The sequence below is a fragment of the Paeniglutamicibacter psychrophenolicus genome (assembly GCF_030812255.1).
GTDB lineage: Bacteria > Actinomycetota > Actinomycetes > Actinomycetales > Micrococcaceae > Paeniglutamicibacter > Paeniglutamicibacter psychrophenolicus_A.
This window is the reverse complement of record NZ_JAUSSH010000006.1, coordinates 56207-169811: the sequence shown is the minus strand read 5'-3', so window position 1 is coordinate 169811 and position 113605 is coordinate 56207. Positions and strand designations below refer to the sequence as shown.

Genomic DNA, 113605 nt, shown 5'->3' with positions numbered 1-113605 from the left:
CATCCTCCCAGGGCCTGGCCACCCCGGTCATCTGCGCCAGCGCGGCCGCGCCGGTAGGCAGGGAGGAATCCTCGGTGAGGTGCCGCTCTCCGGCGTCGGCGAAGATCGCGGTGGTGCTGGCCTGCAGGAACGCGGACAGCGGCTCCGGGGCGGCATTCGAGGCGTCCACCAGCGCGCGGGTGGAATCCACGCGAGAGGCGCGCAGGCGCGCGATGTTGGCCTCGGTCGGCGGCAGGTCCACCAGTTCCCCGGCCAGGTTCAGCACCGCGGTGTCTTCTCCGGCGCGGTAGAGCACGGTCGACCAGGGGCCCTGGTTCTTCCCGTCCCACAGGACCTGGGTGTAGGGGCTGTCGGGACGGACGGCACGGGTGAGGATGGTTACCTCGTGCCCGCGGCAGTACAGGTCCGCCGCGGCGCGGGAGCCGAGGAACCCGTGGCCTCCGGCGATGACGATGCGCAATTCCTGCGTGGCGGTTCCCCCGGCCAGCGCGTAGAGCCGGGCGCAGTTCTCGGCGAAGTGCGCCGCGATCGGCTTGGCCGCGGTCTGCGCGAACACGACGGAGGCCGGGCCTGCGACCGTGACCGACTGGGTCAGTTCGGTGCCCCCGGGAACCTCGCGCAGCGACCAGTCCACCAGCAGGTGTCCGCCGGGCTGCGGCTGGCGCCAGGCGATGGAGCTGCCCTCGTCGAACCTGGTGATGGTTGCCGCAGGTGCGGTGGCCGAATGGATCGGGCCGACGAGCTTCCCCGCGGGGGCCAGCTCCAGTTCGGTCCCGGCGGCCACCGGTGCCTCGCGCGGTTCCAGGCGCGCAATGGCCCGGTTCCATTGGGGGACCCGGGACGGGTCGCGCAGCACCTCCCACACTGCGGCGGTGGGACGTGCGAGGAAGTGGGTTTGCGTGCGCTGCCAGGCCATGGTCCCAGCTTAGCCACCCGGACTGCGGTGCTACACCCCCGTGACGAACCCGGCCAGTGCGGCCAGCTGCGTGGTGCGCACGGCCGGGTCCAGGTACATCATGTGCCCGGCCGCGTGGTAGTGGTGGCTGAAGCGTGCCCGGGCGGCCGCAGGGACATCCAGGTGCGCCCAGACGTACTCGGCGGCATAGTGCGGGGTCGCGCCGTCGTGGTAGCCGTAGTCCACGTGCACGCGCAGCTCGGGGATGTCGATGAGCAGGCGCTCGAGGTCCCGGGTGACGTCGACGGGCTTGCCTTCGAAGGTGTCGTAGCTCCAGGGGTGCACCCGGCCGGTGAGCACCTCGTAGGGCAGGTCCGATTCGTAGCCCAGCTCTGCGCGCACGTAGTGGTTGATGGCCGCGGAGAAGGGGCCGGTGATGGCGCGCATCGAGGGGTCGTCCCAGGTGTGGGATTCCTGCAGGCGCGGGGGGACCCCGGTGAAGCGCCCGTCGAGGCGCCCGACCATCAGCCCGTTTTCGCGCAGCAGCTCGGTGGCGAACTCCATGTAGTCCCAGCGCAGGTTGGTGCGCCGGATGAAGGACTCGGAGAGCGTGGTGAGCTCGGCCAGGTGCTTGACCACGCCGTCGTACTTGCGCTTGGACAGCCGGTTGCCCAGGTGCAGGGCCACCACGTAGTCGCCCGAGGCGTAGTCCTCGGCATCGCGCACGATCTCTTCCAGCGGTCGGTTGCCGTGGCGGCCGTGGTAGTGCGCGATCGCCGCATAGGTGGGCAGGTGCAGGGCGTAGGGGGTGTCGTTGCCCGGGGCGAAGTCCAGGGTGGACATGTTCAGCACCGCGGAGATCAGCCCCAGCCCGTTCACCGCCATGCCGTGGGCCTCCTGCAGGCGCCGGGCCACGGCCACCGCGCGCATGGTGCCGTAGGACTCGCCGATGAGGTATTTGGGGGAGAGCCAGCGCTGGTTGCGGGTGACCCAGAGCCGGATGACCTCGGCGACCAGGTCGCGGTCGGCGGTGAAGGAATGGAACTCGTCGGTGGTCCCGCCCTCAACGACGCGGGAGAACCCGGTGTTCACCGGGTCGATCATCACCACATCGGCGTGCTCCAGCAGCGACTCGGGGTTGTCGATGACCCCGTAGGGTGCCGGGGTCATGTTTCCCACGTCCCCGGAATCGACGATGCGCGGGCCCAGCAGGCCCATGTGCAGCCAGAGGCTGGCCGAGCCGGGGCCGCCGTTGAAGGCAAACACCACCGGTCGCCGGTTGGCCGCCACCACTCCGGCGGGCTTCTTGGCGCGGGACTTGGTCCCGTTCCCGGTGGCGGGTGTTTCCTCGGTCTCGGCGGTGTAGGCGACCAGGAAGATTTCCGCCTTGGCATTGAAGCCCTCGGTCTTGCCCTCGGTGTCCTCTTCCTTGCGCAGCACCATCCGGCCGGTCGTGCTGGTGTAGCGCAGCCCGGAGGCGGTGCGGTGGCTGCGGGTGACAAAATCGTCCACGACCTCGGGCTTGGGCGTGGTCTCGGGCGCGTTCGGGGAAGGAACAGAGGCATCAGGCATGCCAAGATCCTACCGTCGAAAACCGGTTCCTTGTGGGTCCGTGCGCGCTCGCCGGGGGAGGGGAAAACGGAACCGGCGGTGGATTCGCGGGGCCGCTTGGGCTTTCCCGTGAATCCACCGCCGGTTCGAGGCGTGGCCGGTGCTGCGGCTAGGCCTGCGGCCCATTCCCGTAGGGGTTGGCCGGAGGTGCCGTCGGGCCTGCGGGGCCGCCGAACGAGGGACCGGTGCCGCCCGGGTAGGTGCCGGGCGCGGGCTGGTTGGAGCCCGCGGCATTGCCGCCGGCCAGGCGCACCAGCTCGCCGGTGTTCTGCGCGGTGCGGATCGTGGCGATCAGCGATTCCAGGCCCATGCGTGCCAGGGCCAGGTAGATGAGCACGACCAGCGGGCCGATGATGATCATCGCGAAGAAGCCGAAGGCGACCTGCCGGGAGGCGAACGCACCGATCACGATGCCCAGGTAAAGGATGCCCAGGCCGATGGTGATCAAGATGTAGACGATCTTGACGACCTTGGGGGTGACGAAGCTGTCGAAATTGAAATCGAAAAGTTCCTTCATGCGACTTTCCTCCCTCTCAGGGGCTCTTTGTATAAGCGAGTGACTATTTGTCGTTCCAAGTCAAGCACGACAGTGCCCCCTCGCCGAAACATGGCGAGGGGGCAGAGTCACATCCAGGCGTTGGCTACGGAACGACGGGTGCCTCGACGTAGGGTGCGTTCTCCTCGATTTCCGCTTCCATCGCGGAGAACTCCTCCTCGATGGCGGCGTTGTGCTTGTAGGTGGCACGGGAGACCAACACGGCAACGACGAGGTTGAGCACGAAGCCCGGAACGATCTCGTACATGGCCGAGGACAACACGTCGATGTTGCCCCAGACGAAGACCGTCACGGCACCGGTGATCATGCCCGCCAGGGCGCCGGTGGAGGTCAGCTTGCGCCAGTACAGGCTCAGCAGCACGATCGGTCCGAAGGCCGCGCCGAAGCCGGCCCAGGCGAAGGAAACCAGCTCCAGGATGCTGGAGTCCCGGTTCAGGGCCAGCGCAGCGGCAACAACGGCCACGACCAGCACGCCGGTGCGCCCGAGCATGACCTCGCGCTTGGGGGCCAGCTTCTTGCCGGCGATGTTGTACAGGTCCTCGACCAGGGCCGAGGAGCAAACGATCAGCTGCGAGGACATGGTGGACATGATGGCCGCCAACACAGCGGCGAGCACCAGCCCGGCCACGAACGGGTGGAAGAAGATCTGGCTCAGCAGCAGGAAGACCGTCTCCGGGTCGGTGATCTCCTTTTCCGGGCTGCCGGCAAAGTAGGCGATGCCGACCAGTGCGGTGACGATCGCGCCCAGTGCCGTGAGCATCATCCAGCCGATGCCGATGCGTCGGGCCGTCTTGGCCTCGGACGGGGAGCGCAGCGCCATGAAGCGCACGATGATGTGTGGCTGGCCGAAGTAGCCCAGGCCCCAGGCGGCGGTGGAGAAGATGGCGACGGCGGCCAGGAATCCGTTGGTCGTGTTGAAGGACGAGAACAGGTTCAGCGCATCCGGGTTGACCTGCGTGATCTTGTCACCGATCTGCCCGATGTTGCCCATCTGGAAGATGGCCACGATTGGGACGGCAATGAGTGCGGCAAACATCAGCAGTCCCTGGGCCACGTCGGTGAGGGTTGCACCGAGGAAGCCGCCAAAGAGCGTGTAGAGCAGCGTGACTGCGGCGACCACGAACAGGCCGGTGAAGTAGTTCCAGCCGAAGGAGGACTCGAAGAACTTGCCCGCCGCCACCATGCCTGAGGAGACGTAGAAGGTGAAGAACGCCAGGATGATGACCGAGGCGGCGATGCGCAGGAAGTGGCTGTTGTCCTTCAGCCGCTTCTCGAAGAAGCTGGGGATGGTGATCGCGTTCTGCGCCACCGCCGTGTAGGAGCGCAGGCGCGGGGCCACGAACTTCCAGTTCAGCCATGCGCCGATGGTCAGGCCGATGGCGATCCAGGCCTCGATGAGGCCATTGAGGTAGATCGCGCCTGGCAGGCCCATCAGCAGCCAGCCGGACATGTCGGAGGCGCCGGCGGAGAGCGCTGCGACCCCGGGCTTCAGCCCGCGGCCCGCGAGCATGTAGTCGTCGATGTTGTTGGTGCGCTTGAACGCGAAGTAGCCGATGCCCAGCATGGCGGCAAGGTACACCGCGATGGCTATCAGCTGGAATGTTGAATCGGACATGATGGGTCCTCATGAAGGTTGGGGCGTCCCGGGGAAGGGTGATCTCCGGGGTCTTTCGTTGCCGGCGGCACGGTTGCACTGCCGCACCGGCACGTGCCTGTGGAACGCAACCGGTCTCGAGTATGACAGCAAAGTTCACCGGTTTGTGGCGGCTCTCACGGCGTCGTTACGTGTTTGTGACCTAAGTAACCGTACTGTCGCCGACCGCATGCGGTCCGGGGAGCGCCACCGCCTGCTCGTGCAGCGCCTTGCGCACGGCGACCAATCCGGGGTGCTGCGCGGAGGAGTGCCGCATGGCGGTGAACATGGTCCGGTGCGGGGCTCCGGGCAGGTCGATCACACGCAGGTCCCGGACCCGGTAGGCCCAGACCAAATCCGGCAGCAGGGCCACGGCATTGCCGGATTCGACCAATCGCACGTGGGCCTGCAGGTCCGCAGTCTCGTAGCGCACATCCGGCTCGAAGCCCGCGGTGCGGCAGGCTTGCTCGGCCCAGTGCCGGGAGGCCGCACCGCGCGGCTCCATGACCCACGGGAGGCCCGCCGCGGTCTCGATGGAGGAGACATGCCGGAACTCCGCGGGCATCTCGTCGTTGTTTCCAGGCAGTGCCAGTCGGATGGCGTCGTGGGCCAGGATCTTGCGGTCCAGGGCCTCATAGTGAGGGGCCGCATGCCCGGGGTACTGCTCGGCGACGACCAGGTCGAAATCCCGCGCCCACGTCTCATGCAATGCGGTTTCCGGCTCGTGCTGCACCATCTCCACCCGCAGGTGCGGGTACTGGCGCCGCAGCTCGCGCAGCACCGTGGGAATCAGCGAGAGCACCGCTGTCTGGAACACCGCCAGGCGCACCGTGCCGGCAATCGCCGGCTGGGTCGAGGCGAGGTCGGCCTCGGCACGTTCCATGGAATCGAGCAACTCGTCGGTGTGGGCGACCAGGACCTCGGCCTGCGGGGTCAGCTGCAGGCGCCGGCCGACCTTGCGCAGCAGCTTCACGCCGGTTTCCTTTTCCAGCAGCGAAAGCTGCTGGGAAACGGAAGAGGGGCTGTAGCTCAGGGCGTCGGAAACCTCGGCAATGGTGCCGCGGATGCTCAGCTCCCGCAGCAGCCGCAGGCGGCGGATTTCAAGCATGGTTGGCTCCCTGGGATGCTCGGTGGCGCGGCCGGAATGCGGCCTTTGCCGATACCCCAACGATACATTGGAAAAGCCGAAGCAATTCGTTCGGGTTTGTTCACTTTTGCCGAAGTGATGGTTGGGTCCATACTGACTGGTGAACCCGCCTATCAAAGCGACACCTTTCGTGTGCAAGATGGGTAGTGGTAGCCCCTTTTTTAGCCACCCCTTCCTTCCAAGGAGAAGCAGCCGTGTCCCTTACGACCCCGCACGTGCGTGTAGTCCCGCCGGCCCTCGCCGCCGACGGCACCGCTCTGGTCCGCCCCCAGGACCTTGCAGACGAAGCCATCAAGTTGGTGCGCCACTGGCTCACCGAAGGCTCGAAGGTTCCCGTAGATGCCTCCGCCGCGCAGCTTGCCGGTGTGCTCAAGGACCCCAATGGCCTGGACTTCACCGTCGGCTTCGTCGACGGCGTGATCCGCCCCGAGGACCTGAAGGTCGCCGCCCGCAACCTCAAGGCCCTGGCCCCGAAGGTCCCCTCCTTCCTGCCTTGGTACATGAAGTCGGCCGTGGCCCTGGGTGGCACCATGGCCCCGATCCTGCCGGGCATCGTGGTTCCGGTGGCCCGCCGCGTGTTGCGCGAGATGGTCGGCCACCTGATCATCGACGCCACCGACGCCAAGCTCGGCGCCTCGATCTCCAAGATCAAGAAGGAGGGCATCGACCTCAACGTCAACCTCCTGGGCGAAGCGATCCTCGGCGAGGGCGAAGCCGCCCGCCGCCTCGAGGGAACCCACAAGCTGCTGGCCCGCGACGATGTCGACTACGTGTCCATCAAGGTCTCCTCCACCGTGGCCCCGCACAACCACTGGGCCTTCGACGAGGCCGTCGAGCACATCATCGAAAAGCTCATCCCGCTCTACCGCCTGGCCGCCACCTCCGCGCCCAAAAAGAAGTTCATCAACCTGGACATGGAGGAGTACAAGGACCTGGATTTGACCATTGCGGTCTTCACCCGGATCCTCGACCTCCCCGAATTCCGTGACCTGGAGGCCGGCATCGTGCTGCAGGCCTACCTTCCCGACGCCCTGTCGGCCATGATCCACCTGCAGGAATGGTCCGCCCAGCGCGTGGGCCTCGGCGGCGCCCCGATCAAGGTCCGCGTCGTGAAGGGTGCAAACCTTCCGATGGAGCAGGTCGAGGCAAACCTGCACGGCTGGCCGGTTGCCACCTGGAACACCAAGCAGGACTCGGACACCTCCTACAAGTCGGTGCTGGACTACGCACTGCGACCGGGCCACGTGGAAAACGTGCGCATCGGCATCGCCGGCCACAACCTCTTCGACGTCGCCCTGGCCTGGCTGCTGGCCCAGGGCCGCGGCGTCACCGAGGGCATCGAATTCGAGATGCTGCTGGGCATGGCCACCGGCCAGGCCGAGGCAGTGCGCAAGGATGTCGGGCGCCTGCTGCTCTACACGCCGGTCGTGCACCCGGGCGAGTTCGACGTGGCCATCGCCTACCTGATCCGCCGCCTCGAAGAGGGCGCCAGCCAGGAAAACTTCATGTCCGCGGTCTTCGAGCTGGACAAGAACGAAGCCCTGTTCGAGCGCGAGAAGCAGCGCTTCCTCGCCTCCCTGGCGGACCTGGACGACTCCGTCCCGGCACCGCACCGCATCCAGGACCGCAACATCGTGGACCCCGAGGCGATCGAGGCCAAGCTCGCCGCGCTGGCCGACGGCACGCTCGACTTCGAAAACACCCCCGACACCGACCCCGACCTGCCGGGCAACCGCGCCTGGGGCCGGGAGATCGTGAACAAGATGGTCGGCTCGACCCTCGGCAACGACTCCGTGGCCAAGGCCATGATCCACACCGAGGACGAGCTGAACCAGGTCGTTCAGACCGCCGTTGCGGCCTCCGAGTCCTGGCAGGCCATGGGCGCCGCCGCCCGCGCCGCGATCCTGCACCGCGCCGGTGCCGCCCTGGAGGCGCACCGCGCCGACCTGCTCGAGGTCATGGGCTCCGAATGCGGCAAGACCCTGGACCAGGGCGACCCCGAGGTCTCCGAAGCCATCGACTTCGCCCACTACTACGCCCAGCGCGGCCTGGAGCTGGAAAACGTCGACGGCGCCACCTTCGTGCCCTCGAAGCTGACCGTTGTCACCCCGCCGTGGAACTTCCCGGTGGCCATCCCGGCCGGCTCCACCCTCTCGGCGCTGGCCGCCGGCTCCGCGGTCATCATCAAGCCCGCGGGCCAGGCGGCACGCTCCGGCGCCGTCATGGTCGAGGCCCTGTGGGAAGCCGGCGTGCCGCGCGATGTCCTGCAGCTGGTCCAGCTCTCCGAACGCGGGCTGGGCACCGAACTGGTGTCACACCCGAGCGTTGACCGGTTGATCCTCACCGGCGGCTACGAGACCGCACAGCTCTTCCGTTCCTTCCGCAAGGACCTGCCGCTGCTGGCCGAAACCTCGGGCAAGAACGCCGTGATCGTCACCCCGCACGCCGACCTGGACCTGGCCGCCAAGGACGTCGCGGCCTCGGCCTTCGGCCACGCCGGCCAGAAGTGCTCGGCCGCCTCGCTGGTGATCCTGGTGGGCTCGGCAGCGGACTCCAAGCGCTTCCACAACCAGCTCATCGACGACATCCGCTCGCTGAAGGTCGGCTACCCGCAGGACCCGCAGACCCAGATGGGCCCGGTCATTGCACCGGCCGAGGGCAAGCTGCTGCGCGGCCTGACCACGCTGGGCGAGGGCGAGAAGTGGGTACTTGAGCCCAAGAAGCTCGACGAGTCCGGCAAGCTGTGGAGCCCGGGCGTCCGCTCGGGGGTCAAGCGCGGCTCCGAGTACCACCTCACCGAGTACTTCGGCCCGATCCTCGGCGTCATGACCGCGGAGACCCTCGAAGAGGCAGTGGCCATTGTCAACGACATCGACTACGGCCTGACTTCGGGCCTGCACTCGCTGGATTCGGATGAGATGGCCTACTGGCTGGAGAACATCCAGGCCGGCAACCTCTACATCAACCGCGGCATCACCGGTGCCATCGTGCAGCGCCAGCCGTTCGGCGGCTGGAAGAAGTCGGCCATCGGTGCCGGCACCAAGGCCGGCGGTCCGAACTACCTGGTGGGCATGGGCTCCTGGGAAGACGCCCCGGTGGCACACACCGGGACGCTCTCGGCAACCTCCTCCGCGCTGCTGAAGGCTGCCGGCGAGTCCGGCCTCGAGGCTGCGGACCTGTCCTGGCTCGAAGGCGCGCTGGCCTCCGACGCCGCCGTCTGGGCCAACGAGTTCAACACCGCCAAGGACGTCTCCGGCCTGCACGCCGAGCGCAACGTCTTCCGCTACCGCGCCCTGCCGGTGACCGTGCGCTTCGAGAACGAGACCTCGGGCCACGGCATCGCCGAGCTGGTTCGCGTCGTTGCCGCGGGCATCGCCGCCGGTTCCCGCGTCACCGTTTCCTCCGCCGTCGAAGTCCCGGCCGCAATCCGCTCCGTGCTCACTGAATCCTCCGCCACCGTCGTGGTTGAGGATGCCCAGGGTTTCGGCGCTCGCGCGGCACGCCTGGCCGCCAAGACCGGTCCGGACTCCGCAGCCCGAATCCGCCTGATCGGCGGCTCAGTCATGGATGTCGCCGAGGCAACCAACGGCAAGCCCGATGTTGCCATCTACGCCAACAACGTGGTTTCCGCGGGTCGGGTGGAAATGCTGACCTTCCTGCACGAGCAGGCGGTTTCCATCACCGCGCACCGCTTCGGCACCCCGAACCACCTGAGCGACTCGGTTATCTAACAACCGCGGCCCGCTGATGAGAAAGCCCGCAGCCCCCTGCCCGGGAGCTGCGGGCCTTCGCTGTTTGCTGCAGAGGTGGGCAACACTTGGCTGGGGACGGCCCCCGAACTTCAGGTCGTCCGAAGCCTTCCAGCGAAAACCAGTGACCCATATACTCACCGATATACGCAGAATTGAAGGGAACGTGGTCGTCATGGCCATCACTTCTGTCGATGTCGACAAAGCCAAAATTGAGGAAGCCAAAAGAATCTTGTCCGCAGGCTCGGCCCGAGAAGCCATCGACATGGCCCTGGACGTCGTGCTTGCCTTGAACCACCAGCAAGCCGTGTTGGATGACATGAAAGCCCATCCCATGACTGTGGAACAACGACGAGCCACCGTTATCGACTACCCGGATTCAGATACTTCCGTGGCGTGATGAACGGCCTCGGGTCGTCGCTTCCGCTGTATCTCATCGATGCCAGCGCATGGTCACATTATGGCTCCAGGAATCCGGTGACCGGATTTATCGACCACATTTCTCACCGAGGAGTGATCATGACATGCCCGCCTGCCGCCCTGGAATATTGCTTCATGGCGCGAAACAAGGTGGAGCATGATAATTACCGGATGCGGATGGAAAAACTGTTGCAACCCTTGGTTCATCCAACAGTGCATGACGTACTCGTGATCCAATCCGCACTGCGGGGGAACGGACTGGTTCGTGCCGCTGGAGCAAGCGACACGCTTATCGCAACTTACGCCATGCTCAACAATGCCACCGTGATTTCATGTGACAAGGATTTTGGGCATATCGCGGCCGCGCGAGATGGCGCCCTGCGGCAAATTCAACTTGTTCCTTGAAAGCTGTGGCTAGTCCTCGAGCTTCAGCGCCTTGCGCCAGGACAGCGCAGAACCGGTCTGCATGATGGCCCGGCGGTAGATCTTCTCGCCGAACAGCACCATGGCCCATGCCGCCGCGACGGCAACGGCCAGCGAGGCGAAAGGCTCCCACAGCGGAACATCGCTGCTCAGCAAGCGGATCGGCATGGCCACCGAGGAAATCACCGGGACATAGGACGCGACGACCAACAACGTGCCCTTGGCGTAGATGCCGGTGAACAACACCGCCACCAGCACCATGATCACCGGGCCCGTGGACTGCTGCAGGTCCTCGGTGCGCGAGGCCATGGCGCCCAGTGCCGCCCAGACCGCGGCAAGGATCAGGAAGCCGGCCAGGAAGAAGGCCAGGAACCAGCCGGCGGTGGCGAACACCACCGAAACGAACGGGACCGGGGTGGGCATCATGTTCAGGGCCAGCAGGCCGATCCCCGTGAACAGGCACAGCTGCCCCATGGCCAGGATCATGTTGCCCAGGATCTTGCCCGCGAGCAGCTGGCGGATGGGGATGGCGGTGGCCAGGATCTCCACCACCCGGTTCTGCTTTTCCTCCACCACCGAGTTGGCGATCGGCATCCCGAAGATCATTGCGGACATGTAGAACAGGAACGAGAAGATGAAGCCCATGACCATGGCCATCGAGTTGCGTTCCGAATCCCCGTCGAGCAGCACCGGGCTCACGGTGGAACCTGCGGTCAACGACTCGGGGGAGACCCCCAGCTTCCCGGCGTTGAATTCCAGTGCCTGGGCGCTTGCCGCGTCGCCGAGCAGCGACTGGACCGAGCCGGGCACCTCCTTCAGCGCGGTGAGGCTGTAGCCATCCGGGGTGGGTGCGAGCACCAGGTCGACGTCCTTGGCACGCAGGGCCTCGAGGACCGCGGTTCCTGACGGCACCGGATGGGAAACCAATTCGACCTTCCGGTCGTTGGCGAGGGCCAGCTCGTTGGCCGAGGCCATCAGGGCAGCGGTCCTGCCGTTTTGTTCGAAGGCAATCGTGGCGGTGGTGGTCTTGTCTCCCATGATCCCGGCGAACACCACCGAACCCACGATGAGCGCGAGGGTGACCAACGTGGTGATGAGAAACGACTTGTCCCGGACCTTCACCGTGACCTCGCGCAGGGTCACGATCAGCCATGGCGCGCTTGGCTGCCCAGAGGATGCGGACCGGACCGGTGCATCGGTGGGCCTGGTGCGGTGATCGGTGATGCTCATCGGATGACCTCCCGGTAGATTTCTGCCAACGAAGGACGTTGCGGGGCGAATTCGGTGACGGCCCCGCGATCCACCGCGGTGCGCAGCACGCGCTGGGCCGTGGCGTCATCGGTGAACTCCACCAGGGCCCGCGGGCCCGCGACATCCAGCACCCGCACGCCGGGCTGCTCGCGCAGCCATCCGGCATCGGGCGGGGTCACCACCACGTGCTTGGCGCTGGCCCGCGCCCGCAGCTCCGCGGCGCTGCCGGAAGCCACGATCTTGCCTCCCGCCAGCACCACGAGGTTGTCGCAGAGCGTATCGATCAGATCCAGCTGGTGGCTGGAGAAGAGGATCGGCACCCCGGTGGCGGCCCGCTCGGCCAACAGCTTGGTCATGGAGTCCACGGCCAGCGGGTCCAGCCCGGAGAACGGCTCGTCCAGGACCAACGCGGTGGGGTGGTGCATCAGCGAGGCGGCGACCTGCACGCGCTGCTGGTTGCCCAGCGAGAGTGACTCGAGCTTGTCCTTGGTCCGATCGGCAATGCCGAAGCGGTCCAGCAGGTCCAGGGCCTCGGTACGGGCATCGGTGCGGCTCATGCCGTGCAGCTGGCCGAGGTATTGGAGCTGGTCCAGCACCTGCTGCTTGGGATAGAGTCCGCGTTCCTCAGGCATGTAGCCAAAGCGGGCCCGGTCGGTGTTCGTGATCTGCGTGCCGTTGAAGTACACCGACCCGGAATGGGACTTGAGCACTCCCATGATGATGCGCATGGTGGTGGTCTTGCCGGCGCCGTTGGCCCCGACGAAACCTGTCATGCCGTCGGCGGGGACGGAAAACGACACCTCGTCAAGCACCGTCCGGTCACCGAATCGCCGGGTGAGACCTTGTACCTCTAACACGGTGGGACATTCCTTTGCTTGGCGGGTGTTCTCCTGCCTTCCAATCTATGTGCGGGGCCGGCCGCGGCGGATCGTTCGAAGGAATGAAATTCGCCTGCACGGAACCTGCGCCCCGGCCTCAGGCCTCCATCGAAGGGATGAGCCCGACCCGGTAGGCGAAGACGACGGCCTGCACCCTGTCCCGCACCCCGGCCTTGGCCAAGACGTTGGACAGGTGCGTCTTCACGGTCGCCTCCGAGACATGCAGGGCAGCGGCGATCTCCGCGTTGGACAGGCCCGAGGCCAGCCTGGTGAGCACCTCGCGTTCCCTGTTGGTCAGCTCGTCCAGCACCCGCCGGTCATCCGGGGCGAGTGCGGCCGTCGGCGCCGCGCTCGTGCCCGGCGCCGAAGCGGCGGTGCCGCGCTGGATGATGCGCAGTGTGACCTCGGGGGAGAGCAGTGCCTGGCCGCCGGCCGCGGCGTGCACCGCCTGGATGATCATTTCCGGTTCGGTGTTCTTCAGCAGGAACCCGCTGGCCCCGGCATCGATCGCGGCAAAGAGGTAGTCGTCGCGGTCGAAGGTGGTCAGCACGACGACCTTGGCGTTGGTTGCCGAGGTGATCTGCGCGGTGGCGCGGACCCCGTCGAGCACCGGCATCTGGATGTCCATGAGCACCACGTCCGGGTGCAGGTCCAGGGCCGCGGCGACGGCCTCCTGCCCGTCGGCGGCCGTGCCCACGACCGCGAGGGCCTCGTCGGTGCCCAGGATCAGGGCCAGGGAGGAGCGGATCAGTGCCTGGTCGTCGCAGACAAGGATGCGGATGGGGCTCATGGGGTTCCTTCAACGGTGTCGGGGGTGTGCAGGGTGCGCAGCCGGGCGCGGGTGCGCCACCCGGCCGGGGAGCGCGGGCCGATGTCCACCAGCCCGTGGTGCAGCGCCGCGCGTTCCTTGATGCCGCGCAGGCCGTAGCCGCTGCCGGAGGTTCCCGGGCGCGGGGTCCCGTCATCGATGACCTCTACCTCCACCCAGTCGCCGTTCCCGTCGCTGCCGCTGCGCAGCGAGAGCACCGCCGAGCGTGCGGTGGAGTGCTCGCGCACGTTGGCCAGGGACTCGGCGGCGATCCGGTACAGCGCCAGGCCCAGCCCGGGGCCGACCTCGCCCAGGAAACCCGGCCGGTGTTCGACGGTGATCAGCTGCACCGCGACCCCGGCGCGGGCCGACTGCTCCACCAGCCCCGGCAGCTGCCCCAGCGAGGGTTCCGGGGAACGGTCGGTGGCGCCTTCCCCGTCCGGGTCCCCGTGCCGCAGCACCCGCAGCAGCGAGCGGGTCTCGCCCACCGCCTGGCGGGCCGAGTCCTCGATGCCGAGCATCAGCGCGGCCGCGCGTTCCGGGTCCCGCGGCTGGACCATGCGGGCGGCCGCCGCCTGCACCCCGACGGCCGAGATGTGGTGTGCCACCACGTCGTGCAGTTCCCGGGCAATGCGCAGGCGTTCGTCGACCACCGCGCGGCGGGCCAGCTCCTTGGCCTGCTCCTGCAGCTGTGCGGCCTGTTCCACCACGACCTCGTGCCGCCAGGCGCTGCGCCAGGACGTCTCTCCCAGGAAGATGGCACCGCCGAAGTAGAAGAGGTTGACCAGGAAGTTGTACCCGGCGTAGGCGATGACCGGGTCGATGAAGCCGGAGGTCTCGATGGCGATGGGCAGTTCCAGCTCGGTGCCGTAGAACAGCTTCGCGTTGGTGATGGCGACCAGCAGCCACACGGCCATGGCCAGGATGACGCCGCCCAATGCCAGTCTCAGGCCGCGCCGGTCGCGCGCCCAGGTGACCGCCGAATAGAGCCCGACGAAGTAGGCGATCTGCGGTGCCAGCTGCATCATGACCGCCGGAAGCCAGGTGCCGAAGCCGATGAAAAGCGCCGAGAGCACCAGCATCGAGGCAATCGGGAAGCGCCGGCGCACCGCCAGCGGGGCAATCATCGCGCACATGGCCAGGTAGGCCGGGACGCGGTCGGGGGCGTCTTCCGCCGGCGCGAAGCTGAGGATCATTTCCATGCCCAGCAGCGCCGCGGCCATGAGCAGCAGCGTCACCCAGGCATCGCGCCGCAACTGCTGACGGCTCGGTTGCCGGCGTTCCCATTCCTCGGGCGGAAAATCGCCGGGCAGGAAGCGTTGGCGCAAGGCCTGGAATTTCATGGTCCATCCTCTGGTTGCGCAGCTGTCGTCATCAATCCCACTCACGAACCTATCGCACCGGGAACCGGCGGGGCGTCTTCCGTTGCGGCACTGGAACCCGAATTCCCTTGTCTGGGAGCGGCAAATGCGATTGGGTGGGGCCATGGGCACTTTCATCGAGGACTACGCGTTGCTTTCGGACCAGCGCACCGCGGCACTGGTCTCCCGGCTGGGCTCGGTGGACTGGCTGTGTTTCCCGCGCTTCGACTCGGGATCCGTCTTCGCCTCGCTGCTGGGCGGCCAGGAGAACGGCCGCTGGCTGCTGGCGCCGCTGCAGGGCGAAGTGGTGAGCCGCAACTACCTCGACGCTTCCTTCGTGCTGCGCACCCTGTGGGCAAGCGACACCGGACAGATCCTGGTCACCGACTTCATGCCGACGGGCAATGGACACTCCGGCATCATGCGGCGCGTGGAGGGGCTCTCGGGAACCATGCGGGTGGAACACGAACTGGTCATCAGGTACAACTACGGGGCGGTGCTGCCGTGGGTGCGGCGCAGCTTCGACCCGGTCAAGGGCACCGAGTCGCTGGTGGCGGTTGCCGGACCGAAGGCCGCGGTGCTGCATGCCGCCCGGCTGCCCAAGGCCAGGCACCACACCCACCGCGACGAATTCGACGTGCGGGCCGGAGACGTGTTCGACTTCGAGTTCGCCTGCTATCCCGGGCATGCGGCGACCCCCGAGCCCAGCGATGTGGGCCTGGCCATGACCCAGACCGCGAAGCACTGGCACGACTGGGCCGCGAAGATCCCCAGGCATGAGGCCCACGACGCTCTGGTGCGCCGCTCGCTGCTGGTGCTCAAGGCGCTGACCCACCGCGAGACCGGCGGGATCGTCGCCGCGCCGACCACCTCGTTGCCGGAGTTCTTCGGCGGGGAACGCAATTGGGACTACCGCTACTGCTGGTTGCGCGACGCCGCGCTGACGCTGCAGGTGATGATGACCCACGGCTACGAGCAGGAAGCGATGCATTGGCGCGACTGGCTTTTGCGAGCCATTGCCGGGGACCACAACAACCTGCAGATCATGTACGGGGTCGGCGGGGAACGCGAGCTGCCCGAGCGCGTCCTGCAGCACCTGCCCGGGTACGGGGGAGCCAAGCCGGTGCGGGTGGGCAACGCCGCGGTGCACCAGTACCAGGGGGATGTGGTCGGCGAAGTCATGGTCGCGCTCGACGAGCTGCGCACCATGGGCGGGCGCGAGGACCACTTCTCCTGGCCGCTGCAAAAGGCGCTGATCGACTACGTGATTGCCAACCTGAAACGCAAGGACCACGGTTTGTGGGAAATGCGCGGGAACCCGGAGTACTTCACGCACTCGCGGGTCATGATGTGGGCGGCCCTGGATGCCGGGGTCCGGGCGGTGAAGCACCACGGGCTGACCGGCGACGTGCTGGCGTGGGAGTCCGCCCGCGACAAGCTGCGCGCCGAGATCATGGAAAAGGGCTTCAACGCGGATCTGGACTCGTTCACGCAGACCTACGCCACCACCGAGGTTGACGCCTCGCTGCTGGTCCTGGCCCAGGTCGGCTTCGTCGACTACCAGGACCCCCGGATGCTGGGGACCGTGGCACGGCTGGAGAAGGACCTGCTCGACGAACACGGGTTCATCCGCCGCTACCGCACCGAGGCCGCGGGAGACGGGCTGCCGCCGGGGGAGTACACGTTCCTGGTGTGCACCTGTTGGTTGGTGGAGCAGTATGCCCACTCGGGGCGCCTCGACGATGCCCGGGCCCTGTTCGAGAAACTCGCCGAAACCGTCAACGACTTGGGGTTGGTGGCCGAGGAATTCGACCCGGTCTCCGGGCACATGGCCGGGAACTTCCCGCAGGCGCTCTCGCACCTGGGGCTGATCCGCGCCGCCGACGCCATCGCGGAGGTCGAGGGGACGCGTCCGTTCAGGCCGCGCCGCGGACCGAAGTAGGACTGCGGGAACCTCGGCCTCCGACCGGTTACCGGCCCTCGGGCAGCGGCAGCGGTTCTGCCAGCGGCTGGCGGGCGGCATCCATGTCGATCCCGTAGTCCTTGGCGAAGACCGTGCGGGTGGAGGTGTAGATGTCCTTGGCGTTCTCGTCGAGGTCGAAGAAGTTAGCTGCCCCGGAGCAGGTTGCGCTTGCCGACCACGCATTGGCCGCCCGGCGCTGACACCTAGGAGTGCTTCGATGCGGGGAAGCATCCGGGTTCACCGAACACGTCCTTGCAGCAATCGCCGTGACCTGCAAAAATTCTTGATGCGCCCCAGATGGGCCGAGCTTCCAGGAGGTCAAGGCAACTCACGTCGTTGCCACAACGCAGCGGTTCACGAACCGCTCTGCACCGTGGTGACGATCTTGCGTTCAGCAAGAGCCCCTCCGTATCCGGCGCACACACTTTTCCACACTGCCTGTCGACTGGGCCAGGTGTTGCCTGCATCCTTCGGATTCACCGATTCGAGAACCAGGAAAAACCATGAGCATTTCTTTCAACCACACCATCATTGCCGCCAAGGACCGCGAGGCCTCGGCGCAGTTCTACATCGACCTCGCCGAGGCCCACCGCATCGAAAGCTGGGGCCCGTTTACCAACCTCCAGCTGGACGACGGGGTCATGCTGCAGTTCGCCGAACCGCCCATCGACTTCCCGCCCCAGCACTACGCATTCCTGGTGGACGATGCGCACTTCGAGCGCACCTACGCGCGGATCCATGAGCGCGGACTTGAACATTGGGCGGACCCGCAGCGAACCCGTCCGGGCCAGACGAACACCGAACATGGCGGCCGCGGCGTCTACCTCTTGGATCCTGCGGGGCACTACATCGAATTCATCACGCGCCCGTACCTGTAACGCGAAGGCGCAGAGCGTTGTCCGCTGCGCAGAAAACGCGGGAGCCCGTAGTGGCGCTACTTGTCGAACAGGGAAGCGCAGCCCGGCGCGTGGGGGGCGTTGTTGCAGTTCTCGGCGACCAGGATCTTCTTGGTCCGCCACACGCTCATCGTGACCTGCTCGCTGGGCACGTTGGCGACGCCCGGGATCGGGGTCCAGGGGCCGCCCTCGGTCGAGTATTCCCCGCGGAACCGGGTGGTCAGGCCGACCCTGAAGTCGCCGGTGTCCTGGTAGACGTGGCTGGTGCTGGTGGGTTCGTCGAAGCCGCGCTCGGCGACCGGGCCGCCGGGGAACGCGAGTGTCCGGGAGGTTCCGTCGCCGTAGGTCCACAGGTAGGAAACGGGGATCGCGCGCACCCGGATATCCTGGTCGAACAGGGTGATGTTGAAATTTTGGGGTTCGGATTCGGCGTACAGGTGGGCGTGCCCGTTGCGCAGCGAGAAGTTCTCGGGCTGGCTGACAATGCTCGAAGCAACAAGCGGCATTCTGCGGAATTGGTCCGGAGTCACCCTTGCAATGTCGTTTTCTGCTCCAGGTACCTCAATCGCCGGTTCAGTCGAGCAATATTGTCGAAGTGAAATGGTCTGCCCGGCGCGAGGCCCGTTGAGCGCCTTAATGAGTCGGGTCAGGGGGTAACTTCCATCGGGACACGGAGCGTCTGTATTGGCAGAGCAGGACCTGATGAGCGTCATCGCGGGACTGCATTCTTGGAAATAGGTCACTTCGTACCGGATCTTGGGGCCGTTGTTGATCGTGTGAGTTCGGCCCGGTTGCTTATCACCGTATGTTTTGCCCTCCGATTGGAAAGGACATCCCGGACCCGTGGCTTCGTATCCGCTGCCATTTGTGGAGTACTCTGCATCCGGACAAGCAAAAGCAACCTCAGCATCCATGCTTACAAAGAAAGCAGCTATTAGCATCAAAGCTGATCCCGTGGCGAAAAACTTCGAGCGGTTCATCTGAGCTCACTTAGAATCGAGCCATTGAAGATTGACGACTTTCCAGCCGTCCGAATATTCAAGAACAAGGGCCCCAACGTCAGCCTTTGCTGTTCCCGGAAGCTTCCCGTTATATTCGCCGTTCCGGTCATAGATCAGTAGATCCTCTCGGTCGAGCCGGAAATTGGCAAGACCGGACTTGCTGTCTGTCACGACAGCCAGCGTTACCTTTGCATCGAGCCTTCCACCCATGGACCAAGCGCCGCTATTCGCGAGTCCGTCGGCTGGATCAATAAAGTTCTCAGCGCATTCGATGCACTGCGGCCGAGTGATTTCTTTCAACTGCTCGGTCTCATTGGTGACATACATGTACTCGAGAACGTCGAACCAATGTTCTGTGAAGGAAATGATCCCCGCTTCAGTTCTTTCCTTTGCAGCATCCGGCATCTTGGGGACTGGCCAGTTCTTTGCGGGGCCTTTGGAACTTCCCGGAACCGGTGTGGGAGTTGGCTTCGCGGTGGGGGTCGGCGACGGCGTCGGAGGCGAACTCGTTGCGGTTGTTGTAGGCGTCGGATGCGATTTGGTCGGCTCGACCGGTTCCGCGTTTCCGGCGCATCCCGCTGCAGTGAGCACGAGCGCGCCGGAGCAGAAGACGAGCATGACCTTCTTGAATTTCGCAAACATGCCAACGGCCTACGATTCGGTTGGAGTCAATTAGCAGACATCCTAGCCCCGTTGCCAAAAGTTTGGGAGAGGTTTTCCACAGGCTCTCCATTCGGGTGCCCGTCCGGTGTCCCGGGCCATGTTGCGGAACATGGCCCGGGACAACTCAGGCGTCGGCCTGCTGCGGTGCGTCCACCCGGTCGAGCGGATGATCGATCTCGTCCCGGTACATTCGCCCTGCAAGCCAAGCCAGGACGCCGATCACGGGTGAGGCCACACCAGCCACCACGAAGATGATCCACAGCGGCATGATTGCGCCCAGCGGGCCGGCAAGCGCCATCGACACGGGCATGAGAGCCAGCGAGACGAAGAAGTCCAACGAGGACACCCGCCCGAGCATGTGGGTCGGAACCCGGCGCTGCAACAGCGTTCCCCAAATGACCTGCCCGAGCCCTCCGGTGATTCCCACGACGACCAACAGCGCGGCCAGCTGCCAGGGGGACCGGGTCAACCCGATGAACGCCAGGGGGATCGTGCCAAAGGCCCAGAACGCCATCATGAAGGTCAGGTAGCGCCGCGGCAGGGGAAGCGATGCGGTGACCATCGAGCCCAGCGCACTGCCGATGCCAAATGCCGCCAGCATGAAGCCGAAGGTCTTTGCATTGCCGTTGAGCTGGTCCTCCACGACGAAGGGGAGCAGAACCTCGATCGGGCCAATGAAACTGAGCACGGCGACGACGGCAAACAACAGGGTCCACAGCAGCCACGGTGTGCCCAGCGTGTAGCTGACCGCCTCGCGGAGGTCGGCCAGGACGCTGGGGCGCTTCTGGTCGGGTTCCAAGTGCGCGTCGTAGGCGCGGTGGTGGCCAAGCAGGTTCAACACCACGAAGGCCACCAGATGGCAGGCGGCAATTCCGACTATCGCCATCGAGGGCGCAAAGGAGGCGACGAGCACCCCGGCGATGGCGGGACCCGCGGCCTGCTGCAGCACCGGTCGGAACATCCCCTCCATGCCGTTTGCGGCCAACAGGTCCTCGGCCGGCAGGATGCGGGGAAGCAGCGCCGAGTACGCGGGGAAGAAGAATGCGGCACCGGCGCCCTGGATGAAACCTGCCACGGCGAGGTGCCAGAGCTGGATGGAGCCGGTGAGTGCAAGGACCGACAGGGTGCTCATCACCGTGAGCGAGACGGCCTCGACGGCGATGATGATTTTCCTGCAGCTGACCCGGTCCGCGGTGATGCCGCCAATGAGCACGAAGCCAAGCAGGCCGAGCGAGGTTGCGGTGGCCACCACCGAAAGCTGGGCCGGGCCGCCGCCCAGGTGCTTGACCTGGTAGACCATTGCCACGGCCCACATTCCATGGGCAAAGACACTGATCGCCATGGCGATGAGCAGGATGCGGTAATCGCGATGGGCGAAGGGTCGAAGCGCGCGCGGGGCCATGGTGTGGGTCCTGAAGATGGATGCGATGTCCGGAGGCACGGTGGTGTCCGGGTTCCATCTTGAATCAACTCATTGATATAAGTCAATCACTAGCACGCCACAAAACGGGCGACAGTTAAGTTACTCATGAGTAGGATGGGGTTCATGCATGCTCTCTTTCGCCTCCTGGTCCTGCTCGCCACTGCCGGCAGGCGCCCCAAGCTGTCCATGTTCGATACCTCCTCGGTGCCGATGCGGGCGCTGCTCACCGACATCGACGTGGCCGGACACATCAACAACGGCATGTACTTCTCGCTCTTCGACCTTGGTCGGTTCGATCTCATGGTGCGCGCCGGGGTGTGGAACGTGATGAGGAAGAACAAGTGGACCCCGGTGGTCCAGGCCGAGACCATTTCCTTCCGCAAGTCCGTGGTCTTCAACCAGAAGTTCACGCAGGAAACCCGCATCCTGGGCATGGACGACAAGTGCATCTACTTTGAGCAGCGGATGGTCGCGGACGGTGAAATCTACGTGCACGCAACGATGGCCACCCGGCTGCTCTCGAAGAAGGGCCCGGTCTCCAACGAGGAGATCCTCGCCGCGATGGGGCTGGAAGTTCCCGCGGACCTGGTGCTGCCCGACTGGGTGGCGCGCTGGCGCGAGGACACCGCGTTGCCCGGGGCCCGAAAGCCGGCGCCGCACTTCTGGGGCTAGCCGGCCGGGGCGTTGAATTCCGCGAGCTGGCCGCGGATCCCGTCGAAGTGGCAGGCGAGCAGCGAGCTGGCCAGCGGCTTGTCGCCTGACTTGACGGCCTCGAATAGTTCGCGGTGCGAATGCGCGGTTTCGGCAAGATGCGCGCGGGTGCTGTCCTTGGCGTCGATGCTCTGGTGGATGGTGCGGTACACATCCCAGAAGACGCCCAAAAGGTTGCTCAGCAGTTGGTTGTTCAGCGGCTCGAACAGGATCCGGTGGAAATTCCTGTCGGCGTCGATGAAGCTGTGGCCGTCGGCCGCGAGCCGCTCCATGTCCACCACGATGGCTTCGAGTTCGGCCAGGTGCTGCTCGGTGATCGCCGACATGGCCGTCCCCACGAGCCCGGCCTCGAGCGCCTGGCGCACGTCCACGAGCTCGTTGGCCTCGTGCCCCTTGTGGCGCAGCGACATCTGCCCGCGGAAGGTCAGCGAGTCGGACAGGGCCACGAGGTTCTCCTCGGCCACGAACATGCCGAAGCCGTGGCGGATTTCCACCACGCCCAGGGCCTGCAGGACCTTGATGGCCTCGCGCAGGGTGTTGCGCCCCACGCCCAGCTCCGCCATGAGCTCCTGCTCGGTGGGCATGGCATCTCCCGGCAAAAGTCCGCGGTCCAGGATCAGGTCGGTGATGTCGGAGGTGAGCGCACGCAGCCTGGCGTGGGCATCGAGACGAGGTGGTCGCGAGACGATCATGAGCGGCTGATTCCCCTTTCGGATGGGCGGTGAAGATTCCCTGCTGAGTCAATGATGATGCAAGGTTTCCACTGTGACGCGGTTGACGTGTGGCGGTGATGGCGCTTACAGTCTATCTCACAGCATAGGACGTCCTACGTCCGACTTTCACCGTCTTGGAAATGAAAGAGATTAGATATGACCATCAAGGATTTGGCCAGCAAGCCCCGTGGCCGTCGTGAATTTCTCAAGATGACCGGCATGCTTGGTGCAGCAGCTGCCTTCTCGGCAACGGTTGCGGCCTGCTCGAGCCCAGGGACCTCAACCGGCGGCAGCGCCGCCGCCACAGGTGCCGCCACCCACCTGGAAGCCGGCATTTCCTACGCCCTGTCCACCGGTTTCGACCCGATGACTTCCTCCGGCGCCACCCCGTTCGCCGCCAACCTGCACATCTTCGAGGGCCTGGTCGACCTGCACCCGGCAACCCGCGAGCCGTACCTGGCACTGGCCGCCGCCGACCCGAAGCAGCTGACCGACACCAGCTGGGAAGTCAAGCTTCGCTCCGGCGCCAAGTTCCACAACGGCGACCCGGTCACCGTGGAGGACGTCGTCTACTCCTTCGATCGCGTCACCGACGCCAAGAACGCCTCGCTGTTCGCGCAGTTCGTGCCGTTCATCAAGTCGGTCAAGGCCAAGGGCGAAGACACCGTCGTGTTCACCCTGAACTACGCCTTCCCGCTCTTCGCCACCCGCATCTCCGTGGTCAAGATCGTCCCGAAGAAGCTCGCCTCCGCGGACCAGGCGGCATTCGACGCGGCCCCGGTCGGCTCGGGCCCGTACAAGCTGGTCTCCGCCACCAAGGACGACAAGATCGTCTTCGAGAAGTTCGCCGACTACAACGGCGCCTACGCTGCCAAGGCGGACACCATGACCTGGTACCTGCTCTCGGACGCCGCAGCCCGCGTCACGGCCGCCGAATCCGGCCGCGTCGCGGCCATCGAGGACGTCCCGTACCTGGACGTCGACCGCCTCAAGTCCAAGATGAACGTCGAATCGGTGCAGTCCTTCGGCCTGCTCTTTTTGATGTTCAACTGCGAGTCCGGCCCGTTCGCCGACAAGCGCGTGCGCCAGGCATTCCACTACGCCACCGACACGCAGACCGTCATCGACCGCGCATTGCTGGGCAACGCCAAGCCGGCCACCTCCTACGTGCAGGAAACCCACCCGCAGTACGTCAAGGCCGCCAACGTCTACGGCTTCGACGCCGCCAAGGCCGAGGCCCTGCTCAAGGAAGCCGGCGTCACCAACCTCGAGATCGAGTTGCTGACCACCGACACCTCCTGGGTCAAGGACATCGCCCCGTTGCTGCTCGAATCCTGGAACAAGCTCCCGGGCGTCACGGTCACCATGCAGAACCTGCAGTCCGGTGCCCTGTACACCGAGCGCGTCGACACCGGAAAGTTCACCATCGTGGCCGCCCCGGGCGATCCCTCGGTCTTCGGCAACGACCTGGATTTGCTGCTGAGCTGGTTCTACCGCGGCGATGTCTGGCCGACCAACCGCTTCCGCTGGTCCAAGGCCGCCGAATACAAGGCGCTGCAGGGCATGCTCGATGCGGCAGTGAAGTCCAAGGACGAGGCCGGTGCCGTCAAGGCCTGGACCGAGGCCATCAACCTGCTCTCCGACCAGGTCCCGCTGTACCCGGTGCTGCACCGCCAGCTGCCGACCGCCTGGGACGAGAAGAAGCTCGAGGGCTTCAAGCCGCTTCCGACCACCGGCATCTCCTTCGTCGGCGTGGCCCCCAAGGCCTAGCCCTCGAACGTTCCGGTTGCGCCGCCGATTCTCCCAAGCCGGCGGCGCAACCGCACCCCTCCTGCAACACCACTTGCCAACTTATTGCCTACCCATCGGAGTTCTTGCGTGGGAACCCTCCTACGGCTGCTGCTACGCCGCCTCGCCGCCCTGCCCCTGATGATCCTGGGAGTCACCTTCCTGGTCTTCATCATCCTTAAACTTGCACCCGGTGACGAGGCCACCTCCGCCCTGGGCGAAGGCGCCAGCGCGGCGGCCAAGGACGCCTACCGCGAGGAGCGCGGGCTCAATGACCCGCTGGTCATCCAGTACGTCTCCTTCCTGGCCCGGCTGATCCGCCTGGACTTCGGCACCACCACCCCGCCGGCCCGCCCGGTCGGCGAAATGATCGCCAACGCGTTCCCGCTGACCCTGCAGCTGACCTTCTTCGGCGTGCTGATCGCCGTGGTTCTTTCCCTGGTCTTCGGCGTGCTCGGCGCCCTCTACCGCGACCGCTGGCCCGACCAGTTGGTCCGCGTCTTCTCGATTGCCGCGATCGCCACCCCGTCCTTCTGGCTGGGCATCCTGCTGATCCAGTGGCTCGCCCTGGGCACCAACCCGCTCTTCCCCTCCGGCGGCGCGGCCGCCGCGGGCACCGGGCTCGGCGGCTGGCTGGCCCACATGACCCTTCCCGCACTCGCACTGGCCATCCCGGTCTCCGCCTCGCTGATCCGCGTGGTGCGCACCTCGATGGTCGAGGAACTGGACAAGGACTACGTCCGCACGGCCATCGGCAACGGCGTGCCGCGCGGCGAGGTGCTGACCCGCAACGTGCTGCGCAACGCGCTGGTCACCCCGGTCACCGTGTTGGGCCTGCGCATCGGGTACCTGCTCGGCGGCGCCGTGGTGATCGAAATGATCTTCTCGCTGCCCGGCATGGGCCAGCTGATCATGAACGGCATCACCAATTCCGACGTGAACCTGGTCCAGGGCGTGGTGCTCGCCATTGCGGTCACCTTCGTGCTGGTCAACATCGCCGTGGACCTGCTCTACCTGCTCATCAACCCGCGCATCAGGACGGTGTAACTTCATGGCTCTCCTCGCCCCCCGCAACGGACTTGTTGCCAGCCTGAGCGCCGGCGGCACGCGCTTCACCGCGCTGCCGCTGGGCTCCAAGATTTCCCTGGCCTTCCTGGTGCTGGTCGCCCTCGCGGCGCTGTTGGCACCCGTGCTGGCCCCGCACGACCCGCTCGCCTCCGGCATCCCCGCCCAGGGCCCCAGCGGCGAAAACCCCTTCGGCACCGACCGGCTGGGCCGCGACATCCTCTCGCGCCTGCTCTTCGGCGCCCAGGCCTCGCTGCTGGTCGGCCTGGGCTCGGTCGCCCTGGCCCTGGTGATGGGCGGCCTGCTCGGCGCCCTTGCCGCCACCAGCGCCAAATGGGCCAACGAGACCATCATGCGCATCATGGACATGCTCATGGCCTTCCCGGGCATCGCACTGGCCGCTGCGCTGCTGGCCTCGCTGGGCAACTCGCTGCCGGTGATCATCCTGTCGATCGCGATCATCTACACCCCGCAGATCGCCCGCGTGGTCCGCGCCAACGTGCTGGCCCAATGGGGCGAGGACTACGTGCGTGCCGAACGCGTGATCGGCGCCGGCCGCTTCTACATCCTGGGCACCCACGTGCTGCGCAACTGCGCCGCCCCGGTGCTGGTGTTCGCCACCATCATGGTCGCCGACGCCATCATCCTCGAGGCCTCGCTCTCCTTCCTGGGTGCCGGCATCCAGGATCCCGCCCCGTCCTGGGGCAACGTGATCTCCTACGGCCGCACCCTGGTGCTCAACGGCGCCTGGTGGGCCACCACCTTCGCCGGCGTCACCATCCTGCTTACGGTGCTGGCGCTGAACATCCTGGCCGAGGGCATGACCGACGCGCTGGTGAACCCCAAGTCCACCAGGAAGTCGGCCTCCACCTCGGAGCGGGCCGCGGCCAAGGCCGCCAAGCCGGCCGTCGACACCGCCGCCCTGGCCCGCCTGCGCGCCGAGCTCGAGCTGCTCGCGGCCACCGAGGCCAAACGCACCGACCGCCTGGTGCTCGATTCCCCGGCCGGGGAACCGAAGACCATCCTGGAGGTGAGGGACCTCTCGATCCGCTTCCCGGCCCGCTTCGGCGAGACCCGGATCGTGGACAACGTCTCCTTCACCGTCCGCGAGGGCGAAACCATGGCGCTGGTCGGGGAATCGGGCTGCGGCAAGTCGATCACCTCGCTGGCCATCATGGGCCTGCTGCCGGACACCGCCGTGGTCACCGGCTCCATCAAGTTCGGGGACAAGGAACTGCTGCCCGTCGGTCCCGACGGAAACCACATCGCCGGGGACGACAAGGTCTACAAGGGCCTGCGCGGCGAGCAGATCGCGATGGTCTACCAGGATGCGCTCTCCTCGCTGAACCCCTCGATGCTGGTCGGCGACCAGCTGCGCCAGCTCACCAAGCGCGGCGGGCGCACCAGCCCCGAGGAACTGCTGCGCCTGGTCAAGCTCGACCCGGTGCGCACGCTGCGCTCCTACCCGCACGAGCTTTCCGGCGGGCAGCGCCAACGCGTGCTCATCGCCATGGCCTTGAGCCGCAGGCCCAAGCTCGTGGTCTGCGACGAGCCGACCACCGCGCTGGATGTCACGGTCCAGAAGCAGGTCGTCGACCTGCTCAACGAACTGCGCGAAACCCTCGGCTTCGCGATGGTCTTCGTCAGCCACGACCTGGCACTTGTCGCCTCGCTGGCGCACCGCGTGACGGTGATGTACGCCGGCCAGGTCGTCGAATCCGGCCCGGTCCCGGCGGTGCTCGCCGCCCCGGCGCACGAATACACCCAGGGCCTGCTCGGCGCGGTGCTCTCGATCGAATCCGGCGCCACGCGCCTGCACCAGATCCCCGGCACGGTGCCCTCCCCGTACTCGTTCGCGGCCGGGGACCGGTTCGCCGAACGCTCCCAGCGGGCCGCGGCGGATCCGAACCGTCCCACCGACTTCGTGCCGGCCGGGGGGCACCCGGAACACTTCTGGGCCAGCCACGAACCAGTTTCCCCAGGAGTCTCGCGATGAGCAACGCATCCACCACCCCCGTCGTTCAGCTGCGCGACATCCACGTGCAGCACCGGGCCCGCGGCGGCAAGCTCTTCTCCCCGAACATCGTCCGGGCGGTCAACGGGGTCGACTTCTCCGTCTCGCGCGGGGAAACCGTGGGCATCGTCGGCGAATCCGGCTGCGGCAAGTCCACCCTCGCCTCGGTGCTGGTGGGCCTGCAGGAACCGACCAGCGGCCAGGTGCTCTTCCGCGGCAAGGACGCCTCCAAGCGCAATGCGGCCGGCCGCAAGGAATTCGGCCGCTCGGTGGCCGTGGTCTTCCAGGACCCCTCCACCGCGCTGAACCCGCGCATGAGCATTTCCGACATCCTCACCGACCCGCTGAAGATCCACGGCATCGGCACCCCCGCCAGCCGCGCGGCCAAGGTCGCGGACCTGCTCTCGGTGGTCGGGCTGCCGGCCTCGGCGGCCTCCGCGATGCCCAACCAGGTCTCCGGCGGGCAGCGCCAGCGCGTGGCCATCGCCCGCGCCCTGGCCCTGGACCCGGATATCATCGTCGCCGACGAGCCGACCAGCGCGCTGGATGTCTCGGTGCGCGCCCAGGTGCTGAACCTGCTCACCGACCTGAAGGCCACGCTGAACCTCGGCATGGTGTTCATCTCCCACGACATCCAGACCGTGCGCTACATCTCGGACCGGATCTGCGTGATGAACGCGGGCAAGATCGTCGAATCCGGCACCGCAGCACAGGTCTTCGAGAACCCGACCGACCCGTACACCCGCACGCTGCTCGGCGCGGCACCCACGCTGCTGCAGCTCTAGACCCGGCGGGCGGGGAACGCGGCACCACACATCCGCGCCCCCGCCCGCCACCTTCCCCACCCCAAGCACCACCCCTAAAGAAAGATTTTCCCGTGGCATTCGCTAACAACCCCAAGTACTCCGGCGTCATCCCCCCGGTCGTGACCCCGCGCACCGCGGAGGGGGCCATCGATGTGGCGGGCCTGCAGGCCGTCGTCGAACACCTCATTTCCGGAGGAGTCACCGGCCTGTTCGTGCTCGGTTCCTCCGGCGAGGTCCCGTACCTGACCAACACCGAGCGCGAGCTCGTGGTCACCACCATCGCCGCCGCCAACGCCGGACGCGTCCCGCTGGTCGTGGGCGCCAACGAGCAGACCACCAACCGCGTCATCGAGGAAGGCCGCAAGATGGTCGACCTCGGCGCCGACGCCCTGGTCGTCACCACCCCGTACTACGCGCTGTCCAACGCCGCCGAGGTCGAGGCGCACTTCCGCGCCATCCACGCCGCGCTGGGCGTGGACATCTTCGCCTACGACGTGCCGGTGCGCACCCACGTCAAGCTGTCGGTGGCCACCGCGGTGGCGCTGGCCACCGACGGGGTCATCGTCGGGGTCAAGGATTCCTCGGGCGACGACGTGTCCTTCCGCCAGCTGCTGCTGGCCACCAAGGACATCGAGGGCTTCTCCGTGTTCACCGGCCACGAGGTCGTCGTCGACGGTGCGCTGCTGGGCGGCGCCCACGGCGTGGTCCCGGGCCTGGGCAACGTCGATCCGGCCGGCTACCGCCGCCTCTTCGACGCCGCGGTCGCCGGCGACTTCGCCACCGCAGCCAAGGAACAGGACCGGCTGGCCCGCGTCTTCGACATCGTCTACACCCCGGACTCGGCACGCGTCTCCGGCGGCGCCGCGGGCCTGGGCGCGTTCAAGACCGCACTGGTCGCCCAGGGCGTCATCGGCTGCAACAAGATGAGCGTTCCGATGGTGGACCTGAACGACTCCGAGGCCGCCGCGATCACCGCGATCCTCGCCGAGACCGGCCTGCTCTAGGCGTCCATGGTCAACGCAACAGCACTGGTGCGCCCCGGGAATCCGGGGCGCACCGCCGCGTTCGGCATCGACCTGGGCGGCACCAAGATCGCCGCCGGCCTGGTTGACGCCGCCGGCACCGTCCTGGCCGCCGCCTCGGTCCCGACCCCCGCCACCGCCGGCGCCCGCGCAGTGCTCGACGCCGTGGCCTCGCTGGTGGCCGGGCTCTCGGCCACCGAAGCCGCGGCGAACCTGCACCTGATCGGCCTGGGCCTGGGCGCGGCCGGGGTCATCGACCCGGGAACCGCCCGGGTGCTCTCGGCCACCGACACCATTGCCCGCTGGGCCGGCACCGACCTGGCCGCCGAGCTGTACACCCGCACCAACCTGCCCGTGCGCGCGGTCAACGACGTGCACGCCCACGGCCTGGGCGAGGCCTGGTGCGGCGCCGCCGCGGGCCGGGCCAACGTGCTGCTGCTGGCCGTGGGCACCGGGGTGGGCGGCTCGCACCTGCTGCACGGGGTGCCGCAGACCGGCGCGCACCACGTCGGCGGGCACATGGGGCACTTCGCCTCCCCGCTGGCCACGTCCCTGCCATGCTCCTGCGGGCGCACCGGCCACCTCGAGGCCATCGCCGCGGGCCCCGGCATCCACCGCAACTACCTGCGCCTGGGCGGGGATCCGTCCGTTCCCGACACCCGCGAACTGACCGCCCGCGCCTATGCGGGGGATGCGTTGGCCCGCCAGGCGCTGCGCACCGGGGCGCTGGCCGCCGGGATCGCCGCCGGTTCGCTGGCCAACATCCTGGACCCGGAGGCCATCGTGCTCTCCGGGGGCATGAGCGGGGCCGGAACCCTGTGGTGGGATGGTGTGCGGGAGGGCTTCGCCGCCGAGGCCATCGACCCGCTGGCGCACCTGGAACTGCTTCCCGCGGCCCTGGGCAACAACGCGGCGCTGATCGGCGCCGCCGGCCTCTTCCTGGCCCCGACCGATTCGAAGGAACTTCCATGCTCTTGACCCCCGCCGAACTCGAGGCCCTGCGCGGGCGCCTGATCGTCTCCGCACAGGCCTACCCGGGCGAACCCATGCGCACCCCCACCACGATGGCGCAGGTCGCCGCCTCCGCCGTCATCGGGGGAGCCGCTGCCATCCGCGTCCAGGGCATCGCGGATGTGCAATTCACCCGCAGCACCGTGGAGGTCCCGGTGATCGGGCTGTGGAAGGACGGACACGAGGGCGTCTTCATCACCCCGACCGCGCGCCACGCGCTGGCCGTGGCCCACGCCGGGGCGCACATCGTCGCCCTGGACGGCACCCGGCGCGGGCGCCCGGACGGATTGTCGCTGCAGCAGACCATCGAGCTGGTCCACGCCGAGTCCCACGCCCTGGTCATGGCGGACTGCGGGTCGCTGGAAGACGCATTGGCCGCGGCCGAGGCCGGGGCGGACCTGGTCGGGACCACGCTGGCGGGCTATTCCGGGGAACGGCCCAAGACCCAGGGCCCGGACCTGGAACTGCTGGAGGCGATCGCCGCCGCGGGCCTGTCGGTGCCACTGGTCGCCGAGGGCCGCATCCACACCCCGGCCCAGGCCCGCGCTGCCCTGGACGCCGGGGCGTTTGCCGTGGTCGTCGGCACCGCGATCACCCACCCGGCAACCATCACCGGCTGGTTCGACGCCGCGCTGCGCTAGCGGCGATCCTCGTGGGTGACCAGCGACTCGGCGGTGTTCACGACCTGCTGGGCATGCAGGCGCGCAATGAAATCCATGGGCCGCTCCTCGTCCAGCGCCCGGTTCGGGGACATCAGCCAGTTCACGGCCGCCTGCGGGTCCTCCAGCGACTGCAGGGTCAGCCAGACCCGGTAGCCCAGGCGCAGCCGCTGCTCCGTCATGGTGTCCGGTTCCGTGCTGTCCGGGTGGGCCCAGCGGTGCGGTGCGGTGGCGTCCTGGGTGCCGGCCAGCTGCTGCACCGCGGGGGCGCCGATGGCATCGACCAGGGTGCGGACGATGTCGTGGATGTTCGTCCGTGTTGCCTCGACATATACGGCGCTGTGGTTCAACTCTTTCATGCCCTAAGCATCGTCCTGCCGGGCCCGAAAATCCATGGGATCCGCGGTCTTTTTGCCCAGTGGGGGACACGGTTCCAGCCTTGCTGTACCCGGGGGCCGAATCAGTGGTGCAATGGAGGCATGATCATCGTTCCCCCGCCGCTGGCCGTCACCGGGTCCACTGGAAGCCTTGGCGGCCGGGTCGCGGCCGGGCTTTCCGCGGCCGGCGTGAAGCAGCGCCTGCTGGCCAGGACCCCGCGCAAGGCCCCGCCGGTGGACGGTGCCACGGTGTTGCAGGCGGCGTACGAGAACACCTCCGCCACGCGCACGGCGCTGGCCGGGGCCGAAACGGTGTTCATGGTCTCGGCCTCCGAATCGCTGGAGCGCCTGGAGCAGCATTGCGACTTCGTCGATGCGGCCCTCGAGGCCGGGGTCCGCCACCTGGTGTATGTCTCATTTGTCGGTGCCGCCCAGGACGCGGTGTTCACCCTGGCCCGGGACCACTTCGCCACCGAGGAATACATCAGGGCCTCAGGCCTGGACTTCACCTTCCTGCGCGACAACCTCTACGCCGACTTCCTGCCCGGGCTCGTGGGAGCAGACGGGGCCATCCGGGGGCCCGCCGGGGACGGCAGGGTCGCGGTGGTGGCCCAGCACGACATCGCGCGCACCGCCGTGGCGATCCTGCGTGATCCGGCGCGGCACGTGGGGGCGACCTACGAGCTGACCGGCCCCGAGGCGCTGTCGCTCACCGAGGTTGCCCGACAGCTCGGTGAGGCCCGCGGGGAACCTGTCGGCTACGTGGACGAGACCCTCGAGGAAGCCTATGCCTCGAGGGAACCGTACAAGGCCCCGAGGTGGCAGGTGGACGCCTGGGTGTCCACCTACCTCTCGATTGCCTCCGGGGCCATGGAACAGGTCAGCGGGGACATCGAGGCGATCACCGGGGTGCCGCCGATGACGCTGGCGCAGCTGCTGGAAACCCTGCCGGCCAATCGCTCCTAGGAAACGAGGGAAGAATCCCCGGCGGGTTCCTCCACCACCCCGGAGGGTGAGATGAACTCGCCGCGCACCACGCGCGCCAGCACCTCGGTGAGCAGGTCCACACCTTTGAGCATGTCCGCGTCACTGGTCAGCTCGCGTTCGTTGTGGCTGATGCCCTCGACGCTGGGCACGAAGAGCATGATGGTCGGGACAATGTCCTTCATGTTCGTCGAGTCGTGGCCCGCCAGGGTGCGCACCACCCCGTGGCTCAGGCCCAGCGACGCGGCGGCCCGCGCCGCCAGCTCGAGCCCGGCCGCATCGTAGGCCTTGGCGCCCCAGACGTGCTCCTTGCCGCGCTCGATCCGCACGTTGGCCAGCTGCTCGATCTTCGCGATGCGGGCGTGCAGGTCGGCATCCGCGGCGGCCAGCACGTCGGGGTCGGTGGAGCGCACGTCCACCAGCAGGTTCACGCGGCTGGCCACCACCACGGGGGAGTTCGGGAAGACGGTGAACTCGCCGCAGGAGGTGATGACCATGTGCTCCTTGGTGGAGTGCTCCAGGGCGATCTCGCGGGCGGCCACCACCAGTGCGGAGGCGCCCAGCAGCGCGTCCCGGCGGTCGGCGATGACCGTGGCGCCGGTGTGCGCCTGGTCCCCGTGGACCGTGAACTCGTACTTGTTCGCGCCCCAGGTCGACTCGACCAGGCCGATGGACAGCCCCCGGTCCTCCAGGGAGCGGCCCTGCTCGATGTGGATCTCCACGTAGGCGGCCACGGGCAGCTCGAAGTCGCCGATGGTCCCGATGGCCTCGAGCGCCTCGCGCACCGTGGTGCCGGCCGGGTCGGTGGTTTCCAGCACCTGGTTGGCCGGCAGCTTGCCGGTGTAGACGGAGCTGCCCATCATTGAGGGCTTGAACCTGCAGCCCTCCTCGTTGAACCAGTTGATGACCACGATGTTGAACAATGCGGTGCCCTCGGTGCCGGCGAGGGATTCCTGCACGCGCTTGGCCGCGTGCGCCCCGGCCAGCACGCCGTAGGCCCCGTCGAAGCGGCCGCCCAGCGGCTGGGAATCCAGGTGTGATCCCACCGCGATCCACGGGGCGCCGGGAACCAGCTCGAGCATCGCGTATTGGTTGCCGACCGCGTCGTAGCGCACGGTGAAGCCGTGGCCCTCGACCAGTCCGCGGAACCAGTTGCGGGTCTGCCCGTCGGCCACGGTGGCGGCCTGGCGGTCCACGCCGCCGCCGGCGGTGGCGCCGTGGCTGCTCATCGAGGTGAAGTCGGCAAGGAACGGATTGTTGGTCGGGGTCATGGTCTCTCCTGCAAGGTGGTGGGGGCGGGGATCAGGCGGTGGCGGGAACTGCGGCGGCGGAGCGTGTGTAGCTGGACTTTCCGCCGACGAAGGTGCCCAGGATTTCGAGCGCGGCAATGTCCGCGGCGTGCAGCGGGGAGGCGGAAAGCACCGTGAAGTCCGCGAGCTTGCCGCGGGCCAGGGACCCGCGGTCGGCGAACAGGCCGGTGGCCTTGGCGGCATTGACGGTGTAGAGCCGCAGCGCCTCCAACGGGCTCAGGCACTCGGCCGCTCCGCCGAGCACCTTCCCGTTTTCGGTCCGGCGGTCCACGGCCGAGGCCATGGCGCGGCGCACGTTGTTGTCGGCAACCGGCAAGTCCGAGCTGCCGGCGGCCAGGACCCCGGCGGCCAGCAGCGATTGGCCGCGGTAGAGCCAGCCCTCGCGCTCGGGACCGACGAGCGTGGCGAACTGGTCGCCCAGCGGGCCGATGAAGGATGCCTGCGGGGTCACCGCGATGCCGTGCCTGGCCACGGCCGCGACCTGGTCGGGGCGGGCGATGCCGAAGTGCTCGATGCGGTTGGGCAGCGCATTGCGGCCGTGCTTCTCCTGCAGCCCGGAGATGATCTCGATCGCCAGGTCGATGGCCGCATCCCCGATGGCGTGCAGCGCCACGGGCCAGCCGGAGCGGTAGGCGGCCGCGACCCGTTCCCGGTATGCCTGGGCGTCGTCGAGCAGGTAGCCGCTGTTGTGCAGGTGTCCGCAATAGTCCTCGGTCACCGCGGCGGTGGCACCCAGCAGCGAGCCGTCCATGAACACCTTGACCGGGCCCAGCGAGAGGTGCTCGTTGCCGAACCCGGCCGTGATGCCCAGGTCCAGCCCCAGCCCGGTTCCGCTGCCGTGGGCGTCGGAGGCATGGGATTCCTGCTCGCGCAGCGCGTCGAGTGTCGGCATCAGCTGGGCGCGGGCGTGCAGCTTCCCGGCGGCCAGCGCCCCTTGGTAGGCGGTGACCTCGACGGGGGAGTGGCCGATCCAGCCGCCGCCGACGCCGGCCTCGGTGAAGGAGGTGATGCCCTCGGCGGCGTAACGGGCGGTCGCGGCGTCCAGGGCACCGACGATCTGCTCCGCGGAGTAGGGCAGGAGCATCTTCTGGATGATGCCCTGGGCCGCTTCCTCGACCAGCCCGGTGGGCGATCCGTGCGCGTCGCGCACCACGGCGCCGCCCACGGGATCGGCGAAGCCCGGTTCCAGGGCCCCGGCCAGGGCGAGGGTGGCGGTGTTGGTGATCGAGGCGTGCCCCGAGACGTGGCGCAGGTACAGCGGGCGGTCCCCGGTGATCGCATCGAGCCGTACGATGTCGGGGAAGTGGCCGCCGTGGTTCTTGTGGTTGAAGCCGGTGCCGTTGAGCCACACGCCGGGGGTGGCGGCCAGCCGATCCATCTCGGCCTCGAGCAGGGCGTAGAGCTCCTCCAGCCCGCGTGCCTCCGAGAGATCCAGGGCGGCGAGCCCCAGCCCCCACCAGGTGGTGTGGCAGTGCGCGTCGATGAAGCCGGGGGTGATGGTCGCCTCGCCGAAGTCCTCGGTGCGGTCCGCGCTGCATCCGGCCAGGTCCTCGTCGAACCCCACGATGCGCCCGCCGATGATCCCCATCTCGCGGGCCGTGGGGCGCGCCTCGTCCATGGTCAGGATGGTGCCGGCGCGCACCAGCAGATCGAGCCTCATGCGTGGGCCTCCGCACCGCTTGCCACGGATCGGTGCGCGACGGTGCCCGGGCCCATGGTGGCCGGGTCGGTCTTCAGGTGCAGCACCGCCGGCAGGCCGCTGGCCAGGGCGCGTTCGAGTGCCGGGGCAAACTCCGCGGTGGTGGCGACGAATTCGCCGTGCCCGCCGAAGGACTTGATCCACTGGGCGAAGTTCGGGTTTTCCATCGACGTGCCCGAGGGGCGCTGCGGGTAGTGCCGGCGCTGGTGGTCCACGATGGTGCCGAAGATCCCGTTGTCCGCCACGACGACCAGCGGGGTGCCGCCGTGGGCGAAGGAGACGGCAAGTTCCTGGGCGTTCATGAAGAAGTCCCCGTCCCCGCAGACGGCCACGACGTGGCGGCCCGGGTGCATGATGCTTGCCGCCACGGCGGCCGGAACGGAGAGCCCCATGGCGCCGTTGCGCGGTCCCACCAGCGATTTCGGACCGTGGTGGGACAGATAGCGGTGGCCCCACAGGGTTGCGTTGCCAGCGCCGTAGGTGATGATGCGGTCCTGGTCCAGGGCGGCCTCGAGGGATTCGAAGGCGATGCCCAGGTCCACGCCGGTGCCGCCGTCGGCTCCGGGGACAATGAAGTCCAGCTGTTCTGCGCGCAGCTTCTCCATCCACTGCGGGCCGCGCGTGCCGCGCAGCGAGTCGCCGGAGGGAAGGGCTGAAACGAATTGCGCCGGGCCGATGCCCAGGTGCGCGTCGATGCGTCCGGCGTGGCCCGTCAGCTCGGCGTCGGGGGACACCACGATGGTCGGGGTGTCCAGCGCGGCCTGGTAGCCCTCGGAGAGCACATCGCCGCGGGTGCAGCCGATGAAGACCAACAGGTCGGCATCGTTCAGCGCCTGCACGGTGCGTTCGGCCCGGCCATAGCCCAGCCAGCCCGCGTAGGCCGGGGAGTCGTGGTCGATCGCGTCATAGGCGCGCCAGTCGGCCAGCACCGGCACGTGGGCGGCCTCGGCGAAATCGGCAAGCCTTGCCGAGGTGGCCGGATCCCAGCCGTCCCCGCCCACAATGATCGCCGGCCGCATCGCCCGGCCGAGCAGGTCGGACAGCGAGTCGAGGCCCGCTGCACTTGGTGCGGCCTCGGGCAACGGAAGCACCGCGGGCACGGGGGAGGAGGTCATGCGGACCAGGACGTCCTCGGGCAGTCCGACCACGACCGGTCCGGGGCGTCCGGTGGAGGCCAGGCGCATGGCCCGTGCCACCACGTCGCCGGCCTGGTGCTCGTCATCGAGCACAAAGACCGCCTTGGCGGTGGTGGAGAACCAACCCTCCAGGCTGAACTCCTGGAAGGAGTCCCGTCCGCGGTCCGCCAGCGGAATCAGCCCGACGAACAGCACCATCGCGGTGGCGTCCTGCCAGGCGGTGTGGATCGCGATCATGGCGTTCGCGGCACCGGGGCCCCGGGTGACCATGGCAATGCCGGGAGTCTCGCCGAGCCGGCCCTCTGCCAGGGCCATGAAGCCGGCACCGCCCTCGTGGCGGGTGACGACGGTGTGGATCGGGGAATCGTGAAGCCCGTCGAGCACATCGAGGTAGCTTTCACCCGGAACCGCATAGATGCGCTCCACGCCGTGGGCTTCGAGGGTCTTGACGATGAGGTGGCCGGCTGACAGGGTCATGAGCGGTCGTGGTCCTTTGTTGTGGAGCGTAAAAAGAAGACTGTGGGGTCCGGTGTGAACCGCAGGATTTGGGGCCCCTGCGGTGCACACCGGAGGGTCGCTAGTGCTTGAAGCCGGGCAGGTCGACGCTGAGACGAGGGGCGATGACGCCCGCAACCGCGGTGAACAGCGAGAGGAAGATGAGCATGGCGGCGGCGGGCCACCAGTGGTTGGACGCGGCGGCGACCAGGGCGGTGGCGGCCAGTGGGATGAACCCGGAGATCATGCCGGCGGTGTTCTGCGCGAATCCGACGCCGGTGTAGCGGGTCTTCGCCGGGAACAGCCCGGTCAGCACCGTGCCGGAGGCGGCGTAGGGCAGCGAGAGCGCCGCGACGGCCAGGGTCATGCCGGCGATGACCAGCACGTCGTTGCCCGAATCGATGAGCAGGAAGGCGGGCCAGGCGATGATCGCGGAGAAGATTCCGCCGTAGGTGATGACCTTGGAGGAGCCGAAGCGCTCGCCGAGGCGGCCGCCAAGGATCAATACCGGGATTTCCACCACGGCGGCAATGATGCCGCCCAGCAGCATGAGGGAGCGCTCGTATTCCAGCACATTGACGCCGTACCAGACCACGAACGCGGTGACCAGGTAGAAACCGCCGATGCCGAGCATGCCGGCAGCCATGCCGATGATGATGTGCTTCCAGGATTCCTTGAGCGTGGTGCGGATCGGGGCCTTTTCGGTCTCGCCCTTCTCCATCAATTCCTTGAACACGGGGGACTCGTCGAGGCGGCTGCGGATGTACAGTGCCACGAGCAGCATCGGAATCGCGGCCAGGAACGGGATGCGCCAGCCCCAGGCGTCAAAGCTCTCCTGGGACAGGAACACGGTCATCAGGAAGAAGCCTCCCGAGGAGAGGATCGTGCCAATGGGCGAGCCGATCTGCGGCAGTGCCGCGTAACGGGCACGACGGTGCAGCGGCGCGTTTTCCACCACGATGGTCATGGCTCCGGACCATTCGCCGCCCACGAACAGGCCCTGGGCGATGCGCAGCAGAACCAGCAGGATCGGCGCGGCAATCCCGATGGCCGCGTAGGTCGGCAGCAAACCGATCAGGCCGGTGATCACGCCGATGCCGACGATGGTCACCATGAGCGTCTTGCGGCGTCCGATCTTGTCGCCCATCACCCCGAAGATCATTCCGCCGATGGGGCGGGCCACGAGCCCCACTCCGAAGGTGGCGAAGGCTGCCATGGCGGCAGCCGTGGCGTTCTGGCTGTCGAAGAACTGGATGTTGAATACCAGCGCGGCGGCGGCGCTGAAGAGGAAGAAGTCGTACCACTCCATGGCGGTGCCAATGAGGGCGCCAATGGCAACCTTGGTGGCCTCCTTGTCGGAGATCTGCCGTGTTGCACCCGCTTCGAGTGTTCCAGTGTGGGTCATGGGATTTTTCTGCCTGATCTCAAGGGGAGGCCCGGTGCGTTGCTGCAAGCCATCCGGTTTGTGGGGACGATGTTTATCTTGCCAAGGATCCACCGTGATGCGCCGCACGATTCACAACGAGTTCCACGCCACAAACGGTGCAAAAGCACATAATATGATCGAATGGCACTGAACCAAGGCACCGAAAGCGAGCAAAACGGCCAACCAGGCGATTCAGGGCGCTGGAGCGCCCTGCTGGATGGGTTGGACGTTGGGAAGCTGACCGACGAATTCATTGCTCGTCTGGGCACCATTTCGATCTACGCCCAATCACCGTTGCCGATCAGTGAGATCAGGCGCACCGGCAGCGCGTCGTTCAAGGCCCTGATCCTGGCCATGAAGGCGGATGACGACGAACCGGGCTACCTGCGTGAACGCGATGCCATCGCGCTGGATGTGGGAGTCTCCAGGGCACGGGCGGGAGTGCCCATTGAGGCGCTGATGACCGCAATCCGCTTGGACTTCTCGGTGATCTGGGAAGCCATCACCGCCATTGCCGCGCCCGCGGACGCACAATTGCTGGTCGAGCACACCGCCCGCGTCTGGGAGGTCGTAGACGGCTACGCGGGGGAAACCCAGAGGGCCTATGTCGCCGAGCTGGCCAGGATCCAGGCGGAGGCCGCAAGCAAGAGGCAGGGCTACCTGGCCACGCTCTTTAGCGAGAAAAAATTGGCGCCTTCCGCGTTGGACCGGATAGCAGAGGAACTCGGCCAGGACCCCGGCACCAAATATGTGGTCGCGGTCGCGCCGTGGGACCATATCCCTGCACTGCGCCTTGCGTTGGCCAATGCGCAGGCGAGCAACCAGGTGTTCACCTATTCCATGGCTGATGCACTTGTGGTTTTTTATCCACTCGAGGAGCGTGCCGGCTCGGAGGCCCAGCGGCTCAACGAGAGCCTTGGGCGACTCTCCTGCGGCTTGATAGGGGAGGGCTGCCTGTTGGAGCAGGTTCCGCACGCCGCCGCCGTGGCCGCCGCGTTGGCAAGGCTGCTGGAACCGGCGGAAGAAGGCGCAATGACGTGGGCCCGGGGATGGGCCCGCATGGCCCGGCGAGAGCTGGAACGGGCGGGCGCTCCGGGGCTGGGCGAGGTGGAGCGCGCGCTGGACCACTGCGGCGCGACCGAGCGTCGTCGATTGGGCGAAGCGGTTCAGGCCTACCTGCAAACCGGGAGCATTGCACATGCCGCCGAACAGTTGTACTGCCACCGCAACACCTTGATGAACCGACTCAAACGCTTCGCCCAACTAACCGGAGTGGACCCCACCATTCCCGTCCAGGCGGCACGATTGGTGGTGGGTTGGTCGTAGGAGCCAGCAGGCTCGGGCGGGGTCGCAGTGACGGTGCAGCGCGACCTCGTGCGGCCATGGCGTTGGTGCGTGATCCTGCCGGGCGTGTTGGGGCAACTTGCGAGCGGGGCTGTCGCGAAGGCCTTTCCCTCGACGAGGTGGCTTGGGTGCCAGGGGCGGTCCATGGACGGCCGGTTTCCGAAGTCGTTGAAGCATTTGCCTCGCGGGAACCTGGCAAGTCCCCGAGATGGCAGGGCGCAACGGGGTTCCACCTATCTGTCGGATGCCTCCGGAACAATTGAGCATGACCCGGCGACATCGAGGCCATCACCGCGGTCCCGTCGAAGGTTTTGGTGCAGCTTCTGGAGTCTTAGCTGGCAGGCCGTTCATGGACTTAGGGTGCATTTGCCGACGATCGGAGCCGTTTCATCCAGTTAGAATCTTTATTCTATTACCTGCCATGACAGCTTCTAATTGTCGTCGTTTAGTTCTATAATTGTGGTATGGCATCGGAGTCATCGAGCAGCAGCAACCCGCTTCATGGGAACGTGATGTCGACCGCAGGACAAGCCCCCACTTATGATGCGCTGGTGCTTGCGGGAGTTGACCTGGATGCGATGGTCGCCGAGCACGTGACACGCACCGGCATTGACGGGATCCGCTGCGTGGCCTCGGCCGTGAACGCTGCCCCGCTGCACGAGGGAACTCACCAGGCGATTGAGTCCTTGGGGGCTTTGGAGGCCCTGAAGGCGGCCACATGGGCGAAGCAAGTAGCGCAAGCGGTGGCCTTCGAGGATACGGTGATCGCCAAGCGCGTGGAAACAGGGACGCGGAAGGACAACCCCGCATGGGGAACCCGCGGTGAAGTGGCCCTGGCTTTGCATGTTTCCCCGGACAGCGGGGCCAGCTTCATGAACAACTCGCGGCTCCTGGCCGAAGATCTGCCCAGCACCCTCCGGGGCATGCGATCCGGACTGATCACGTTCGAGCAAGCCCTGGTGGTGGTTTCTGGCGTGCGTGACCTGCGGGTCGAAAACCGGCAGCTGATTGATGCGCTGCTGTGGAACGGGCAGCAATCCTGCTTCGAGGCTGGAACCGCCATGTTGCGGGACCGGATCCATTGCTGGGCGCTGGCCCTGGAACCCAAGGCTGCTGCGGATCTGGAGGATCTTGCCATCAAGCGCCGCTACTTCGATGGCTACCAAATTGATGACTACACCGTGAAATTCAGCGGCAGATTGCCCCTGGAGCAGGGCCTGCCGATGTTGCAGGCTATACGCAACGCTGTGGACAAGCCCAGGAGTGCGGAAGACGACCGGTCCCGGGCCCAAGTGGCCGCTGACACCGCATTTGAGAAGGTAACGGGCACCAAGGCGGGAGACAGTGTTCCTGTCGAACTCCTGCTGGTGATGAATGCCGAGAACCTGACCGAAGATGCCCAGCACCCGGTGCTGGTTCCCGGCCATGGTTTCCTCAGTGCAGCCAAGGGCCTCGAACTGTTGGCAGGGAGCCCGGAAAATCCATTGGACACCTGGCTTCGGAACCTATATGTGGCCCCGGAGACCGGGAAATTGGTGGCCATGGAATCCACCGGGCGGCTCTTCACCGGGCAGCTCAAGAAATTCATCAAGGTCCGTGACCAATATTGCCGGACCCCCTTTTGCAACGGCAGAATCCAGGAACTTGACCACGTGGTCCAGGTGAGCCGTGACGGGAAAACCACCGAAGAAAATTCATCGGGGCGCTGCAAACGCTGCAATATGACCAAGGAAGCGCCAGGCTGGACGGAATCCCCGATTTCCGGCGCCGGCCGGCATGCCTTCGAGATCACCACGCCCAGCAGCCACACCTACATCTCGATGGCACCTGCCCAGATAAATGGATCAGGCCCCCAGTGGCCACCCAAGCGGCTATAGACGCCCACTTCCACACCCACTTCCAAGCGCGGAAGCCATCACCGGGAACACGCATGTGCTCCCGGAATATCCATGGGCTCGAGCCTTCGAATCGCTGAAATTTTCCTCGGATTCGTGGTGGGAACCGGGAGGGCACTAGATTATGGGAATGCCACAAGCAACCCCAATCACCGTATCGATAACCCGGACGGTACTTCCAGAACATCACCGTCGTTTCAATGCATGGGTCCAGGCCGGCCAGGTGCTGGCCCGGGAGTGGGACGGCTACCTTGGATCCGGATGGATCCGCACCGCTCCCGACTCCAACGAATGGCATGTCCTCTACCGGTTCTCCTCCGCCAAGGCCTTGGCGGCGTGGGACGAATCCGAGGAACGTAGCTGGTGGATCGACAGCGCGGCCGAACTAGTGGAGATCACCAAGGTCGAACACCGCACCGGAATCGAGGGCTGGTTCGAACAGCCCGGGGACACGAACCTCACCATTACGGAGACCGTGGTTCCGCCGCGCTGGAAGCAAGCGGTCAGCATCTTCCTGCCGTTCTTCCCGCTGAGCCTGCTGTCCAACTTCCTGCTGATGCCCTTCTTGGGGGATTGGCCGCTGGTACTGGCGGTGCTGCTGAATATATGTATTCTCACCCCGCTGATGACCTACATCTTCCTGCCGGTAACCACGCAGTTGCTGCGACCATGGTTGCACAAACCGCGGCGGGACAAACGCAAGAAGTGATCTGGTAGGACGTGAAAAACGGGTGGGCGCAGACCCTGCGGTCTGCGCCCACCCGAAGAACAAAGTCTTGCTGCGAACTACAGCAGCTCTGCGCGCAGTTGCTCCGGGGACTTGGGAGACAACAAGCCGGGCGCGACGTCGAAGACCGTCTTTGCCCCGATCTGGCCGGCCTGGTTCATCTTGTGCACCGCACGGGCGTAGGCCACCAGCACGCTGGAGGTGAACTCAGGGTTGGACTGCAGGGTCAGCGAATATTCGATGACCTGGGAGTGCTCGTCAGTGGTGTTGCCGCTGCGGAAGACAAAGCCGCCGTGCGGCATGGAAGAATGCTCCGAGGCCAGGGTGGCGGCATCGATGAAGTTCACAGTGGTGTCGTACTGGTCGAAGTAGTGCTCCATGGTCACGATGGCCTCGCGGACCGACGCGGCGTCGGCGTCGTCCTCGAGCACCACGAAGCACTCGCGCACGTGCTTCTCGCGGGTACTCAGGGTCGGGCGTTCGCCCGCGCGTACCTTGGCGATGGCCTCGGTGCTGGGGATCGTGTACTGGACGCCGCCGGCAACGCCGGGCACCCTGCGGATGGCGTCGGAGTGGCCCTGGCTCAGGCCGCGGCCCCAGAAGGTGTAGGTTTCTCCGTCGGGAAGCAGCGCCTCGCCGTAGACGCGGTTGATGGAGAACATTCCCGGGTCCCAACCGGCGGAGATCAGCGCGGTCTTGCCGGCGGCGGTGGCCGGGGCATCGACGGCGGCGAAGTGCTCGGGGATCTTGGCGTGGGTGTCGAAGCTGTCGACGGTGTTGAACATGGCGGCCAAGGCCGGGCCCTGCTCGGGCAGGTCGGACTTCGAACCGCCGCACAGGACCAGCACGTCGATGTCTTCGGTGTGCTTGGCCAGCTCATCCATATGGAAGGCCGTGGCACCTCCGGGAAGGGACAACGCTGCCGGGTCGCGTCGGGTGTAGACGCCAACCAACTCCATGTCGGGGTTCTTGGCAATCGCTGCCTGCACCCCGCGTCCCAAGTTTCCATAACCGGCAATGCCAATGCGGATTGATGCTCCCACGAAATTCCTCACTTCAAACTATTCTTGCGACCCCTCACACGCTAGTGCCTGCGGGGCCCGAACACCTAGAACGGTGACGGGCACCGGAACGGAACACCGCTCGAACCGGTCTGCGTGGGGGACCGCGTCGCTAGCCCGGGAGATTGGCTTCGATTGCGCGAATGATTTCGGGGTCATCGGGCACGGTCTGCGGGCGGAATCGCCGGATTTCGCCCGAGGGCATCAGCAGGAACTTCTCGAAGTTCCACGTGATGCGCCCGGCCTTCCCTGAAGCATCCTTTGTCTTCTTCAGCTCGGTGTACAGCGGGTGTTCATGCTTGCCGTTGACCCGAATGCGGTCGAAGACCGGGAAGGTGACGCCGTAGGTGCTCGAACAGAATTCCGCGATCGCCTCATTGCTGGACAGTTCCTGCAGGAACTGGTTGCTGGGGAATCCGAGCACGGTGAAACCGCGGTTCCCGTAGGTGCGTTGAAGCTGTTCAAGCTGCGCGTACTGCGGGGTGAGCCCGCAGCGTGAGGCGACATTGACCAGGAGGACGACCTGAGCGGCGTAGTCGTCGAGGGTTGTCATTGTTCCATCCATTTTTGCGATGGGAATGGTGTTGATGTTCATGCCAGGTACAGCAACACGGGGGTGCCTTGCATTCCCTGCGATGCACGTTTTCCGAGGTTTCCTCGTTCGCGGTTGTTGGTACGAATGGCAGCAACGGGGAAAGCACAGGTGGCGCGGCCCCAAACCGGGGCCACGCCACCTGCTCCTGCTTTCATCGCATGGGTGCGATGGGAACCGCGTCCTAGCCGCGCAGGTACCGGCGGTTGCGGACCATGACCAGCACCGGGATCAGCAACAACGCCAGCGGGATGAGCAGCAGCAGCGCACTGGGACCGCTGCTGATCTTGGCTGCCGAGACCGCCTGCGTGCTGGCCTCCAACCGCGAGGTTCCGCTGGCAAGTTGCGTGGAACCCTCCGAGAGAGTGGACAGGCCGGTGGCGAGCTGGGAGTTGCCATCGGCCAGCTTCGCCGCACCGTCGTCGAGCTTGGTGGCTCCGGTGGACAGGTCCGAGGTGCCCTTGCGCAGGGCCTCGAGGCCCAACGCCAGTGTTTCGGTGCCGCCCGCGAGCTTCGCCGCACCGGCGTCGAGGTCTTCGGCGCCGCGGGCGAGTTTCGCGTTGCCTGCAGCCAGGTTTCCGGCACCGTTCTTGACCTTGGCTGCACCTGCTGCAGCCGAGTCGGCGCCCTGGGCCAGGGCAGGGGTATTGGCCGCCAGTTTGGAGGTTCCGGCCTTGAGCTCGCCTGTTCCGGCTGCCAGCTGGTCCGTTCCGGCCGCAAGCTTCTTGCCGCCAGCTGCCAGGTCCTTGGCCCCGGTGTTGAGCTTGAGGGCCCCGGAATCAAGGGCCGAGGTTCCGGCCGCGAGCTTGCTTCCGCCCTGGGCCAGGGCATCGGCGCCGGTGCCGAGCTTGCCGGCCCCTTCTTCCAATGATGCAGTTCCCCGCGCCAGGGAACCGGCCCCGGTGTTGAGCTTGGTGGTTCCGGCGGCCAAGGCATCGGTGCCCTCGGCCAGCTGCGAGGCTCCGTTGCCCAGCGAGCCCAGGCCTGCCAGCAGGCCCTTGGAAGAATCGTTGAACCCGGCGTCGAGTTGTCCGAGTCCCGCGTTGAGGTTCTTGGCGCCGGCATCCAGATCGGTGGCCCCGGCCTTCAGCGCGCCGATGCCTTCGCCCAGGGCCTTGGAACCGTCACTGAGTTTTCCCAGTCCTCCATCGAGCTGCGCGGCACCGGACTTCAGTGCCTGTGCACCGTCATCCAGCGCGCCGGTCTGCTGGGGAAGTTCCTTGGTTCCCGCTTTCAGGGCGTCCATGCCCTGCGCAAGTTGCTTGCTTCCGGCGGCAAGTTCCCGGGCACCGGCGGACAGGCTGGTGGTGCCGGAGTGCAGCTTCTTCAGCCCGCCGTTGAGGTCCTGGGAACCCGAACTCAGGGCGTTGACCTTATCCAGCAACAGGCCCGCCGGCACCGCCGGGTTTTCCTTCATGAATGCCGCCAGGTCCGCGAGACCGCCGGAGAGACGCTCGGTTCCGGCGGCCAGTTCTGCGGTCTTTGCAACGGCCGTGGCCAGCCCGTCGGACAGGTTCTTGGCACCGTCCTCGACGCCGGAGGAACCTTGTTGCGCCGCGACGATCCCGCCGCGCAATTGCGGTGCGGCGGCGGCCAGCGCCTTGGTGCCTGCGGCCAGCTTGGTGCTGCCGGAGGCAAGCTGGCCTGAGCCGTCCTTCAGGCCTGCCACGCCTTCGAGCAGGGCGGGAGCCTTGGCGGCGAGTTCTTCGACGCCGCCAAGCAGTTTGCCGCTTCCGGCGGCCAGGGCGTCCGATCCGGCCGCGGCGCTCGAGGTTCCTTCCGCGAGTTTTTGGGCACCCGCGTTTGCCGCCTGGGTTCCTGCGGCAAGCTTCTGGGCCCCGTCCCGGGTTGCATCGGCACCGGCGGAGAGCTGCTGAGCGCCGGCGGACAGGTCCTGGGCTCCCGCGTTGGCCTGGCCCGTTCCCAGGCCCAGCTTCGCCATTCCCGCGGACAGGTCGAGGGTTCCGGCCTTGAGCGACTGTGCCCCGGAGTCCAGGATCGCTGTGCCCGTGGCCAGCGATTCGGTGCCGGTGGCGAGCTTGGTCGAGCCCGCACTCAGTGCACCTGCACCTGTGTGGGCATCCCGTGCACCTGTGGCCAGCTTGCCGGCCCCGGCATCGAGCTTGCCCGCCGCGGCATCGAGTGAAGCGGTTCCCGCGGCAAGCTTGTCCACACCGGTTGCCAGGTCGCCGGCCCCGTTGCCCAGCTTGGAGGCGCCGGCCGCGGCATCCCACGCGCCGAGGGAGAGCTTTGAGGTGCCGGCGTGCAGCGAGACCGCACCATCACCGAGCTTGTCGGCGCCCGCGGCGGCGTCCTGGGCTCCGTCGGCCAGCTTCTGTGCGCCGGCGGACAGGGCACCGGTGCCGTTGGCCAGCTCCGTGGCTCCGGCGGCTGCCGCGCCGGAGCCGTCGGCCAGCTTGGAGACCCCGTCGTTGGCCTTGCCCATGCCGTTGTTCAACTCTGAGGCGCCGGTGGCGACCTGCGAGGAGAACATCGCGTAGAAGGCCACGAAGGCGATCAGGAACAGGCCGAGCAGGACCGTGATGACGGCATGCAGCAACGTGTGCCGCTTGGCGGCAATATGTGCATTCAACTGGACTCCTTGGGGGAAAATCGTGGGATGGTGCAGTGGCTTGCCGCAGCGTTTTTGGGCGCACCGAAGTACGCCGCGCACTGCGGCACGGTGGAGCGGGAGGGGTCATCGGCCGGTGGCCGTCCTGACCCGGGATTGAGCTGTGACGTGAGTAACAAAAGGGACTAGACCCATTGAACTTACTCGCCGGTAGGTTTGCAAGCTTTTTGGCGAAAAAACTTACCCGACAGTAGGTTGTGACCTCTTTTGGGTTTTTGCTTGGGCCTTCGCAAATGCCCTTCAGTTGGTGCCGGTTGGTGCCGGATTCCTGAATCGACCCAAATGGCGCACGAAAGTTGTAGGCTCGCAGGCATGGTGAGATTCCTGATTATCGCGTTGTTGTCATTGCTCGGCTTCATCACCATCGTCGCCGCGTCCTTCGGCCGCGATGGATGGTGGGCGATTGCTGCGCTGGCCTTGCTGCTGCTGGGGCTGGGCATCCACGACGTGATCCAGACCAAGCATGCGATCCTGCGCAACTTCCCGGTGCTCGGACGCATGCGCTTCCTGTTCGAGTCCATCCGCCCCGAGATCCAGCAGTACTTCATCGAGCGGAACACCGACGGACGGCCCTTTGACCGCGACACCCGCTCGCTCATCTACGCACGTGCCAAGGGCGCCGACAGCCACAAGGCCTTCGGCACCGAACGCGACGTCAACAAGGTCGGCTACGAATTCCTGCTGCATTCCACCGCCCCGGTGCCGGTCAGCAGCGACCAGCACCGGGTGCGGATTGGCGGACCGGACTGCACCCAGCCCTACGACATGTCGCTGATGAACGTCTCCTCCATGAGCTTCGGGGCGCTGTCCAAGAACGCCGTGCTGGCCATGAACAAGGGCGCCGCCATGGGCGGATTCGTCCAGGAAACCGGAGAAGGCGGTCTGGCCCCGTACCACCTGGAATACGGAGCCGACCTGTTCTGGGAGATCGGCTCGGGCTACTTCGGCTGCCGGGATGCGGAGGGAAACTTCGACGCCGTCGTCTTCGCCCAAAAGGCGGCCAACGAACACGTCAAGGGCATCACCATCAAGCTCTCCCAGGGCGCCAAGCCGGGCCTGGGCGGGGTGCTTCCGGCGGCCAAGATCACCGCGGAAATCGCCGAGACCCGCGGGGTTCCGATGGGTGTCGACTGCATTTCCCCGGCATCGCACTCGGCCTTCAGCACCCCGCGCGAACTCATGGAGTTCGTCGCCCAACTACGGGAACTTTCCGGCGGCAAGCCGATCGGCTATAAATTCTGTGTGGGTTCGCGCACCGACGTGCTCGCCATGTGCAAGGCCATGATAGAAACAGGGATCACCCCCGACTTCATCACCATTGACGGTTCCGAGGGAGGCACCGGTGCCGCCCCGCTGGAATACGAAGACCATGTGGGCACCCCGCTGACGGAGGGCCTGATGCTGGTGCACAACGCCCTGGTCGGCGCCGGGTTGCGCGGCAGGATCCGGCTGGGGGCGGCCGGAAAGATCGCCACCGGCTCCGACGTGGTCAAGCGACTGATCCAGGGCGCCGACTTCACCTTCAGCGCGCGCGCCATGATGATGGCCACCGGCTGCATCCAGGCGCAGAAGTGCCACACCAACCGCTGCCCCGTCGGCGTGGCCACCCAGGACCCCCGGCTGATGCGGGCACTTGACGTCACGGACAAGGGCAACCGGGTCTACAACTACCACAAGCTCACCGTCCAGGAAGCGGCCCAGCTGATGGCCTCGATGGGCGTGGGCGCGCCCGGCCAGCTGAACCTGCGGATGCTGCGCAGGCGCATCGACCAGTTCACCACGCGCAGCTACGCGGGGCTGCACAACTGGCTGGCGCCGGGGGAGCTGCTGGAGAACCCGCAGCGCGGCTGGGCCATGGACTGGGAGGAAGCGGACTCCGACACCTTCGGCGAGCACGTGCCCCTGCTGTGGTCCAACGACCGCGAGCCCGCCCCGGCAGCCATTGCCGGGACGGTGCCGCCCCAGCGCGTGGAGCCCAAGGACTCCACACACCACACCGTGGCCCCCGTGCATCCGAACGCCGAAAGGCCCGAGGGGCGCCCGGCACCCAAGGCCACGCCCAAGGCAGGCTGACTTCGTCATGAATGCGTAGGCCCGGGCAGCGGCGCGGAATAATCGTCGCCATGGACGCACCCGGATCGGCACCGAAAATTGGATTCCCCTCGGTGCTGGCCCACGCCTTCTTCCTGCAGGGCGCCGTATACCTGGTGCGCCCGGCAACCTCCTACAAGGCGCTCGAGCTGGGGGTGGACCCCGGGCTGCTGGGGCTGGTGGTGGCCAGCTTCTCGATCCTGCCGGTCTTCCTGGCCATCGCGATTGGTCGTGCCACCGACAGGGGAGGCGAAAAGCAGGTGCTGCTCGGTGGCGCGGGGCTGATGCTGGTCTCGGGCGCCGGGCTGCTTTTTGCCGCTCCCTCCCTCCCTGCGCTGCTGGGCTGGAACGCGGTCCTGGGCGTGGGCCACCTGATGAGCATCATCGGGGAACAAGGCCGGCTGGCCTCGGCCAATGCCCGGAACATGGATCGGGTCTTCGGCTTCTACACCATGGTCACAGCGGTGGCGCAGGCCGCGGCCCCGCTGTTGCTGGGGTTCCTGGGCGGGGCGGCGGTGAACCCGGATACCGCGGTGCTGCTGCGTGCATACCTGCTCGCCGCCTTCGCGATGCTGCTGGCGACCCTGTTCATGGTGCGCCATTCGGTCCCGGTGGCGGCCGGCGGCTCCAAGGCCCCGGTGAAGCTTGGCGTCGCGCTGAAGGTCGAACCCGCCGCCCGGAACACGCTCATCGCCTCGATCGGGCTGAGCATGATGGTGCTGTGCAGCATCGACCTGCTGCAGGTCTACCTGCCGGCGCTGGGCGTCGAACGCGGGATCCCCACCCAAACCATCGGCGCCCTGCTGGCGCTGCGGGCCGCGGCCACTGTGCTCTCCCGGCTGGGCATGGACCGGTTGGTCCGCGCGGTGGGCCGGGCACGGCTGCTGCTGGTCTCCACGGGCGCCTCGGCGCTGCTTGTCGGGTTGCTGGTGCTGGATTTGCCGGTGCCCGCGATGGCGGCGGTGCTGGCGGCGGCCGGCCTGGGCCTGGGCCTGGGGCAGCCGCTGAGCATGACGGTGGTGTCCACCGCGGCGACCGAGGGCACCCGCGGGACCTGGATGTCGATCCGGCTGCTGGGCAACCGGCTGGGCCAGGCGGCGATCCCGGTGGGCGTGGGAGTCTTTGCCACCACCCTGGGCGCCGGGGGAGTGTTCCTGGTCCTAGGCTTGGGCTTGGGAGCAGCGACGCTCGGATCGATCGCGCCGCTGCGCCCCATGGGGAAATAAGTCGGCTACGGGGCCTCGGCAATGACCGCGGCAACCGCGGCGGTATCCACCTCATCCAGCCGGGCCGGGGTCCACGCGGGGTTCCGGTCCTTGTCGATGACCTGGGCGCGGATGCCCTCGGCGAGGTCGGGGCGGTGCATCAGGTAGTCGGCGACCCGCAGCTCGCGATCCAGCGCCGAGCGCAGGTGGTCCTCGGCGCGCGCGGCCCGCACCGCGGCCAACGCGCATTCAAGCGAGGTGGGGCTGTTCGCGCGGATCGCCGCGGCGGCCTCGGCGGCGGCTCTGTGGCCCATCGCATCGAGGCGCTCCAGGATCCCGGCCAGGTCCGGGGCGGAAAACGCAGCATCGATCCACGGCCTTGCCGCGGCCAGCCCGGACGCGGCAAAGGACCCAAAAAGGACCTCGAGCCCGGCGGCGATCTCGGGTGCGGGCATCGCCTCGAAGTCCTCCAGCGCGTCGGCCAGCTCCTCAAAGCGCTCGGATTCCACCATCATGTCCGCAAAGCCCAGCTCCACGGCATCGGCACCGCTGAAGGTGGAGGCGGTCAGCACCAGGTATTCGCCCAGGTGCCCCGGGGCGCGGCCCATCAGGTGCGTGCCACCCACGTCTGGGCTGTAGCCGATGCGGGTCTCCGGCATCGCGAAGCGCGCCTCGGGGGTGGTGATGCGGATCGAGGCGTGCGAGGCCAGCCCGATCCCGCCGCCCATGCACAAACCGTGGACCAGCGTGAGCACCGGCTTGGGGTAGGAAGAGATCGTCTCGTTGAGGTCGAACTCCAGGGACAACAACTCCAGGAAGCGGGCGTGCTCCGATTCGGTGACCGCGGCATGGAAGTCCTTGATGTCACCGCCGGCGCAGAATCCGCGTTCCCCCGCCCCGCGCAACACGACCATGGAGACGGTCGGGTCCTGCGCCCAGGCGGTGAACACCTCGGTGAGCTCCACCAGCATTCCACGGGTCAGCGCGTTGATGGCCGCGGGCCGGCGCAACTCGATGAGTCCCAGTGAACCGTTGCGGGCGGAATGGATGAAGGTCTTGATCGGTCTGGTCCTGTCGTTGCGGCTGCGGTGCTGCTGCCAAGATATCGCCGATGCACCCCGGATGCGAAACCGCCCGCTCGGCAACATCGCCGACTTGAACAGCGGGACACCGCGGCGTCGCCGGTATCCTGAACAGGAATTCACCACACCGGTGCGGCGCGCCGCCGCACCCCAGGGAAGCACAGCGCAAGGGAGCACTCCGGGGCCATGGGATCGACCAACGACAATGACGAACGCGGGTCCCTGGCCCGGCGGGTGCTGCCCGGCGGCAAGGAACCCGATCCGCGCTTCACGCTGGCCAACGAGCGCACATTCCTGGCCTGGATCCGCACGGCCCTGGCCTTCCTGGCCGGAGGCATTGCGCTGGAGGCATTCGCCGCCGACGCATTCCCGGGCCCGCTGCGCACCGGGATCTCGGTGCTGCTGATCGTGATCGGCATGCTGGTCAGCGCCGGGGCCGCCCTGCGCTGGCGCCGGATCGAGATGTCGATGCGCCACTCGCGGCCCCTGCCCTTGCCGCTGATCGTCCCCATCCTGGGCCTGGGCGCCGCCATCGCCGCCGCGGTGGTGGCCGTGCTGATCGCCGTGGACCGATGAGCGCAGGCCCGCGGGAACCGATCCACCAGGATCCCGGGCTGCAGCCCGAACGCACCGTGATGTCCTGGGGGCGGACCACGCTCGCGCTGTGCGTCGCGGCCCTGGTGTTCCTGCGCTGGCTGCCACATTACGGTGCGGGAATCCTGGCCATGGTCGTGCTGGCGATGGCGGCCGCCGGGGGCATCTACGCCACCCAGCGCCGCCGCTACGCACGCTCCTCCTGGGGGATCCGCTCCGAGCTCTTGCACGCCGACGTGGTTGCGGTGCTGTCCGTCAGCGCCCTGGTGCTGGGCCTGGGCGTGACCGGCATCCTGGTGGTGCTGGGCCCGTAGTGCTCAAAACCGGCAGGTCATGGCGGGTACCGGCCGATAACCGGTGGCATATGATCGGTAGTTGATGTTCCGCCGGGAAAACGCCCGGTTTCCCGCCGCACCGAGGACCAAGGACCGACATGAGAAAAACCGCCCTGGCCGTATCGGCCGTGCTGATTGCCGCACTGCTGGTTCCCGGTGTTCCGGCGCTGGCCGTGGCCCCCGCCGGCGCCGCCGTTTCCACCGCGAGCATCAAGGACACCAACAAGTCCTATCTGGCCAAGGCCGCCAGGTCCCTCGGCGGGGCCGACGCGGCAACGGGCAAGCTCAAGGACGGGACACTGTGGCGTTCGCACCGCGACGGCATCGTGGTGTACTCGAACAAGCGCCGCGCGCTGACGGTGCGCAACGCAATGGCCCGGGCGTGGGCGGACACCGGCTGGGAAAACGGCCGCTTCGGCTACCCGACGGGCGAGCAATACAAGTCGGGGGCCGACACCCGGCAAAACTTCGGCGGCGGCGTCATCGGCGTGCGCCCCAACGGAACCTCATACTGGCTGCCCAAGGCCCCGAAGCTTCCCGACTTCACCATCACCGGGGCCGGCTGGGGACACGGCGTGGGCATGAGCCAATACGGGGCCCGGGCCATGGCCGCCGAGGGCAGGAGTGCCACCGGCATCCTGCAGTACTACTACAACCCCGCCAAGGTCACCGCCGGCAAGAGTGCACCGGCCGGAGACATCCGGGTGCAGGTGCTCAAGTCCGGCAGCAGCTCCCTGGCCGTTGCCGGCGGACGCATGCGCGTGACCGACCCCGCGGCCAAGAAGACCTACACCGCTCCGGCCGGCTCCACGCTCACCCTGAAACGCAGCGGCTCCCAGCTGTCCTACGTACTGAAGACCGCCGCCGGATACGACGTGGTGCCGCGCGATGCGAACAAGGACGGGGCCAACGACAAGAACCCCAAGGCGCAGGAAAACAAGACCAGCAGCAAACTGCGCATCACCTGGGAGGGCACGCGCGCCTGGGCCTCGTCCAAGAGCGCCACCATCTCCATCCCCAAGGCCAACGCCGAGTCCTCGGCACCGGGGCTCTACCGCCATGGATACCTGGAAGCGGGACTGCTCAAGGACCAGGTGAACCTGGTGACCTCGCTGCGGCTGAACGACGAATACCTCTACGGCCTGGCCGAGGTGCCGTCCTCCTGGCCTTCCGCGGTGCTGCAGGCCCAGGCGATTGCCGGGCGCACCTACGCCATGCGCAAGGTCGGCAGGCTCAAGGAATCCTGCGACTGCAACGTCACCGACGAGGTCCACGACCAGAAGTTCACCGGCTGGGCAAAGGAAAACGAACAGCCCGGCTACGGGGCCAAATGGAAGGCTGCCGTCAACGCCACCGTCTCGCGCAATGCCGCGGGCGTGCCCACTTCCGGCAAGGTCGTCACCTACGCCGGGCGGCTGGCCGAGACCGTGTACTCCTCCTCGACCGGCGGGGCCACCCGCAACAGCGAGGACGTCTGGGGCGGCGCGGGCCAGCCCTACCTGCGCTCGCGCACCGACCCCTGGTCGTTGAAGGCCAGCGCCAACAACCCCTACCGGTCCTGGACCCAGCGCACGTCCCAGCGGGAGATGGCCAAGGTCTTCGGCCTGGGCGATGTGGTGGGCGTGAAGTTCACCCGCGCCAAGGACCTGACCATCAGCTCGGCCACCGCCACAACCTCCTCCGGGACAGCCAAGACCCTGACCGGGAACGCCTTCCGCTCCTGGGCCTCCGGCATCGGCGCGCACTCGGCCTGGATCACCGGCATCAAGGCCAGCACCACCGTCCCCAAGGCCACGGCCATCAACCCCCGGAACTTCTGCAGCACCACGGTGAAACCCGGGTCGAACCTTGCCAAGGCCGCCTCCAAGGCCCGCGACGGGGCGGTCATTTGCCTGAAGGCCGGAACGCACAAGGCCGGCAACGTGGTGCTCAAGCCGCGCCAAACCCTCATCGGGCACACCCGGTCCAACACCCGGCTCGACGGGACCATCGCGGTCACGACGAAGAAGTCGGGCAAGCTGCACCGGATCGGCACGGCGCGGATCCCTTCCAAGGCCCCCACGAAGCTTTCCTGCAACACGTCGAGCCCATGCAACTCCGCCCAGGTGCTCTTCGCCAACGGGGCCCAGATGACCGCGGTGTCCTCCAAGTCCAAGGTCAAGGCCGGGACCTACTGGATCGACCACAGGAACCGGTCCATCTTCACGTCCAAGGCCAGCAGCAAGAAGTACAAGTACACCCTGGCCACCACGGCGCGCGCGGCAACGCTGGGCACACGGGCGCGGATGGGCAATGTGACTGTGTCCGGCTATGCCAACCCGGGCAACACCGGGGCTGTGTGGCTGCGCGGCGCCCACTCCACGCTGAGCGGCTCGACCGTCACCTGGAACCACGGCATCGGCGTGCAATCCAACGGCCAGGCCACGGCGGTCCTAGACTCCTTCGTCCGGCGCAACGGCCAAGCGGGCATCAGTGCCTCGGGCGGGAAGAACACCGTGGTGCGGGGAACCGCAATCAGCAAGAACGGATGGGCGGGATTCCGGCCCGCGACCTTCACCGGAGGCATCGCCGCCTCCAACAAGGCCTCGGTAAAGGTTTCCTCCTCCAAGATCCTGGATAACCGCGGGGCTGGAACCCGAGGGGTGCGCGCCAAGAAGGGCGCCAAGGTCTCCGTCGTTTCAAGCACGGTGCGCGGAAACAAATAGGCGCGCGGCCTGCCAGTGCCGGTGTTGCCGGGTGCCCGCGAGGCGAGGACGGTGTCGCGCCGGCCCCTGAACCACCCGACGATTCCGAGGAGGATCGATGAATCTAGTTCCCCTGACCCAACCTGTTTCCGGCCGGGCGGTCTACAGCCTGGCGGACCAGGCCTTTGACTTCGTCCCCACCGATCCCGGGGAAGTGGCGGCGCGCAGGGGTTCGCCTGCCTCGCTGGCACTGGACACCGTGCTTATCGAGGTAGGCATGCCCAACGGCATCCTCCTTTACGTTTGGGGATACTCGCCGCGGTCATCGTGGCTCAGTGTCCCAGGTAGGCCCGAGGGTGCTGTTGACGGGGTGGTGATGGTCGACGAGCCGGCCTTGGGTCCGAGCGGAAGTGTCTCCATTCGCCGCGACCGCAGTGATCCCGCAGAGGTGTGGTGGACGCAATTCGACCCGGAAAGTGGCTGGTGCCGGATCACCCGTGGCGGCGCCGATGGGCGCCTGACGAGGATTGCGACCGACACGGTGATTGGAACCGACGACACCGGCATCACCTCGATGTGGCTGAAGCCGACGTTCGTCCGCTGAGCAAGCCTCCACTGCCTAGCGTCGCTTGGGACCGATGCTTGTCTCAGCCAGCGCCTTGGTCAGCCGGTCCATGAACACCCCGGTCTTGGGGTTGTCCCGGCCTTCGGGCCGCAGCGCGAAGATGCTGCGGGCCAGGCGGATTTCCGGGGCGTCGATGACCTGGATGCCCTCGGGGGCCCGCTGCATGGCCAGCTCCGGGACCAGGGCCGCGCCCAGCCCCGCGGCGGCCAGGTGCAGCGAGGCGTTGAAGTCGTCCGAGTGGGCGACCACGCGCGGGTGGATGTTGAACGCGGCAAAGAGCCGGGAGATCACCGTCGCGTCGGACGTACCCGGGTGGTGCATGATCCAGGGCATGTCGGCCAGCTGGGAGGCGGAAAAGACCGAGGATCCATCGAGCTTCCAGGAAGCGGGGACCACGACGCGGAACGGGTCGTCGCCCAGCCATTGGCGTTCGAGCTGCGCCGGCCAGGCCAGCCCCGCCTGGCCGACCTGGAAGATCAGGGCCAGGTCCAGTTCGCCGTCCCGGCGCAATCCGGTGATGGTCTGGTGCGGCTCTCCCACATTCACGCGCAGCGCGATGCCCAGCCGGTCCCAATCCCTGGAGCCGAGCAGCCGCGGCAGGGCGAAAGTGGCCAGCGAAGGGAAGATCCCGATGCGCAGTTCCTGCAGCGGCTTGCCGCTGGGGTCAAGGTCGGGCGTGGAGGTCGCGGCCATGAGCGCATCGATGTCGGTGAGCACGCGCTTGGCGTGGCGCACCATGGTCAGCGCGGCCGGTGTCGGCTCGATGCTCTTGGCGCTGCGGGCAAAGAGTGTCGTTGAGGTGTCGCGTTCCAGGGCGGACATCTGCTGGGAGACCGCCGAGGGCGTGTAGCCCAGGGCCAGGGCGGCGGCGGCGAAGGACTTGTGCGACACCACTTCCAGCAAGGTGCGCAGATGTACCGGATTGACCACGTGGGGACTCCTGTGCCTGAAGAGGGGTTGGGGACGCGAGCCGGTGGGGCTCGCGCTCCCCTCAATCCTAGGCGGGCACGGGAGCTATTCGGTTTCCTCGGCGAGGACTTCCTCTTCGGTCCACTCCTCTTCGACGGTTTCCTCGTCGTCGTCCTGGTCCTCTGCGGTGAGGTCGTCATCGAGCAGGTACAGGTGTTTGCGCAGCGGATCCAGGGCGGTCATGGTCTCCGGGCTGTCGGAGGAACCCTCGTAGGGCTGGCCGTCACGGCCGTCGTCCGGCTCGTACATGTCGTCGTCAATCGGCTCGTCAAAGACGGTGTCGTCAAAGCTGTTGCCCATCATGTCCCTCTTTCCTCGATCGGGCGGGATTTGCGGCTGAACCCCGATTGATTACAGCCTATGTTGACTCGACGCGTATGGGAATGGGCACTTTTTCGTGCACGGATCAGGGCGCCGCCGCGCGGTATGGTCGATACATGGACAGCGACACCACACCCAGGTTCTTCACCCCGGCCATCAGCCGCACGGCATTGCTTGCCGCCGCCGGAAGGATCCTGGCACCTGCCTTGTGGCTGGGATTGCTGATCGGGATTTCCTTCATCGAGACGCCATTGAAGTTCCTGGCCCCGGGCATGACCCTGGCCCTGGGGCTGGGGATCGGGCAGCTGGTGTTCGCCGCCATGAACATCGTGGAGGTCGTGTTCTTCATCGTGCTCGCTGCCTCCTGCATCAAGCGCGGCCTGGACAAGGCCTTCCTGTGGGTCGCCGCCTCGACCGGCCTGGTGCTGCTGGCCAAGGTCGCCTTGATCCGCCCGTTCCTGGCCCAACGCACCGAGGCGGTGCTGGCCGGTGTCGAGGCCGGCGGATCGAGTTGGCACTATTTCTACATCGCCGCCGACGGGCTGCTGACGATCCTGCTTATCACCCTGCTGGTGATGGGCGTGCGCCGCTGGGTGCTCCCGGGACGCTGAGCCGGGACGGCACCGGGGCACGATGAAGGCCGCGCCGTGCAGTAGCCGGTGAACACGCAGATGCTCGGGGGCCTTCGCACGACGCGGCCTGTTTGGTTGCGGCGCTAGACGCCTGCCGGTGCCATGGCCTTGGCGGTGATCTTCACCGATTCCAGGCGCTGGGCCGGGTCGCTGGCATTGTGCACGGTGATCAGCTCATCGGCCTGCGCGGTGCGCGCGAACTCCTCGAGGTACTGCGCCACGGCCGCCCCGTCGCCGACCGCGGTGTACTTGAGCATGTTCATGATCGAATCCCCGTGCGGGGAATCAAGCAGCATCTCCACCTCGTCGTCGGTGAACTCGACGGGGCGGTTGCGGCCCAGGAAGAGCCGGATGCGGTCGCGGCGGACCTGCTCGAAGATGGCATGGGCCTCGCTGTTGGTCTCGGCGGCCACCACGCCGACGCCGGCGATGACCCAGGGCTCGGCGAGGAATTCGGAGGGCTGGAACTCGTTGCGGTACGCGGTGGTCGCCTGGACGAGCGCGTCGGGGGCGAAATGCGAGGCGAAGGAGTAGGGCAGGCCCAGTTGGGCGGCAAGCCTGGCCCCGAACATGCTGGAGCCCAGGATGTAGAGCGGGACGTTGGTGCCGTGGCCGGGGTAGGCATTGACGCCCTCGATGCGTGATTTCTGCCCGAAGTACGCCTGCAGCTCCAGCACGTCATGCGGGAACGCATCTGAGGCGGAAGGATCCCGGCGCAGGGCCCGGAACGTGGCCTGGTCGGTGCCCGGCGCGCGACCCAGGCCCAAGTCGATGCGGCCCGGGAAGAGCGTTTCCAAGGTGCCGAACTGTTCGGCGATCACCAGGGGGGAGTGGTTGGGCAGCATGACGCCGCCGGCACCCAGCCGGATGGTGTTGGTGTGGTGGGCGACGTGGCCAATGAGCACCGAGGTTGCGGAGGAGGCGATCGAACTCATGTTGTGGTGTTCGGCGTACCAGACGCGTTTGTAGCCGGTCGCCTCGGCGGTTTGCGCCAATTCGACGCTCTGCGCGAAGGTCTCGGCGGCTGAACCGCCGCGGCGGATGGGGGCAAGATCAAGGATCGACATAGGAATGCTCACATAGGCGGCAACCAGCGCCCGCCCGCATTCATTCCCCGGCATCGTGCACACCACACCGCCACCTCATCCGGGCGTAGGCTGTGGGGCATGAGGCGGATTCCGTTGATGCTGGCGCCCGGGCTGCTGGCCTGTTTCCTGGGCGCCTGCACCACCCTTGTGCCGGATCCGCCCGAACCTGCACCCTCCACCCAGGCGAACACCCAGCCACTTCCGCTGCCCGGCGATTGCCCGCAGGCCGGCGCGGTCGAACCGGTGAAGGGCATCGCGGCGGGGACCGATGCCCAGATTGCCGCGGACCTATTGGCTGCGGTGGCACGGTGGACCAACGCCGGAACGGCAATGGTCACCAATGAACCGGCCTGGATCGGCCCCGGGGTGCCCGGGCATTGCCTGGCAGACCTGGCCGAGGCACTCGGGCGGATCAACGCACCGGTGCTGATTGCCGGAAACGCGGACGAGACGCTGGCGAGTTTTCGGTCCGGGATCGTGCAGGAGAACCTGGCGAACCTGAAAACCGCGCAGGCGCAGGGCCGGGCCACCGATGCCAAGCGGGAACTGGCGCTGATCCAGCAGTCGTCACAATCGGAGTCCGGGACGTTTTTGAATCTCGTCGTGCGCCGGTTCGAGAGCGGGTCGGTCCAGCCGGCAGGCATGGAGACATGGTTCGTTATCGTGGGGCCGCCGGAATCGCAGAACTTCGTGTTCCACCTGGAGAGAAAGGCCAGCCCGCACGGATCGTTCAGCTGGTGAGGCGTAAATCGTTAAACAGCAAGGGCGCCACTCCCATAAGGAGTGACGCCCTCGCCTAGTCAGCTAAAAGCCGCAGGTGATGATCCGGAGCTTAGACAGCGCGGATATCGGTGGCCTGCAGGCCCTTCTGGCCCTGGGTAACTTCGAACTCTACGCGCTGGCCCTCTTCGAGCGAGCGGAAGCCGTTCGACTGAATGGCGGAGTAGTGTGCAAAGACATCATCCGAGTTGTCGTCCGGAGCGATGAAGCCGAAGCCCTTTTCGGCGTTGAACCACTTAACGGTACCTGTTGCCATGATGGGTGTGTCCTTTCGAGACTGTCCTGAAATGGGACGTAGGGGAGCGAACTCCACTGTGGAATTCACTTGCAGCTACGTGATTCAACGCGGTTCAGAAAGGTACTCGCCCCGGCAACGGGGTATTTGCACTGCTTTACTGCGAGAAAAACTAGAACTACAAGCTCAACGGTACGCTACTTAACGCCCAGTTACTACCATCGGGGTACTTTCGAGACAAAATTGGCCCGAAAGACCCCGTTTGTTTACCTCTTGGTGGACTGGTGATACCGGTTGACAACGATATCCACCAGCTCCTTCGGAGGACGTTGTGTTGAATCCAAAAGGGGAGCGCTCAGCACGTCGGCGGCGCATTTGGCCGCCAATTGGGCGAAGTGTCCCGGTGCCAGCAGGTAGCTGGCCACCACCGTGCGCCGCCCCGGATTGTGTGATCGGGCATAGGCGAGCGCATCTTCCAGGCGAGGTGCCTCCGCTGAGATGTAGGCAACAGTCACCGGCACCTGCAAACGGCCCGCAAGCAGCTGTGCCATGGTGCGGCAGTCATTGGCCCCCACCGGATCCGTGGTTCCGGCGCAGGCCATGATCACCGCTTCCCCGGGAACCCAGCCCGCCTGCAGCAGCCTCCGGTGCATCACCGCCGCAAGGGAAGCATCGGGGCCCAAGGGGGCGGCCACCGTGGTGCCCGCGCGCAGGGCAGCGGCGGCGCCCAGATCCTTGGAGGCATGGGTGCCGGCAGATAGCAGGAGGGGAACCAGCATGGCCCGATTCCCGGGGTTTATGGTGGGTGAGACCATCAGGTCTTCCACGCGCGGCTGCTGTACATCGACAAATGCGCCGTGCACCGTGATGCCGTCAAGTGCCCTGGCCACCTCCTCAACCAGGGAGAGAACGGCTGCGCTCCCGGTGGGACTATCCGTCCCGTGGGACACCGCCACCAGATCGGGGTAGGGCTCGGCTTCCATCCAGCCGAGCCATGCCGAATGTTCAATGCGTGGTGCGGCGTCGATGCTCATTGTCCGGCCTCCATCCAGAGCGTGTCATCCAGGCGGTGCACGGCGAAGACCGGCAGTGGAGCAGCGGCCGCGCTGAGGCATGCGCCGGTATCCAATCGGTACACCTCCTTGTGCAACGGGCAGGCGACGGTGGGAACCCGGGTGCCGTCGATGGTCTTGTCTCCGAGAATGCCGCGTGCCATGACCTTGGCGCCGGAACCCGGGCAGTGGTGGGAAGCGGCGAAGAACCCGTCGTCCTGGGTGCGGTACACCGCCACCTGGGTCCCTTCAATCCACGCGGCCTCGCCCCAGCCGGGCTCGAGGTCGCCGGTTCGGCACACCTCCACCAGGCCCCGGGCGGTCTCGAGTGCGTTTTCTTCTACTGTTGCAGTCATCGCTTGGGTCCTCTCGTGGTTCCTTAGTTCGATGGACCGAGCCTAGAAGTGCCGTGTTACACGCGATGCGATCCCGCATTGCACGCCGGTAAACCCCGGCTCACGGGCCCGCCCCCGGCCGGTGAACCTCCGGGGAGGGGGCGGCAACTGTTAATGGCATGTTTCGGCGACCTCACGGGACGCCTTGTGTTTGGGACACAGAGTTGTCCTGCACGAAACAAGGAGGAAATTGGTAGGCAAAGCGCGTTTCCTAAGCTGAAGGCAATCAAGCACGCGTCACAAGCGCAAGAGTGAAAGTCGGGTAACAGGCATGGGTACAGGAAACGGCATACGCCGCATCGTGGTCATCGGTGGCGGGCCAGCCGCACATCGCTTCACCGAAGCCATGGCTGCCCGCGAACCAAGCAATCTCGAAATCGTCGTACTGACCGAGGAAGCGCATGTTCCCTATGACAGGGTTGCCCTGACCAAGGCGCTGACCAATACCTCGGTGGACCTCACGCTGGGGGATCCGGGACTCTGGGCCCGTGAAAACGTCACCCTTGAAACCGGTGCCGGCGTGAAATCACTGGACAGCATCAACAAGCAAGTGACCACCCACGACGGGCGCAGCTTCGGCTACGACGAACTGGTCCTGGCCACCGGATCGAATGCGGCAACACTGCCGATCCCGGGCAACGAGCACACCCACGTGTACCGCACGCTCGAGGATGTCTGGGCGATCAACGCCGGCATTCAGGCGCTCGCCGCTCAACTGGGGCGCAAGCCCGTGGTCGCCACCATCGGTGGCGGACTGCTGGGGCTCGAGGCGGCTGCCGGCTCCCAGTCGTTGGGTGCCGAGGCAGTGGTCATCGATGGCGGCAAATGGCTGATGGGCACCCAGCTGGATGAGGGCGCGGGCCAGGCCATGGGCCGATTGATCGCGCAGACCGGATTCACGGTCCATGGCGGGGTCTTCCCCAAGGAAGTCACCACCGAAACGGTGGACGGCGTCGACAAGGTCACCGGCGTGCTGATGGCCGATGACAAACACATCGCCGCCGACATGGTCATTGTCTCCATCGGTGTGCGTCCCCGCGATGAGCTGGCCCGGAACCACAACCAGGTCCTCGAGGAGGGCAACACGCAGGTGCCGGTCTTTGGCATCGGCCCGCGCGGCGGCATCGAGATCGACGAGCACTGCGCCACCGCGGTGCCCCACGTCTGGGCCATCGGCGAGGTAGCGAATTTCGCCGGGCTGTGCATCGGACTGGTGGCCCCGGCCAACGCCATGGCCGAGGTGCTCGCGGCGCACCTGCAGGGCGGGGACGCCGAATTCACCGGCTTCGACACCGCCACCAAGCTCAAGCTCTCCGGGGTCGACGTGGCCAGCTTCGGCGACGGGTTCGCCCGCACCGAGGGCGCGCTCGAGGTCGTCTACGCCGACGCGGCCCGCGGCCTGTACCAAAAGATCGTCGTCTCCGCCGATGCCAAGGTGCTGCTCGGCGGGATCTTTGTGGGCGACGCGAGCCCCTACCAGTCCCTGCGTCCGCTGCTGGGCCGCGAGCTGCCCGCCGAGGCCGGCGCCTACCTCAGCGCGCTGGGCGGCGAGGTCCCCGACGGGGACCTGCCCGATGACGCGGTGCTGTGTTCCTGCAACTCCGTCTCCGTCGGCGCCATCAAGGACGCGGTCGGCGGCTGCGGGTCCTGCGAGGGCAGCGAACCGGTCAACGACCTGGCCTCGCTGAAGACCTGCACGCGCGCCGGAACGCAGTGCGGCTCCTGCGTGCCGATGCTCAAGAAGCTCATGGAGTCGGAAATGACCAGGAACGGCGTCGTCGTCTCCACCGCCATGTGCGAGCACTTCGAACTCTCGCGCGCCGAGCTCTTCGAGGCGGTCCAGCTGGCGGGGCTGCACAGCTACCCGCAGGTCATGGAGCGCTTCGGAAAGGGCAGCGGCTGCGACATCTGCAAGCCCGTCATCGCCTCGGTGCTCGCGTCCCAGACCTCGCGGCACCCCATGGAAGCCGGCCTGGCCGGCGCGCAGGACACCAACGACCGCGTCATGGCCAACATGCAGAAGGACGGCACCTACTCGGTGGTCCCGCGCATCCCGGGCGGCGAGATCACCCCGCAGAAGCTCGGCGTGATTGCCGCGGTCGCGGCGAAGTACAACCTCTACACCAAGCTCACCGGCGGGCTGCGCATCGACATGTTCGGGGCCCGGCTCGAGCAGCTGCCGGAGATCTGGAAGGAATTGGTGGACGCCGGATTCGAGTCCGGGCAGGCCTACGGCAAGTCGCTGCGCAACGTGAAGACCTGCGTCGGCTCCTCCTGGTGCCGCTACGGGATGCTGGACTCGGTGGCCATGGGCATCGAAATGGAGCTGCGCTACCGCGGGCTGCGCGCCCCGCACAAGTTCAAGATGGGGGTCTCGGGATGTGCCCGCGAATGTGCCGAGGCCCGGGCCAAGGACGTCGGCGTCATTGCCACCGCCGAAGGCTGGAACCTCTACGTGGGCGGCAACGGCGGTGCGAACCCCGCCCACGGGCAGCTGCTGGCCGGGGGGATCGATGATGCCACCCTCATCCGCTACATCGACCGGTACCTGATGTACTACATCCGCACCGCCGACAGGCTCCAGCGCACCGCGCACTGGATGCAGGACCTGGACGGCGGCATCGCCCACGTGCAGCGCGTGGTGGTCCAGGACTCCCTGGGCCTGGGCGCGGAACTCGAGGCGGCCATGGAAACCCACGTGGGCAACTACCGGGACGAATGGGCCGCCACGCTCGCGGACCCGGAAAAGCTGCGCCGCTTCCGCTCCTTCGTTAATGCCCCGGACCAGAGGGACGAGGACCTCGCCTACGTCCCCGAGCGCGGGCAGCACCGCCCCGCCGAGCCGGTGCGCCTCGGCGCCACCATTTCCGTCGGCGCCCCGACCACGGCCCAGGAGCCATCATGATCGCCAACTCGCTGCAAGTGCACGGCCAATTCGTCCTGGTCGCCGGCGCCCGCTGGGCCGCCCGGCACGTGGTCTCACGCTACGTGTCCGCCGGTGCCCTGGTGCTTCGGGCACACCACCCGCACGAGCTGGAGGACCACCGCGGCTTGATGGGTTCGGTCCGGCTGCTGGTCGCCGTCGATGACGGTGCCCCGGGCTGGGAGGTCCTTCAGGAGCTGGCGCACCGCGAATCGATCCTGCTCTCGCGCGAGTACGCGGCCTCCCGCAACGGCAGCATCACGCTGGTCGGCGGGGGACCGGGCAGCTCCGGCCTGCTCACGGTGCGCGGCGCCGCCGCGCTGGCGAACGCGGACGTCATCTTCCACGACCGACTGGGCCCGGGCCAGGAGCTGGCCGCCATGGCACCCGGCGCGCAACTGGTGGATGTGGGCAAGGCGCCGGGGAACCACAAGGTGCCCCAGGAACGGATCAACCTGCTGCTCATCGCCGAGGCGCGGGCCGGGCGCACCGTGGTGCGGCTCAAGGGCGGGGACCCCTTCGTCTTCGGCCGCGGGTCCGAGGAACGCGACGCCGCGCTGGCCGCGGGCATCCCGGTCACGGTGGTCCCGGGGATCAGCAGCGCGATCTCGGTGCCCGGCGCCGCCGGGATCCCGGTGACCGCGCGCGGGGTTTCGAAGTCCTTCACCGTCATCTCGGGCCACGACCCCTTCACCGAGACCGAGCTGGTGCACCTGGCCGGGATCGGCGGGACGCTGGTGGTGCTCATGGGCGTGGCCACGCTGCAGCAAAACGTTGCCGGGCTGCTGCGCCGCGGCCTGGCGCCCGACACCCCGGCGGCCATCATCGAACGCGGCTTCTGCGACACCCAGCGCAGCACCCGCGCCACCCTGGGCACGCTGTCGGCAACCGCGCGGGCGGCAGGCTGCTCGAACCCCGCGGTCATCGTGATCGGGGGCGTGGCCGCACTCGGTGCGGGCGCGGACGACATCGCAGCCCTGCTGCCGGCGGCCGCGCGATGAGCGCCACGGCAAGGACCGGAACCGGCGGGGTGCTGTCCGGATTCCGCATCGCGGTGACCTCGCAGCGGCGCTCGGCCGAACTCATCGAGGCCCTTGAACGCCGCGGGGCGCAGGTGCTGCACGCCCCCGCCCTGGCCACCGCCCCACTGCAGGGGGAGACGGAGCTGCTCGGAAGCACCCGCCGGGTGCTTCAGCTTCGCCCGGACTTCGTGCTGGTGTGCACCGCCTACGGGTTCCGTCGCTGGTTCGAGTCCGCGGAGGCAGCCGGGATGGGGGAGGCGCTGGCGGCGGTGCTGCATCGATCCCGGATCCACGTGCGCGGGCCCAAGGCCCTGGGCGCGGTGCGCGCCCTCGGATTTGACGCCGAATCGGTGGCCGCCGACGAGCTGACCGGCACGCTGGTGGCCGAGCTGGCCCCGGATCTGGCCGGCAAAACGGTGGTGCTGCAGCACCACGGGCACCCCGACACCGAGGCCACCGCCGCGCTGCTGGCGGCCGGAGCCGCGGAAGTGGTGGGGATCAGCCCCTACCGCTGGGTCGCCCCGGAGCAACCCGGGAAGCTGGAGGTGCTGCTGCGCGCGCTGTGCTCCGGTGCCCTGGACGTGCTCACCTTCACCAGCGCCCCGGCGGTGCACGCCCTGCTGGATGCCGCCCGCCTGCACGATTGCCTCGACGAGGTGCTGGCGGCCTTGCAGTCCACGGTGTGCACCGTGGCGGTGGGACCGGTGACGGCGGCCCCGCTGCGCGCGGTGGGCATCGAGCCGCTGGTGCCGGAGCGGCACCGGATGGGTGCGATGATCCGCCTGCTGATCGAGCACCTGGGGACCAACGGATCGGTCCACTGCGCCACGGCGCTGGGGAACCTGAAGCTGCGCGGGGACACCGTGGAGCTGGAGGGGGCGGGGGAGGCACGGGGGCTGGGGGAGTCGCAGCTGCGGATCTTCAGGTCCCTGGTCTTGGCCGGAGGCAACGTGGTCACCCGGCCCGCACTGGCGGCGCTGCTGCCCGCCGGGTCCTCGGACCACGCGCTGGACATGGCGGTGAGCCGGCTGCGCCGCGCGTTGCCCGACGCCCGGCTCATCTCCACGGTCCTCAAACGCGGTTACCGGCTCAACGCCTGAGCCGGCCACCGCGCGCCGGCTAGGCCGCCGGCTGCTCCTTGACCGAACGCAGCGCGATCGCCACGATCACCGCGGAGGCCAGGGCCAGCACCATGGCGATTGCCGAGGTGTAGACCACGCCCCTGTCGAAGGCGTGCGCGGCGGATTCCAGCAGCCTGCCGGCCGCAGGCTCGCCCAGGGACCTGGCCACCTCGTGCGCGCCGCCCAGGGTCTGCCGGGCCGTCTCGGCCGCGTCCTCGCCCAACCGCCCGGGGACCTGGATGTTGTTGCGGTACACGGCATTGAGGATCGAACCCAGCACGGCCGTGCCGAGCACCGAGCCGACCTCGTAGGCGGTTTCGGAGATCGCCGAGGCCGCACCGGCCTGGGCCGGGGGCACCGCGGAAAGCGCCATGTCGTTGGACAGGGTCTCGCTCATGCCCACGCCCGCGCCCAGCACGCCGAAGGCCACCATGAGCATCGGCACCGAGCCGGACTGGCCGGCCAGCATCACGATGCCGTAGGCCAGCGCGTTCAGGCCCAGTCCCCACACCATCACGTGCTTCACGGCGAAGCGGCTGGCCAGCCGCACGGCCAGCAGGCCGAAGCCGACCGTCAGCGCCAGGCCCGGCAGCATCAGCACCCCGGCCATCATCGGGGTGTAGCCGGCGACCAGCTGCAGGTGCTGGGAGATGAAGTAGATGAAGCCGACCAGCGCAAAAATGCTCAGCAGGTTCACCGCCAGGGCCGAGGAGAAGGACGGGTTGGCGAACAGGCGCACATCCAGCATCGGGTTGGCGCGCCCCAGCTGGCGCCGGGTGAAGGTCACCCCGGCGGCGATGCCCACGGCAATGGCCAGGCACGGGAGCACCGGGGATCCGGCGGCGGTCAGTTCCTTGATGCCGTAGACGATCGGCAGCAGGGTCATGATGGCCAGCCCGATGGAGATCGGGTCGATGGCACCGGGGTTCGGGTCGCGGGATTCGGGGACCAGGGCCGGGGCCAGCACCAGCAGCGGCAACAACATCGGGACGGCCAGCAGGAAGACCGAACCCCACCAGTAGTGCTCGAGCAGGAAGCCGCCGACGATCGGGCCCAGGGCGGCGCCGCCGGAGAACCCGGCGGCCCAGATGGCGATGGCCTTGCGGCGCTCGAGCGGGTCGGTGAAGATGTTGCGGATCAGCGAGAGCGTGGCGGGCATCAGCATGGCCCCGAAGATGCCCAGCAGCGCGCGGGCGGCAATGAGCTGCTCGGCGCTGGTGGCAAAGGCGGCGGCCGCGGAAACGGCGGCGAATCCGCTGGAGCCGACCAGCAGCAACCTGCGGCGGCCGAAGCGGTCGCCGAGCGATCCCATGGGCACCAGCAGTCCGGCGAGCACCAACGGGTAGATGTCGATGATCCACAGCAACTGGTTTCCGCTGGGGGTCAGCGCCTCCGAGAGTGCGGGAACGGCGAAGCTGAGCACCGTGTTGTCCACCGAGATCAGCAGGACCGGGAACATGAGCACGGCAAGGGCCACCCAGCGTCGGCGGTGCATGGATCCGGTGTTCGTCTGCGGGGTTTGGTGGCTCAGGCGGGGAGTTCTCATGGGGGATCTGTTTCCTGAATGGGTATGTGCGGGCTGACAACAGTAACTGTACCGTCCGGACGGTACAGTTACAATGTGACGATGCCTACGTGAAAGGGATAGGGTTCACTACATGTCTCGACCGCCATTAGCCAAGGAAAAGATCGTCGACGCCTACGCCTCGATGCTCTGCGACGAGGGCGAACGCGCGGCGACCATCGAGGCCACCGCCGCACGCGCCGGCGTCTCCAAGGGCGGGTTGCTGTACCACTTTGCCTCCAAGGAGGCCCTGGCCCAGGCCGTCATCGAGGGGCTGCTCCAGGCGCACGCCGATGACCTGGAGCGCATGTCCGCATCCCCGGAGGGGGCCTCGCGCTACTTCGTGCGCACCTCCACCGTCATCGGCAGCGACCTGGACAGGTACTTCCTGGCCGTGCTGCGCCTGGCCCAGTCCGGGCACGAGCCCTCCATCGAGGCGCTGGAAAAGGTGCACGCCGGATGGCTCGACTTGATCCATGTCGAGGTGAAGGACAAGTACGTGGCCGAGACCATCATGCTCATCGGCGAAGGGCTGTACTACCAGACCTCCATGCCCGGGCCCTGGTCCAAGGGAACCTTCGCCAAGGACCTGGAACACCTGCTGATCCAGGTGGAACGACTCAGGAACGGTAACCAAGCCCCATGCCACTGACCCCACCCCGACAAAAGCTGGCCGGCCGGATCGGTGCGTTGTTGGGCATCATCCTGATGGCCCTGTCCCTGCGTGCGGCCGTGGTCTCGGTGCCCCCGCTGCTGGGAAGCATCGGTCCGGAACTGGGATTCGACTCCTTTTCCACCGGCCTGCTGGCCATGCTGGCCCCCGTGGTCTTTGCCGGGTTCGGGCTGCTGACCCCGCGCCTGATCCGCTGGTGGGGGTTGGAGAAGGTGCTGGTGGGCGCGGTCCTGCTGGCCGTGGCCGGGCAGCTGCTGCGCGCCGCCGTGGGGGATGTGGCAAGCTTCCTGCTGCTCTCGGTCATCACCCTGGCCGGGTACGGCATGGGCAACGTGGTGCTGCCGCCGCTGGTGAAGAAGTACTTCCCGGACTACCTGGCGATCGTCACCTCGGGTTATGTCACGATGCTGGCGGTGGGCACCTGGATGGCCCCGCAATTCTCCGTGCCGCTGTCCAACGCCACCGGCAACTGGCGCACCTCCATCGCCGCCTGGGCGCTGCTGTCGGCCGTGGTCCTGGTGCCCTGGGGCATCCAGATCTTCCGGGACCGCAAGAGCCCGCGCCCGGACACCCCGCTGGTCAACGGGCTGGTGGCAGCGCCCCCGGCACGGATCAACCCGTGGAAGTCCCCGGTCGCCTGGGGCCTGGCGATCTTCCTGGCCGGAAACTCGGCCCAGACCTACGTCTACTTCACCTGGATGCCGCCCTACCTCTCCGAGCAGGGGCTGGACACCATGACCGCCGGTTCGATGCTGGCCCTGTTCGCGATCCTGGGCCTTCCGGTGAGCCTGCTGGTGCCTTTGTGGGTTCCGCGCCTGCGCCACCCGATCCTTGCGGTGCTGGTCTTCACGGCCTTCTGGATCACCGGCCACCTGGGCCTGTATCTCTCACCGACCGATCACACCGTGCTGTGGGTCGTCTCCGCCGGGCTGGGACAGGGCACCTTCGCCATTGCCCTGCTGATGATGAACCTGCGCTCGCGCAGCACCTACGGCTCCGGCGTGCTGGCCGGCTTCAGCCAGGGGCTGGGATATGCCGGTGCGGCGATCGCCCCGTTGCTCTTTGGCATCGTCAAGGACGCCACCGGCGGCTGGAGCGCCTCGTTCGCGATGCTTGGGGTGTGCCTGATCGTGATGCTCACCGGTGCGGTCATGATCAACGGCCCGCGCAAGATCGAGGACGCCAAGGGCGAGCCGGAGCACCACGCCCAGCTCGAGCGCGTGACCTGACGAATCCCGTCCTCCCGCTAGTGCAGTTCGATGTCGCGGTGCCAGGGCCCGACCGCCTTGGGCACGCGCCAGCGGAACTTCAGCGAGAGCAGGCGCAGGAGGAAGACGACGGCCGCGACGGCCAGCTCCCACACCCAGCCCCTCACGCCCACGACCCACAGCCCGGCCACGAGTCCGGCACCCAGCATGGCCGGGACCGCATAGATGTCTCGCGGGTCGAAGATCGAGGGGGTCTTGTTGGCGACCACGTCGCGCAGCAACCCGCCGCCCACCGCGGTGGTGACGCCCAGCAGCGTGGCGGCAAAGGGATTCATCCCTGCCTCCAGCGCCTTGATCGTGCCGGCGGTGCAGAACAGGGCCAGGCCGGCGGCATCAAAGACCAGCAGCGGGCGCATGAGCCGTTGCACGCCCGGGGCCACGAAGTAGACCAGCAACGCCGCCAGGGTCGGCGGAATGAAGTAGTACGGGTTCTGGAACGCGGTGGGCACCACGCCCAGGACCAGGTCGCGCACGATGCCGCCGCCGATCCCGGTCAGCCCGGCCAGCAGCAGGGATCCGATGATGTCGAAACCGCGCCGTGCGGCCAGCAGCGACCCGGAGACGCCAAAGAAGAAGACTCCCAGGAGGTCGAAGAGCAGGGGCATGGTCAACGGGTCGTGTCCTCGGGTTTCATGTTCGCGGGCGGTGCGGCACTGGAAGTTCCATTACAACATGGGCGGTGCGGCGGTTTCACCGCGCCAGGGAGCGAAGCGCAACCAGGACCTTGTCGATGGTGTTCATGTTCCGGGTGGTCACCAGCGTGGAGAAGGCGGCCTTGGCGAAGTGCCTGGCCAGGGGCGTGCCCAGGGAATCCCCGCGTGGAACCTCCCAGCAGATGCACGCGCCCAGCTGTGCCACGCGCTCGGAATCCGCGGGGTCCGGGGCGCTGCCCAGGATGGCGGCGGCCTCTTTCTCGCCGGGCGTGAGCACCAGGTAGCGGTGCCGTTGCACACCGTTGTCGGGAGAAGTGAAGGGGTAGTGCGCCGTGATCGACTCCAGCTGGTCCCCGTCCCGGACGATCACCCCGATGTCCCGGCCGTAGCGCTCCCGCAGGGCCCGCTCGACGGCGTCCTTCACGCGCGAGGGGCGGGCTTCGGCGGTTCCGACCACCACGTTGCCGCTGGCCAGCAGGGTCTTCACCGGGGCGAATCCGGACTCCTGCAGCAGCGAGGCGAGGTCCTTCATCAGGACCTTGACCCCGCCGACGTTGACCCCGCGCAGGAAGACAGCATAGAAGTTCATGGGGCCAAGTCTGCGCCGGGCGCGCAGGTGCTGTCCATTCCCACCCGGATGCACGAACGGGGCCGCACCCCGCGAAAAGCGGATACGGCCCCGTGGGGTTTGGTGCGTTGCACCGAACGGGAAGTGCTAGCCCTCCCAGAGCGGCGAGACGGCCTTGTACAGCTGTTGGACGCCCAGGGAAATGAACAGGGCGGCGGTGATGGCCAGCAGGACGTTGGTGTGGACCTTGTTCGCCCAGACCTTGGGGATCCGCTTGCCGTTGAGCAGGCCCAGCAGGGTCACGGCGAGGAACGGCATGAACAGCGAGCCGAGCACGCCGTAGGCCAGGATCAGGGCGATCGGCTTGTCCAGCAGGAACAGCACCATCGGCGGGAAAGTGAGCCACAGGACGTAGAACTTGAAGTACTTGCCGCCCACGCGGGTGTCCGGGTGCCCGGATTCCTTGCCGCGGATGTTGCCCCAGAAGTCGGCGAACATCAGCGAGACGCCGTTCCACACCCCGATGATCGAGGAGAAGGAGGCTGCCCAGAAACCCACCAGGAAGCCGGTGCCCACCACGTTGCCGTACTTCTCGTTGAGCACGGTGGTCAGGTCCAGCAGGCCGGCATCGCCGGCGCTCAGCGAGACGCCCGCGGCGCGCACGACCTCGGCGCCGACGATCAGCATGGCGATCACGAAGATGCCGGTGATCACATAGGCCATGGAGTTGTCGATCCGCATGACCTTCATCCACTTGGGCGTGTACCAGCCCTTCTCGCGCAGCCAGTAGCCGTAGGCGGCCAGGGTGATGGTGCCGCCGACGCCGCCGGCGAGCGCCAGGGTGTAGACCACCCCGCCGGAGGGGATCATCGGGATCAGGCCGGAAAACATCTCGGGGATGTTCGGTGCGGCAATGATGGCCAGGCCCACGACGGTGACGAACATGATGCCCACCAGCACCGCGGTGATCTTCTCGAAGAAGGAGTAGCGGCCGAACCAGACCATGGCGAAGCCGGCCAGGCCCATCAGGACGGCCCAGATCTTCAGGTCCACGCCCGGGAACAGGGCTGCCAGCGGCATGGCCGCCGAGGACATCGCGGTGGCGCCGTAGACGAAGCCCCAGATGATGATGTACGGGCCGAAGTACCAGGTGGTCCACTTGCCCAGGGACTTCCAGCCCTCGAAGATGGTCTTGCCGGTGGCCAGGGTGAAGCGCCCGGCACCCTCGACCAGGATGATCTTCAGCACGACGCCGATGATCACGGCCCAGAGCAGGGCGTAGCCGTAGCGGGAGCCGGCCACCAGGGTGGCGACCATGTCGGCTGCGCCGACGCCGGTGGCCGCGACGACCAGGCCGGGACCGACGATCTTCCATTTGGCGGGCTTGCCGCCGTCGTCGTCGATGCGGTCGGCGTGCAACGCCTTGACCGCTGGTGCATTCTCTTCTGTTGGCATGGGCCTGTGCTTCCTGATCCTTGTGGTTGCCGTAGGTGCCTGGGATGTCTCCCGCGGGGCGGCACATCCGGCACGATCCTTCGCATCCCGCGGGCCGGCACGCTACCCGTCGGACGTCCTGCGGCGGAAGTCGTCCGCCGGCGGCGCAGGGGACCGGCCCGAAACGGGAGCGCAACGCTGCGGTTCCATGTGGGCCAAGTCCCGTGCGAGAGTCTTGTCACAGACAAAGCTATAGGTGATCGCCCGCACACCGGTGCTTGTCCGCCCATTCCTAACACTTTCTTAGGGAACCGGCCGGTGGGACGTTTTGGCGTTTCCGGCACAGCCCTGCCCTGCAACCGCAGCGGCGGGCCGCACCGCGGAAGGGTTCAACCGAGCGTGCAGGAAGGCTAGGATCGCAGCATGACTACGCGTTTGCCCTACGGCTCCTGGCCCTCGCCCATTTCCGCCGCGCAGGTGGCGGCCGGAACCACGCCGGTGGGCGGCGGCGGTTTCGTCGGGGAGGAATTGTGGTGGCTCGAGGGCCGCCCGGCCGAGGGCGGGCGGCTGACCGTCCTGGCCCGGGCCGCTGCATCCGACGCTCCGGCGCGCGAACTCGTGGCCGCGCCGTTCAATGTCCGCAGCCGCGTGAACGAATACGGCGGGGCGTCCTGGGCCGCAGTGGGCACCGGGGACGGGCAGAAGCTGGTGTTCGCGAACTTCCGCGACCAGCGCCTCTACCTCGTCGATGCCCACGGCGGCACGCCCGTTCCCCTGACCCCGGAGTCTTCCGGGGCCGACGGGGATCCGGCCCTGCGCTTCGCCGAGATCATCCAGGGACCCGGCGGGCACGTGCTGGCCATCTGCGAGGACCACCGCACACAGCTGCGCCGCTACATCGCCGCGATCCCGCTCGACGGCTCCGCCGCCGCGGATCCCGCCGCGCTTCTCGAGGTCACGGCCTCCTCGCGCTTTGTCGCGGCCCCGCGACTGAACCCCTCGGGCAGCAGGATCAGCTGGATTTCCTGGGAACACCCGCAGATGCCCTGGGACGGGACCGAACTTCACGTGGCCGACCTCAGGGACCTGGCGGCCGCGAACGACAGGGTGCTGGCCGGTTCCACGACCGAATCGGTGCTGCAACCCGAATGGCTCGACGAGGACCGGCTCGTGTTCATCTCCGACCGCAACGGCTGGTGGAACCCCTACCTGCACGATCTGTCCTCTTCGGCCCAGCGCCCGCTGTGCGAAAGGGAAGAGGAATTCGCCGGACCGCTGTGGACCGTGGGACAGAGCTGGTACAAGGTCATCGATGCCAACACCCTGCTGCTGACCCACGGCACCCACGGAAGCTCGCTGGCCACGCTGGATGTTCCCAGCGGCAAGCTGCAGCAGCTCGTGCTGCCCTTCACCCGCATCTCGCCCACCGGGCTGCGCGGCAACGAGTTGCTGGCCACCGCCACCTCGCTGGTTCAGGGCGACGGGCTGCGGCTGATCGACCTGGACACCCTGGCGGTGCAAAACATCTCCCTGGCCCTGAAGGACCTACCCGACCCCGAGGCGCTGCCCGGCGCCGAGGCCATGGAATTCACCGCCGCCGACGGCTCGCGCGTCTACGCCCACGTGTACGAGCCAAGGCTCGGAAACCTCACCGGGTCCACGGACGAGCTGCCACCCTACGTGGCCTTCGTGCACGGCGGGCCCACCTCCCAGGCGTTCGCGCAGCTTTCGCTGTCCATCGCCTACTACACCTCCCGCGGCATCGGGGTGGTGGATGTGAACTACGGGGGATCCACCGGGTTCGGCCGCGCCTACCGCCGGCGGCTGAACGGGCAATGGGGAGTGGTCGACGTCCAGGACACCGTCGCTGTGCTCGAGGGCCTGGCGGCCGCCGGCATGGCGGATCCGAAGCGCCTGGCCATCGAGGGCGGGAGTGCCGGAGGCTGGACCGTGCTGTCCGCGCTGACCACCACCAAGACCTTCTCCGCGGGCATCTCCCGCTACGGGGTCTCGGACCTGGTCGGCCTGGTGCGCGACACCCACGACTTCGAATCGCGCTACATGGACTCGTTGGTCGGCCCCTACCCCGAGGCCGCCGAGCTCTACGCGCAACGCGCGCCGATCAACCACGTTGCGGACATCAGTTGCCCGGTGCTGCTGCTGCAGGGGGACCAGGACAAGGTGGTGCCCCCGGCCCAGTCCCAGGTGGTCGCCGATGCGCTGGCCGCCAACGGGATCCCGCACGCCTATGTGCTCTACGAGGGCGAGCAGCACGGCTTCCGCCGCGCCGAGAACATCGTCAACGCGCTGGAAACCTCCCTCGGTTTCTATGCCGCGGTGTTCGGCTTCGAATCCGACGTCCCGGTGCTCAAGCTCAGCTAGCCACCACGCAGCCTTCCGCCCGCACACCCGCCCAACGCAAGGACAATCCGAAGAATGACCACCAACGGGAACGTGTCGTTTTGGTATGCCGAGGACGGGCTGCCGGCCCCGCGCCCGGCGCTCTCCGGGGACCTGGAGGTCGATGTGGCCATCGTCGGGGCCGGGTACACGGGGCTGTGGAGCGCCTACTACCTGGCCAAGGCCGATCCGTCGCTGCGCATCGCGGTGCTCGAGTCCCGCTTCGCCGGCTTTGGCGCCTCGGGTCGCAACGGCGGTTGGCTGGCCAACACCATCACCGGCGGACGTGACGGGTACGTCAAGAGCCACGGCCGTGCCCTGGTGGGGGACTTCCAGCGGATGCTCAACGAGACGATCGACGAGGTCATCAAGGTTGCCGCGGACGAGGGCATCGACGCGCACGTGCATAAGGGCGGGGAACTGCTGGTGGCCCGGAACCCCGCGCAGCTCACCCGGCTCGAGGCCATGGCCGCGGAGCAGCTGAGGTGGCCGGAGGACGACGCGGTGCGGCTCTCGGCCGCCGCGACGCGCGAGCGGATCAACGTGGCCGGCGCCCTGGGGTCGATGCACATCCCGCACTGCGCGCGCATCCACCCGGCAAAACTGGTGCGCGGGCTGGCCGCGGCGGTCGAGCGCCGCGGCGTCACCATCTACGAGAACACCCTGGTCACCGAGATCAATGCCGGGACCAACGGGTCATTCGCCGGCGCGGTCACCGAACGCGGGACGGTGCGTGCCGCGCACGTGCTGCGCGCCACCGAGGGGTTCACCTCCAACCTGGCCGGCGCCCACCGCGACTGGCTGCCGATGAACTCCTCGATGATCGTGACAGAGCCGCTGGGCGCGGCGGCCTGGGAAGAAATCGGCTGGGAGGGGTGCGAGACGCTGGAGGATTTCGCCCACGCCTATGTGTACCTGCAGCGCACGGCGGACGGCCGCATCGCCATCGGCGGTCGCGGGGTGCCGTACCGCTTCGGCTCGCGCACCGACATGGACGGGGCGACCCAGCCCAAGACCATCGAGTCGTTGACCGGGATCCTGCACGGGATGTTCCCGGCAGCGGCGGGGGCCCGGATCGAACATGCCTGGTCCGGGGTCCTGGGGGTGCCGCGCGACTGGCGGGCGAGCGTGAACTACGACCCGGCCACGGGCCTGGGGTTCGCCGGGGGATACGTCGGCACCGGGGTCACCGCGACCAACCTGGCCGGCCGGACGCTCACGGACCTGGTGCTGGGGCGGGACACCAAGGCCACTGCCATGCCGTGGGTCAACCGCACGGTGCGCCGTTGGGAACCGGAGCCGGTGCGCTGGCTCGGGGTCCAAGGCATGTACGCCATGTACCACCGGGCCGACGCCCAGGAAAGGGATGGCAGGGCGGCCACCGCCCCGATCGCACGGCTCGCGGATCTGGTCTCCGGCCGGTAGGACTCAGCTGCCGGAGGCAATGGCCTGCAGCGCGGCCAGGTGCCGGGCCCAGGTCTCCCGGCCGGCCTTGGTCAGCGAGAGCCAGGTGCGCGGACGCTTGCCGATGTAGCCCTTGCGGATGCGCACGATGCCGGCGGCCTCCAGGGCGGAGGCCTGGCGGCTGAGCACCGAGTCGCTGACCTGCAGGTGGTCGCGGAGCACCGCGAATTCCGTCTCGTCGGTGGCGGCGAGCGCGGCGGCCATCGAGAAGCGCACCGGGTGCGCGAGGTCCTCGGCCAGCTGGTGGCGGGGGTGCGAGGGGGTCTCCGGCGTGCTCATTTGGAGGCCTCGGTCCAGGCGCCCACCACGGTGGCGATCGTGGTGGCGGCCGCGGTGGCGGCGAAGAACCACAGGTCTTCGGCGAAGAAGTTGAGCCCGACGACGCACCCGATGCCCCACAGCACGGCCCAGATTCCGATGCAGATGCCCCAGCGGACGGTGAAGCCCTGCTTCGTGGACCTGCCGAAGTACAGCATCACGGCCATGAAGATGCCCAGCCAGGCCAGCATCCCGACCATGGGGATCCAGATCAGTGACTCGTCGAACTGGCCGACGAGCCAGAACGCGAGCAGCGACAGCGAAGAAATTGCACCCAGGCCCAACAGCATCGTGATGTGCGGCCAGCTGGCACCGGAGCGCGAGGCGGCACCGAGCCGGCCCGCCTCGTTGAGCAGGTCCCGGGCGGCTGAGGATGAAAGCTCGTTGTTGTCCATGGCGGTCTCCTTGCGGATGATTGCTGGCGATCCAGCCTTTCCACCATGGTACGCAAGTACTTTCCATTATGACAAGTACTTTTCATCTGATATTTGGGTTGCGATGCCAGGGGTGGTGCCGGGATGCTTCGGGCTTTGCGTGGCAAGCGAAAGGCGGGGCACCCACAAGCCGGTGGAACCAGGATGTTCCGATCCAGCCGGGGTGCCCCGCCCATATTGCAGGGTGGTGTATGTGTCTAGTCGAACGATGCCTCGCGTTCGAGGATTTCCGCCGCTGCCGGCGTCTCGACGATCCGCTTCGGGATCAATGCAACGGCAATGGCGGCCACCACTCCAACGATGGCGAAGAAGATGAAGTTGAACTCGAAGCTCAGTCCCGTTGATGCAATCCAGCCGCCGATGATCGGCCCGGAGATGGCACCGATGCGTGCGAAAGACAGTGCCCAGCCGGTGGCTGTGCCGCGCTGGGCGGCCGGGTAGTAGTCGGCAATGTATCCGGTGAGCACCAGGGAGGTGGAGATCGATCCGATGCCGGCAAACGCCACAAAGCAGAGGTTCACGAACATGGTGTTCGGGAACATCAGCAACAGGATGCCGCCGGCGCCGAGCAGGTAGAAGAGCACCAGGATGGTCTTCTGTCCATATCTGTCGGCGAGGAAGCCCAGGACCAGCCCGCCGATTGCGGAAGCCAGGGAGAACACGAGCAGGAAGGCCAGGGAGGATCCCAGGTCGTAGCCTGCCTTGCGCATGATCTGTGGCAGCCACGTGTTCAGGCCATAGACCAGCACCATCCCGCAGAACAGCGAGATCCAGAAGAACACCGTTGAGCGCAGATACTTGCGGGAGAACATGGAGGCCATGACCTCGCGCCAAGGGATCCTCCGGCCCGGGTTCGCCGGCGCTACCGGCTGGTAGTCGCGCACATTCAACTTCGCGGCCAGCGCCTTGGCCTCGGGGATCCTGCCCTTGGCCACCAGGTATTCAAGGGATTCGGGAATGAGCCAGGCGACCACGGGAAGGATCAAGATCGGAAGCGTGCCCACGGCAATCACCCAGCGCCAGCCAAGCGTCGGCAGCAAGGCCATGGCCACCATGGCCGCGGCGACGATGCCCAGCGAATAGCCCGAGTACATGATGCCGTAGTTCAGCGACCGCTTCCTGGGTGCCGAGTATTCGATCGTCAATGCCGCGGCGACGGGAATGATTCCGCCCATGCCCAGGCCGCCGAGGAAGCGGAACAAGCCAAACATCTCCGGGGTCGGGGCCAGGGCGGCCCCGGCCTGGGTAATGGTGAAGATCGCCATCGAGAGCAGGAGCATCCTGCGCCGACCGATGACATCGCTCAGGGTTCCGATGAACAGGGCTCCGAAAAGCATGCCGACCAGCGCATAGGCGCCCAGTCCGCCAAGCTGCAGCGGGGTCAGCGACCATTCCTGGTACTCGGCCAACGCCGGCAGGACGGCGCCAAGGACTCCAACGTCGTAGCCTTCGGCCAAGATCGCCAGCCAACAGGCAAAGAGGACCACCGAGGTGGTGCGTTTGGGGATGTTCCAGTCGGTGCTGGTTTGTGTTGCCGCCATGCTTAGGGCTCCTCATGTGAAGGGGTCAAGTCTTGATGGAGGTGGAACAGCGAATGCTTGTATTATGTCGTTAATGTGACGTGCGTAACAATAGATTGATGGAGAAAACTTTACGATGATCGGACAATCGGATGACATGGGTGCATCGCAAGTGTCTGCCGTTGCGGATGCGGCAGAGGAGTTCCTGGCCGCCGGCTTGTCCGGAAGTGTGCTTGAGCGCCACATCGAATGGATCGACACCGATGCGGCCGGGCACCAACACAACTCCGTGGTGATGAGGTTTGTCGAGGCCGCCGAAGCCAGGCTCTTTCGGGAGCTGGGAGTCGTTTCCTACTTCGGGAATGCACCTCGGGTACGCCACGAAATCGACTACCGCGCAAAACTCTACTTCGGGCAACGCGTGAGCACCGCAGTGGCCATCGAACATGTCGGTACCAGCTCCATCTCCTTTGCCTTCAAGGTCTGGGGGCATCCACACGAAGGGCGCGAAGCCGTGCTCGCGGCCGAAGGTCGCTTTGTAACGGTTTGCGTGCCCGAAGGCGCCGAAAAATCGGCACCTTGGCCGGCGACGGTCCTTGCCGCGCTGAAACAACGATCCACCATCTGAGCAGGGCATGCAGGCGACCTTGGTTCGCTGCTAGCCTGACCGGAATCCACACTCTGGCCACCAACAACACAGGAACCCACCATGAGCCCCGTACAAAACATGCTTTCCTCGCTGGCAACAGGCACGGTGGAAGTGGTCGACCTGACCGCGCCGCTGTCGGCCCAGACCCCCACGCTGGTGCTGCCCGAGCCGTTCGCCAACCTGATCGACTTCCGCATCGAAGAGGTCTCCGCCTACAACGAGCCCGGCCCGTACTGGAAGCACCACAACATCCACACCGGCGAGCACATCGGCACGCACATCGACGCCCCGATCCACTGGATCTCCGGGCGCGAGGGCAAGGACGTCTCCCAGCTCGACCCCGCACGCCTCATCGGTCCCGCGGTGGTCCTGGACTTCAGCGAGCAATCATCCGCGGACCCCGACTTCCTGATCGACGTGGAGCACCTGGTGACCTGGCAGGAGGAACATGGAACTTTCCCGGCCAATGCGTGGTTGCTCTTCCACACCGGCTGGAATCGCTTTGACCACGACAAGCAGGCATTCCTGAACCTGGACGAGGACGGATCCCACACCCCGGGCTTCACCGCCGAGTGCGCCAAGTGGATCGCCGAGGAGCTCGACATCTCCGGCATCGGGGTGGAAACCGTGGGCATCGACGCCGGGAACGCCGGGGCGCTGAACCCGCCGTTCCCGATGCACTACTTCCTGCTGGGCGCCGACAAATATGGCATCACCTCGCTGAAGAACCTGGACAAGCTGCCCACCCATGGGGCCATGATCGTGGTGGCCCCGCTGCCGATCGTCGGCGGCACCGGTGCTCCCACGCGCGTGCTCGCCATGGTTGGAAGGAACTGACCATGAACGTTGCACAACTCGTCGGCAAGACCCTGGCCGAACTCGGCGTCGGCCACTGCTTCGGAGTGGTGGGCTCGGGCAACTTCACCATCACCAACACCCTGGTCGAACACGGGGTTCCCTTCACAGCGGCCCGGCACGAGGGCGGGGCCGCCACCATGGCCGATGCCTACTCACGGGGCAGCGGGCAGGTGGCCCTGCTCTCGGTGCACCAGGGCTGCGGGCTGACCAACGCGGCAACCGGCATAGGGGAGGCGGCCAAGTCCCGCACCCCGATGATCGTGCTGGCCGCCGAGGCGGCGCCATCCGCGGTTTACTCGAATTTCGCCATGGACCAGGACGCCTTTGCCGCATCCGTCTATGCGGTGCCCGAGCGCGTGAACTCTGCCCGGTCGGCGGTGGCTGACACCATTCGCGCGTACCGCCGCGCGGTGAACGACCGCCGCACCGTGGTGTTGAACCTGCCGCTGGACGTCCAAGCTCAAGAAGCCACGGACGAGCAGGCCCAGGCGACGGCGTCCATGGCCCCGGCGGAACCGATCCGGCCCTCGCGCGCCTCGGTGAAGGCCCTCGCAGAGCTGATCGGCAAGGCCACGCGCCCGGTGTTCGTCGCCGGCCGCGGCGGGCGCGGGGCCCGGGACGAGATCCTGGACCTGGCGAAGCATGCCGGTGCCCTGGTGGCGACCTCCGCGGTGGCCAAGGGCCTGTTTAATGAGGACGAGTTCAACCTCGGCATTTCCGGCGGGTTCTCCTCGCCCCTGGCGGCCGAACTGATCACCGATGCGGATCTCATCATCGGCTTCGGCTGCGCGCTGAACATGTGGACCATGCGTCACGGGCACCTGATCGGCACCGACACCAGGGTCGTCCAGGTCGACCTGGAGGAGCAAGCGCTGGGGGCCAACCGGCCCATCGACCTGGGAATCGTGGGGGACTCGGCGCAGTGCGCGGCAGACGTGCTCGAAGGGCTGCTAGCCCGCAACGTTCAGGCCCGCGAGGGCTACCGCACCGCTGCCGTCGCCGCGCGCATCAAGGAATCGATCCACTGGAACCAGGTCGACTTCGGTGACCTGTCCGACGCTCGGCTCATCGACCCGCGCGCGCTGACCAAGCGCCTCGACGAGCTGCTTCCGGCCGAGCGCATCGTCAGTGTGGATTCCGGGAACTTCATGGGCTACCCCAGTCAGTACCTCTCGGTGCCCGACGAATTCGGGTTCTGCTTCACCCAGGCGTTCCAGTCCATCGGGCTTGGCCTGTACACGGCCATCGGTGCGGGCTTGGCACAGCCCGGACGCATGCCGGTGCTGGGCACCGGCGACGGCGGCTTCCACATGGCCATCGCCGAGCTGGACACCGCGGTGCGGCTGGGCATGCCGCTGGTCTGCATCGTCTACAACGACGCGGCCTACGGCGCCGAGGTTCACCACTTCGGGACCGGGAACCCGGAAGCGGACATGGGCATCGTGCAATTCCCGGACACCGACTTCGCCGCCATTGGCCGCGGATTCGGCGCCGACGGGATCACCGTGCGCACCCTCGCGGACCTGGACGCGGTGCAGGCATGGCTGGATTCAAGCCCAAGCAGGCCGCTGGTCATCGACGCAAAGATCGCCTCGGACTCGGGTGCCTGGTGGCTCGCGGAGGCGTTCAAGGGGCACTAAGGCAATCGCCCGGAATCACCGGCGCGGAGTGCCGGGTGGGAAACGTTCCTCGCCGGCACTCCGCGCTTTTCGGTGTCTTCTGCATGGCGCCACTCCGGATCTTGGCGGGAATGCACAGAGGGAGCGGCTCACCCCGCTTCACGCGAATCGAGCCACTCCCGCCCTGCTTCCGATGCTAGACGCTCGGCACCAGGTTCCCGGTTGCCTTGTCCTTGGCCGGGGTCCAGCGCAGGTGGACCTGCTCGTCAAGCTCGTCCTCCTTCAGCAGCGACAGGCGCGGGCGGACCGCGTCGGTGCGGGCGCTCGGCGGCTTGCGGCGCCCGGCCTTGAACGGCAGCGGCCAGGTGGCTCCGTCCCCGACGTAGTCCTGCTCGGCGGCCGCCTGCAGCGTCCACTGCGGGTTGTACAGGTGCGTGCGGCCCAGGGCGACCAGATCTGCACGTCCCGCCAGCAGGATCGAGTTCACATCGTCGTAGGAGGAGATCGCCCCGACCGCGATGACCGCGACGCCCGCCGCCGCCGCGACCTGGTTGCGGATCTTGTCCGCGAACGGGGTCTGGTAGCTGCGCCCGAACGCGGGGCGTTCATTGCGCACGATCTGCCCGGAGGAGACGTCGATTGACTTGACCCCGTGCTCGATGAACGCCTGGGCGATGGCCAGCGCGTCGTCCTCGGTGTTCCCGCCCTCGGCCCAGTCGGTGGCGGAGATGCGCACACCGATCGGCTTGTGCGCCGGCCATGCACCGCGCACCGCATCGAGCACCTCCAGCGGATAGCGCAGGCGGTTTTCCAGCGATCCGCCGTACCCGTCGGTGCGCTTGTTCGACAGCGGGGAAAGGAAGGAGGAAAGCAGGTAGCCGTGGGCCGCGTGCAGCTCCAGCAGGTCGAAGCCCGCCGCGTCGGCACGCCGGGCCGCGGAGACGAACTGTTCGCGGACCTCATCCATCTGCTTGCGGTCCATTTCCACCGGGACGTGGCAGCCTTCGCCGTAGGGGATCGCGCTGGGCGCCAGCACCTCCCAATTGCCGGCTTCCAGGGGCTCGTCGATGCCCTCCCACATGAGCCTGGTGGAGCCCTTGCGTCCGGAGTGGCCGATCTGCGCGCCGATCTTGGCGTTCGAGTTGCCGTGCACGTAGTCGGTGATGCGTTTCCAGGCGCCCGCCTGCTCGTCGTTGTACAAACCCGTGCAGCCGGGGGTGATGCGCCCGATGTCCGAGACGCAGACCATTTCGGTCATGACCAGCCCGGCGCCACCCATGGCCTTGGATCCCAGGTGCACCAGGTGGAAGTCCCCGGGCACGCCGTCGGTGGCCGAGTACATGTCCATGGGTGAGACCACCACGCGGTTCACCAACTCCAGCTCGCCGATCCTGTAGGGCTGGAACATTGCCGGTGCGGTTTCCGCGGAGCCAGCCCGGCGCGCGAAGTCGGCGTCGACCTTCGCGGCGAAGCTGGTGTCGCGCAGCAACAGGTTCTCATAGGTGATGCGGCGGGAGCGGGTGAGCAGGTTGAAGCAGAACTGCACCGGGTCCTGGTCCTTGTACTGCCCGATGTTCTCGAACCACTCCAGCGAGGCCTGGGCGGCGCGCTGGGTGGAGGCGACCACCGGGCGGCGCTCGGTCTCATAGGCTTCCAGTGCCGCCTCGACGGAGGGGTGTTCGTGCAGGCAGGCTGCCAGCGCCAAGGAGTCCTCCATGGCGAGCTTGGTGCCCGAGCCGATGGAGAAGTGCGCGGTGTGCGCGGCATCGCCGAGCAGCACGATGTTTTCGTGGCGCCAGTTTTCATTGCGCACGGTGGTGAAGTTGATCCACTTCGAGTTGTTGGTCAGCACGTTGTGGCCGGCCAGTTCCTCGGCGAAGATCTCCTTGACCTTGGCCACCGCCTTCTCATCGCTCACCCCGGGGGCGAACACCTCGTCCTGCGTCTCGTCGAAGCCCGCGGCCCGCCAGACGTCCTCGTGCATTTCCACGATGAAGGTCGAGCCCGTCTCCGAGTACGGGTAGCCGTGGATCTGCATGGTCCCGGCATCGGTCTCCTTGACGAAGAACTTGAAGGCCTCGAACACCTGGTCGGTGCCCAGCCACATGTACTTCGAGGTGCGCGCATCCAGGGACGGCTTGAAGGACTCGGCAAAGCGGGTGCGGATCGCGGAGTTCAAGCCATCCGCGGCCAGCACCAGGTTGTAGTTTGCCGAAAGCTCTTCCACATCCGGGGCGATGGTCGAGAAGCGCACGTCGACGCCAAGTTCGATGGCGCGGCGCTGCAGCAGCTGGAGCAGTTCCTTGCGGCTCATGGCGGCAAAGCCCTGGCCTCCCACGGTGTGCATCTGCCCGCGGAAGTGGATGTCGATGTCACTCCAGCGGGCGAAGCGCCGGGACATGTAATCGGCAATGACGGTGTCGGCGTTGCCGATGCCGCCGAGGGTCTCATCCGAGAAGACCACGCCGAAGCCAAAGGTGTCCGAGGCCGCGTTGCGCTCCCAGACGGTGACCTCGTGGGCGGGGTCGAGCTGCTTCATCAGGGCCGCGAAGTACAGGCCGCCGGGGCCGCCGCCAACAACTGCGATTTTCATGTCTGGGTCCTTTCAAGGGTCGGCAGGGCTGCGGCGGCCGGTGAAGGTTCCGGTGCCGTGCGGTGCTGACGGGGGAGAAGTGTGGGAAGTGTGGCTAGAGGGCCGGGGATTGGGCCAGGGCCTCGCGCAGCTTGAAATGCTGGAGCTTGCCGCTGGGGTTCCGGGGCAGCTCGTCGACGAAACGGATGTCGCGCGGGTACTTGTAGGGTGCGATGACCGTCTTGACGAAGTCCTGGAGTTCCTTGGCCTTCTCGGCCGAACCGGTGACCCCGTCCACCAGCACCACGAAGGCGCAGACCACCGAGCCGCGTTGTTCGTCGGGCCGTGCGACGACGGCGGTTTCCATCACGTCGGGGTGCTGGATGATGGCTTCCTCGACCTCGGGCCCGCCGATGTTGTAGCCGGAGGAGACGATCATGTTGTCGCTGCGTGCCTGGTAGGTGAAGTAGCCCTCGGCGTCGCGCACGAAGGTGTCACCGGTGACGTTCCAGCCATTGGAGACGTAGGCGTGCTGGCGCTCGTCATCCAGGTATCGGCAGCCGGTGGGGCCGATGACGGCCAGCAGGCCGACCTCGTCCGGCCCGAGTTCGTTGCCGTCAAGGTCAAGAATGGTGGCGCGGTAGCCGGGAACCGCCGTCCCGGTGGTGCCGGGGCGGATGTCCGCCCCGGCGGCCGAGATGAACACGTGCAGCAGCTCGGTCGAGCCGATCCCGTCGATCAACTCCAGCCCGGTGGCGTCCTTGACGGCTTCCCAGGTGGCAGCCGGCAGATGCTCGCCGGCCGAGACCCCCAGGCGCAACGGGCGCAGCAACTCCGCCTTGCCCTCCTTCAGGATGGCGCGGTAGGCGGTCGGCGCGGTGAACAGGATCGTGGCCTTCGCGTCGTGGGACAGCTGGGCGAGCTCCACCGGGGTGGTGCGCTCGGTGAGCAGGGTGCTGGCGCCGAAGCGCAGCGGGAAGACGACCAATCCGCCCAGGCCGAAGGTGAAAGCCAGGGGCGGGGAGCCTGCGAACACGTCGCCGGGTGTCGGCTGCAGGATGTGCCGGGCGAAGGTGTCAGCGTTGGCCAGGATGTCACGGTGGAAGTGCATGGTGATCTTCGGGACCCCGGTGGTCCCGGAGGTCGGGCCCAGCAGGGCCACGTCGTCGGCCGCCGTGTCGACGTTGGTGAACTGGCCCGACCTGGAACCTGAAAGTGCCACCAGGTCGGAGGGGTCCTGCGAACCGACTGCCACGACCGGATAGGCGGAACCCGCCGCGGCCCGGGCGTCATCCAGGAACCGGTGGTCGCACAGCATCAGGGAGGGCTTGGTTAGGTGGGCAAGCTTGGCGATTTCCGGGGCGCGCAGGGCCGGCATGGTGGTGACCACGACGGCGCCGGCCTTCAGAACCCCGAGCCAGCAGGCCACGAGCCAGGCGTTGTTGGGGGCCCGGAGCATGACCCGGTTTCCGGGGACGATCCCGAAGTCCTCGACCAACACCTGGGCGACCTGGTTGGCGCGGGCGAGTAGCTCCCCGTAGCCTTGCACCGTTCCGTCGGGAGCCAGCAGGGCCGGTGAATCTGCACCGAACCTTGCCACAGCGTCGTCGATCAGCACCGTCGCGGCGTTGAGCCTTTCGGGGTACTGCAGTTCGGGCAGCGTGAATTCCAGGGTTGGCCACAATTCGTGCGGCGGCAGGTGGTCGCGCGTGAAGGTGTCTTGATGGGCCGAAAGCGATAATTCCATGAACTTGCCGTCTCTTTCCAAGAGTCGATTTTCAAGATTGCAATGGTGCTTGTGGTGCCTTAGCCGCGCGGTCCGCGGATCATGCCCTCCTGGGCGACGGTGGCCAGCAGCTGGCCGTCACGGGTGTAGAAGCGGCCCAGGGCCAGGCCGCGGTTGTTTTGGCTGGAGATGGCTTCCTGGACGTAGAGCACCCAGTCGTCCACGCGTCCGCTGCGGTGGAACCACATGGAGTGGTCGAGGCTCGCGGTGACAAGTCCGGTGGTGCTCCAGGACAGGTTCTGGGTCCGCAGCAGCGGTTCCAGGATGGTGTAGTCGCACACGTAGGCCAGGGCCGCGCGCTGGGTGATCTGGTCATCGGGAAGCTCGGTGAACGCCTTGACCCAGACCGCCTGGTGGGCCGAGGGCTTGCCGTCGACCTCGAGGTACAGGGCCCCGGGAACGTGGCGCATGTCGAAGGACCGGCCGGTGGACCAGTACTCGGCGGCTGGACCCTCGGCCGAGGCGAGCACGTTCGCCGCGCTGGCCAGGGTTTCGGGATCCAGGTCCAGGAATTCGGCCGGTGCCGTGGTGGACTGTTCGGGACCGGTTTCGGGTACGTGGAAGGAGCCCAGGGCGGTGTAGACGGCCTTGCCGTTTTGGAAGCCGCGCACCTGGCGGGTGGAGTAGCCGCGGCCGTCGCGCATCAGCTCGACCTCGTAGCGGACCGGAACGTGCATGTCCACGGGGCGCAGGAAGTAGGAATGCATCGAGTGCAGTTCCCTGTCCCCGTCCACCGAGCGCATCATGGCCGAGGCACCCTGGGCCACCATGTCCCCGCCGTAGGCCTTGGGCCACGGAACATATTGGGGGATGGCGGTGAAGGCCGTGTCAAAGACCTCGGCCTCGCAAGCGGTCAAGTCGATGGCATCAAGGAAGATTTGTGAGCTCATGCCCGGCGGTATCCTTCCAGGGTTTCGTCGTCGACTTCCTCGAGGTTCACCACGATGTTTTCCGGGGTGCGGGCGGTGAGCCAGACGAGGTCCTCGGTGATCGACATGTTGGCCTCGACGTGCGGCATGAACGGCGGGACGAAGACCCAGTCGCCGGCTGTCATGTCCAGGAACTGCTCGTAGTTCTCGCCGAAGTAGATGCGTCCGTGGCCGCGCAGCACGTAGCCGCCGGTCTCGGCTTCGCCGTGGTGGTGGGGCAGCGAGCGGTAGCCCGGGGTGTTGGAGACCTGGCCGAACCAGAGCTTCGTGGCCGGGGTGTGCTGGATGCTGACGCCGGAGACGCGGACGCAGTCCCCGGATTGCGCGGTGTTGGAGTCTTCTTCGCCCTTGCGGGTGACCACGGGGACCACGACTCCGTTGGAGTTGGCGTAGACGGTGTTCTCGCCCTCGGTGCGGTAGATGGTGGGGGTCGGGTTTTTCATGGGCTTGGCTCCTTGGTCTGTGGCTGGATGCGTGGATGAGGCGGTCGGCATGGTTGTCAGGGTTAAGCGTTGATTCGCAGGCTGATGCGGTTGTGCAGGGTTCCGATTCCGGGGACCTGCGTGACCAGCTCGTCCCCGTCCTTCAGGAAGCGCGGCGGGACCATGCCCATGCCGACCCCGCCGGGGGTTCCGGTGAGGACGACGTCGCCGGGGCGCAGCACGGTGAAGCTGGAGATGTAGGACAGGAGCCTGGCTGCGGAGAAGACCAGCGTCTTGGTGTTCCCGCGCTGGACCTCTTCGCCGTTGAGGCTGCAGATGACCTCGAGGCCGGCCTCTGGATCCAGCGCATCGGCGGTGACCAGCACGGGTCCCAGCGGCGTGGTGCGGTCAAAGGCCTTGCCCTGGAACCACTGCAGGGTGCGGCGCTGCCAGTCGCGCATGGAAATGTCGTTGGCCACGGTGTAGCCGGCGATGGCGGCTGCCGCTTCGTCCTCGGAGGCGTCCTTCAGGGTGGATCCGAGAACCACGGCCAGCTCGGCCTCCCAGTCCAGGTCCACCGATTCGTCGGCGACGATCGGGGCATCGGGGTCCGTGAGGGTGTCGGCGAACTTGGCGAAGAGCGTGGGATAGTCGGGGAGCTCGCGTCCCATTTCCAGGATGTGCTCCGCATAGTTCAGGCCGCAACAAATGACTTTTGCCGGGTTCGGCACCGGGTTCAACAGTTCGATCTCGGATGCGGGCAGGACATCGGGGCCGCAATGTCCGGAGGAAGCTTCCTTGAGGATGGATTTCCAGCCGGGGAGGGCAAGCAGCTCGCTGAGATTGCGTGCGGGCAGCGGCTGGTAGCCGCCTGCCACCACCAGCGCGGCGGTGGTGCGCCCGCCATGTCGAACCGTAGCGAGTTTCATTCCGTTGGCTCCTTCGCCATCCATCAAATCTACTGTGTCGACTTTTTGACTGCCGTCACGTATTCTCAATGTAACACGCGTCACCAACCTGCGCCAGAGTGGAATGCCGCTCAATCGCCACAAGACCCCCAGGAGAGCACGATGACCGAAACCACCCTCATCCAGAACCTCACCATCAACCCCGATTCACTGGGCAAGCCCTCCGGATTCGCCCACGGTGTGCTCGCGGGAAAGACCGTGTACCTGGGCGGCCAGACCGCCCTGGACAAGGACATGAAGATCGTTCCGGGCAACATCGTGGACCAGTTCAAGCAGGCGTTCTCCAACGTCCTGGCAACGCTCGTCGAGGCCGGCGGACAGCCCGAGGACCTGGTGTCGGTGACCATCTACCTCACCGACGTAGACGACTACCTGGCCAATGGCCGCGAGATTGGCCGGCTCTGGCGCGAGATGGCAGGCAGCAAGTATCCGGCGCTCGCCGGCATCGGCGTAAGCCGCTTGTGGCAGCCCGAGGCCCTCATCGAGATCCAGGGCATTGCGGTGATCCAGGACCGCGCCTAGTTTTCCGGGCCGGCAAGAAGGGCAAACAACCAAGGAAGCCGTGCCGTGCAACAGCTTCCCCGCAAGGGGGCGGTTGCACGGCACGGCTTCTTGTTAAGGTGGGGGGACCGACTATCCGGTGACCGCGTGGTCGTCGATGGCGCGGTCGGCATGGCGCTGCGCGCGCGGGGCCAACAAGACGTGGAGCTGCTGGAAGAGCTGCTCGGCTTCAAGGGCGTTCCAGTTCCGCGGCAGGAACTCTGTGGGCAGCCCCGGGTCGAGGTAGGGCAGGCGTCGCCACTGGGTGACCAGGACCAGGTAGTCGCCGAACGCCCTGGCATCGGAGTCGGGATCGACGTCGAATCCGTCGCGCTGGACCCACGACTCCAGAAGCCCCCGGTTGTGCTCGAGGAAGTCCGAGTACAGGGCGTCAAGTGCCGGCAGGTCCCACCAGGCCCCGATGTTCTTGTGCAGGTCGGCCCCGCCGACGTGGTCGGCCATAAAGAACTCGAGGTACTCGTTCAGCCCGCGGGTGTTGAAATAGGCCAGAACCGCATCGCGGAGATGGCCCGGGGCGATCCACAACCCCGGGGTCACCGAACCGAAGCCCATGCGCACCAGCGCGGAGCGGATCTTGTGCCGGATGTTGCGCTGCGACTCCGGAACGGTGAAGGTTGCCAGGAGCCACTGCTCGCCGATCCTGGCCCGCCTGGGGTGGAAGATGCGTTCGTCGCCCTCGATGAACGTTTCGATGACCGAGGGGGCCAGTGCGTAGCCGTTGCGGCCGTTGACCTGCACGCTGTCGATGACGCCGCGCTTTTTCAGGCGCGAGATCGAGGACCTGGTTCCAGTGGACTCGACCCCGATGTCGCGCATCAGGTCGATGATGGTGGCCACGGCCAGCGCACCGCCGTGCTGGCGTGCGTACAGGCCGAACAACGAGACGATGAGCTGGTGGTGTCGCGGGACCGGGGTCTCCCTGGGGCCCTTGCTGTCGCCTACGAGTGTGGTCATGCGCTCACCTTATCGAACCACTCGAGGTAGCCTGTCCGAGGGTCCCGAATTTTTCCGTCGTGTCGTTCTCATGACGCCGGAAACAACTACACATGGGTCGCGACCCCTCGCACCACCACCCCACGAAAGAGGTCCCGGAGCTCCATGCGCCCACAAGTCTTGATTTGCTCGTATCTCCAGGAGGAGCTGGTTGGCCGGCTGATCGATGCCATTCCCGAGGTCGACGTCGTTTACCGGCCCGAGTTGCTGCCCGTCCCGCAATTCGGGGCGGATCATTGGGGCAAGCCTCGTGAACTCACCGAAGGACAGCTGGCCGAGTGGCAGGGACATCTGGCGAATGCCACCGTCATGTTCGACTTCGACTGGTGGCAACCGCGTGATTGGCGGGAACACAGTCCGCGACTTGACTGGATCCAGGCCTCGCAGGCCGGCGTCGGTGCGCGGGCAGTAGCGATGGGGCACACCGAAGACAAGGTTCGGATCACCACGGCCGCTGGCGTGCACGCCAAGCCCCTGGCCGAGTTTGCCTTGGCCGGGCTGCTTTATTTCATCCGAGAACTTCCATTCCTCGAATCGCAGCGGAAGGTGCACCGTTGGACAAACGGTGCATCGAAGACGCTACACGGACGTCGCGCCTTGATCATCGGGGCGGGCAGCATTGGCAGCGAAGTAGCCAGGACCTTGAGCTTCATGGGAGTCAGCTGCGACGGAACGACTCGAGCGGGCAGACTGCTGGACAAGCCATTTGAGCGATCCGTCAGCCTGCAGGAATGCCAGCTGAGGGAGTACGACATCGTGGTTCTTGCATGCCCGCTGACCGAAGAAACCACGGGGCTCATGGACAAGCGGAGGCTGTCCGAAATGAAGCAAGGGGCATTTCTCGTAAATCTGGCCCGCGGTCCGGTCATCGACCAGGACGCCCTTCTCGATGTGCTCGCCGGAGGGCATCTTGGCGGGGCTGTTCTTGACGTGGCGAATCCGGAACCACTACCAGCCGGGCACCCCTTGTGGGACGCCCCAAACCTGATTCTCTCCCCTCATACTGCCGCAAACGTGGACGCTGAGAATTCACGCCTGGTGGAACTCTTCACGAAAAACCTGCGCCGTTACTTGGACGGCGAGGAAATGTTCAACACCTATGACCCATTCCAGGGATATTAGTTCTGGTCAAAATTTCAGGCGCGCGGCGCCGCATGATGCAAGCGGCCGACATCCAGTGGCATGGTCGTTCGCGATTCTTCCAGTAGCCCGGCCTGAACGGCCAAGACCGCGAGCTGGACACGGTTGCTGAAGCCAAGTGGTTCCATGATCTTTGCCAGTTGCGCCTTTACCGTGCCTTCGCTGACAAGCAGCAGTGAGGCGATTTGGGCGTTGGTGAGGCCTAATGACAGCGCTTGTATTACACGTCGATCCCGAGGTCGGGTCAGACCCGGATCCGCGAGTAAGAGTGACCCGCTGGGCCGGGATTACATACCTGAGACTGCCACCGGGACGGAACCTGCTCACGATCGTCCTGCCGAAACTACAGTAATTCCCGTCGCCTTGGCTGATCCCGGGCACTGACCGCCCACGACCACACGAGAAAGACCTTCCCAAGGAAAAGGGGACCCTTCGAAGCGTCGCGGCGGACCCGGCGCCGTCGGCATGCCCAAAACACGAATCCCGGCGGCTATCCGCCCATCGCCAGAAGATCAGCCCGGCAAATCCACTGCTCACGGATTCGGGTCTGATCGAAAAAGCCACCAAGACCGTTCACGAGACTTTCTCCCTTGCTCCACAAGCGAGCGGACAAATCAACGAACGCTATTTCTTGTTGCGGAGCCGACCGCAAGCCAAATACGCAATAGGGCCCAAAAAATTAATAAATGATGCAGCAGCCCATGCACCCTTGGAACCGCGCACGTTGGCAGCAGGTCGCTTGACAAGATCGCGCAAGGCGACGAACTGCAAGGCCAGCTGGACGATACCCAAGACAACGATTCGCCAGCGCGAAACAACAGAAATTTCGTTCCAGCGTTTCTTCTGAGCCATGTTTCTCCTCAATCAGGGGTTCGGGTACAACGCCTTCAAATCGTGTATCCAGTGACTACTACTCATCGTAGTCGCGGGGCTAACGGAAATTGTCGCGAAGCCGTTCCATCTCACGCCGATCCTTCTTCGTCGGTCGACCCGCGCCCCTGTCCCTTACCGGGACCTGGGGGATGACTTCCTTGGGACGGACAGGTGTGTGGTCAACGTAGCAGCGTGCTGCGATGTCGGCACCGACCCTTTTGGCAATCACTGCCGTAACTTCCAGGATCCGGTCGAAGCCTGACTGCCTGACCCGGATGGTGTCGCCCGGAACTACAATTTGTGCCGCCTTCGCGGGCTTGTCGTTCAGGCGCACGTGGCCGGCTCTGCAGGCCGTGGTCGCCGCCGAGCGGGTCTTGTAGATTCGAATCGACCATAGCCAGGCGTCGATTCTGACGGCTCTTGATTCTTGCTTCACCTCGCCAGTCTAGCCATCTAAGAATGAACGGTCAGGCCATGGTGCGCCAGGCCGGGACCGCCAACTGTGGCAAGGAACCATTCGAACTCGGTTCTAGTGGCAACCGTGGGCAGGACTGAACATTCCTGCGTTGTCTCGTTGTGCCTGCTTTTGTGCCGTGAGCAGCTGGGCATAGAACTGCACGTTTGGTTCCACCTTCATGGCCTTGGCATGCCCCGAGGCGACAAGCGACTCGTTGATGGATTCTTCCTCGAGGGTCACCCAGGCAAGGGTGCGCCCGTAACGGTCGTATCGCTCGACGTCGAATGCGAGCTGGATCGTTGAACCCTTGGGCAGCTTCTTGGAAAGATACCGCGAGGCCTCTTGGCCGAAGCATTGCCCGGGCTGGTCACCGTGGGTGAGCTCCGGCGCATCCACATTGAGCAGTCGGACCTTGGTTCGTTCCCCGTCCAGCAAGACATACAAAGTGTCGCCGTCAACTACATGTTGGACCGTTGCGCTGCTCAATAGATGGCCGGTGTCGTCGTTCTTCGGCGTGAATAGCCAGTAACCGGCGATGACGACGGCGCAAAGCAGCACGACGATCACGGCAATGCCGCTGCGACTTCCTCTTGGCAAGGCAGTGGCCCGTTCGCCTAGACCAATGCGTTGTCGCAGGCGGTGACGAGCCTGGCTTGGACATCGGCGGGAACCTTGTCGCCCGAGGCAGCAACGTCGTCAAGGGCGCTGACGATCTCTTGGGGCAAGCCGCCCTCGCGGACCGCATCCACCATGGACGAGACGACCTTGAGGTCGGAGGCGTTGATGCTTCCGTCCTTGATCGGTGCGCACACCTTCTTGATGAGTTCCTTCTTTGCCCCATCGGCCAGCTGAGTAGCCGCCGAGGATGCGGCGGAGGAAGCGGTGTCGGCGATGGTCGCGCAACCGCTCACCGAGAGCAGCAAGACGGCAGCGGAAAGGAGCACGGCATTTTTGGAACGTGAAAATCTCATGCGTTCCATCGTAGTGGCTCGAAGGTGGGAGAACGCCGGGAACTCCGAGGCCTCCCACCCGCGGGAACCGGCGATCAACCAGAAACCGGTACGATCTCCTGACGTGCCGGCTTGGCCAGGCCCAGGGTCTCGCGCAGGGTGCTGCCCGGGTATGACGAGCGGAACAAGCCTCGTGCCTGCAGGATCGGCACCACGAGTTCCACGAAGTCATCCAGCCCCGCCGGGAAGCTGGGGCACATGAGGTTAAAGCCGTCGCAGGCGCCGGAAATGAACCACTCCTCGATCTCGTCGGCGACCTCGGTGGGAGTGCCGATCATGGTGGCATGCCCGCCGCCGGCCGCCAGGAATCCCAGCAACTCGCGAAGCGTGGGCTGCTTCGTTTCAATGATGCGCTGCACCGTGAGATAGCGGCCCTGCGGGCCCGTGAAACCCTCGGCCGGCGGCAAGCCGGCCACCGGCCCATCCAGCGGATGCGAGGTGTAGTCCTGGCCCGTGAACATGTTCAGCTGGGTGATGGCCGAGTCGGTGTCCAGGTAGGCATCCAAGGCGGCCTTCTTTTCCCGGGCCTCCTCCCGGGTCTGCCCGATGTAGGTGACCAGCCCGGGAAGGATGGGCACCGAATTCCCGGCCCGCCCCACAAGTTCCAACCGCCTCCGCATGTCCACGGCATATTCCAAGGCCGATTCCCGGTCCCAGGAAACCGAGTAGATGGCTTCGGCGTACCGGGCGGCAAAGGAACGCCCGGCCTCCGAGGACCCGGCCTGGAACAGCACCGGACGCCCCTGCGGGCACCGCGGGACGGTTAGTGGGCCTGCAACCGAGAAGTGGTTGCCGCGGTGGTTGATCGGGCGGATCTGGGAGGGATCGAGGTATCGGCCGGCCTCGCGGTCGACCACCAGCGCCGAATCCGACCACGAATCCCACAGTCCCTGCATGGCGTCCACGAACTCCTCGGCGCGTTCGTAGCGTTGTGCGTGCCCCGGCAGGGCATCCAACCCGTGGTTGCGGGCCTCGGCGTCAAACATGGAAGTCACCACGTTGATGCCCGCGCGACCCGAACTGATGTGGTCGAGGGATGCCAGCAGCCGGGCGGCATGGAACGGGGTGTAGAAGCTCGCAGAGATCGTGGTGACCAAACCAATGTGCTCGGTGGCCCGCGCCATGGCGCTCAGCGCGGTCACCGGTTCGAGGAACCAGGGGATCCCCGCCGCGTACTCGTGGTTGACGCTTTGCCCGTCGGCGAAGAACACCGCATCCAGGCAACCGCGCTCCGCCAGCCGGGCCAGGTCCTCGTAGTAGGCGATGTCACCGACGCGGTCGGCGCTGGAATCGGGGTGGCGCCATCCCATGGTGTGGTGGCCGGCGCCGTAGATGAAGGCGTTCAGGTGCAGTTGGCGTGTCGGGTCCATGAAAAGTCTTGTCCCCGTTCCTAGTTCATCACCAGTCCGCCGTCGACCACCAGGTTCTGCCCGGTCACCGCCCGCGACCAGGGAGAGGCAAACAGCAGGGCGGCGTCGGCGAACTCGGCCGGGGTGGTGACCCGGCGCAGGGGGGTGGAGCCGGCGATCAGGTCAAAAACCTCTTCCGGGGTGGCCGCCGAGGCGTCGGTGGTGCGCAGCAGTCCGCCGGAAATCATGTTGACGCGGATGTTCTCCGGGCCCAGATCCGAGGCGAACGTGCGGGTCAGGGACAACAAGGCTGCCTTGGCCGCGGTGTAGTCGTGGTACGGGACCACGGGGTTCTGGAAGAGGTTGGTGCCGATGTTGACGATGTTGCCAAAGCCCGCGGATTTCATGCCCGGCAGGGTCGCCTGGATGGTGTTCAGTGCGCCGCCGATGATGCCGGTGAATTGCGCCCCGAATTCCGTGTAGCCGATCCCGTCCGCCTTGGAGCGGGCCTCGCCGTTGAACGAAAAGTCCGGCAGGGCATTGTTGATCACCGTGGTGATCGGGGCGCCAAAGTGCGCCCGCGCCGTGGCAACCAGCTCGGCGACCTGTTTCGGGTCCGAGACGTCGGCCCGCACCGCGAGCGCGCGATCCGCACCGATTTCGGCGGCCAGTTCCTGGGCCGCGGATTCACTGGAGCGGTAGTTCAGCACCAGACGTGCGCCCTCGCGGGCGAAGGCGCGGGCCAGGTCGGCGCCCAGCCCGCGGCCGGCACCGGTGACAAGTACGATTTGGTCCTTGATGAGCATTCTCTTGCACCTTTCGTTGGAACGAAAGGATGCCATGGAGCCGCCACGTGGTACCCAAAAGCGGGGTGCCACCATGCGACATGCCGGACCGGCATCCCTTCGCTCGGATTATCGAGATCAGGTTCAACGGGTCTATCTCTCAGCCGCCAGGCGGCACCCCGTGTCGAGTCCTACGGCCAACCTAGCACCGCCCCAAGTCAATCCCCAATCAGTGACGCCGTGCCGGTCGTTCTGCCGGTGTGCGCCCCGGTCATGGGGCCAAAAGCACGCGGCCGCCCTGGATGACGGTGCGCGGCCGGGACTCGTCGAAGAGCACCGAGGCATCCTCGAAGGGGTTCCCGTCCAGCAGAACCGCATCCCCGGCCATGTTCGGGGCCAGGCGTCCAAGCGTCGGTTCCTGCAGCAGTGCGGCGTTCACGCTCGTGGCCGAGCGCAGCGTCTCAAAGACCCCCACGGCCTCGATCTGCAGGGCCAGGCCGTTGAGCTGCTCATCCGCAAGGTCTCCCATCAGGTCCGAGCCGAAGCCCACCGGGATGCCGGCGGCCAGTGCAAGCTTGATGGCCTCGCCGCCCGCGGTGAGGACCTCCAGGTTCTTGGCCTTGGAGACCTCCGACAGGCCGACCTCGTCCCCGCGGCGGTCCATGGCGGCGTAGGCGGCCAGCGTGGGCACCAGGAACGCACCGTGCTCCGCCATCAACGCTGCGGTGGGCACATCGAGCAGGTTGCCGTGCTCGATGGAGCGCACGCCGTTGCGCACCGAGTGGGCGATGGCAGCCGGGGAGTAGGCGTGGGCGGCGACGTATGAACCGCGGCGCGTGGCCTCGGCGACCACCACCGCGATTTCCTCGTCCGAGTACTGCGGGATGGCCAGCGGGTCGGTCAACGAGACCACACCGCCGCTGGCCATGATCTTGATGGCGTGGGCTCCGGTGCGCAGGCGTTCGCGCACGGCCACGCGAAGCGGCTCGACCCCGTCGACGACCTCGCACATGTGGCCGTGGCCGAAGCAGACATCCACGTCCGCCTCGCGCGGGTCGCCGTGCCCGCCGGTTTGGCTCAGCGCCGGGCCGGTGTAGAAGTAGCGCGGGGAATCCAGCAGCCCGGCCTTGATGGCGCTGGACAGGCCGATGTCCCCGCCGGCGACGTCGCGCACGGTGGTGAAGCCGCGGGACAGTGCCTCGCCCAGGCGCTTGGCCCCGGCCAGGGCCGCGAAGGAGAGCGGTCCGCGCTCGTTGCGGAAGCCGTCAAGCGAGATGGCATAGGCGTGGAAATGGGCATCGATGAGCCCGGGGACCAGGACCCTGCCCTTGGCCGGGAGCAACTCCCCTTCTTCCTGGGCGCCGAGGGCCGTGACCAGTCCATCCTTGAAGGTCACGTTGCCGCGGATGAGCTCGGGGTTTTCGCCGTCAAAGACCAGCGCCTCGGTGACGGTCAGGACTCGTGTGTGGCTCACGCCTTGGCTCCTGCCTGTGCTGACATCCAGGCTTCGATGCCGTCGGCGTCGAGGGGCAGCGGGTCCGAAAGGTTCTCGTGCCCGTCGGCGGTGACCAGCAGGTCGTCCTCCAGGCGCACGCCCATGCCGCGCAGTTCCGGCGGGACCATTTCGTCGTGCTGGTGGAAGTAGAGCCCGGGTTCCACGGTGAGCACCATGTTTTCCTGCAGCGTGGCGCCCTGGTATTCCTCGTAGGAAGCGGAGGAGCAGTCGTGCACGTCCAAGCCCAGGTGGTGGCCCACTCCGCAGACCAGCCAGCGGCGGTGGTGCTGGCCGGCCGGGGAGAGCGCCTCGTCGACGGAAACCGGGAGCATGCCCCAGTCGCTCAACCCGTTGGCGATGACCTCCATGATGGAGGTGTGGAAGGCAGTGAAGTCCTTGCCGGGGGCGATCTGGGCCAGGCCGGCGCGGTGCGCCCTTTCCACCAGGTCGTGGACCTCGCGCTGGGCGGTGGTGAAGCGGCCGTTGGCCGGGAAGGTGCGGGTGACATCCGCGGTGTAGAAGCTGTTCTCCTCCACGCCCATGTCCAGCAGCAGCATCTCGGATTCGACGACCGGTCCGTCGCAGCGAACCCAGTGCAGGGTCGGCGCGTGCTGCGCGGAGCCCACGATGGTGGCATAGCCCGGGCCGTGCCCGTGGGTGCGGGCGACCCGGTCGAAGGTGCCCTGCAACCAGCGTTCCCCGCCGCCGGCGATGGCGGTGGGGATCTGGTTGACGACCTGGGAGAAGCCCTCGATGGTGTGGGTGACGGAGTTGCGCAGTTCGGTGATCTCCCATGCGTCCTTCAGCAGCCGCAGCTCGGCCAGCGTGCGGCGCAGCAAGGTCGACGGTTTCAGGGAATGCGTTGCGACCATGGAGGAATCAAGGTTGCCGGCGGCCTCGGCGCCGGAGAGCCGGGCCAGCGCCTCGTCCAGCGCACCGAGCGGCGAGGTTGGAAGGCCCAGTGCCGCTTCCCAGTGGGTGGGACCGTGGGCGGCACCGACCCAGAGTTCGCCGTGCGCGGCGCTGGTGAAGAACGCGGGGTCCCCGGGCAGTGCCGGGGCCGGGACGAAGAGTCGGTAGTCGTGGCCGCCGGCTCGCGGGGTGCCCACCAGCACCGCGCCCTCGGCGTGGCAATTGGTCAGCCACAGGAAGTCCGAGTGCGGCCGGAAGTCGTAGAAGCAGTCGTTGCTGCGCACCGGTGCCCAACCCGCAGCGACCACGAAGGCCGTTCCGGGCAGCGCGGCCGAAAGCCTGGTGCGGTGGTCCGCTGCGGCGGCCGCGGCATCGGGTGTGGCGGCGGGGGTGCGTTCGGGCTCGGCCCATCCCTGGGACATCCATTGCGTGAAGGCGGGCACCTCGGCCAGTCTTGGCAGTTTCGGGTCGGCCTTGGCGGGTGCGGGCATGGAGGCTGTTTTTTGCTCGGAAGTGTTCACGACTGCTCTGGCTTTCGGTTCAAGGGTGCCGATGGTGAAAAGGTGGTGCGGGTCTCGACGCACACCTCCATGTCATCCAGCATCACATAGCGGTGGTGGTTGGTGGGCCCCGGCACCTTGTCGTCTTGGAGACAAGGTGCCGGGGCGCCATTGGGAAACATCCGCGGCACGCGGCGGCGACGGTGGGGCCAGCTCGCATGGATGCGGCAAACTGGAGGGGTGAGCCAGAGCCGAATAATCCAGACCATTGCCGCAGAACTTTCCACAGCCGGGGCACCCGTTGCTCCATGGCAAGTCAAGGCCGCCATCGAGCTCCTCGATGCCGGATCCACCGTTCCCTTCATTGCCAGGTACCGCAAGGAAGTCACCGGGACCCTTGATGATGCGCAATTGCGCATGCTGGAGGAACGACTGCGTTACCTGCGCGAACTCGAGGAACGACGGGCTGCAATCCTCAAGGCCATCTCGGAAGCCGGCAAGCTCACCGAGGAGCTGGAATCCGCGATCGGGGCCGCAACGACCAAGGCGGAACTCGAAGACCTCTACCTGCCCTACAAGTCCAAGCGGCGCACCAAGGCCCAGATTGCCCGCGAGGCCGGCCTTGAACCGCTGGCCGATTCGCTCATCGAGGACCCGTCCCAGGATCCGGAGACGCTGGGGGCAAGGTTCCTGAACCCGGAGCACGAGATCAACGCCGCCACCGAGGCGCTCGCCGGCGCCCGCGCCATCCTCACCGAGCGGGCCTCCCAGGACGCGGTGCTGGTCTCCGAACTGCGCGAGCGCTTGTGGACCCGGGGCAAGATCGCCTCGAAGACCGCGGCAGGTGCCCCGGCCGCGGACGCGGCCAAGTTCTCCGACTACGAGGACTTCGTCCAGCCCGTGGCCACCCAGCCCTCGCACCGGATCCTGGCGCTGCTGCGCGGGGAACGCGAGGGCGTGCTGGACCTGGAACTTGCCGAGGCGGACCCGCGCGACGACGCGGCGCTGGCCGAGGCGCGCGCCTCCTACGAGGCTGCGGTCGCCAAGTCCCTGGGCATCACCGCGGCCGCCGATGCACCGGCCGGAAAATGGCTGGCCCAGACCGTGCGGCTGGCCTGGCGCGGCCGCCTGCTGGCCCGGCTCGAATCCGACCTGCGCACCCGGCTTTTCGAGGCCGCGGAGGAAGCATCCGTGAAGGTCTTCGCCGCGAACCTGCGCGACGTGCTGCTCGCGGCCCCGGCCGGGAACCGCGCGGTGCTGGGCCTGGACCCGGGGCTGCGCACCGGGGTGAAGGTCGCCGTCGTGGATGCCACCGGGAAGGTCGTGGACATCGCCACGATCTACCCGCATGCCCCGGCGAACAAGTGGAACCAGTCCGTTGACACGCTGGTTGCCCTGGCCGCCAAGCATGGCACCGAGCTCATCGCCGTGGGCAACGGCACCGCCAGCCGGGAAACCGACAAGCTTGCCGGCGAGGTCATCGCCAAGCTGACCAACAAGCCCGCCAAGGTCATCGTCTCCGAGGCGGGCGCCTCGGTGTATTCGGCCTCCGCGCTGGCCAGTGCGGAACTGCCGGAGCTGGACGTGTCCATCCGCGGGGCGGTCTCGATTGCCCGACGCCTGCAGGATCCGCTGGCCGAACTGGTGAAGATCGAACCCAAGTCCATCGGCGTGGGCCAGTACCAGCACGATTTGACCCCGGCGAAGCTCGACCGCTCACTGGATGCCGTGGTGGAGGACTGCGTGAACGCGGTGGGCGTGGACGTGAACACCGCATCCCCGGCGCTGCTTGCCCGGGTCGCCGGCGTCGGCTCCCTGCTGAGCCGCAACATCGTCGAGCACCGCAATGCCAACGGCCCCTTCGCCACCCGCAGGTCCCTGCTGAAGGTCCCGCGCCTGGGCGCCAAGGCGTTCGAACAGTGCGCCGGATTCCTGCGCATCACCGGCGGCAAGCAGCCGCTGGATGCCTCGGCCGTTCACCCCGAGGCCTACGGCCTGGCCGAGACCCTGCTGGCCGCGGCCACCGCCCGGAACCAGTCGGTGGACTCGTTGGATGCCAGGGAATTTGTCACCGAGCAATTCGGGTTGCCCACCGTCAAGGACGTCATTTCCGAACTGGTGCGCCCGGCCCGGGACCCGCGCCCCGACTTCAAGACCGCGAACCTCAAGGAGGGAGTGGAAAAGATCGGAGACCTGCAGGTCGGCATGATCCTGGAAGGCACCGTCTCCAACGTGGCCGCCTTTGGCGCCTTCGTCGACGTGGGCGTCCACCAGGACGGGCTGGTGCACGTCTCGGCCATGAGCAACAAGTTCATTTCCGATCCGCGCGAGGTCGTCACCTCCGGGCAGGTCGTGAAGGTCAAGGTGCTCGAGGTGGATCCGGAGCGCAAGCGCATCTCCCTGACCCTGCGCCTGGACGACGAGCCCGGCGCCAAGGCCGAGAAGTCCGAGCGCGGGCCCCGCGGTCCGCGCAGTGCCGATTCCCGTGGCCCGCGCGGTGCCCAGGGTGCGTCGCGCGGCAACAAGCCGGCGGCTTCCCGCGAAGCCAAGCCCGCAGGAGGCAACACGGCCATGGCCGAGGCCCTGCGCCGCGCCGGGCTGAGCGGCTAGGGACGGTCAACCGCACCAGCCACGGGCTGGAGGCACTCCAGCTAGCGGACCGCCGGCGACCTCTACCGGATGGCCATGGACACCGGGTTTCGCCCACGTGGCGTAGCGTTGAGTGCAAATGTCGGCGAGGCACAGGGGGCGAGCCACACCCATGGACGGGGAGAGAATGACCGATTTGATCATGACGGTGTTCATGGTGCTGCTCATGGCGTCACTGGCCTGGATGATGAGGGCAGCTGCCACGGGGCAGATCAAGCGCAACGCCTGGGTGGGGATCCGCACGCCTGCCCTGATGCACTGCGAGGAATGCTGGCTGCTGGGACACCATGCCGCCGCCCAGAAGGGCATCATCGGTTGTTGGGTTGCCGCGGTGGTCATGGCAGCCGGCGGCGTCGCCGCGCTGCTGGCCCCGGGCGCGGACTACCTCCAGCCCGCTTCACTGATGATTGGGGTGCTGGTGATGGTCGGCGGCCTGCTGCTGGGCCTGCGCGATGCAAACACCATGCTCGCCAAGATGCACGGCGGCGATCGGGCTGCCCGCCCGTGAGCGAAAACCAGATTGCGGTCCTGCTCTGTGCTGCACTGGCGGTGGCCTTCGCCTGGGCCGTGCGCGCCATCAACGGCACGGTCGAGGGCGGGAAGCAAGGCATCAACCCGGCCCTGGGCATCCGCACCAGCGCCACCATGCACTGCGAGGAATGCTGGGACGCGGGCCACCGTGCCGCGGGGGCCCCGCTGCGCAGGATGCGGCTTCCCGTGGTGTTGCTTGGCCTTGCCGCGCTGCCTGCAGCATTGCTGGAATCGGTGATCGGTCCGGCACCGGCCTGGATCGCGGTGATTGCCGGATGGGCTTGGGCCATGGCCGCGGTCTTCGTCGCGCTGAGGGCGGCCAATGCCGCGGCGCGCGAACTGCACCCGGCAGGTTCGCTGTCCGGGACCCGCAGACCAAGGTGAGCATCACCTTGGTAAGCCCTTCCGTTGGCCCGAGGCATGCCATATTTACCGTGAGGTAAGTACGGCCATACTTCGGTGACAAGGCACAAAAGAGTCGGTAGCGTGTGTGCCATGGAACTTAAAGGAAAGCTTGCAGACGCATTCAACGAGCAAATCACCCTGGAACTTGCGGCCTCGACCGTCTACCGCCAGCTGGCCATTGAAATGGACGTGCTGAGCCTGCCCGGCGTTGCCGGCTGGTTCCGTGCCCAGGCCGCGGAGGAACTGGTGCACGCGGAAAAGTTCATCACGCACATGACCGACCGTGGTGCGCACCCGGCCATCGGCGACGTCTCGGCACCCGCCGTGAATGTCTCCACCGTGGACGGTGCCTTCCAGGCCTCGTTGGACCACGAGAAGAAGGTCTCCGAATCCATCCGCGACCTCTACCGCCTGGCGCACAACGAGGGCGACATCGACTCGGTGCCGCTGCTGAACTGGTTCATCGAGGAGCAGGTCGAAGAGGAAGCCACCGTTGGCGAGATCCTTGACCGCGTGAAGATGATCAACAACGACGGCAACGGACTGCTGCGCCTCGACAGCGAACTGGCTGCCCGCCAGATTTGATCCCCACGGGAGCCCGGGCGCTGCGGCGCCGGGTGCCCCGAAGCATCGTTGTGACCAAGGCCCCCGGATCTAGACTGGGGGCCTAGGCCGTCTGTGCAATAACATGGGGTGTAGGCATGTCCAAGTGCCCGCATCCCGGCACGAGGTTGTTGCCAACGGCCCGGGTGTGATATCGCTCCGTGCAATGATTTGCCGCCGCGCATGCCAGTCTCCGGTCAACCGCTTTCCCAGTGAGGTCATCCAAACGTGTTCCACGTGTCCGTGCATGCCTCGCCATGGCCTTCCCCGGTGCCGCAACACCGTCGCGCGGTGATGCCGGAATGAAGAAATTCGACTTTGCACGCACGAATCCGGCACCGGTGCCGGTGGAGGTTCCCGGACCGACCCACCGCACGACGGCCGAACTGAAGCTGCGCAAGGGTGCCGGCCGGCACTACGCCACCCAGTACCTGATCCCGGAAAGCACCCCCGTGTACCTGCTGCGCGTCAGCGGCCTGTGGGCCAGCGTGCAGCACGGCCAGACCTTCGGCTGGCTCCCGACCCAATGCCTCGAGCGACTCGAGGCACCCAGGCAACGCCCGCAGGTCCCGGCGCGCCCGGTCGCCAGCCAGGTGGCTGCCATGGCCGGCGGAGTCGACAGCGCCCCGGAAGTCCCCGACGAGGAATTTGTTCCCACGCACCGCAGCACCGCGGACCTGAACCTGCGCAAGGGCTCGGGCACCAACTACCCGGTGTTGCGCGTGCTGGCGGCAAATCTCCAGGTCCGCAAGCTGGAGGAGCTGGGCACATGGGCCAAGGTTTCCACCGGCAAGGACATCGGTTGGGTTCCCAGCGCCTACCTTGCCCGCATCAATGTGCGGCGCCCGGCCACGGGCATCCAGCCCATGGCACCGACCGAGTACACCACCACGGTGCGCCTGAATGTCCGCAAGGACGCCGGGGATCATTTTCCGGTCATGCGCATCATGCAGGCCGGGACCCTGGTGCGGGTCAACGGGAAGTTGGGTCCGTGGTGCAGGATCATGCTGGACCAGGACGCCGGGTGGGTGCCGGCCAGCCAACTGCAATTGCGCTACTTGGCCTCCACGACACCCGTCACGATCGCGGAGACCACCCTGTACCAGGGAGCATCCGCCAACTACCGCGCCGTGGCGCAGCTCGGGGCCGGCCAACAGGTCGAGGTCCTGGCCAGCCGGGGACAGTGGACCAAGGTCCGTGCCGGGCGGCTTGAAGGCTGGGTCCACAGCACCCACTTGGGCTGACACGCGAAATCATGATTGCCGTTTTCCCGCACCGGGGGCGGATTTTGCATATGGTAGTGACCTGGGGGGGCGATGTTTGGGTGATGCTCCCGACCACTCGCACATCGCGTTGCTCCCTTGCGGGGCGATACGCCCCTTAGAGGAAGACCACTGACAATGGCCATACCGAAATCACTTCGCGCGCTTTTCTCGGGGGTGTTGGCGGCAGGGTTGGTGTTTGCGGCTCTGCCCGCCGCTGCGCTACCTGCCGCTGCGCTACCTGCCACCTCGCAGGGGACCACTGACTTCCCAGAGACCAGTCCCGTACGCGCCGGGGCGTTCTCCCTGCCGCTTGTCCCGAAAACCTACCGAATGACCTCGCCCATGGGGCCGCGCTGCATGCCGGTGGTGGGCGGATCGACCCACCACCTGGGCCAGGACATGGGCACCAAGGACAACTCCCCGATCTATGCGGTGGCCGACGGCACCGTGCGCAAGATCGTCAGGGGCACCGGCTCGACCTCGGGCCAGGTGATTGTCACCCACCTGTTCGGCAAGGACACCTACGAATCGGCCTACATGCACATGTGGCCCAACGATGTCCTGGTCAGGGAGGGCCAAAAGGTCAAGTCCGGGCAGAAGATCGCCTTGGTGGGCTCCTCCGGTCCCTCGACGGGCCCGCACCTGCACCTGGAGATCTGGAAGGACCGCTTCTACTCCAAAGACGGAAACGTGCGCAACCCCGCCGCGTTCCTCAAGGACCGCGGGCTCAACCTCGGTTCCCACGCGACAAAGATTTCTTCCGAGTCGCAGAAGACCTGCACGTATTTCGCGCGCGGCAAGGCGGAGCTTTTTGCCTACGCATCCGCCACCTCGAAGGTCCTGGCCAGGCCGTCACGCAGTGCCAAGGTCACCAGCCAGCCAGGAGCCATCAACGGACTGCTCAACGGCTCATTCATCAAGGTCAAGTACGGCTCCACGACCGGCTGGATGAACCGTTTTGCCGTCACGCCCAACCCGATGGCCGCGGCACCCGAGTGGGCACTGACGCCCACCGGCACCGTCACCAACGGCGTCCGGGTGCCCTTCGCCAAGTACACCAACCCCAACGGCCTGAACATGCGTTCCGGGGCCGCCACCTGGTATGCGAAGCTCCTGATGATTCCGGCCGGCGCCACCATCGAGGCCTACGAGAGCTCCGCCGGCTGGTTGCGGGTGAAGTACAAGGGAACCGAGGGCTGGGTCTCGGCGGGCCTGACGCGCAAGGTCTCCACCGTCAACCAGGCGACGCTGCCCGCGACGCACGAGGTCCTTCGCAACCTGAAGCTGCGTTCCGGAGCCGGAACGACCTACAAGGAAACCCAAGCCCTGGGCCGCGGCTCCAAGGTTGCCCTGCGGCAGGTACGGGGCACCTGGTCCCAGGTCCAGGCCGGGAAGCACTCGGGCTGGATCAACTCGGCGGACCTGAAGAAGATCGGTTCCATTACACCCCAGGCGTCGAAGCCGCCGGTCGCCAAGCCCGCGCCGACCAAGCCGACCCATGAGGCCGCCGCTAACCTGAACATGCGCAGCGGACCCGGCACCAACACCAGGATCGTCAAGATCTTGCGCGAAGGCACAGACGTCATCGAACTGACGCGCCACGGCACCTGGAGCCAGGTCAAGGCCGGAAGCTCCACCGGCTGGGTCAACAACCGCTACCTGCGGGTGGTCAAGGCCGGTGCGGCCCCGGCCAAACCCAAGCCGTCGGCGAAGCCGAAGCCCCCGGTAATCCAGTCGGTGAAGAAGACCACCTATGTCACCAAGTCGAAGGTCGTGGCGCGCAAGTCGGCGGATGCGAAGTCGGCTTCGGTGGTGGGCATTGCGGCGAAGAAACAGGTTGTCGTGGATGCCAAGAGCGGGTCGTGGTTGCGCGTGCGCTACGCGGCGAAGACCGGCTGGGTTCCTGCGAGCCAGCTCGCCCTCTACAAGGCCCCGGCCAAGCCGAAACCCCCGGCAATCCAGTCGGTAAAGAAGACCACGTACCAAACCAAGTCGAAGGTCGTGGCCCGCAAGTCGGCGGATGCGAAGTCGGCTTCGGTGGTGGGCATTGCCGCGAAGAAGAAGGTTGTCGTGGATGCCAAGAGCGGGTCGTGGTTGCGCGTGCGCTACGCGGGGAAGACCGGCTGGGTTCCGGCGAAGCAACTTGCCGTATACAAGGCTCCGGCCAAGGTGAAGACGACCACCGACCGGCTTAACCTGCGCACCGGAACGAGCACGTCGACACGATCCTTGCTGGTGATTCCCAAGGGCAAGAAGGTCACAGTCAAGGCCACGCGCAGCAGCTGGACGCAAACCAGCTATGCGGGGAAGACCGGCTGGGTCAGCTCGAAGTACCTGCGCTAACCACATTGCATTTCGGGGGCCGCGCCCCGACGTGAAACGGGCCGTGGATCCAACCAAAAGGTTGGTTCCACGGCCCGTAATATCTTGGGAAGCCCGCAGTCAGGAACGCTTGGGGCGCAGAGCCGGGGATGGGGATCCGGTCTCGCGTTCGGCATCCGAATCCTGTGCCCGCTCGGCCGCACCGACCTCGGCATGGGCCAGGACCTGCTCCGCGGTGGGCTCCTGCGCGGCATCGTCCTTCTTGGAATCGGCACCGGGATCCAATCCGGGAAGGTCACGGCCGGACCAGATCTTCACGATTGCCCAGGCAACGGCCGTCAGCGGCACGGCCAACACCGCACCCACCAATCCACCGAGCACCGTGCCGGCGGCCAGTGACAGCAAGATCACCAGCGCGTGCAGGTTCAGGGCATGGGCCATGACCACGGGCTGCAGGAAGTTTCCTTCCAGCTGGTTCACCACGATCACCGCACCCAGGACAATCAGGGCAACCACGGGGCCATTGGTCACTAGGGCGATCAAGGTCGCCAGGATCCCGGCAAAGGTGGCACCCACCAACGGGATGAAGGAGCTCATGAACACCACGACGCCCAGTGGGATGGCCAGCGGGACCCGCAACACGAGCAAGACCACGGTGATGCCAATCGCATCCACCGCCGCCACGGTGGCGGTGCCGCGCATGTAACCGCCGAGGGTTTCAACGGTGCGTCCACCGGTGGAAAGCCAGCGGTGCATCTGGTGGTCCGGCATCCAGGAGAGGAAGAAAGCCCAGATCTTGTCGCCGTCCTTCAGGAAGAAAAACAGGATCACCAGCAGCAAGGCCAAACCGGTGAAGAAGTTGCCCGCGGCGGAAAGCCCGTTCAGGGCCCCGGCACCAAATTGGGAGCTGGTCAGGAAACCGGTGACCTGGCTGACGGCCTGGTCGATTTGCTCGCTGGATATGTTCCAGGGCAGCCGGTTCAGCATTCCCTGGAGCTTGTTGAAGCCCTCCACGCCCTTGTCCACCAGCGTGGACCATTCGGCAAGCACCGAATAGACCAGCGCGGTCCCGATGCCGCCGAGCACCAGCAACGAACCCAGGAACACCGACCATGCCGCCAGCATGGCCGACATGACCTTGCGCAGCAGGCGCACCAGAGGCCACAACGCGCAGGAAAGGATCAAGGCGATCAGGATCGGCAGCGCGATCACGCTCAGGCGCAGGAGGCTGAAGACCACGGCCGAGGCCAGCACCAGTACCACCAGCAGCTGGACCGACCGCGTGGCCACGCGCCCCAGGGGATCGATCCACATCCCGGACACGCTGTGGGCGGGTGGAGCCACGACGGCCGCCGCAACGGGGGCTTCCTCGGGCGGGATCGGGCGCGGCTTTCTCTTGAAACGTAGTTTCGCTGACATCCAGTGACTCCTCGCAATTGGCAACGGCCTTACTCCAGACACGGAACGTGCGGAGCAAGCGCCGGAAAAACCTCTTAGCAAAAAGGTTAGTCTAATAATGCACTAGGGGGCTTCGATCGCCCCTTGTCAGGTATGTCGCGTGAAAGTGGATGGTGGGGGAGCTATGCAGGGCAAAGACACACGGGATGGCCGATGGCCTCCCAATAGGGTTTCCACGGCATTGTTCATGGGAGCCGCGCTTGTGCTGGCCACCCTGAGCCCGGCCCAGGCACAGCAGGTTCCGTCGGCATCCGTCCAGGGGTCGGTCGCGCAGGCTGCCGCGGCACACCTTGTTTCGCAGCATCCGGGCAAGATCGGCGCGGCGGCCGTGAAGACCGTCCAAGCGACGGCAAACCTGAACCTGCGTTCGAAGCCCTCCACCTCGGGCAGGAAGCTGGCGCTCATTCCCAAGGGCACCAAGCTGACCGTGGGTTCGACGAAGCCGGGGTGGAGCCAGATCCGTTACGCCGGGAAAACGGGTTGGGTCTCGAGTGCCTATTTGCGTGCGGTGCCCAAGAAAACCTCCAAGGCCATCAAGCGCGGGGACCTTGGCAAGAGCACCGTCGCGCTGAAACTGCGCCGGCAAGCGAACACCACCTCCAAGGCCTTGGCCACGGTGCCCAAGGCCGGCATCTACACGGTCAAAAAGGTCTCGGCGGGATTCAGCCAGATCACCAGCCGGGGAAAAACCGGATGGGTGCAAGGCAAATACCTGAAGGTTGTTGCGAAGAAGCCCGGTCGCGAGATCTACATCGACAAGAAATACACCTCCAACCGTGCTGGGCTGACCGACCGGTACTGGACCAAGGTCCCCGGCAGCGACCTCCATGAGAGCGTGAAGGGCAAGATCCGCATCGGTGACATCCCACGCAACTCGGTGGTGTACCGCGACAAGAAGATGGAAAAAACCGCAGGCTCGGTCAAGGGGTGGATCTTCGTCCGAACACAGGGGATGAGTGGCTGGATGAAGACCAGCCAGCTGGCCCGCAAATCCGCGGCGACCACCAAGCCCGGAAAATATTCGGCCAAGACGGTGCTGGGGCAGGAAAACGGCAATGTCCCGGAACGGATGCTGGTGGCCATCGGATGGGACAAGGAAAAGACCCTCATCGCCGCTCCCGCGCTGAAGGACCTGAACCGGCTCAACGCCGCCTTCAAGAAGAAGTTCGGCCACAATCTCGACATCGACCTGGCCTACCGGACCCGCGCGACCCAAGATGCCTACTGGGTCGAACTCGGACCCTATGTCGCGGCGCGCCCCGGGACCTCCAACCACGGTTGGGGCACCGCCATCGACGTGCCCGAGACCCACAACTATTCCTTCCGCGGCAAATACCACAAGTGGTTGAAGGCCAACTCCAAGAAGTTCAACTGGGTGCACCGCAAGATCCTTGAAGAGGGCTCGCCCTATGCCGAGGCCTGGCACTTCGACTACGTGGGGAAGTGAGCGATGACGAGGAAGCTTTCCGCACTCGCCTTCCTGGGAGCCGCCCTGCTGCTGTCCTCCTGCGCTTCCTCGACGCCCGTGCCGCCCGATCCGGTGGGCAGCTGGGGATCCGATGGGACCGGGCAGCCGAGCCTGGTGCTCGAAGCCGACGGGAAACTGCACGGCACCGACGGCTGCAACCGTCTGCTGGGCAGCTACGAGGCATCCGGCACGGACATCACCTTCGGCCCCTTGGGTGGAACCAGGATGTTCTGCGAGGGCGTCGACACCTGGCTTTCGCATGCCGCCGGTGCCACGCTCGGGGCCGACACACTTGAGATCATGGATGCGCAGGGCCAGCGGATCGGCACGCTGGAACGCATGCCTTAACAGGCGCGCCGCAAACAAGCGAGGCTTCGTGCGATCCCCGGACGGGGGTTCGCACGAAGCCTCGCTTCATGTCACGGTGCTGCGTGTGGTTAGTCGGCCACGTAGAAGAGGCGCTTGTTGACGAACTCCTCCATGCCCAGCGGGCCCAGCTCGCGGCCGAAGCCCGAGCGCTTCACGCCGCCAAAGGGCATTTCCGCACCTTCGGCGCTCGGCGCATTCACGTTGGCCATGCCGACCTGAAGGCCAGCGGCAACCTTTGCGGCGCGGGCCGGATCGGTGGAGAACACCGCGCCGCCCAAACCGTACTGGGTGTCGTTGGCCAATTCCAGGGCTTCCTCGTCGGAGGACACCTTGTAGACAATCGCCACCGGGCCGAAGAGCTCTTCATAGTAGGCACGCATGCCCTTGGTGATCCCTGAGAGGATCGTCGGGGACAGGTAGGCACCCGGGCCCTCGTGCAGCAGGCCGCCGGCGTGCAGCGTTGCACCCTTGTCGATGGCGTCCTGGACCTGTGCGGCCACGCCCTCGGCGGCGCCACGGGTGGAGAGCGGACCGAAGGTGCCTTCCTCCTCCTTGGCCGGGTCGCCGGGAACCAGGTCGACGGCAAGCTTGGTCAGTTCGCCGACGAAGTCATCGAAGATGTCCTCCATGACGATCATGCGCTTGTTGGAGTTGCAGGCCTGGCCGGTGTTCTCCATGCGGGTGGCCCACGCGGTGGCCGCGTCCCCGGCGATGTCCGCCGAGTCGAGGATGACGTACGGGTCGGAACCGCCCAGTTCCAGCACTGCCTTCTTCAGGTTGCGTCCGGCCTGCTCGCCGATGATGGCGCCGGCGCGCTCGGAGCCGGTCAGCGAGACACCCTGGATGCGGGGATCCTCGATGATGGTGGAGATCTGCTCGTGCGAGGCGAAGACGTTGTTGTAGACGCCGGCGGGTACGCCTGCGTCATCCATGATCTGCGCGATGGCCAGGGCCGAACGCGGGCAGGTCTCGGCGTGCTTGAGCACGATGGTGTTGCCGAGCATCAGGTTGGGCGCCACGAAGCGGGCGACCTGGTAGTACGGGTAGTTCCATGGCATGATGCCCAGCAGCGGGCCGACGGGCAGGCGCTGGATGATGGCCTTGCCGCCGCCGATGGCCTTGATCTCGGTGTCCGCGGCCAGTGTCGGGCCCTCGGTGGCGAAGTACTCGAAGATGTCCTTGCAGAACTCGGCCTCGCCCTTGGACTCGGACAGGGGCTTGCCCATTTCCCGGGTGATGATCGCGGCAAGCTCGTCGGCGCGTTCGGCGAAGAGCTCGCCGACGCGGGAGACGATCTTGGCGCGTTCGTTGATGTCGACGTCCTTCCACACCTGGTAGCCGGCTTCGGCCGCGGCAATGGCTTCCTGGACCTCTGCGTCTGTGGCGGTGGCGAATTCCTCGAGAACGGCGCCGGTGGCGGGGTTCAGGACTCGATATCCGGTGGCGGTTGGCGTCGTCTGGGCGTTGGCGGTCACGGCCATGCTCCTTCTGGTAGTCACTGGGCGGCGAAAATCTGCGTTGCGCGCCACGTACGGTTACATCATGTCGCGAAAACTGCGATTTGTGAAGCCGGTCACGCGGGATCGGTGGTGATATCCGCCGTCAGCGAATTGTTCATCTGCGGTATTAGTTGTTAACGACGAGAAACCCTGCGGAATTCGTGTCCGCAGGGTTTCGGGTCGGGGCGCTTCGGCTTCTTAGCTCGTGGCCGCCGCGCGCCAGTGGTCGATTCCGGCATCGCCGGCGGCGATCCTGTCGATCAGTTCCAGCTCCGCGGGGCTGAATGCGGTGTTGCCCAGGGCTCCGAGGTTCTCATCCAGCTGCGCCGTCGAGGATGCCCCGAGCAGCACCGAGGTCACCCCGCCCTCGCGCAGCAGCCAGGCAATGGCCAGCTGGGCCAGCGACTGGCCGCGCGCCTCGGCGACCTTGGACAGGTCGCGGGCCTTGGACAGGTTCTCCTCGGTCAGGTGCCCGGCCAGCGAGTTCCGTCCGCCGGACGGGATGGCCGACTCGTCCTTGAGGTACTTGCCGGTCAGCAGACCCTGGGCCAACGGGGTGAAGGCGATCGAGCCCATGCCGTGTTCCTTGAGGGTGTCCAACAGCCCGTCTTCCACCCAGCGGTTGAGCATCGAGTAGGAGGGCTGGTGGATGACCAGCGGGGTGCCCATGTCCTTGGCGACCTGCGCGGCCTGTGCGGTGCGTTCGGGGGAGTAGGAGGAAATGCCCACGTAGAGGGCCTTGCCCTGGCGGACCAGGGTGTCCAGCGCACCGATGGTCTCCTCGATCGGGGTGTCCGGGTCCGGGCGGTGCGAGTAGAAGATATCCACGTAGTCAAGGCCCATGCGGGACAGGGACTCGTCGGCCGAGGCCATGATGTACTTGCGCGAACCCAGGTTGCCGTAGGGGCCCGGCCACATGTCCCAGCCGGCCTTCGACGAGATGATCAGCTCGTTGCGGTAGGCCTTGAAATCGCCGCGCAGCATGCGGCCGAAGTTTTCCTCGGCGGAACCGTAGGGCGGGCCGTAGTTGTTGGCCAGGTCGAAGTGCGTGATGCCGTGGTCGAAGGCATGGCGCAACACTTCGCGCTGGGTGTCGAATGGGCGGTTGTCGCCAAAGTTCCACCACAGGCCCAGGGAAATCGGGGGAAGGACCAGGCCGGAGTTGCCGACGCGCCGGTAGCCGGTGGCCTCGTAGCGATCCGCGGCGGCCACATAGGGTGCGTGGGTTTCGGGGACGGGGGCATAGCGGAGTTCTTCGGCCATGGTGGTGGTGTTCTCCTGAAGTTGGTGGGACGGAAAATCTCATGAAGCTTTCTGGGCTTCATTCGCATCCATTCTTGTCCCCCGAGGCGCCGATAGTCCATGACGGCGGGCGCGGCACGCTGGGGAGAAACGAAATCCGCTGCTTTGTGACCCGGGGAGGCCCCACTTCGGTACCTGCGTTCTTAAAGTGAAGAACCGGTCGTGACGGCTAAGGAGGTGAAACTCCGCCGCGACCGGTTCTTCTGATCACTCGCACCTTGAGAAGGTAGCTTCAGCCTAAGAGTCGAAGCTGAGTGTGGGCTGAGGATTGGTTGTCAGTCAGCCGAGAGTCAGTAATTCGATGGGGGATCGGAGGCGGGGAAGGACTCGTCTTCCCATTCCTCGACCAGCGCCTCGTCGTGGGCGCTGGCAACATGTTCCGGCTCTGCGGCAGCTTCTTCTGCCGTGACGTCTTCTTCGTCGCCGATTGGTTTTTCACTCATCACGCGTGCTCCTTGGTCCGTAGATCATGTCGCCCGATTCACCGGCGCGACCGGTATCTTCAGTTTGGTCCGAAGTTCCGACGTTGTCGAGCGGATGCCCCATGCCTCGTCCCGTCGCCCGCGCAGGGCACGGCCGGGCTTAAATGGTTGAGCACCGGTCGGCAGGCTGGGGGGAATCTGCCTTGTATCCGACCGGTGCTCTCATCACTCGCACCTTCATGAGGTAGTTACTACTCTAGGAACCCAATCTATGCACTGGCTGTACAGGGCCCGGAAACCACGTGTGAATTCAGGTCCGGAGGACCAGCGCATCGCCCTGGCCGCCACCGCCGCACAGCGAGACGACCCCGGTGCCGCCGCCGCGCCGCGACAGCTCCATCGCCATGTGCAACACCAGTCGCGCCCCGGAGGCACCCACCGGGTGGCCCAGGGCGATGGCCCCGCCCTCGGTGTTGACCCTGGCCGGATCCACGCCGAGGTCCTTGGCCGATTGCAGCACCACCGAGGCGAAGGCCTCGTTGATCTCGATCGCGTCAAGGTCCCCGGCATTCAGCCCCTCCTTCTCCAAGGCCGCGAGGATCGAGGTGCTGGGCTGGGAATGCAGCTGCCCGTCCGGACCCGCGGTTTGTCCGTGCGCCCCGATCTCGCACAGCCACGACAGCCCCGCCTTGCGGGCCGCGCCCTTGGAGGCCACGACCAACGCGGCGGCGCCGTCGGAAAGCGGCGAGGAAGAACCCGCGGTGATGGTTGCCCCCGGCTCCTTGGAGAATGCCGGTCCCAGCGCGGCCAGTTTCTCCACCGTGGTCCCGGGGCGGATGCCCTCATCGGTGGAGACAACCAGATCCTCCCCGCGGCGCTGGGGGATGGAGATGGGTGCGATCTCCGCATCAAGGTGTGCCCGGGCAGCGGCCGCGCGCTGGTGCGAGGCCGCGGCGTACGCGTCCTGCTCCGCCCTGCCGATCCCCAGCTTGGCGTTGCCGCGTTCGGTGGTCGATCCCATGAGCTCACCGGTGAGCGGGTCGGCCAGGGCATCGTGGTTCAGCGAGTCCTCCAGGCCGCGGTCCCCGATCGCCAGTCCCGCGCGCATGCCGCGGACCAAGTGGGGTGCGTTGGACATGGACTCCTGGCCGGCGGCGACGATGAACTCTGCTTCCCCGGCCCGGATCATCCGGGCGGCGTCGATGACCGCGGTCAGCCCGGAGAGGCAGAGCTTGTTGATGGTAACCGTGGGCACGTCCCAGCCGATCCCGGCCTTCAGGGAGGCCTGTCGGGCCGGACCCTGCCCGGTGCCGGCCAGGATCACCTGGCCCATGATGACGTGGTTGATGTCGCTGGCCTTCACCCCGCTGCGTTCCAGGGCCGCCTTGATGGCGTGGGCGCCGAGGTCTGTGGCCGGCACCGAGGAGATGGCCCCGCGGAACCTGCCAAAGGGCGTGCGCGCCCCGCCAATGACCACGGGAGTCAGATCGTCATTCATTGCTGCATCCTTAGCGCTTGGGAAAATGCCGGTTCGGTGCCCTAGGCTCATTCACATGCCCCATGCAGTGAACCCGATTGATGCCCAGACTATCTACTTCGACGCCAGCGACACAGGGGCCCCACCGGTCCTGCTGCTGCACGGCTCGGCTCTCTCCCGTTCCATCTGGCGCGGCCTGGGCTATGTGAAGGCCCTGGAGCCGGAGTTCGACACGATCCGCATGGACCTGCGCGGGCATGGACGGTCGGGCAAGCCGCACGATCCGGCCGCCTACAACATGGATCTGGTCCTGGCGGACGTCAAGGCGGTGCTGGCGGCGACCGGCCACGAGTCGATCCACA

General features: G+C 66.7%; 102 protein-coding genes, 1 pseudogene and 1 riboswitch (2 of these 104 cut by a window edge). Of the genes and pseudogenes, 47 read left to right on the top strand and 56 right to left on the bottom strand.

The features are described 5' to 3' along the window. The 5 genes from J2T21_RS10710 to J2T21_RS10690 all read right to left on the bottom strand — a co-directional run. Window positions 1-916, bottom strand: partial view of a DUF1731 domain-containing protein gene (locus J2T21_RS10710; protein WP_307581264.1) — the 5' portion only. It extends 485 nt beyond the left edge of the window; 916 of the gene's 1401 nt are visible here — the first part of the coding sequence; it begins with the start codon at window positions 914-916; the stop codon falls past the left edge of the window. A gap of 30 nt (window positions 917-946) precedes the next feature. Then, window positions 947-2467 carry a S10 family peptidase gene (locus J2T21_RS10705; RefSeq protein WP_307581262.1) on the bottom strand — a complete coding sequence of 507 codons (1521 nt, stop codon included), beginning with the start codon at window positions 2465-2467 and terminating at the stop codon, window positions 947-949. 148 nt (window positions 2468-2615) lie between these two features. Beyond that, window positions 2616-3023, bottom strand: coding sequence for a DUF4282 domain-containing protein (locus J2T21_RS10700; RefSeq protein WP_307581260.1), 408 nt, complete (start codon window positions 3021-3023; stop codon window positions 2616-2618). Between the two features lie 124 nt (window positions 3024-3147). Then, entirely contained in the window at window positions 3148-4677 is a 1530-nt protein-coding gene (putP, locus tag J2T21_RS10695; protein WP_307581258.1) for a sodium/proline symporter PutP, read from the bottom strand. Between the two features lie 181 nt (window positions 4678-4858). Continuing rightward, window positions 4859-5803: a LysR substrate-binding domain-containing protein gene (locus J2T21_RS10690; RefSeq protein ID WP_307581256.1), complete on the bottom strand. Its 945-nt coding sequence runs from the start codon at window positions 5801-5803 to the stop codon at window positions 4859-4861. Window positions 5804-6036: 233 nt separating this feature from the next. Between J2T21_RS10690 and J2T21_RS10685 the strand changes: the two genes are divergently transcribed. From J2T21_RS10685 to J2T21_RS10675, 3 genes are all read left to right on the top strand, one after another. After that, the gene (locus tag J2T21_RS10685; RefSeq protein WP_373457917.1) at window positions 6037-9573 is read left to right on the top strand and encodes a bifunctional proline dehydrogenase/L-glutamate gamma-semialdehyde dehydrogenase; all 3537 of its coding nucleotides are present in this window, start codon (window positions 6037-6039) and stop codon (window positions 9571-9573) included. A 193-nt stretch (window positions 9574-9766) separates the two neighbouring features. After that, entirely contained in the window at window positions 9767-9991 is a 225-nt protein-coding gene (locus J2T21_RS10680) for a hypothetical protein (RefSeq protein ID WP_307581254.1), read from the top strand. Further along, a complete protein-coding gene (locus J2T21_RS10675; protein WP_373457924.1) occupies window positions 9991-10416 on the top strand; it encodes a DUF5615 family PIN-like protein in 426 nt (141 codons plus the stop codon). Before J2T21_RS10680 ends, J2T21_RS10675 begins: the two co-directional genes overlap by 1 nt. 9 nt (window positions 10417-10425) lie before the next feature. Here the strand turns inward: J2T21_RS10675 and J2T21_RS10670 are convergent, their stop codons facing one another. The 4 genes from J2T21_RS10670 to J2T21_RS10655 form a co-directional block, all read right to left on the bottom strand. Next, complete coding sequence (locus J2T21_RS10670) at window positions 10426-11664, bottom strand: ABC transporter permease (protein WP_307581249.1); 1239 nt, start codon at window positions 11662-11664, stop codon at window positions 10426-10428. Further along, on the bottom strand, window positions 11661-12542 hold the full coding sequence (locus J2T21_RS10665) for an ABC transporter ATP-binding protein (RefSeq protein ID WP_307581247.1): 882 nt from the start codon (window positions 12540-12542) through the stop codon (window positions 11661-11663). Before J2T21_RS10665 ends, J2T21_RS10670 begins: the two co-directional genes overlap by 4 nt. A 118-nt stretch (window positions 12543-12660) precedes the next feature. After that, on the bottom strand, window positions 12661-13353 hold the full coding sequence (locus tag J2T21_RS10660) for a response regulator (RefSeq protein WP_307581245.1): 693 nt from the start codon (window positions 13351-13353) through the stop codon (window positions 12661-12663). After that, window positions 13350-14714, bottom strand: a complete 1365-nt coding sequence (locus J2T21_RS10655) for a sensor histidine kinase (protein WP_307581242.1) — start codon at window positions 14712-14714, stop codon at window positions 13350-13352. Before J2T21_RS10655 ends, J2T21_RS10660 begins: the two co-directional genes overlap by 4 nt. A gap of 124 nt (window positions 14715-14838) precedes the next feature. On the opposite strand from J2T21_RS10655, the gene J2T21_RS10650 reads away from it, so the two are divergent. Further along, complete coding sequence (locus J2T21_RS10650; protein WP_307581240.1) at window positions 14839-16674, top strand: glycoside hydrolase family 15 protein; 1836 nt, start codon at window positions 14839-14841, stop codon at window positions 16672-16674. A gap of 28 nt (window positions 16675-16702) precedes the next feature. Here J2T21_RS10650 and J2T21_RS10645 read toward each other — a convergent pair whose 3' ends face one another. Then, complete coding sequence (locus J2T21_RS10645) at window positions 16703-16936, bottom strand: hypothetical protein (RefSeq protein WP_307581238.1); 234 nt, start codon at window positions 16934-16936, stop codon at window positions 16703-16705. 262 nt (window positions 16937-17198) lie between these two features. Between J2T21_RS10645 and J2T21_RS10640 the strand changes: the two genes are divergently transcribed. Then, window positions 17199-17573 (top strand): VOC family protein, encoded by a 375-nt coding sequence (locus J2T21_RS10640; RefSeq protein ID WP_307581236.1) that lies wholly within the window; start codon window positions 17199-17201, stop codon window positions 17571-17573. 56 nt (window positions 17574-17629) lie between these two features. Here the strand turns inward: J2T21_RS10640 and J2T21_RS10635 are convergent, their stop codons facing one another. The 3 genes from J2T21_RS10635 to J2T21_RS10625 all read right to left on the bottom strand — a co-directional run bounded on the left by J2T21_RS10635 (window position 17630) and on the right by J2T21_RS10625 (window position 20657). Continuing rightward, a complete protein-coding gene (locus J2T21_RS10635) occupies window positions 17630-18097 on the bottom strand; it encodes a hypothetical protein (protein WP_307581234.1) in 468 nt (155 codons plus the stop codon). A gap of 480 nt (window positions 18098-18577) precedes the next feature. Beyond that, complete coding sequence (locus J2T21_RS10630) at window positions 18578-19234, bottom strand: DUF6318 family protein (RefSeq protein WP_307581232.1); 657 nt, start codon at window positions 19232-19234, stop codon at window positions 18578-18580. Window positions 19235-19379: 145 nt separating this feature from the next. Then, window positions 19380-20657, bottom strand: coding sequence for an MFS transporter (locus tag J2T21_RS10625; RefSeq protein ID WP_307581395.1), 1278 nt, complete (start codon window positions 20655-20657; stop codon window positions 19380-19382). Window positions 20658-20801: 144 nt separating this feature from the next. On the opposite strand from J2T21_RS10625, the gene J2T21_RS10620 reads away from it, so the two are divergent. Beyond that, complete coding sequence (locus J2T21_RS10620) at window positions 20802-21350, top strand: acyl-CoA thioesterase (protein WP_307581230.1); 549 nt, start codon at window positions 20802-20804, stop codon at window positions 21348-21350. Here J2T21_RS10620 and J2T21_RS10615 read toward each other — a convergent pair. Next, complete coding sequence (locus J2T21_RS10615) at window positions 21347-22081, bottom strand: FadR/GntR family transcriptional regulator (protein ID WP_307581228.1); 735 nt, start codon at window positions 22079-22081, stop codon at window positions 21347-21349. The genes J2T21_RS10620 and J2T21_RS10615 overlap by 4 nt on opposite strands. A gap of 177 nt (window positions 22082-22258) precedes the next feature. Here J2T21_RS10615 and J2T21_RS10610 point away from each other — a divergent pair, with 177 nt between their 5' ends. The 7 genes from J2T21_RS10610 (at window position 22259) to J2T21_RS10580 (ending at window position 30449) form a co-directional block, all read left to right on the top strand. Then, window positions 22259-23872: an ABC transporter substrate-binding protein gene (locus J2T21_RS10610; protein ID WP_307581226.1), complete on the top strand. Its 1614-nt coding sequence runs from the start codon at window positions 22259-22261 to the stop codon at window positions 23870-23872. 108 nt (window positions 23873-23980) lie between these two features. Further along, entirely contained in the window at window positions 23981-24937 is a 957-nt protein-coding gene (locus J2T21_RS10605) for an ABC transporter permease (protein ID WP_307581224.1), read from the top strand. A 4-nt stretch (window positions 24938-24941) separates the two neighbouring features. Continuing rightward, window positions 24942-26951 carry a dipeptide/oligopeptide/nickel ABC transporter permease/ATP-binding protein gene (locus J2T21_RS10600; protein WP_307581222.1) on the top strand — a complete coding sequence of 670 codons (2010 nt, stop codon included), beginning with the start codon at window positions 24942-24944 and terminating at the stop codon, window positions 26949-26951. Further along, the gene (locus tag J2T21_RS10595; RefSeq protein ID WP_307581220.1) at window positions 26948-27754 is read left to right on the top strand and encodes an ATP-binding cassette domain-containing protein; all 807 of its coding nucleotides are present in this window, start codon (window positions 26948-26950) and stop codon (window positions 27752-27754) included. The genes J2T21_RS10600 and J2T21_RS10595 overlap by 4 nt, the downstream gene beginning before the upstream one ends. Before the next feature lie 92 nt (window positions 27755-27846). After that, window positions 27847-28779, top strand: a complete 933-nt coding sequence (locus tag J2T21_RS10590) for a dihydrodipicolinate synthase family protein (protein WP_307581217.1) — start codon at window positions 27847-27849, stop codon at window positions 28777-28779. A 6-nt stretch (window positions 28780-28785) separates the two neighbouring features. Beyond that, on the top strand, window positions 28786-29775 hold the full coding sequence (locus J2T21_RS10585) for an ROK family protein (RefSeq protein ID WP_307581215.1): 990 nt from the start codon (window positions 28786-28788) through the stop codon (window positions 29773-29775). Continuing rightward, window positions 29766-30449 (top strand): N-acetylmannosamine-6-phosphate 2-epimerase, encoded by a 684-nt coding sequence (locus J2T21_RS10580; RefSeq protein ID WP_307581213.1) that lies wholly within the window; start codon window positions 29766-29768, stop codon window positions 30447-30449. The genes J2T21_RS10585 and J2T21_RS10580 overlap by 10 nt, the downstream gene beginning before the upstream one ends. On the opposite strand, the gene J2T21_RS10575 is transcribed toward J2T21_RS10580, so the two are convergent. Further along, window positions 30446-30826, bottom strand: coding sequence for an MbcA/ParS/Xre antitoxin family protein (locus J2T21_RS10575; RefSeq protein ID WP_307581211.1), 381 nt, complete (start codon window positions 30824-30826; stop codon window positions 30446-30448). The two genes, J2T21_RS10580 and J2T21_RS10575, sit on opposite strands and share 4 nt — an antisense overlap. A gap of 120 nt (window positions 30827-30946) precedes the next feature. Here J2T21_RS10575 and J2T21_RS10570 point away from each other — a divergent pair, with 120 nt between their 5' ends. Next, the gene (locus J2T21_RS10570; protein WP_307581209.1) at window positions 30947-31810 is read left to right on the top strand and encodes an SDR family oxidoreductase; all 864 of its coding nucleotides are present in this window, start codon (window positions 30947-30949) and stop codon (window positions 31808-31810) included. Here the strand turns inward: J2T21_RS10570 and J2T21_RS10565 are convergent. From J2T21_RS10565 to J2T21_RS10550, 4 genes are all read right to left on the bottom strand, one after another. Next, window positions 31807-33099: a M20 family metallo-hydrolase gene (locus tag J2T21_RS10565; RefSeq protein ID WP_307581207.1), complete on the bottom strand. Its 1293-nt coding sequence runs from the start codon at window positions 33097-33099 to the stop codon at window positions 31807-31809. The two genes, J2T21_RS10570 and J2T21_RS10565, sit on opposite strands and share 4 nt — an antisense overlap. 31 nt (window positions 33100-33130) lie before the next feature. Then, the gene (locus J2T21_RS10560; RefSeq protein ID WP_307581205.1) at window positions 33131-34798 is read right to left on the bottom strand and encodes an amidohydrolase; all 1668 of its coding nucleotides are present in this window, start codon (window positions 34796-34798) and stop codon (window positions 33131-33133) included. Continuing rightward, window positions 34795-36450, bottom strand: coding sequence for a thiamine pyrophosphate-dependent enzyme (locus J2T21_RS10555; RefSeq protein ID WP_307581203.1), 1656 nt, complete (start codon window positions 36448-36450; stop codon window positions 34795-34797). The genes J2T21_RS10560 and J2T21_RS10555 overlap by 4 nt, the downstream gene beginning before the upstream one ends. A 100-nt stretch (window positions 36451-36550) precedes the next feature. Continuing rightward, window positions 36551-37873 (bottom strand): MFS transporter, encoded by a 1323-nt coding sequence (locus J2T21_RS10550; protein ID WP_307581201.1) that lies wholly within the window; start codon window positions 37871-37873, stop codon window positions 36551-36553. A gap of 162 nt (window positions 37874-38035) precedes the next feature. Here J2T21_RS10550 and J2T21_RS10545 point away from each other — a divergent pair, with 162 nt between their 5' ends. From J2T21_RS10545 to J2T21_RS10535, 3 genes are all read left to right on the top strand, one after another. Continuing rightward, window positions 38036-39220 (top strand): helix-turn-helix domain-containing protein, encoded by a 1185-nt coding sequence (locus tag J2T21_RS10545; protein ID WP_307581199.1) that lies wholly within the window; start codon window positions 38036-38038, stop codon window positions 39218-39220. A gap of 644 nt (window positions 39221-39864) precedes the next feature. Then, window positions 39865-41115 (top strand): DUF222 domain-containing protein, encoded by a 1251-nt coding sequence (locus tag J2T21_RS10540; protein ID WP_307581197.1) that lies wholly within the window; start codon window positions 39865-39867, stop codon window positions 41113-41115. 148 nt (window positions 41116-41263) lie between these two features. Then, a complete protein-coding gene (locus J2T21_RS10535; RefSeq protein ID WP_373457916.1) occupies window positions 41264-41842 on the top strand; it encodes an antibiotic biosynthesis monooxygenase in 579 nt (192 codons plus the stop codon). 77 nt (window positions 41843-41919) lie between these two features. Here the strand turns inward: J2T21_RS10535 and J2T21_RS10530 are convergent, their stop codons facing one another. The 3 genes from J2T21_RS10530 to J2T21_RS10520 form a co-directional block, all read right to left on the bottom strand. After that, entirely contained in the window at window positions 41920-42903 is a 984-nt protein-coding gene (locus J2T21_RS10530; RefSeq protein WP_307581193.1) for a diaminopimelate dehydrogenase, read from the bottom strand. Between the two features lie 130 nt (window positions 42904-43033). After that, the gene (locus tag J2T21_RS10525; RefSeq protein WP_307581190.1) at window positions 43034-43516 is read right to left on the bottom strand and encodes a glutathione peroxidase; all 483 of its coding nucleotides are present in this window, start codon (window positions 43514-43516) and stop codon (window positions 43034-43036) included. 181 nt (window positions 43517-43697) lie between these two features. Beyond that, on the bottom strand, window positions 43698-46106 hold the full coding sequence (locus tag J2T21_RS10520) for a hypothetical protein (RefSeq protein WP_307581189.1): 2409 nt from the start codon (window positions 46104-46106) through the stop codon (window positions 43698-43700). 351 nt (window positions 46107-46457) lie between these two features. On the opposite strand from J2T21_RS10520, the gene J2T21_RS10515 reads away from it, so the two are divergent. Both J2T21_RS10515 and J2T21_RS10510 read left to right on the top strand, forming a co-directional pair. Further along, window positions 46458-48218 carry an FMN-binding glutamate synthase family protein gene (locus J2T21_RS10515; RefSeq protein ID WP_307581187.1) on the top strand — a complete coding sequence of 587 codons (1761 nt, stop codon included), beginning with the start codon at window positions 46458-46460 and terminating at the stop codon, window positions 48216-48218. Window positions 48219-48268: 50 nt separating this feature from the next. Continuing rightward, window positions 48269-49462 (top strand): MFS transporter, encoded by a 1194-nt coding sequence (locus J2T21_RS10510; protein WP_307581185.1) that lies wholly within the window; start codon window positions 48269-48271, stop codon window positions 49460-49462. 5 nt (window positions 49463-49467) lie between these two features. Here J2T21_RS10510 and J2T21_RS10505 read toward each other — a convergent pair whose 3' ends face one another. Further along, window positions 49468-50589, bottom strand: a complete 1122-nt coding sequence (locus J2T21_RS10505; protein WP_307581183.1) for an enoyl-CoA hydratase/isomerase family protein — start codon at window positions 50587-50589, stop codon at window positions 49468-49470. Between the two features lie 120 nt (window positions 50590-50709). Between J2T21_RS10505 and J2T21_RS10500 the strand changes: the two genes are divergently transcribed. From J2T21_RS10500 to J2T21_RS10485, 5 genes and pseudogenes are all read left to right on the top strand, one after another. After that, a complete protein-coding gene (locus tag J2T21_RS10500) occupies window positions 50710-51099 on the top strand; it encodes a YidH family protein (protein ID WP_307581181.1) in 390 nt (129 codons plus the stop codon). Continuing rightward, a complete protein-coding gene (locus J2T21_RS10495; RefSeq protein WP_307581179.1) occupies window positions 51096-51431 on the top strand; it encodes a DUF202 domain-containing protein in 336 nt (111 codons plus the stop codon). Before J2T21_RS10500 ends, J2T21_RS10495 begins: the two co-directional genes overlap by 4 nt. Window positions 51432-51550: 119 nt before the next feature. After that, window positions 51551-53077 (top strand): annotated as a pseudogene (locus J2T21_RS20870) (SpoIID/LytB domain-containing protein); the annotation flags it as partial. Window positions 53078-53737: 660 nt separating this feature from the next. Next, window positions 53738-54157: a right-handed parallel beta-helix repeat-containing protein gene (locus J2T21_RS20865; RefSeq protein ID WP_373457923.1), complete on the top strand. Its 420-nt coding sequence runs from the start codon at window positions 53738-53740 to the stop codon at window positions 54155-54157. Between the two features lie 97 nt (window positions 54158-54254). Beyond that, entirely contained in the window at window positions 54255-54740 is a 486-nt protein-coding gene (locus J2T21_RS10485) for a hypothetical protein (protein WP_307581175.1), read from the top strand. Between the two features lie 15 nt (window positions 54741-54755). Here the strand turns inward: J2T21_RS10485 and J2T21_RS10480 are convergent, their stop codons facing one another. Together J2T21_RS10480 and J2T21_RS10475 are read right to left on the bottom strand one after the other, a co-directional pair. Continuing rightward, the gene (locus tag J2T21_RS10480; RefSeq protein WP_307581172.1) at window positions 54756-55691 is read right to left on the bottom strand and encodes a LysR family transcriptional regulator; all 936 of its coding nucleotides are present in this window, start codon (window positions 55689-55691) and stop codon (window positions 54756-54758) included. A gap of 84 nt (window positions 55692-55775) precedes the next feature. After that, the gene (locus tag J2T21_RS10475) at window positions 55776-56033 is read right to left on the bottom strand and encodes a hypothetical protein (RefSeq protein WP_307581170.1); all 258 of its coding nucleotides are present in this window, start codon (window positions 56031-56033) and stop codon (window positions 55776-55778) included. A 134-nt stretch (window positions 56034-56167) separates the two neighbouring features. Between J2T21_RS10475 and J2T21_RS10470 the strand changes: the two genes are divergently transcribed. After that, entirely contained in the window at window positions 56168-56662 is a 495-nt protein-coding gene (locus J2T21_RS10470; RefSeq protein WP_307581168.1) for a hypothetical protein, read from the top strand. Between the two features lie 104 nt (window positions 56663-56766). Here the strand turns inward: J2T21_RS10470 and J2T21_RS10465 are convergent, their stop codons facing one another. Continuing rightward, the gene (locus J2T21_RS10465; RefSeq protein WP_307581166.1) at window positions 56767-57804 is read right to left on the bottom strand and encodes an LLM class flavin-dependent oxidoreductase; all 1038 of its coding nucleotides are present in this window, start codon (window positions 57802-57804) and stop codon (window positions 56767-56769) included. 45 nt (window positions 57805-57849) lie between these two features. Here J2T21_RS10465 and J2T21_RS10460 point away from each other — a divergent pair, with 45 nt between their 5' ends. Beyond that, window positions 57850-58512 carry a hypothetical protein gene (locus J2T21_RS10460; protein ID WP_307581165.1) on the top strand — a complete coding sequence of 221 codons (663 nt, stop codon included), beginning with the start codon at window positions 57850-57852 and terminating at the stop codon, window positions 58510-58512. 91 nt (window positions 58513-58603) lie between these two features. Here J2T21_RS10460 and cspE read toward each other — a convergent pair whose 3' ends face one another. The 3 genes from cspE to nirD all read right to left on the bottom strand — a co-directional run bounded on the left by cspE (window position 58604) and on the right by nirD (window position 60194). Beyond that, complete coding sequence (gene cspE, locus J2T21_RS10455) at window positions 58604-58807, bottom strand: transcription antiterminator/RNA stability regulator CspE (protein ID WP_007271190.1); 204 nt, start codon at window positions 58805-58807, stop codon at window positions 58604-58606. Window positions 58808-59052: 245 nt separating this feature from the next. Continuing rightward, complete coding sequence (locus tag J2T21_RS10450) at window positions 59053-59820, bottom strand: sirohydrochlorin chelatase (protein WP_307581161.1); 768 nt, start codon at window positions 59818-59820, stop codon at window positions 59053-59055. Beyond that, the gene (gene nirD, locus J2T21_RS10445; protein ID WP_307581159.1) at window positions 59817-60194 is read right to left on the bottom strand and encodes a nitrite reductase small subunit NirD; all 378 of its coding nucleotides are present in this window, start codon (window positions 60192-60194) and stop codon (window positions 59817-59819) included. The genes J2T21_RS10450 and nirD overlap by 4 nt, the downstream gene beginning before the upstream one ends. Window positions 60195-60504: 310 nt before the next feature. Between nirD and nirB the strand changes: the two genes are divergently transcribed. From nirB to J2T21_RS10430, 3 genes are read left to right on the top strand one after another with little or no spacing between them, the layout of a single operon-like run. Beyond that, entirely contained in the window at window positions 60505-63138 is a 2634-nt protein-coding gene (gene nirB, locus J2T21_RS10440) for a nitrite reductase large subunit NirB (protein ID WP_307581158.1), read from the top strand. Then, window positions 63135-64157, top strand: a complete 1023-nt coding sequence (gene cobA, locus J2T21_RS10435; protein ID WP_307581155.1) for a uroporphyrinogen-III C-methyltransferase — start codon at window positions 63135-63137, stop codon at window positions 64155-64157. The genes nirB and cobA overlap by 4 nt, the downstream gene beginning before the upstream one ends. Further along, the gene (locus J2T21_RS10430; protein WP_307581153.1) at window positions 64154-65278 is read left to right on the top strand and encodes a uroporphyrinogen-III synthase; all 1125 of its coding nucleotides are present in this window, start codon (window positions 64154-64156) and stop codon (window positions 65276-65278) included. Before cobA ends, J2T21_RS10430 begins: the two co-directional genes overlap by 4 nt. 19 nt (window positions 65279-65297) lie before the next feature. Here the strand turns inward: J2T21_RS10430 and J2T21_RS10425 are convergent, their stop codons facing one another. Then, window positions 65298-66845, bottom strand: a complete 1548-nt coding sequence (locus J2T21_RS10425) for an MFS transporter (protein ID WP_307581151.1) — start codon at window positions 66843-66845, stop codon at window positions 65298-65300. A gap of 112 nt (window positions 66846-66957) precedes the next feature. Here J2T21_RS10425 and J2T21_RS10420 point away from each other — a divergent pair, with 112 nt between their 5' ends. Both J2T21_RS10420 and J2T21_RS10415 read left to right on the top strand, forming a co-directional pair. Then, complete coding sequence (locus J2T21_RS10420) at window positions 66958-67515, top strand: TetR/AcrR family transcriptional regulator (protein WP_307581149.1); 558 nt, start codon at window positions 66958-66960, stop codon at window positions 67513-67515. Beyond that, entirely contained in the window at window positions 67506-68765 is a 1260-nt protein-coding gene (locus J2T21_RS10415) for an MFS transporter (RefSeq protein WP_307581147.1), read from the top strand. Before J2T21_RS10420 ends, J2T21_RS10415 begins: the two co-directional genes overlap by 10 nt. 17 nt (window positions 68766-68782) lie before the next feature. Here the strand turns inward: J2T21_RS10415 and J2T21_RS10410 are convergent, their stop codons facing one another. The 3 genes from J2T21_RS10410 to J2T21_RS10400 form a co-directional block, all read right to left on the bottom strand. After that, window positions 68783-69409, bottom strand: coding sequence for a trimeric intracellular cation channel family protein (locus J2T21_RS10410; RefSeq protein ID WP_307581393.1), 627 nt, complete (start codon window positions 69407-69409; stop codon window positions 68783-68785). 85 nt (window positions 69410-69494) lie between these two features. Next, entirely contained in the window at window positions 69495-70046 is a 552-nt protein-coding gene (locus tag J2T21_RS10405; RefSeq protein WP_307581145.1) for a DUF1697 domain-containing protein, read from the bottom strand. A 126-nt stretch (window positions 70047-70172) separates the two neighbouring features. After that, window positions 70173-71480, bottom strand: a complete 1308-nt coding sequence (locus J2T21_RS10400; RefSeq protein WP_307581144.1) for an Nramp family divalent metal transporter — start codon at window positions 71478-71480, stop codon at window positions 70173-70175. A gap of 402 nt (window positions 71481-71882) precedes the next feature. Here J2T21_RS10400 and J2T21_RS10395 point away from each other — a divergent pair, with 402 nt between their 5' ends. Further along, window positions 71883-73841 carry a S9 family peptidase gene (locus tag J2T21_RS10395; protein ID WP_307581142.1) on the top strand — a complete coding sequence of 653 codons (1959 nt, stop codon included), beginning with the start codon at window positions 71883-71885 and terminating at the stop codon, window positions 73839-73841. Between the two features lie 54 nt (window positions 73842-73895). Beyond that, window positions 73896-75284 carry an NAD(P)/FAD-dependent oxidoreductase gene (locus J2T21_RS10390; protein WP_307581140.1) on the top strand — a complete coding sequence of 463 codons (1389 nt, stop codon included), beginning with the start codon at window positions 73896-73898 and terminating at the stop codon, window positions 75282-75284. Window positions 75285-75287: 3 nt separating this feature from the next. On the opposite strand, the gene J2T21_RS10385 is transcribed toward J2T21_RS10390, so the two are convergent. From J2T21_RS10385 to J2T21_RS10375, 3 genes are all read right to left on the bottom strand, one after another. Next, on the bottom strand, window positions 75288-75602 hold the full coding sequence (locus J2T21_RS10385) for a winged helix-turn-helix domain-containing protein (RefSeq protein ID WP_307581137.1): 315 nt from the start codon (window positions 75600-75602) through the stop codon (window positions 75288-75290). Beyond that, window positions 75599-76036, bottom strand: a complete 438-nt coding sequence (locus J2T21_RS10380; protein WP_307581135.1) for a hypothetical protein — start codon at window positions 76034-76036, stop codon at window positions 75599-75601. The genes J2T21_RS10385 and J2T21_RS10380 overlap by 4 nt, the downstream gene beginning before the upstream one ends. A 236-nt stretch (window positions 76037-76272) precedes the next feature. Further along, window positions 76273-77616 (bottom strand): MFS transporter, encoded by a 1344-nt coding sequence (locus tag J2T21_RS10375; RefSeq protein WP_307581133.1) that lies wholly within the window; start codon window positions 77614-77616, stop codon window positions 76273-76275. A gap of 136 nt (window positions 77617-77752) precedes the next feature. On the opposite strand from J2T21_RS10375, the gene J2T21_RS10370 reads away from it, so the two are divergent. The 3 genes from J2T21_RS10370 to J2T21_RS10360 all read left to right on the top strand — a co-directional run bounded on the left by J2T21_RS10370 (window position 77753) and on the right by J2T21_RS10360 (window position 80742). Beyond that, entirely contained in the window at window positions 77753-78223 is a 471-nt protein-coding gene (locus J2T21_RS10370) for an acyl-CoA thioesterase (RefSeq protein WP_307581131.1), read from the top strand. Window positions 78224-78304: 81 nt separating this feature from the next. After that, window positions 78305-79081: a cyclase family protein gene (locus J2T21_RS10365; protein WP_307581129.1), complete on the top strand. Its 777-nt coding sequence runs from the start codon at window positions 78305-78307 to the stop codon at window positions 79079-79081. Between the two features lie 2 nt (window positions 79082-79083). Then, window positions 79084-80742: a thiamine pyrophosphate-binding protein gene (locus tag J2T21_RS10360; protein ID WP_307581127.1), complete on the top strand. Its 1659-nt coding sequence runs from the start codon at window positions 79084-79086 to the stop codon at window positions 80740-80742. A gap of 175 nt (window positions 80743-80917) precedes the next feature. On the opposite strand, the gene J2T21_RS10355 is transcribed toward J2T21_RS10360, so the two are convergent. The 5 genes from J2T21_RS10355 to J2T21_RS10335 all read right to left on the bottom strand — a co-directional run bounded on the left by J2T21_RS10355 (window position 80918) and on the right by J2T21_RS10335 (window position 87359). Further along, window positions 80918-83314: a bifunctional salicylyl-CoA 5-hydroxylase/oxidoreductase gene (locus J2T21_RS10355; protein WP_307581125.1), complete on the bottom strand. Its 2397-nt coding sequence runs from the start codon at window positions 83312-83314 to the stop codon at window positions 80918-80920. 94 nt (window positions 83315-83408) lie between these two features. After that, on the bottom strand, window positions 83409-85040 hold the full coding sequence (locus J2T21_RS10350; RefSeq protein ID WP_307581123.1) for an AMP-binding protein: 1632 nt from the start codon (window positions 85038-85040) through the stop codon (window positions 83409-83411). 59 nt (window positions 85041-85099) lie between these two features. Further along, on the bottom strand, window positions 85100-85969 hold the full coding sequence (locus J2T21_RS10345) for an acyl-CoA thioesterase (protein ID WP_307581121.1): 870 nt from the start codon (window positions 85967-85969) through the stop codon (window positions 85100-85102). Then, window positions 85966-86451 carry a cupin domain-containing protein gene (locus J2T21_RS10340; RefSeq protein ID WP_307581119.1) on the bottom strand — a complete coding sequence of 162 codons (486 nt, stop codon included), beginning with the start codon at window positions 86449-86451 and terminating at the stop codon, window positions 85966-85968. The genes J2T21_RS10345 and J2T21_RS10340 overlap by 4 nt, the downstream gene beginning before the upstream one ends. Window positions 86452-86513: 62 nt before the next feature. Then, window positions 86514-87359: a fumarylacetoacetate hydrolase family protein gene (locus tag J2T21_RS10335; protein ID WP_307581117.1), complete on the bottom strand. Its 846-nt coding sequence runs from the start codon at window positions 87357-87359 to the stop codon at window positions 86514-86516. Window positions 87360-87500: 141 nt separating this feature from the next. On the opposite strand from J2T21_RS10335, the gene J2T21_RS10330 reads away from it, so the two are divergent. Continuing rightward, window positions 87501-87920, top strand: coding sequence for a RidA family protein (locus J2T21_RS10330; RefSeq protein WP_307581115.1), 420 nt, complete (start codon window positions 87501-87503; stop codon window positions 87918-87920). 111 nt (window positions 87921-88031) lie between these two features. Here the strand turns inward: J2T21_RS10330 and J2T21_RS10325 are convergent, their stop codons facing one another. Beyond that, window positions 88032-88913 (bottom strand): PaaX family transcriptional regulator, encoded by an 882-nt coding sequence (locus J2T21_RS10325; protein ID WP_307581112.1) that lies wholly within the window; start codon window positions 88911-88913, stop codon window positions 88032-88034. Between the two features lie 144 nt (window positions 88914-89057). Between J2T21_RS10325 and J2T21_RS10320 the strand changes: the two genes are divergently transcribed. Then, window positions 89058-90074: a D-2-hydroxyacid dehydrogenase gene (locus tag J2T21_RS10320; protein WP_307581110.1), complete on the top strand. Its 1017-nt coding sequence runs from the start codon at window positions 89058-89060 to the stop codon at window positions 90072-90074. Between the two features lie 14 nt (window positions 90075-90088). Here the strand turns inward: J2T21_RS10320 and J2T21_RS20860 are convergent, their stop codons facing one another. The 9 genes from J2T21_RS20860 to J2T21_RS10280 all read right to left on the bottom strand — a co-directional run bounded on the left by J2T21_RS20860 (window position 90089) and on the right by J2T21_RS10280 (window position 97464). Further along, window positions 90089-90340, bottom strand: a complete 252-nt coding sequence (locus J2T21_RS20860; protein WP_373457922.1) for a response regulator transcription factor — start codon at window positions 90338-90340, stop codon at window positions 90089-90091. Window positions 90341-90716: 376 nt separating this feature from the next. Continuing rightward, window positions 90717-90944 (bottom strand): PLDc N-terminal domain-containing protein, encoded by a 228-nt coding sequence (locus tag J2T21_RS10315; protein WP_307581108.1) that lies wholly within the window; start codon window positions 90942-90944, stop codon window positions 90717-90719. Between the two features lie 79 nt (window positions 90945-91023). Further along, entirely contained in the window at window positions 91024-91401 is a 378-nt protein-coding gene (locus J2T21_RS10310) for an RNA-binding S4 domain-containing protein (protein WP_307581106.1), read from the bottom strand. A 93-nt stretch (window positions 91402-91494) separates the two neighbouring features. Further along, entirely contained in the window at window positions 91495-92019 is a 525-nt protein-coding gene (locus J2T21_RS10305) for a thermonuclease family protein (protein ID WP_307581105.1), read from the bottom strand. A gap of 17 nt (window positions 92020-92036) precedes the next feature. Beyond that, entirely contained in the window at window positions 92037-92393 is a 357-nt protein-coding gene (locus tag J2T21_RS10300; RefSeq protein WP_286166731.1) for a hypothetical protein, read from the bottom strand. A 74-nt stretch (window positions 92394-92467) separates the two neighbouring features. Beyond that, window positions 92468-93802: an LLM class flavin-dependent oxidoreductase gene (locus J2T21_RS10295; RefSeq protein ID WP_307581101.1), complete on the bottom strand. Its 1335-nt coding sequence runs from the start codon at window positions 93800-93802 to the stop codon at window positions 92468-92470. Between the two features lie 20 nt (window positions 93803-93822). Further along, window positions 93823-94587, bottom strand: a complete 765-nt coding sequence (locus tag J2T21_RS10290) for a 3-oxoacyl-ACP reductase (RefSeq protein WP_307581099.1) — start codon at window positions 94585-94587, stop codon at window positions 93823-93825. A gap of 77 nt (window positions 94588-94664) precedes the next feature. Beyond that, window positions 94665-94758: riboswitch (TPP riboswitch) on the bottom strand. Window positions 94759-94837: 79 nt separating this feature from the next. Then, window positions 94838-96040, bottom strand: coding sequence for a metal-dependent hydrolase family protein (locus J2T21_RS10285; RefSeq protein WP_307581097.1), 1203 nt, complete (start codon window positions 96038-96040; stop codon window positions 94838-94840). Next, the gene (locus tag J2T21_RS10280) at window positions 96037-97464 is read right to left on the bottom strand and encodes an aminopeptidase P family protein (RefSeq protein ID WP_307581094.1); all 1428 of its coding nucleotides are present in this window, start codon (window positions 97462-97464) and stop codon (window positions 96037-96039) included. The genes J2T21_RS10285 and J2T21_RS10280 overlap by 4 nt, the downstream gene beginning before the upstream one ends. A gap of 231 nt (window positions 97465-97695) precedes the next feature. On the opposite strand from J2T21_RS10280, the gene J2T21_RS10275 reads away from it, so the two are divergent. The 6 genes from J2T21_RS10275 to J2T21_RS10250 all read left to right on the top strand — a co-directional run bounded on the left by J2T21_RS10275 (window position 97696) and on the right by J2T21_RS10250 (window position 105269). Then, window positions 97696-100083 (top strand): Tex family protein, encoded by a 2388-nt coding sequence (locus tag J2T21_RS10275; RefSeq protein WP_307581092.1) that lies wholly within the window; start codon window positions 97696-97698, stop codon window positions 100081-100083. Between the two features lie 166 nt (window positions 100084-100249). Continuing rightward, a complete protein-coding gene (locus tag J2T21_RS10270) occupies window positions 100250-100630 on the top strand; it encodes an SdpI family protein (protein ID WP_307581090.1) in 381 nt (126 codons plus the stop codon). Continuing rightward, window positions 100627-101037 carry an SdpI family protein gene (locus J2T21_RS10265; RefSeq protein ID WP_307581088.1) on the top strand — a complete coding sequence of 137 codons (411 nt, stop codon included), beginning with the start codon at window positions 100627-100629 and terminating at the stop codon, window positions 101035-101037. The genes J2T21_RS10270 and J2T21_RS10265 overlap by 4 nt, the downstream gene beginning before the upstream one ends. Before the next feature lie 111 nt (window positions 101038-101148). Continuing rightward, the gene (locus tag J2T21_RS10260) at window positions 101149-101643 is read left to right on the top strand and encodes a ferritin (protein ID WP_307581086.1); all 495 of its coding nucleotides are present in this window, start codon (window positions 101149-101151) and stop codon (window positions 101641-101643) included. A 320-nt stretch (window positions 101644-101963) separates the two neighbouring features. Further along, window positions 101964-102905 (top strand): SH3 domain-containing protein, encoded by a 942-nt coding sequence (locus tag J2T21_RS10255; RefSeq protein WP_307581084.1) that lies wholly within the window; start codon window positions 101964-101966, stop codon window positions 102903-102905. A 351-nt stretch (window positions 102906-103256) separates the two neighbouring features. Next, window positions 103257-105269: an SH3 domain-containing protein gene (locus tag J2T21_RS10250; RefSeq protein WP_307581082.1), complete on the top strand. Its 2013-nt coding sequence runs from the start codon at window positions 103257-103259 to the stop codon at window positions 105267-105269. 99 nt (window positions 105270-105368) lie between these two features. Here the strand turns inward: J2T21_RS10250 and J2T21_RS10245 are convergent, their stop codons facing one another. Beyond that, a complete protein-coding gene (locus J2T21_RS10245) occupies window positions 105369-106667 on the bottom strand; it encodes an AI-2E family transporter (RefSeq protein WP_307581080.1) in 1299 nt (432 codons plus the stop codon). Window positions 106668-106893: 226 nt separating this feature from the next. Here J2T21_RS10245 and J2T21_RS10240 point away from each other — a divergent pair, with 226 nt between their 5' ends. Continuing rightward, on the top strand, window positions 106894-108153 hold the full coding sequence (locus tag J2T21_RS10240; RefSeq protein WP_307581078.1) for an SH3 domain-containing protein: 1260 nt from the start codon (window positions 106894-106896) through the stop codon (window positions 108151-108153). Window positions 108154-108156: 3 nt separating this feature from the next. Further along, window positions 108157-108522 (top strand): META domain-containing protein, encoded by a 366-nt coding sequence (locus J2T21_RS10235; RefSeq protein WP_307581076.1) that lies wholly within the window; start codon window positions 108157-108159, stop codon window positions 108520-108522. Between the two features lie 89 nt (window positions 108523-108611). On the opposite strand, the gene J2T21_RS10230 is transcribed toward J2T21_RS10235, so the two are convergent. The 4 genes from J2T21_RS10230 to J2T21_RS10215 form a co-directional block, all read right to left on the bottom strand. Beyond that, the gene (locus tag J2T21_RS10230) at window positions 108612-110024 is read right to left on the bottom strand and encodes an NAD-dependent succinate-semialdehyde dehydrogenase (protein WP_307581074.1); all 1413 of its coding nucleotides are present in this window, start codon (window positions 110022-110024) and stop codon (window positions 108612-108614) included. A 216-nt stretch (window positions 110025-110240) separates the two neighbouring features. Then, window positions 110241-111305, bottom strand: a complete 1065-nt coding sequence (mgrA, locus tag J2T21_RS10225; RefSeq protein ID WP_307581072.1) for an L-glyceraldehyde 3-phosphate reductase — start codon at window positions 111303-111305, stop codon at window positions 110241-110243. A 329-nt stretch (window positions 111306-111634) separates the two neighbouring features. Further along, window positions 111635-111787: a hypothetical protein gene (locus J2T21_RS10220; RefSeq protein WP_175475408.1), complete on the bottom strand. Its 153-nt coding sequence runs from the start codon at window positions 111785-111787 to the stop codon at window positions 111635-111637. Window positions 111788-112076: 289 nt separating this feature from the next. Next, window positions 112077-113264: an acetyl-CoA C-acyltransferase gene (locus J2T21_RS10215; protein ID WP_307581070.1), complete on the bottom strand. Its 1188-nt coding sequence runs from the start codon at window positions 113262-113264 to the stop codon at window positions 112077-112079. Between the two features lie 55 nt (window positions 113265-113319). On the opposite strand from J2T21_RS10215, the gene J2T21_RS10210 reads away from it, so the two are divergent. Continuing rightward, window positions 113320-113605, top strand: the beginning of a protein-coding gene (locus tag J2T21_RS10210) for an alpha/beta fold hydrolase (RefSeq protein WP_307581068.1). Its footprint extends 506 nt past the window's final position; 286 of the gene's 792 nt are visible here — the first part of the coding sequence; its start codon is at window positions 113320-113322; its stop codon lies beyond the right edge, outside the window.

Coding starts and splice junctions, on each gene's coding strand:
- J2T21_RS10705 (WP_307581262.1), bottom strand. CDS start 2,467: ATGCCTGATGCCTCTGTTCCTTCCCCGAACGCGCCCGAGACCACGCCC.
- J2T21_RS10700 (WP_307581260.1), bottom strand. CDS start 3,023: ATGAAGGAACTTTTCGATTTCAATTTCGACAGCTTCGTCACCCCCAAG.
- putP (WP_307581258.1), bottom strand. CDS start 4,677: ATGTCCGATTCAACATTCCAGCTGATAGCCATCGCGGTGTACCTTGCC.
- J2T21_RS10690 (WP_307581256.1), bottom strand. CDS start 5,803: ATGCTTGAAATCCGCCGCCTGCGGCTGCTGCGGGAGCTGAGCATCCGC.
- J2T21_RS10680 (WP_307581254.1), top strand. CDS start 9,767: ATGGCCATCACTTCTGTCGATGTCGACAAAGCCAAAATTGAGGAAGCC.
- J2T21_RS10675 (WP_373457924.1), top strand. CDS start 9,991: ATGAACGGCCTCGGGTCGTCGCTTCCGCTGTATCTCATCGATGCCAGC.
- J2T21_RS10670 (WP_307581249.1), bottom strand. CDS start 11,664: ATGAGCATCACCGATCACCGCACCAGGCCCACCGATGCACCGGTCCGG.
- J2T21_RS10660 (WP_307581245.1), bottom strand. CDS start 13,353: ATGAGCCCCATCCGCATCCTTGTCTGCGACGACCAGGCACTGATCCGC.
- J2T21_RS10655 (WP_307581242.1), bottom strand. CDS start 14,714: ATGAAATTCCAGGCCTTGCGCCAACGCTTCCTGCCCGGCGATTTTCCG.
- J2T21_RS10650 (WP_307581240.1), top strand. CDS start 14,839: ATGCGATTGGGTGGGGCCATGGGCACTTTCATCGAGGACTACGCGTTG.
- J2T21_RS10640 (WP_307581236.1), top strand. CDS start 17,199: ATGAGCATTTCTTTCAACCACACCATCATTGCCGCCAAGGACCGCGAG.
- J2T21_RS10635 (WP_307581234.1), bottom strand. CDS start 18,097: ATGCCGCTTGTTGCTTCGAGCATTGTCAGCCAGCCCGAGAACTTCTCG.
- J2T21_RS10630 (WP_307581232.1), bottom strand. CDS start 19,234: ATGTTTGCGAAATTCAAGAAGGTCATGCTCGTCTTCTGCTCCGGCGCG.
- J2T21_RS10625 (WP_307581395.1), bottom strand. CDS start 20,657: ATGGCCCCGCGCGCGCTTCGACCCTTCGCCCATCGCGATTACCGCATC.
- J2T21_RS10620 (WP_307581230.1), top strand. CDS start 20,802: ATGCATGCTCTCTTTCGCCTCCTGGTCCTGCTCGCCACTGCCGGCAGG.
- J2T21_RS10615 (WP_307581228.1), bottom strand. CDS start 22,081: ATGATCGTCTCGCGACCACCTCGTCTCGATGCCCACGCCAGGCTGCGT.
- J2T21_RS10610 (WP_307581226.1), top strand. CDS start 22,259: ATGACCATCAAGGATTTGGCCAGCAAGCCCCGTGGCCGTCGTGAATTT.
- J2T21_RS10600 (WP_307581222.1), top strand. CDS start 24,942: ATGGCTCTCCTCGCCCCCCGCAACGGACTTGTTGCCAGCCTGAGCGCC.
- J2T21_RS10595 (WP_307581220.1), top strand. CDS start 26,948: ATGAGCAACGCATCCACCACCCCCGTCGTTCAGCTGCGCGACATCCAC.
- J2T21_RS10585 (WP_307581215.1), top strand. CDS start 28,786: ATGGTCAACGCAACAGCACTGGTGCGCCCCGGGAATCCGGGGCGCACC.
- J2T21_RS10580 (WP_307581213.1), top strand. CDS start 29,766: ATGCTCTTGACCCCCGCCGAACTCGAGGCCCTGCGCGGGCGCCTGATC.
- J2T21_RS10575 (WP_307581211.1), bottom strand. CDS start 30,826: ATGAAAGAGTTGAACCACAGCGCCGTATATGTCGAGGCAACACGGACG.
- J2T21_RS10570 (WP_307581209.1), top strand. CDS start 30,947: ATGATCATCGTTCCCCCGCCGCTGGCCGTCACCGGGTCCACTGGAAGC.
- J2T21_RS10565 (WP_307581207.1), bottom strand. CDS start 33,099: ATGACCCCGACCAACAATCCGTTCCTTGCCGACTTCACCTCGATGAGC.
- J2T21_RS10560 (WP_307581205.1), bottom strand. CDS start 34,798: ATGAGGCTCGATCTGCTGGTGCGCGCCGGCACCATCCTGACCATGGAC.
- J2T21_RS10555 (WP_307581203.1), bottom strand. CDS start 36,450: ATGACCCTGTCAGCCGGCCACCTCATCGTCAAGACCCTCGAAGCCCAC.
- J2T21_RS10550 (WP_307581201.1), bottom strand. CDS start 37,873: ATGACCCACACTGGAACACTCGAAGCGGGTGCAACACGGCAGATCTCC.
- J2T21_RS10545 (WP_307581199.1), top strand. CDS start 38,036: ATGGCACTGAACCAAGGCACCGAAAGCGAGCAAAACGGCCAACCAGGC.
- J2T21_RS10535 (WP_373457916.1), top strand. CDS start 41,264: ATGCCACAAGCAACCCCAATCACCGTATCGATAACCCGGACGGTACTT.
- J2T21_RS10525 (WP_307581190.1), bottom strand. CDS start 43,516: ATGAACATCAACACCATTCCCATCGCAAAAATGGATGGAACAATGACA.
- J2T21_RS10515 (WP_307581187.1), top strand. CDS start 46,458: ATGGTGAGATTCCTGATTATCGCGTTGTTGTCATTGCTCGGCTTCATC.
- J2T21_RS10510 (WP_307581185.1), top strand. CDS start 48,269: ATGGACGCACCCGGATCGGCACCGAAAATTGGATTCCCCTCGGTGCTG.
- J2T21_RS10505 (WP_307581183.1), bottom strand. CDS start 50,589: ATGTTGCCGAGCGGGCGGTTTCGCATCCGGGGTGCATCGGCGATATCT.
- J2T21_RS10500 (WP_307581181.1), top strand. CDS start 50,710: ATGGGATCGACCAACGACAATGACGAACGCGGGTCCCTGGCCCGGCGG.
- J2T21_RS10495 (WP_307581179.1), top strand. CDS start 51,096: ATGAGCGCAGGCCCGCGGGAACCGATCCACCAGGATCCCGGGCTGCAG.
- J2T21_RS20865 (WP_373457923.1), top strand. CDS start 53,738: ATGGGCAATGTGACTGTGTCCGGCTATGCCAACCCGGGCAACACCGGG.
- J2T21_RS10485 (WP_307581175.1), top strand. CDS start 54,255: ATGAATCTAGTTCCCCTGACCCAACCTGTTTCCGGCCGGGCGGTCTAC.
- J2T21_RS10475 (WP_307581170.1), bottom strand. CDS start 56,033: ATGATGGGCAACAGCTTTGACGACACCGTCTTTGACGAGCCGATTGAC.
- J2T21_RS10470 (WP_307581168.1), top strand. CDS start 56,168: ATGGACAGCGACACCACACCCAGGTTCTTCACCCCGGCCATCAGCCGC.
- J2T21_RS10465 (WP_307581166.1), bottom strand. CDS start 57,804: ATGCCGGGGAATGAATGCGGGCGGGCGCTGGTTGCCGCCTATGTGAGC.
- J2T21_RS10460 (WP_307581165.1), top strand. CDS start 57,850: ATGAGGCGGATTCCGTTGATGCTGGCGCCCGGGCTGCTGGCCTGTTTC.
- cspE (WP_007271190.1), bottom strand. CDS start 58,807: ATGGCAACAGGTACCGTTAAGTGGTTCAACGCCGAAAAGGGCTTCGGC.
- J2T21_RS10450 (WP_307581161.1), bottom strand. CDS start 59,820: ATGAGCATCGACGCCGCACCACGCATTGAACATTCGGCATGGCTCGGC.
- nirD (WP_307581159.1), bottom strand. CDS start 60,194: ATGACTGCAACAGTAGAAGAAAACGCACTCGAGACCGCCCGGGGCCTG.
- nirB (WP_307581158.1), top strand. CDS start 60,505: ATGGGTACAGGAAACGGCATACGCCGCATCGTGGTCATCGGTGGCGGG.
- cobA (WP_307581155.1), top strand. CDS start 63,135: ATGATCGCCAACTCGCTGCAAGTGCACGGCCAATTCGTCCTGGTCGCC.
- J2T21_RS10430 (WP_307581153.1), top strand. CDS start 64,154: ATGAGCGCCACGGCAAGGACCGGAACCGGCGGGGTGCTGTCCGGATTC.
- J2T21_RS10425 (WP_307581151.1), bottom strand. CDS start 66,845: ATGAGAACTCCCCGCCTGAGCCACCAAACCCCGCAGACGAACACCGGA.
- J2T21_RS10420 (WP_307581149.1), top strand. CDS start 66,958: ATGTCTCGACCGCCATTAGCCAAGGAAAAGATCGTCGACGCCTACGCC.
- J2T21_RS10415 (WP_307581147.1), top strand. CDS start 67,506: ATGCCACTGACCCCACCCCGACAAAAGCTGGCCGGCCGGATCGGTGCG.
- J2T21_RS10410 (WP_307581393.1), bottom strand. CDS start 69,409: ATGCCCCTGCTCTTCGACCTCCTGGGAGTCTTCTTCTTTGGCGTCTCC.
- J2T21_RS10405 (WP_307581145.1), bottom strand. CDS start 70,046: ATGAACTTCTATGCTGTCTTCCTGCGCGGGGTCAACGTCGGCGGGGTC.
- J2T21_RS10400 (WP_307581144.1), bottom strand. CDS start 71,480: ATGCCAACAGAAGAGAATGCACCAGCGGTCAAGGCGTTGCACGCCGAC.
- J2T21_RS10395 (WP_307581142.1), top strand. CDS start 71,883: ATGACTACGCGTTTGCCCTACGGCTCCTGGCCCTCGCCCATTTCCGCC.
- J2T21_RS10390 (WP_307581140.1), top strand. CDS start 73,896: ATGACCACCAACGGGAACGTGTCGTTTTGGTATGCCGAGGACGGGCTG.
- J2T21_RS10385 (WP_307581137.1), bottom strand. CDS start 75,602: ATGAGCACGCCGGAGACCCCCTCGCACCCCCGCCACCAGCTGGCCGAG.
- J2T21_RS10380 (WP_307581135.1), bottom strand. CDS start 76,036: ATGGACAACAACGAGCTTTCATCCTCAGCCGCCCGGGACCTGCTCAAC.
- J2T21_RS10375 (WP_307581133.1), bottom strand. CDS start 77,616: ATGGCGGCAACACAAACCAGCACCGACTGGAACATCCCCAAACGCACC.
- J2T21_RS10370 (WP_307581131.1), top strand. CDS start 77,753: ATGGGTGCATCGCAAGTGTCTGCCGTTGCGGATGCGGCAGAGGAGTTC.
- J2T21_RS10365 (WP_307581129.1), top strand. CDS start 78,305: ATGAGCCCCGTACAAAACATGCTTTCCTCGCTGGCAACAGGCACGGTG.
- J2T21_RS10360 (WP_307581127.1), top strand. CDS start 79,084: ATGAACGTTGCACAACTCGTCGGCAAGACCCTGGCCGAACTCGGCGTC.
- J2T21_RS10355 (WP_307581125.1), bottom strand. CDS start 83,314: ATGAAAATCGCAGTTGTTGGCGGCGGCCCCGGCGGCCTGTACTTCGCG.
- J2T21_RS10350 (WP_307581123.1), bottom strand. CDS start 85,040: ATGGAATTATCGCTTTCGGCCCATCAAGACACCTTCACGCGCGACCAC.
- J2T21_RS10345 (WP_307581121.1), bottom strand. CDS start 85,969: ATGAGCTCACAAATCTTCCTTGATGCCATCGACTTGACCGCTTGCGAG.
- J2T21_RS10340 (WP_307581119.1), bottom strand. CDS start 86,451: ATGAAAAACCCGACCCCCACCATCTACCGCACCGAGGGCGAGAACACC.
- J2T21_RS10335 (WP_307581117.1), bottom strand. CDS start 87,359: ATGAAACTCGCTACGGTTCGACATGGCGGGCGCACCACCGCCGCGCTG.
- J2T21_RS10330 (WP_307581115.1), top strand. CDS start 87,501: ATGACCGAAACCACCCTCATCCAGAACCTCACCATCAACCCCGATTCA.
- J2T21_RS10325 (WP_307581112.1), bottom strand. CDS start 88,913: ATGACCACACTCGTAGGCGACAGCAAGGGCCCCAGGGAGACCCCGGTC.
- J2T21_RS10320 (WP_307581110.1), top strand. CDS start 89,058: ATGCGCCCACAAGTCTTGATTTGCTCGTATCTCCAGGAGGAGCTGGTT.
- J2T21_RS10315 (WP_307581108.1), bottom strand. CDS start 90,944: ATGGCTCAGAAGAAACGCTGGAACGAAATTTCTGTTGTTTCGCGCTGG.
- J2T21_RS10300 (WP_286166731.1), bottom strand. CDS start 92,393: ATGAGATTTTCACGTTCCAAAAATGCCGTGCTCCTTTCCGCTGCCGTC.
- J2T21_RS10295 (WP_307581101.1), bottom strand. CDS start 93,802: ATGGACCCGACACGCCAACTGCACCTGAACGCCTTCATCTACGGCGCC.
- J2T21_RS10290 (WP_307581099.1), bottom strand. CDS start 94,587: ATGCTCATCAAGGACCAAATCGTACTTGTCACCGGTGCCGGCCGCGGG.
- J2T21_RS10280 (WP_307581094.1), bottom strand. CDS start 97,464: ATGCCCGCACCCGCCAAGGCCGACCCGAAACTGCCAAGACTGGCCGAG.
- J2T21_RS10275 (WP_307581092.1), top strand. CDS start 97,696: ATGCGGCAAACTGGAGGGGTGAGCCAGAGCCGAATAATCCAGACCATT.
- J2T21_RS10270 (WP_307581090.1), top strand. CDS start 100,250: ATGACCGATTTGATCATGACGGTGTTCATGGTGCTGCTCATGGCGTCA.
- J2T21_RS10260 (WP_307581086.1), top strand. CDS start 101,149: ATGGAACTTAAAGGAAAGCTTGCAGACGCATTCAACGAGCAAATCACC.
- J2T21_RS10255 (WP_307581084.1), top strand. CDS start 101,964: ATGAAGAAATTCGACTTTGCACGCACGAATCCGGCACCGGTGCCGGTG.
- J2T21_RS10250 (WP_307581082.1), top strand. CDS start 103,257: ATGACCTCGCCCATGGGGCCGCGCTGCATGCCGGTGGTGGGCGGATCG.
- J2T21_RS10245 (WP_307581080.1), bottom strand. CDS start 106,667: ATGTCAGCGAAACTACGTTTCAAGAGAAAGCCGCGCCCGATCCCGCCC.
- J2T21_RS10240 (WP_307581078.1), top strand. CDS start 106,894: ATGGGAGCCGCGCTTGTGCTGGCCACCCTGAGCCCGGCCCAGGCACAG.
- J2T21_RS10235 (WP_307581076.1), top strand. CDS start 108,157: ATGACGAGGAAGCTTTCCGCACTCGCCTTCCTGGGAGCCGCCCTGCTG.
- J2T21_RS10230 (WP_307581074.1), bottom strand. CDS start 110,024: ATGGCCGTGACCGCCAACGCCCAGACGACGCCAACCGCCACCGGATAT.
- mgrA (WP_307581072.1), bottom strand. CDS start 111,305: ATGGCCGAAGAACTCCGCTATGCCCCCGTCCCCGAAACCCACGCACCC.
- J2T21_RS10220 (WP_175475408.1), bottom strand. CDS start 111,787: ATGAGTGAAAAACCAATCGGCGACGAAGAAGACGTCACGGCAGAAGAA.
- J2T21_RS10215 (WP_307581070.1), bottom strand. CDS start 113,264: ATGAATGACGATCTGACTCCCGTGGTCATTGGCGGGGCGCGCACGCCC.